Annotated in this window: 111 protein-coding genes (2 of these 111 running past the window's edge); 59 read left to right on the top strand and 52 right to left on the bottom strand. The window is 65.1% G+C overall.

All coding sequences use genetic code 11. From position 1 onward, the window contains the following. On the top strand, window positions 1–86 hold the final stretch of the coding sequence (locus tag BJL86_RS13785) for a DUF5701 family protein (protein WP_197487500.1). The gene continues 571 nt to the left of window position 1, outside the view; 86 of the gene's 657 nt are visible here — the last part of the coding sequence; its start codon lies beyond the left edge, outside the window; its stop codon occupies window positions 84–86. Here the strand turns inward: BJL86_RS13785 and ctaD are convergent. After that, window positions 83–1786: an aa3-type cytochrome oxidase subunit I gene (ctaD, locus tag BJL86_RS13780; RefSeq protein WP_067470749.1), complete on the bottom strand. Its 1704-nt coding sequence runs from the start codon at window positions 1784–1786 to the stop codon at window positions 83–85. The genes BJL86_RS13785 and ctaD overlap by 4 nt on opposite strands. Before the next feature lie 295 nt (window positions 1787–2081). Further along, complete coding sequence (gene ku / locus BJL86_RS13775) at window positions 2082–2963, bottom strand: non-homologous end joining protein Ku (RefSeq protein ID WP_067470747.1); 882 nt, start codon at window positions 2961–2963, stop codon at window positions 2082–2084. A gap of 99 nt (window positions 2964–3062) precedes the next feature. Here ku and BJL86_RS13770 point away from each other — a divergent pair, with 99 nt between their 5' ends. Both BJL86_RS13770 and BJL86_RS13765 read left to right on the top strand, forming a co-directional pair. Then, window positions 3063–5534 carry an ATP-dependent DNA ligase gene (locus tag BJL86_RS13770; RefSeq protein ID WP_067470745.1) on the top strand — a complete coding sequence of 824 codons (2472 nt, stop codon included), beginning with the start codon at window positions 3063–3065 and terminating at the stop codon, window positions 5532–5534. A gap of 108 nt (window positions 5535–5642) precedes the next feature. Next, window positions 5643–6488: an alpha/beta fold hydrolase gene (locus BJL86_RS13765; protein ID WP_067470743.1), complete on the top strand. Its 846-nt coding sequence runs from the start codon at window positions 5643–5645 to the stop codon at window positions 6486–6488. Window positions 6489–6593: 105 nt separating this feature from the next. On the opposite strand, the gene mobA is transcribed toward BJL86_RS13765, so the two are convergent. From mobA to BJL86_RS13750, 3 genes are all read right to left on the bottom strand, one after another. After that, entirely contained in the window at window positions 6594–7235 is a 642-nt protein-coding gene (gene mobA, locus BJL86_RS13760; protein ID WP_067470740.1) for a molybdenum cofactor guanylyltransferase, read from the bottom strand. 2 nt (window positions 7236–7237) lie between these two features. Then, complete coding sequence (locus tag BJL86_RS13755; protein WP_067470738.1) at window positions 7238–8515, bottom strand: molybdopterin molybdotransferase MoeA; 1278 nt, start codon at window positions 8513–8515, stop codon at window positions 7238–7240. A 64-nt stretch (window positions 8516–8579) separates the two neighbouring features. Beyond that, window positions 8580–9554: an SGNH/GDSL hydrolase family protein gene (locus tag BJL86_RS13750; protein ID WP_082908247.1), complete on the bottom strand. Its 975-nt coding sequence runs from the start codon at window positions 9552–9554 to the stop codon at window positions 8580–8582. A gap of 225 nt (window positions 9555–9779) precedes the next feature. On the opposite strand from BJL86_RS13750, the gene BJL86_RS13745 reads away from it, so the two are divergent. After that, window positions 9780–10352 (top strand): lipoprotein LpqH, encoded by a 573-nt coding sequence (locus BJL86_RS13745; RefSeq protein WP_067470736.1) that lies wholly within the window; start codon window positions 9780–9782, stop codon window positions 10350–10352. On the opposite strand, the gene BJL86_RS13740 is transcribed toward BJL86_RS13745, so the two are convergent. The 5 genes from BJL86_RS13740 to BJL86_RS13720 form a co-directional block, all read right to left on the bottom strand. After that, window positions 10333–11778 carry a M20/M25/M40 family metallo-hydrolase gene (locus BJL86_RS13740; RefSeq protein ID WP_067470734.1) on the bottom strand — a complete coding sequence of 482 codons (1446 nt, stop codon included), beginning with the start codon at window positions 11776–11778 and terminating at the stop codon, window positions 10333–10335. The two genes, BJL86_RS13745 and BJL86_RS13740, sit on opposite strands and share 20 nt — an antisense overlap. 24 nt (window positions 11779–11802) lie before the next feature. After that, window positions 11803–14091 (bottom strand): FdhF/YdeP family oxidoreductase, encoded by a 2289-nt coding sequence (locus tag BJL86_RS13735; protein ID WP_067470772.1) that lies wholly within the window; start codon window positions 14089–14091, stop codon window positions 11803–11805. A 287-nt stretch (window positions 14092–14378) separates the two neighbouring features. Further along, complete coding sequence (locus BJL86_RS13730; protein ID WP_156515158.1) at window positions 14379–15104, bottom strand: DUF8017 domain-containing protein; 726 nt, start codon at window positions 15102–15104, stop codon at window positions 14379–14381. Window positions 15105–15114: 10 nt separating this feature from the next. Then, entirely contained in the window at window positions 15115–15594 is a 480-nt protein-coding gene (locus BJL86_RS13725) for an SRPBCC family protein (RefSeq protein WP_067470732.1), read from the bottom strand. A gap of 20 nt (window positions 15595–15614) precedes the next feature. Further along, window positions 15615–16088: an SRPBCC family protein gene (locus BJL86_RS13720; protein WP_067470730.1), complete on the bottom strand. Its 474-nt coding sequence runs from the start codon at window positions 16086–16088 to the stop codon at window positions 15615–15617. 249 nt (window positions 16089–16337) lie between these two features. On the opposite strand from BJL86_RS13720, the gene groL reads away from it, so the two are divergent. The 6 genes from groL (at window position 16338) to BJL86_RS13700 (ending at window position 22562) form a co-directional block, all read left to right on the top strand. Further along, complete coding sequence (groL, locus tag BJL86_RS13715) at window positions 16338–17963, top strand: chaperonin GroEL (protein WP_067470728.1); 1626 nt, start codon at window positions 16338–16340, stop codon at window positions 17961–17963. A gap of 481 nt (window positions 17964–18444) precedes the next feature. Further along, entirely contained in the window at window positions 18445–18600 is a 156-nt protein-coding gene (locus BJL86_RS17245) for a hypothetical protein (RefSeq protein WP_156515157.1), read from the top strand. A gap of 102 nt (window positions 18601–18702) precedes the next feature. Next, window positions 18703–18864, top strand: coding sequence for a hypothetical protein (locus BJL86_RS17435; protein WP_197487498.1), 162 nt, complete (start codon window positions 18703–18705; stop codon window positions 18862–18864). A 416-nt stretch (window positions 18865–19280) separates the two neighbouring features. Continuing rightward, window positions 19281–20381, top strand: a complete 1101-nt coding sequence (locus BJL86_RS13710) for an alpha/beta hydrolase (protein WP_067470726.1) — start codon at window positions 19281–19283, stop codon at window positions 20379–20381. Window positions 20382–20488: 107 nt separating this feature from the next. Continuing rightward, window positions 20489–21589, top strand: a complete 1101-nt coding sequence (locus BJL86_RS13705) for an alpha/beta hydrolase (RefSeq protein WP_067470724.1) — start codon at window positions 20489–20491, stop codon at window positions 21587–21589. Window positions 21590–21686: 97 nt separating this feature from the next. Further along, a complete protein-coding gene (locus BJL86_RS13700; protein WP_067470722.1) occupies window positions 21687–22562 on the top strand; it encodes an alpha/beta fold hydrolase in 876 nt (291 codons plus the stop codon). Here BJL86_RS13700 and BJL86_RS13695 read toward each other — a convergent pair. After that, complete coding sequence (locus BJL86_RS13695; protein WP_067470720.1) at window positions 22540–24582, bottom strand: prolyl oligopeptidase family serine peptidase; 2043 nt, start codon at window positions 24580–24582, stop codon at window positions 22540–22542. The genes BJL86_RS13700 and BJL86_RS13695 overlap by 23 nt on opposite strands. Window positions 24583–24754: 172 nt before the next feature. On the opposite strand from BJL86_RS13695, the gene BJL86_RS17725 reads away from it, so the two are divergent. Together BJL86_RS17725 and lpdA are read left to right on the top strand one after the other, a co-directional pair. Next, window positions 24755–24883 (top strand): hypothetical protein, encoded by a 129-nt coding sequence (locus BJL86_RS17725; RefSeq protein ID WP_257787269.1) that lies wholly within the window; start codon window positions 24755–24757, stop codon window positions 24881–24883. Window positions 24884–24977: 94 nt separating this feature from the next. After that, window positions 24978–26369 carry a dihydrolipoyl dehydrogenase gene (gene lpdA / locus BJL86_RS13690; RefSeq protein WP_067470719.1) on the top strand — a complete coding sequence of 464 codons (1392 nt, stop codon included), beginning with the start codon at window positions 24978–24980 and terminating at the stop codon, window positions 26367–26369. A gap of 83 nt (window positions 26370–26452) precedes the next feature. Here the strand turns inward: lpdA and BJL86_RS13685 are convergent, their stop codons facing one another. Next, the gene (locus BJL86_RS13685; protein ID WP_067470717.1) at window positions 26453–27298 is read right to left on the bottom strand and encodes a hypothetical protein; all 846 of its coding nucleotides are present in this window, start codon (window positions 27296–27298) and stop codon (window positions 26453–26455) included. A 150-nt stretch (window positions 27299–27448) separates the two neighbouring features. On the opposite strand from BJL86_RS13685, the gene BJL86_RS13680 reads away from it, so the two are divergent. After that, a complete protein-coding gene (locus BJL86_RS13680; protein ID WP_067470716.1) occupies window positions 27449–28141 on the top strand; it encodes an HAD family hydrolase in 693 nt (230 codons plus the stop codon). 43 nt (window positions 28142–28184) lie between these two features. Continuing rightward, a complete protein-coding gene (locus tag BJL86_RS13675) occupies window positions 28185–30623 on the top strand; it encodes a glycoside hydrolase family 65 protein (protein WP_075845036.1) in 2439 nt (812 codons plus the stop codon). On the opposite strand, the gene BJL86_RS13670 is transcribed toward BJL86_RS13675, so the two are convergent. From BJL86_RS13670 to BJL86_RS13625, 16 genes are all read right to left on the bottom strand, one after another. Then, a complete protein-coding gene (locus tag BJL86_RS13670; RefSeq protein ID WP_067470714.1) occupies window positions 30620–31183 on the bottom strand; it encodes a carboxymuconolactone decarboxylase family protein in 564 nt (187 codons plus the stop codon). The genes BJL86_RS13675 and BJL86_RS13670 overlap by 4 nt on opposite strands. Window positions 31184–31204: 21 nt before the next feature. Further along, complete coding sequence (locus tag BJL86_RS13665) at window positions 31205–32035, bottom strand: ABC transporter permease (protein ID WP_067470712.1); 831 nt, start codon at window positions 32033–32035, stop codon at window positions 31205–31207. Continuing rightward, window positions 32032–32997 carry an ABC transporter ATP-binding protein gene (locus tag BJL86_RS13660; protein ID WP_067470710.1) on the bottom strand — a complete coding sequence of 322 codons (966 nt, stop codon included), beginning with the start codon at window positions 32995–32997 and terminating at the stop codon, window positions 32032–32034. The genes BJL86_RS13665 and BJL86_RS13660 overlap by 4 nt, the downstream gene beginning before the upstream one ends. A gap of 68 nt (window positions 32998–33065) precedes the next feature. Next, window positions 33066–34661 (bottom strand): peptidase M16 family protein, encoded by a 1596-nt coding sequence (locus BJL86_RS13655; RefSeq protein ID WP_067470708.1) that lies wholly within the window; start codon window positions 34659–34661, stop codon window positions 33066–33068. 16 nt (window positions 34662–34677) lie between these two features. Next, entirely contained in the window at window positions 34678–35580 is a 903-nt protein-coding gene (locus BJL86_RS13650; RefSeq protein ID WP_067470706.1) for a hypothetical protein, read from the bottom strand. Then, window positions 35577–36113, bottom strand: a complete 537-nt coding sequence (locus tag BJL86_RS13645; protein ID WP_067470703.1) for a flavoprotein — start codon at window positions 36111–36113, stop codon at window positions 35577–35579. The genes BJL86_RS13650 and BJL86_RS13645 overlap by 4 nt, the downstream gene beginning before the upstream one ends. Next, window positions 36110–37111 (bottom strand): LLM class flavin-dependent oxidoreductase, encoded by a 1002-nt coding sequence (locus BJL86_RS13640; protein ID WP_075845035.1) that lies wholly within the window; start codon window positions 37109–37111, stop codon window positions 36110–36112. Before BJL86_RS13640 ends, BJL86_RS13645 begins: the two co-directional genes overlap by 4 nt. Before the next feature lie 85 nt (window positions 37112–37196). Continuing rightward, entirely contained in the window at window positions 37197–37337 is a 141-nt protein-coding gene (locus BJL86_RS17240; protein WP_156896131.1) for an LxmA leader domain family RiPP, read from the bottom strand. A gap of 65 nt (window positions 37338–37402) precedes the next feature. Further along, window positions 37403–37543, bottom strand: a complete 141-nt coding sequence (locus BJL86_RS17235; protein WP_156896132.1) for an LxmA leader domain family RiPP — start codon at window positions 37541–37543, stop codon at window positions 37403–37405. Window positions 37544–37608: 65 nt separating this feature from the next. Further along, window positions 37609–37749, bottom strand: a complete 141-nt coding sequence (locus tag BJL86_RS17230) for an LxmA leader domain family RiPP (protein ID WP_156896132.1) — start codon at window positions 37747–37749, stop codon at window positions 37609–37611. 65 nt (window positions 37750–37814) lie between these two features. Then, window positions 37815–37955 (bottom strand): LxmA leader domain family RiPP, encoded by a 141-nt coding sequence (locus BJL86_RS17225; protein WP_156896132.1) that lies wholly within the window; start codon window positions 37953–37955, stop codon window positions 37815–37817. Window positions 37956–38020: 65 nt separating this feature from the next. Then, window positions 38021–38161 carry an LxmA leader domain family RiPP gene (locus BJL86_RS17220; RefSeq protein WP_156896131.1) on the bottom strand — a complete coding sequence of 47 codons (141 nt, stop codon included), beginning with the start codon at window positions 38159–38161 and terminating at the stop codon, window positions 38021–38023. Window positions 38162–38223: 62 nt separating this feature from the next. Further along, a complete protein-coding gene (locus BJL86_RS17215; RefSeq protein WP_156515266.1) occupies window positions 38224–38370 on the bottom strand; it encodes a hypothetical protein in 147 nt (48 codons plus the stop codon). A gap of 74 nt (window positions 38371–38444) precedes the next feature. Next, window positions 38445–39326 (bottom strand): T3SS effector HopA1 family protein, encoded by an 882-nt coding sequence (locus BJL86_RS13635; RefSeq protein WP_156515267.1) that lies wholly within the window; start codon window positions 39324–39326, stop codon window positions 38445–38447. 14 nt (window positions 39327–39340) lie between these two features. Further along, window positions 39341–40417, bottom strand: coding sequence for a class V lanthionine synthetase subunit LxmK (lxmK, locus tag BJL86_RS13630; protein ID WP_067473535.1), 1077 nt, complete (start codon window positions 40415–40417; stop codon window positions 39341–39343). Further along, entirely contained in the window at window positions 40414–41436 is a 1023-nt protein-coding gene (locus tag BJL86_RS13625) for a methyltransferase (protein ID WP_075845033.1), read from the bottom strand. The genes lxmK and BJL86_RS13625 overlap by 4 nt, the downstream gene beginning before the upstream one ends. A 416-nt stretch (window positions 41437–41852) precedes the next feature. Here BJL86_RS13625 and BJL86_RS13620 point away from each other — a divergent pair, with 416 nt between their 5' ends. After that, on the top strand, window positions 41853–42443 hold the full coding sequence (locus BJL86_RS13620) for a response regulator transcription factor (protein ID WP_156515268.1): 591 nt from the start codon (window positions 41853–41855) through the stop codon (window positions 42441–42443). A gap of 13 nt (window positions 42444–42456) precedes the next feature. Here the strand turns inward: BJL86_RS13620 and BJL86_RS13615 are convergent, their stop codons facing one another. Next, complete coding sequence (locus tag BJL86_RS13615; RefSeq protein ID WP_067473541.1) at window positions 42457–42690, bottom strand: hypothetical protein; 234 nt, start codon at window positions 42688–42690, stop codon at window positions 42457–42459. 203 nt (window positions 42691–42893) lie between these two features. Between BJL86_RS13615 and BJL86_RS13610 the strand changes: the two genes are divergently transcribed. Next, the gene (locus BJL86_RS13610) at window positions 42894–43973 is read left to right on the top strand and encodes a sensor histidine kinase (protein WP_156515269.1); all 1080 of its coding nucleotides are present in this window, start codon (window positions 42894–42896) and stop codon (window positions 43971–43973) included. Here BJL86_RS13610 and BJL86_RS13605 read toward each other — a convergent pair. Next, window positions 43954–46074 carry a DUF4135 domain-containing protein gene (locus BJL86_RS13605; protein WP_414836063.1) on the bottom strand — a complete coding sequence of 707 codons (2121 nt, stop codon included), beginning with the start codon at window positions 46072–46074 and terminating at the stop codon, window positions 43954–43956. The two genes, BJL86_RS13610 and BJL86_RS13605, sit on opposite strands and share 20 nt — an antisense overlap. On the opposite strand from BJL86_RS13605, the gene BJL86_RS17640 reads away from it, so the two are divergent. Continuing rightward, window positions 45958–46242: a hypothetical protein gene (locus tag BJL86_RS17640; RefSeq protein ID WP_067473553.1), complete on the top strand. Its 285-nt coding sequence runs from the start codon at window positions 45958–45960 to the stop codon at window positions 46240–46242. The genes BJL86_RS13605 and BJL86_RS17640 overlap by 117 nt on opposite strands. 448 nt (window positions 46243–46690) lie before the next feature. Continuing rightward, window positions 46691–48397, top strand: coding sequence for a helix-turn-helix transcriptional regulator (locus tag BJL86_RS13600; protein ID WP_067473555.1), 1707 nt, complete (start codon window positions 46691–46693; stop codon window positions 48395–48397). 463 nt (window positions 48398–48860) lie between these two features. Here BJL86_RS13600 and BJL86_RS13595 read toward each other — a convergent pair whose 3' ends face one another. Continuing rightward, window positions 48861–50336, bottom strand: a complete 1476-nt coding sequence (locus tag BJL86_RS13595) for a short-chain fatty acyl-CoA regulator family protein (protein ID WP_067473592.1) — start codon at window positions 50334–50336, stop codon at window positions 48861–48863. A gap of 327 nt (window positions 50337–50663) precedes the next feature. On the opposite strand from BJL86_RS13595, the gene aceA reads away from it, so the two are divergent. From aceA to deoC, 10 genes are all read left to right on the top strand, one after another. After that, a complete protein-coding gene (gene aceA, locus BJL86_RS13590) occupies window positions 50664–51953 on the top strand; it encodes an isocitrate lyase (protein WP_067473559.1) in 1290 nt (429 codons plus the stop codon). Window positions 51954–52138: 185 nt separating this feature from the next. Next, entirely contained in the window at window positions 52139–53089 is a 951-nt protein-coding gene (locus BJL86_RS13585) for a 3-hydroxybutyryl-CoA dehydrogenase (protein ID WP_067473561.1), read from the top strand. Window positions 53090–53222: 133 nt separating this feature from the next. Then, window positions 53223–55532 carry a 5-methyltetrahydropteroyltriglutamate--homocysteine S-methyltransferase gene (metE, locus tag BJL86_RS13580; protein WP_067473562.1) on the top strand — a complete coding sequence of 770 codons (2310 nt, stop codon included), beginning with the start codon at window positions 53223–53225 and terminating at the stop codon, window positions 55530–55532. A 66-nt stretch (window positions 55533–55598) separates the two neighbouring features. Next, the gene (locus tag BJL86_RS13575; protein WP_067473566.1) at window positions 55599–55943 is read left to right on the top strand and encodes a hypothetical protein; all 345 of its coding nucleotides are present in this window, start codon (window positions 55599–55601) and stop codon (window positions 55941–55943) included. Continuing rightward, window positions 55944–57218, top strand: a complete 1275-nt coding sequence (locus BJL86_RS13570) for a DUF445 domain-containing protein (protein WP_231887173.1) — start codon at window positions 55944–55946, stop codon at window positions 57216–57218. Window positions 57219–57422: 204 nt separating this feature from the next. After that, window positions 57423–57974: a helix-turn-helix domain-containing protein gene (locus BJL86_RS13565; protein ID WP_067473596.1), complete on the top strand. Its 552-nt coding sequence runs from the start codon at window positions 57423–57425 to the stop codon at window positions 57972–57974. A gap of 66 nt (window positions 57975–58040) precedes the next feature. After that, window positions 58041–58901 carry a hypothetical protein gene (locus BJL86_RS13560; RefSeq protein WP_156515271.1) on the top strand — a complete coding sequence of 287 codons (861 nt, stop codon included), beginning with the start codon at window positions 58041–58043 and terminating at the stop codon, window positions 58899–58901. A 144-nt stretch (window positions 58902–59045) separates the two neighbouring features. Then, on the top strand, window positions 59046–59330 hold the full coding sequence (locus BJL86_RS13555; RefSeq protein WP_231887174.1) for a DUF2516 family protein: 285 nt from the start codon (window positions 59046–59048) through the stop codon (window positions 59328–59330). Window positions 59331–59344: 14 nt separating this feature from the next. Next, window positions 59345–60055, top strand: coding sequence for a MerR family transcriptional regulator (locus BJL86_RS13550; RefSeq protein WP_067473572.1), 711 nt, complete (start codon window positions 59345–59347; stop codon window positions 60053–60055). Window positions 60056–60066: 11 nt separating this feature from the next. Continuing rightward, window positions 60067–60771, top strand: coding sequence for a deoxyribose-phosphate aldolase (gene deoC, locus BJL86_RS13545; protein ID WP_067473574.1), 705 nt, complete (start codon window positions 60067–60069; stop codon window positions 60769–60771). Between the two features lie 18 nt (window positions 60772–60789). On the opposite strand, the gene BJL86_RS13540 is transcribed toward deoC, so the two are convergent. Both BJL86_RS13540 and BJL86_RS13535 read right to left on the bottom strand, forming a co-directional pair. Continuing rightward, window positions 60790–61506, bottom strand: coding sequence for an LmeA family phospholipid-binding protein (locus BJL86_RS13540; RefSeq protein WP_067473577.1), 717 nt, complete (start codon window positions 61504–61506; stop codon window positions 60790–60792). Between the two features lie 82 nt (window positions 61507–61588). Beyond that, window positions 61589–62086 (bottom strand): DUF2505 domain-containing protein, encoded by a 498-nt coding sequence (locus BJL86_RS13535; RefSeq protein ID WP_067473580.1) that lies wholly within the window; start codon window positions 62084–62086, stop codon window positions 61589–61591. A gap of 87 nt (window positions 62087–62173) precedes the next feature. On the opposite strand from BJL86_RS13535, the gene BJL86_RS13530 reads away from it, so the two are divergent. Both BJL86_RS13530 and yidC read left to right on the top strand, forming a co-directional pair. Then, a complete protein-coding gene (locus BJL86_RS13530) occupies window positions 62174–63346 on the top strand; it encodes a UDP-N-acetylmuramate dehydrogenase (protein WP_414836062.1) in 1173 nt (390 codons plus the stop codon). Between the two features lie 41 nt (window positions 63347–63387). Beyond that, the gene (gene yidC / locus BJL86_RS13525) at window positions 63388–64422 is read left to right on the top strand and encodes a membrane protein insertase YidC (protein ID WP_067473583.1); all 1035 of its coding nucleotides are present in this window, start codon (window positions 63388–63390) and stop codon (window positions 64420–64422) included. A gap of 16 nt (window positions 64423–64438) precedes the next feature. Here the strand turns inward: yidC and BJL86_RS13520 are convergent, their stop codons facing one another. Next, a complete protein-coding gene (locus BJL86_RS13520) occupies window positions 64439–65212 on the bottom strand; it encodes an SDR family NAD(P)-dependent oxidoreductase (protein ID WP_067473586.1) in 774 nt (257 codons plus the stop codon). 214 nt (window positions 65213–65426) lie between these two features. Between BJL86_RS13520 and BJL86_RS13515 the strand changes: the two genes are divergently transcribed. Then, window positions 65427–67037 carry an ATP-binding cassette domain-containing protein gene (locus BJL86_RS13515; protein WP_075845029.1) on the top strand — a complete coding sequence of 537 codons (1611 nt, stop codon included), beginning with the start codon at window positions 65427–65429 and terminating at the stop codon, window positions 67035–67037. Window positions 67038–67142: 105 nt separating this feature from the next. On the opposite strand, the gene BJL86_RS13510 is transcribed toward BJL86_RS13515, so the two are convergent. After that, entirely contained in the window at window positions 67143–68093 is a 951-nt protein-coding gene (locus BJL86_RS13510; protein ID WP_156515330.1) for a type IV toxin-antitoxin system AbiEi family antitoxin domain-containing protein, read from the bottom strand. 308 nt (window positions 68094–68401) lie between these two features. On the opposite strand from BJL86_RS13510, the gene BJL86_RS13505 reads away from it, so the two are divergent. Continuing rightward, window positions 68402–69880, top strand: coding sequence for a SulP family inorganic anion transporter (locus BJL86_RS13505; RefSeq protein ID WP_067475275.1), 1479 nt, complete (start codon window positions 68402–68404; stop codon window positions 69878–69880). An 8-nt stretch (window positions 69881–69888) separates the two neighbouring features. On the opposite strand, the gene BJL86_RS13500 is transcribed toward BJL86_RS13505, so the two are convergent. The 3 genes from BJL86_RS13500 to BJL86_RS13490 all read right to left on the bottom strand — a co-directional run bounded on the left by BJL86_RS13500 (window position 69889) and on the right by BJL86_RS13490 (window position 72735). Continuing rightward, window positions 69889–70137 carry a hypothetical protein gene (locus BJL86_RS13500; RefSeq protein ID WP_067475234.1) on the bottom strand — a complete coding sequence of 83 codons (249 nt, stop codon included), beginning with the start codon at window positions 70135–70137 and terminating at the stop codon, window positions 69889–69891. A 103-nt stretch (window positions 70138–70240) separates the two neighbouring features. Next, window positions 70241–71434 carry a fatty acid desaturase family protein gene (locus BJL86_RS13495; RefSeq protein WP_067475238.1) on the bottom strand — a complete coding sequence of 398 codons (1194 nt, stop codon included), beginning with the start codon at window positions 71432–71434 and terminating at the stop codon, window positions 70241–70243. A gap of 29 nt (window positions 71435–71463) precedes the next feature. Then, window positions 71464–72735 (bottom strand): flavin reductase family protein, encoded by a 1272-nt coding sequence (locus tag BJL86_RS13490; protein WP_067475244.1) that lies wholly within the window; start codon window positions 72733–72735, stop codon window positions 71464–71466. 313 nt (window positions 72736–73048) lie between these two features. Here BJL86_RS13490 and BJL86_RS13485 point away from each other — a divergent pair, with 313 nt between their 5' ends. Next, entirely contained in the window at window positions 73049–73618 is a 570-nt protein-coding gene (locus BJL86_RS13485) for a TetR/AcrR family transcriptional regulator (RefSeq protein ID WP_197487598.1), read from the top strand. Here BJL86_RS13485 and BJL86_RS13480 read toward each other — a convergent pair whose 3' ends face one another. After that, window positions 73619–74545 carry a hypothetical protein gene (locus BJL86_RS13480; protein WP_156515331.1) on the bottom strand — a complete coding sequence of 309 codons (927 nt, stop codon included), beginning with the start codon at window positions 74543–74545 and terminating at the stop codon, window positions 73619–73621. It abuts the gene before it with no gap. A gap of 18 nt (window positions 74546–74563) precedes the next feature. After that, window positions 74564–75148, bottom strand: coding sequence for a hypothetical protein (locus tag BJL86_RS13475; RefSeq protein ID WP_067475251.1), 585 nt, complete (start codon window positions 75146–75148; stop codon window positions 74564–74566). A gap of 328 nt (window positions 75149–75476) precedes the next feature. On the opposite strand from BJL86_RS13475, the gene BJL86_RS13470 reads away from it, so the two are divergent. From BJL86_RS13470 to BJL86_RS13440, 7 genes are all read left to right on the top strand, one after another. Next, window positions 75477–76439 (top strand): ATP-binding cassette domain-containing protein, encoded by a 963-nt coding sequence (locus tag BJL86_RS13470; RefSeq protein ID WP_067475281.1) that lies wholly within the window; start codon window positions 75477–75479, stop codon window positions 76437–76439. A gap of 23 nt (window positions 76440–76462) precedes the next feature. Further along, complete coding sequence (locus BJL86_RS13465) at window positions 76463–77218, top strand: ABC transporter permease (protein WP_067475255.1); 756 nt, start codon at window positions 76463–76465, stop codon at window positions 77216–77218. A gap of 100 nt (window positions 77219–77318) precedes the next feature. After that, on the top strand, window positions 77319–77873 hold the full coding sequence (locus BJL86_RS13460) for a hypothetical protein (protein ID WP_067475259.1): 555 nt from the start codon (window positions 77319–77321) through the stop codon (window positions 77871–77873). Further along, a complete protein-coding gene (locus tag BJL86_RS13455) occupies window positions 77860–78087 on the top strand; it encodes a helix-turn-helix domain-containing protein (RefSeq protein ID WP_067475262.1) in 228 nt (75 codons plus the stop codon). The genes BJL86_RS13460 and BJL86_RS13455 overlap by 14 nt, the downstream gene beginning before the upstream one ends. Before the next feature lie 67 nt (window positions 78088–78154). Beyond that, on the top strand, window positions 78155–78526 hold the full coding sequence (locus BJL86_RS13450) for an ArsR/SmtB family transcription factor (protein WP_067475265.1): 372 nt from the start codon (window positions 78155–78157) through the stop codon (window positions 78524–78526). Continuing rightward, window positions 78523–79641: an ACR3 family arsenite efflux transporter gene (gene arsB, locus BJL86_RS13445; RefSeq protein WP_067475268.1), complete on the top strand. Its 1119-nt coding sequence runs from the start codon at window positions 78523–78525 to the stop codon at window positions 79639–79641. Before BJL86_RS13450 ends, arsB begins: the two co-directional genes overlap by 4 nt. Before the next feature lie 30 nt (window positions 79642–79671). Continuing rightward, window positions 79672–80076: an arsenate-mycothiol transferase ArsC gene (locus BJL86_RS13440; RefSeq protein ID WP_067475270.1), complete on the top strand. Its 405-nt coding sequence runs from the start codon at window positions 79672–79674 to the stop codon at window positions 80074–80076. Between the two features lie 48 nt (window positions 80077–80124). Here BJL86_RS13440 and BJL86_RS13435 read toward each other — a convergent pair whose 3' ends face one another. Beyond that, window positions 80125–81357: an aminotransferase class I/II-fold pyridoxal phosphate-dependent enzyme gene (locus BJL86_RS13435; RefSeq protein WP_067475273.1), complete on the bottom strand. Its 1233-nt coding sequence runs from the start codon at window positions 81355–81357 to the stop codon at window positions 80125–80127. Between the two features lie 150 nt (window positions 81358–81507). Between BJL86_RS13435 and BJL86_RS13430 the strand changes: the two genes are divergently transcribed. Then, complete coding sequence (locus BJL86_RS13430; RefSeq protein ID WP_075845027.1) at window positions 81508–82959, top strand: aminotransferase-like domain-containing protein; 1452 nt, start codon at window positions 81508–81510, stop codon at window positions 82957–82959. Between the two features lie 24 nt (window positions 82960–82983). Here the strand turns inward: BJL86_RS13430 and BJL86_RS13425 are convergent, their stop codons facing one another. The 4 genes from BJL86_RS13425 to BJL86_RS13410 form a co-directional block, all read right to left on the bottom strand. After that, entirely contained in the window at window positions 82984–83397 is a 414-nt protein-coding gene (locus tag BJL86_RS13425) for a DoxX family protein (protein ID WP_075845026.1), read from the bottom strand. A 72-nt stretch (window positions 83398–83469) separates the two neighbouring features. Continuing rightward, window positions 83470–83898 (bottom strand): PaaI family thioesterase, encoded by a 429-nt coding sequence (locus BJL86_RS13420; RefSeq protein ID WP_075845025.1) that lies wholly within the window; start codon window positions 83896–83898, stop codon window positions 83470–83472. Between the two features lie 53 nt (window positions 83899–83951). Further along, on the bottom strand, window positions 83952–84800 hold the full coding sequence (locus tag BJL86_RS13415) for an SDR family NAD(P)-dependent oxidoreductase (protein WP_067478202.1): 849 nt from the start codon (window positions 84798–84800) through the stop codon (window positions 83952–83954). 136 nt (window positions 84801–84936) lie between these two features. Then, window positions 84937–85731: an SDR family oxidoreductase gene (locus BJL86_RS13410; RefSeq protein ID WP_082908734.1), complete on the bottom strand. Its 795-nt coding sequence runs from the start codon at window positions 85729–85731 to the stop codon at window positions 84937–84939. A gap of 519 nt (window positions 85732–86250) precedes the next feature. Between BJL86_RS13410 and BJL86_RS13405 the strand changes: the two genes are divergently transcribed. Then, window positions 86251–87141: an alpha/beta fold hydrolase gene (locus BJL86_RS13405; protein WP_082908733.1), complete on the top strand. Its 891-nt coding sequence runs from the start codon at window positions 86251–86253 to the stop codon at window positions 87139–87141. Window positions 87142–87154: 13 nt separating this feature from the next. Here the strand turns inward: BJL86_RS13405 and BJL86_RS13400 are convergent, their stop codons facing one another. Further along, on the bottom strand, window positions 87155–88153 hold the full coding sequence (locus tag BJL86_RS13400; RefSeq protein WP_083657677.1) for an IS481 family transposase: 999 nt from the start codon (window positions 88151–88153) through the stop codon (window positions 87155–87157). A 116-nt stretch (window positions 88154–88269) separates the two neighbouring features. Then, window positions 88270–89190 (bottom strand): hypothetical protein, encoded by a 921-nt coding sequence (locus tag BJL86_RS13395; RefSeq protein WP_067474076.1) that lies wholly within the window; start codon window positions 89188–89190, stop codon window positions 88270–88272. Between the two features lie 445 nt (window positions 89191–89635). Between BJL86_RS13395 and mshA the strand changes: the two genes are divergently transcribed. The 3 genes from mshA to BJL86_RS13380 are packed head-to-tail and all read left to right on the top strand — an operon-like array spanning window position 89636 to window position 92665. Continuing rightward, window positions 89636–91126, top strand: a complete 1491-nt coding sequence (gene mshA / locus BJL86_RS13390; protein WP_067474073.1) for a D-inositol-3-phosphate glycosyltransferase — start codon at window positions 89636–89638, stop codon at window positions 91124–91126. Window positions 91127–91128: 2 nt separating this feature from the next. Beyond that, entirely contained in the window at window positions 91129–91860 is a 732-nt protein-coding gene (locus BJL86_RS13385) for a type III secretion system chaperone family protein (RefSeq protein WP_082908466.1), read from the top strand. A gap of 58 nt (window positions 91861–91918) precedes the next feature. Further along, window positions 91919–92665 carry a phosphoglyceromutase gene (locus BJL86_RS13380; protein ID WP_067474070.1) on the top strand — a complete coding sequence of 249 codons (747 nt, stop codon included), beginning with the start codon at window positions 91919–91921 and terminating at the stop codon, window positions 92663–92665. Between the two features lie 141 nt (window positions 92666–92806). Here the strand turns inward: BJL86_RS13380 and BJL86_RS13375 are convergent, their stop codons facing one another. Next, the gene (locus BJL86_RS13375) at window positions 92807–93496 is read right to left on the bottom strand and encodes a maltokinase N-terminal cap-like domain-containing protein (protein ID WP_067474068.1); all 690 of its coding nucleotides are present in this window, start codon (window positions 93494–93496) and stop codon (window positions 92807–92809) included. Between the two features lie 142 nt (window positions 93497–93638). Between BJL86_RS13375 and BJL86_RS13370 the strand changes: the two genes are divergently transcribed. Both BJL86_RS13370 and BJL86_RS13365 read left to right on the top strand, forming a co-directional pair. After that, the gene (locus BJL86_RS13370) at window positions 93639–94871 is read left to right on the top strand and encodes a sensor histidine kinase (protein ID WP_067474065.1); all 1233 of its coding nucleotides are present in this window, start codon (window positions 93639–93641) and stop codon (window positions 94869–94871) included. Next, window positions 94868–95572, top strand: a complete 705-nt coding sequence (locus BJL86_RS13365) for a response regulator transcription factor (protein WP_067474062.1) — start codon at window positions 94868–94870, stop codon at window positions 95570–95572. Before BJL86_RS13370 ends, BJL86_RS13365 begins: the two co-directional genes overlap by 4 nt. 40 nt (window positions 95573–95612) lie before the next feature. Here BJL86_RS13365 and BJL86_RS13360 read toward each other — a convergent pair whose 3' ends face one another. Then, a complete protein-coding gene (locus tag BJL86_RS13360; protein ID WP_067474053.1) occupies window positions 95613–96467 on the bottom strand; it encodes a DUF3109 family protein in 855 nt (284 codons plus the stop codon). Window positions 96468–96546: 79 nt separating this feature from the next. Between BJL86_RS13360 and BJL86_RS13355 the strand changes: the two genes are divergently transcribed. The 7 genes from BJL86_RS13355 (at window position 96547) to BJL86_RS13325 (ending at window position 103883) form a co-directional block, all read left to right on the top strand. Then, window positions 96547–97494, top strand: a complete 948-nt coding sequence (locus BJL86_RS13355; protein ID WP_075845179.1) for a Ppx/GppA family phosphatase — start codon at window positions 96547–96549, stop codon at window positions 97492–97494. A 1-nt stretch (window position 97495) separates the two neighbouring features. Further along, complete coding sequence (locus tag BJL86_RS17210; protein WP_075845022.1) at window positions 97496–99358, top strand: hypothetical protein; 1863 nt, start codon at window positions 97496–97498, stop codon at window positions 99356–99358. A gap of 116 nt (window positions 99359–99474) precedes the next feature. After that, complete coding sequence (gene proC / locus BJL86_RS13345) at window positions 99475–100326, top strand: pyrroline-5-carboxylate reductase (RefSeq protein ID WP_067476980.1); 852 nt, start codon at window positions 99475–99477, stop codon at window positions 100324–100326. A 277-nt stretch (window positions 100327–100603) separates the two neighbouring features. Next, window positions 100604–100825, top strand: coding sequence for a helix-turn-helix domain-containing protein (locus tag BJL86_RS13340; RefSeq protein ID WP_067476977.1), 222 nt, complete (start codon window positions 100604–100606; stop codon window positions 100823–100825). Window positions 100826–100964: 139 nt separating this feature from the next. Continuing rightward, window positions 100965–101066, top strand: a complete 102-nt coding sequence (locus BJL86_RS13335) for a 30S ribosomal protein bS22 (RefSeq protein ID WP_003855542.1) — start codon at window positions 100965–100967, stop codon at window positions 101064–101066. 191 nt (window positions 101067–101257) lie between these two features. Next, window positions 101258–102760 (top strand): NAD-dependent epimerase/dehydratase family protein, encoded by a 1503-nt coding sequence (locus tag BJL86_RS13330; RefSeq protein ID WP_231887275.1) that lies wholly within the window; start codon window positions 101258–101260, stop codon window positions 102758–102760. Between the two features lies 1 nt (window position 102761). Beyond that, window positions 102762–103883, top strand: coding sequence for a lysophospholipid acyltransferase family protein (locus BJL86_RS13325; protein ID WP_067476972.1), 1122 nt, complete (start codon window positions 102762–102764; stop codon window positions 103881–103883). Window positions 103884–103908: 25 nt separating this feature from the next. Here the strand turns inward: BJL86_RS13325 and BJL86_RS13320 are convergent, their stop codons facing one another. Then, on the bottom strand, window positions 103909–104883 hold the full coding sequence (locus BJL86_RS13320; RefSeq protein ID WP_156515405.1) for an HAD family hydrolase: 975 nt from the start codon (window positions 104881–104883) through the stop codon (window positions 103909–103911). A 292-nt stretch (window positions 104884–105175) separates the two neighbouring features. On the opposite strand from BJL86_RS13320, the gene BJL86_RS13315 reads away from it, so the two are divergent. After that, a complete protein-coding gene (locus BJL86_RS13315; protein WP_067476969.1) occupies window positions 105176–105451 on the top strand; it encodes a glutaredoxin family protein in 276 nt (91 codons plus the stop codon). Window positions 105452–105471: 20 nt separating this feature from the next. Here the strand turns inward: BJL86_RS13315 and BJL86_RS13310 are convergent, their stop codons facing one another. Next, on the bottom strand, window positions 105472–107013 hold the full coding sequence (locus tag BJL86_RS13310) for an AMP-binding protein (RefSeq protein WP_082908660.1): 1542 nt from the start codon (window positions 107011–107013) through the stop codon (window positions 105472–105474). 126 nt (window positions 107014–107139) lie between these two features. Between BJL86_RS13310 and BJL86_RS13305 the strand changes: the two genes are divergently transcribed. Continuing rightward, window positions 107140–108108 (top strand): NAD(P)H-dependent flavin oxidoreductase, encoded by a 969-nt coding sequence (locus BJL86_RS13305; RefSeq protein WP_067476966.1) that lies wholly within the window; start codon window positions 107140–107142, stop codon window positions 108106–108108. 61 nt (window positions 108109–108169) lie between these two features. Continuing rightward, window positions 108170–108661, top strand: a complete 492-nt coding sequence (locus BJL86_RS13300; protein ID WP_067476964.1) for a hypothetical protein — start codon at window positions 108170–108172, stop codon at window positions 108659–108661. Between the two features lie 153 nt (window positions 108662–108814). On the opposite strand, the gene BJL86_RS13295 is transcribed toward BJL86_RS13300, so the two are convergent. Next, window positions 108815–109261 carry a hypothetical protein gene (locus tag BJL86_RS13295; protein WP_067476961.1) on the bottom strand — a complete coding sequence of 149 codons (447 nt, stop codon included), beginning with the start codon at window positions 109259–109261 and terminating at the stop codon, window positions 108815–108817. A gap of 570 nt (window positions 109262–109831) precedes the next feature. Between BJL86_RS13295 and BJL86_RS13290 the strand changes: the two genes are divergently transcribed. Then, the gene (locus tag BJL86_RS13290; protein ID WP_082908659.1) at window positions 109832–111184 is read left to right on the top strand and encodes a glutamyl-tRNA reductase; all 1353 of its coding nucleotides are present in this window, start codon (window positions 109832–109834) and stop codon (window positions 111182–111184) included. Further along, window positions 111177–111883, top strand: the 5' portion of a protein-coding gene (gene hemC, locus BJL86_RS13285) for a hydroxymethylbilane synthase (protein ID WP_075845021.1). The gene runs 370 nt beyond the window's last position; only the first 707 of its 1077 coding nucleotides appear in the window; it begins with the start codon at window positions 111177–111179; its stop codon lies beyond the right edge, outside the window. Before BJL86_RS13290 ends, hemC begins: the two co-directional genes overlap by 8 nt.

Genomic DNA, 111883 nt, shown 5'->3' with positions numbered 1-111883 from the left:
AGGGCGCCCCGAAGGTCGGCTGGTGCTGGGCCGGCAACCGGCACACGTGGCTCGGCTTCGCGTCCGTAGCTAGGCGGACAAGCTAGGTCGCCTGCCGCTTTTCGGCACCGGTGTGGTTTTCGGTGCGCATGCGCTCGCTCATGTGCGGGTAATGCAATTCGAACGCCGGCCGCTCGGACCGAATGCGGGGGAGCTCAGTGAAATTGTGGCGAGGCGGGGGACAACTGGTAGCCCACTCAAGTGAGTTTCCGGCGCCCCACGGATCATCGACGGTAACTACCTCTCCGTAACGCCAGCTCTTGATGACGTTCCACATGAACGGCAACATGGCGACGCCGAGTAAGAGCGCGCCGACTGTCGAAACCTGGTTCAGAACTGTGAAATTATCGGTCTCCAGATAGTCGGCGTATCGACGGGGCATGCCTTGGTTTCCCAGCCAATGCTGGACGAGGAATGTCGTGTGGAAACCAACGAACATGAGCCAAAAGTGCCACTTGCCGAGCCGGTCGTCGAGCATCCGGCCGGTCATCTTGGGAAACCAGAAGTACGTTCCGGCGAAAACCGAGAACACGATGGTGCCGAATAGCGTGTAGTGAAAATGGGCGACGATGAAATATGTGTCGTGAAGGTGAAAGTCGATCGGCGCGGATGCCATCATCACCCCGGTCAATCCGCCGAAGAGGAAAGTGACCGCGAAGCCGAGCGCAAACAGCATCGGCGTCTCGAAGGTGAGTTTGCCGCGCCACATCGTTCCGATCCAGTTGAAAAACTTGACCCCTGTCGGCACTGCGATGAGGAAACTCATAAACGAGAAGAACGGGAGTAGGACCGCGCCCGTGGCGAACATGTGGTGTGCCCACACAGCCATCGACAAGACGCCGATGCCGAGAGTCGCGAAAACCAGGCCGGCATAACCGAACAACGGCTTACGCGAGAAGACAGGGAAGACCTCGGACACCACCCCGAAGAACGGGATCGCGAGGATATAGACCTCGGGATGACCGAAGAACCAGAAAAGATGTTGCCACATAATGGCGCCACCGTTTGCCGCGTCGAACAGGTGGCCACCGAAATTACGATCGACGAACACCCCCATCAACGCCGCAGTGAGGAGGGGAAAGGCAAACAAAATCATGACGGCAGTGACGAGGATATTCCACGTGAATATCGGCATCCGGAAGAAGACCATGCCCGGCGCACGCATACAAATGATCGTGGTCAACAAATTGACCGCTCCTAGGATGGTGCCGATACCGCCTACGGATACGCCCATGATCCACAGGTCTGCGCCGACCTGTGGCGAATGGGCGCTATCCGACAATGGTGCGTAAATCGTCCAGCCAAAGGCTGCCGCCCCGCCGGGGGTGACGAAGCCAGCGAGAAGAAGCACTGCTCCGAATGCGAAAAGCCAGTACCCGAGAGCGTTGAGTCGTGGAAATGCGACGTCGGGAGCGCCGATGTGCAACGGGACGATGTAGTTGCCGAAACCGATTACTATCGGCGTGCCGAAAAAGAGGAGCATGACGGTGCCATGCATCGTGAACATCTGGTTGAACTGCTCGTTTGATAAAAATTGCATTCCCGGCAGGAATAGCTCGGCACGTACGAGTAGCGCCATCAGCCCGCCGATGAAGAACAGGATGAAGCAGGTGACGATGTACATCAGCCCGAGCATCTTGTGATCGGTTGTGGTGAGCAGCTTCCAGACGGAGGACCCGGGGCGCCCGAAACCGCTGGTCCCGGTAGAAGCCGTTAACTCTTGTGATTCCGGAAGGGTGATGGACATTCGTCCCTCCTCCTAGCGAACGAACCCGCGTCGTAGTGCTCGCCCTCTTTTGGGCAGAGCTGAAGTCGATGCGAAGTGCTCGATCGAAAACGTGCGATGCCTTGACGCTAGTGCCCAGCCGAGGTTGCAGATAGCCCTATGCAAAGCATGCGCTACTAGTATCGGCTCCGTTCTATCGTGCAGCGTTTCCATTGCCGCAGCGTCAGCGCGCTATCTGCTCGAGTATGCGCGGATCGGATACCTGCGATATCCCCTGAAGAAGTGCCCCTGTTCGGAGCTGATATCTCTGTGGCGACTATGCGGATGACTTCTTAGTCGACTTGTTGGACGAAGGGGATTTGTCTGACTTGCCGGATCTGCCCGATTTTTCGGCCTCGCGCTTGCGCTTGACGCTGCGTTCGAGCGCGTCCATCAGGCTGACGACTTTATCGCTCGATCGACCGGACCCGGACGAGGACTCAGAGTCGGAACTCTCTTCGCCAAACGTTTTTTCGGTGTCGACCGCCTCGTCGGATTCGAGCTTGGTATCGATCAATCGCTGAAGCTCTTCTTGGTACTCATCCGTATATTGGTCCGGGTCGAAGTCGCCGCTGAACTGCTCTACCAATGCGCTGGCCATATCGAGTTCTTTACTCGTCACCCTTGATTGCTTCGGCGAGAATCCCGCGTCGCGAAGGTCCTGGGGCCATCGGAGTGTCTGCAGCATCAAGAGCGAGTCCCGATGCCGGAGCACGCCCAAACGCGTCTTGGTGCGGAGCGTGAAACGGACGACCGCCGTTCGATCGGAGTCCACCAGCGTTCGGCGCAACAGCGTGTACGATTTCGCGGAGCGTCCAACGGGTTCGAGGTAATAAGCAGTGCCGAGAAGGATCGGATCGATTTGATCGTCCGGTACGAACTGAACGACGTCGATTTCGTCGTTCTCCGACTCAGGGATCGACTCCAAATCGTCATCCGATAGCACGACGGTTTTGTCGCCGTCGTCGTAGGCCTTCTCGATATGTTCATAGTCGATTTGGCGGCCGCATACGTCGCACCGCCGTTCATAGCGAATGCGCCCGTGGTCCTTGTCATGTACCTGATGTAGCGAAACATCATGCGAGCGGGTCGCACCATAGAGTTTTACGGGCACGTTGACGAGTCCGAATGTGATCTCGCCTTTCCATATTGCGCGCATATCCTAGGCTTACACGCACAACCCTCCAGTTCTGCCCGGCAACGCTTTTCAGGGGTGAAACCAGAGGGTCGGAGTGTGAAGAGGAGCACAGTGAACACTATGGCCACCAACGGTAGGAAAGTTGACGTCGAAGGCCACGAACTCAAGGTGACGAACCTTGACAAGGTCTTCTACCCCTCGACGGGCACGAGCAAGGCCGATGTGATCGACTACTACAGTCGAATCGCCCCCGTAATGGTGCCCCAGGCAACTCGGCGTGCTGCCACTCGCAAGCGATGGGTAAATGGTGTCGGTACGAAAGCGGACCCCGCGAAGGCATTTTTTCGAAAGAACCTGGAGCGGTCGGCGCCCAGCTGGGTGCCTCGCGCGGACATAGAACACAAAAAGGGTACGTCGACGTATCCCCTGATTGACGAGCGCGCGGTGTTGGTATGGCTGGCTCAAGTCGCGGCGCTGGAGATACATACGCCGCAGTGGCGATTCGACGAAGAAAACGAGCCACTCAACCCCGATCGGCTGGTACTCGACCTGGACCCGGGCGAGGGGGTCGAACTGCGTCAATGTGCCGAGGTTGCCGTGTGGTGTCGCGAGATAATCGACGGAATGGGCCTGGACGCTTTCCCCGTCACGTCCGGGTCGAAAGGCCTTCATATCTATTCCCCTCTCGACGGATCCACGACCGCTGAGGAGGCGGATGCCGTGGCGCGTGAGCTTGCGCGAGCGCTACAGGCCGACCACAGGGACCACGTGGTTAGCGAAATGTCCAAGTCGAGCCGCAAGGGGAAAGTCTTCATCGATTGGTCCCAGAACAACGGCAGTAAGACGACCATCTGTCCGTATTCGCTGCGCGGCAGGATGCGACCTACGGTGGCGGCGCCGAGAACCTGGGATGAGATTTCCGATCCGGAGCTTCGCCACATCGAATATGACGAAGTGCTCCGTCGCGTCGAGGAGGGGATCGACCCCATAGCGGAAATGGGGCACGAGCCATCGCACACACGAGGTCGACGCGGCAAAGCCGAAGGAACCCGGCGGGCGAATCGACTCGAGAAGTACAAATCGAAGCGCGACCGCACCCGAACGCCCGAACCCATTCCCGAAACTCAGGTCCATCACGATGACAGCGAGAGCGCGATCGAGTCGGAAGACCCTATATTCGTCATTCAGGAACACCATGCCAGCTCGGTGCATTGGGATTTTCGCCTCGAACATGACGGCGTGCTCGCTTCGTGGGCGGTGCCTAAAGGGCCCCCGGGAGCTCAGGGCGTCAATCGCCTCGCGGTGGCCACCGAAGATCACCCACTGGAATACGCGACGTTCGAAGGCACCATCCCGAAGAAGGAGTACGGCGGCGGAGAAGTCGCGATTTGGGATGTCGGCACGATCGACGTCGATAAGTGGTGTGAGGGCCGGGAAGTCGTCGTTACTTGTTACGGCAGGGCCGACGGTGGTCTCGGCGGAGAGCCCCGAAAATTTGCATTGATCCACACCGGTGAAAAGACCGGCACGTCGGGCGCCGGAAATGATTCCCACTGGATTCTTCGTCTGACAAAACACCAGCCACAACCGGGGCGCTCTGGGACCGGTCCCAGCATCTCAACGCCGGTATCCCCGATGCTGGCGACATTGGGAAGTGCTAAGGACATCACTAATTCGAAAGACTGGGCGTTCGAGATGAAATGGGACGGTGTGCGAGCGGTTGCCACGGTTACTTCGGCGACGGTCATCCTGAGCAGCCGTAAAGGCCACGATCTCACGGCTACCTTTCCCGAGTTCGGCGATCTGGGGAAAGCGATAGATCGGCGCACCTTAAACGAAGGAGACGTCATTGTAGATGGCGAAATCGTGGCTTTCGACGCCAAGGATCGCCCTTCCTTCTCCTTGCTCCAGCAGCGCCTTGGATTAACGACGAAGGCAAAAATACGTTCTGCCCAAGAACGCTTCCCCGCATTCTTTATGGCCTTCGACCTGCTTGCATGCGGCGGGAGATCGATGCTGGCCACGCCGTACGGTGAGCGACGAAGCGCGCTCCGTGAAGTGGTCGACGAAACCGCTCATCTTCGGATTCCTCACGCGGACCCTGGGGACGTCGATCACGCGATAGCGCTGTCTCAACAACTCGAGTTGGAGGGCGTGGTGGCGAAGCAGCTTTCGAGTGTCTACCGGCCGGGCAAGCGTGGAAAAACGTGGATCAAGATAAAGAATGCCCGCGAGCAGGAAGTCGTCGTCATTGGGTGGCGGCATGGAAAAGGAGAGCGTTCCGGTCGGATCGGTTCACTTTTGCTCGCCGTGCCGGATGACGAAGGCCAACTCCACTACGCGGGCCGGGTAGGCACGGGGTTCAGCGAGAAAGACCTCGACGACATCGCTCGCCGGCTCCGCGGCCGCGAAAGGAAGACGGCCCCGGCAGCCGGCGTTCCTGCGGCGGATCGACGCGACGCCGAATGGGTGCGCGCCGATCTCGTGGCCGAAGTCAGGTATGCCGAACGCACGACCGAGGGGCGGTTGCGTCACCCGTCGTGGCGCGGCTGGCGTCGCGATAAGTCCCCCAACGAGGTCACCTGGGAGTGACATGTACCCCTTCTTGGGGCGACTTAAAAACTGCCACAGCCGTTTTAATACGTAGCCTGCGTACAGATGGGGTATTCCATCAACTCAACCGTTTAGGAGATGGTCTCCATGGGAGAGATCACAACACGCGACGGAACAGCACTACACGTTGAGGAAAGCTACGGTGGCGGCCGACCGGTCGTACTTATTCACGGCTGGCCACTGTCGGGGCAATCATGGGAGGGCCAAGTCGGTGCGTTGGTCGACGAGGGCTACCGCGTGATTACGTACGACCGCCGTGGGTTTGGGCGAAGTGATAAACCTCCGACCGGATTCGACTACGACACTCTCGCTGCCGACTTAGACGATATCGCCACCGCTCTCGACCTCCGAGACATGACACTGGTCGGTTTTTCGATGGGCGGCGGGGAAGTCGCTCGGTACATTGCGAACCACGGCGAAGATCGACTGGACAGCATTGTATTGGCTTCGGCGGTAACGCCGTACATGTTGCAGACGGAGGACAATCCTTTCGGCCCTCTGACACCCGAAGAGGCGACGCAGATGAAAACCGATCTAGAAACCGACAGAGAGGCATTCTTCGACGAGTTCACCAGGGCGTTTTACTCCGTTGCCGATGAACTCAAGGTCACCGAGGCCGAGCGACAAAAATCCATCGAATGGGCACGACAGAGCGACCCCCAAGCGGCCTTGGCGTGTATGGAGTCTTTCGGCGGCACCGATTTCCGCGGCGATCTCGACGAGATCACCGTTCCCGCGCTGGTCATCCACGGAGATTCCGACGACATCGTCCCCGTATCCGGTTCTGCAGAACGCACTCAGGAGCAAGTCCGCTCGAGCTCGCTCCAGGTCATCAGCGGTGCGCCGCATGGACTACTGGCGAGCCATACGAGCGAGTTCAACGAGGCCCTTCTCGGTTTCCTCGCCGAGCGCAACGGCGACATGGCTGATTGAGTGGCGCAGTTCGTCGGCCGTTCCACGGGCCGGAACTACAGTGCTCCGGCGTCACGAGTGCGGGCGGCAATGTAGAGAGCAGTGAGGTTTCGGACGTGCGGCCTGTCACCTCGAATCCTTCTCATTCGTTGTAGGTCTCTCGCTGGGTTTGTTGAGCCCGCGCATTCGCTCGAGATCGCCCCAGGTGTTGACGTCGGAGATCACGGCTTCCCGGTCGGCGACGGTCACGTCTATGCAGGATAGTTCGCCAAGCAGGCCGCGGAGGGAGAGTCCGTGCGCGCCACCGGGTGCGAGGGCATCCGCGCGGGTGCGCAGGGACTCGCCGAGCACCACCGAAGGCAGGAAGGAAGCCTTGCCGCCTTGGGGGTCGGCACGTGCGACGTCATACGCGACGGATGTAGGGGTCCCGGGGCGCAGGCCCGCGAGGAGGGCGGGAAGCGCGCGCGGTGCGTAAGGGGCATCGCCGGCGAGGAGCGCGAACGTATCGGCGGCGGGGGAGTGGCGGACACCGGCAAGGAATCCCGCGGCCGGGCCGCCGAGCGGCGGGTCCTCGAGGCAGCGCGGGGTGCCGGAGGGTAACTCGAGGCCCGGCGGTGCGACGACGAGCGGATAGAATCCGGCCGCTTGGGCGCCGTCGACGACGTGTGCGACCAGCGTGCGTCCGTGCAGGTCGAGCTCGGTTTTCGAGACCCCTCCCATGCGCCGCGCGGTGCCCGCGGCGAGGATGATCGCGACGCCGGCGGACATGGCTACACGGCGGAGCGGTCGATGGCGATGGCGCGCATCTCGTCGCCCTCGGTTGCGGCAGTGTCGGGTTCGACGATGAGCAGCACGTTCGCACGGTGCAGCGTAGACGCGGCGTGCGAGAAGCCACGGTCGGCACCGAGCAACGAGAACTCGCCGTCGCGCAGAACGGCCGGGACGAAGCGACGCTTGCCGCCGAAAGGCCCGAGCGAGGCGGACATCCGCCCCGTGACGTACGCGAGGCGCGTGGGGTGCGTGCTGAGCCGGCCGAAGACGTGGCGCACATACAGCCACGCGGACACGAAGGCGCTCACCGGGTTTCCCGGGAGCATCATGATCCGCCCGTCGCCGATGGTGCCGTAGCCCTGCGGCTTGCCGGGCTGCTGCGCGACCTTGAGGAAGTGCAGATCGACGTCGTCGCGGCCGGAATCGGCGAGCATCTTCAGCGGGTCGAACGCGCCCGCGGACACCCCTCCGGTGGTGACGACGAGGTCGACGAGGCCCGCGTGGTCGGAGATGACCTCGGCGAGCGCCTCCGGGTCGTCGTTGACCGAGGTGTTGTGCACGTCGGTGCAGCCCCATTGGCGCAGCAGCGCCGCGATCATCGGGCCGTTCGAGTCGTTGATGAAGGTACCGCCGTCGTCGAGCGAGGCGGATCCGCCCGACGCGGACAACAACTCTGCACCTGTAGAGATGACGAGCACCCGGGGCAGCGGGACGACGTCCACCTCGGACACGCCAGCGGACAGGATGCCGCCGATAGTGAACGGCGTGAGCACCTGCCCCTTCTCGGCGACGACCTCCCCGGCGCCCATGATCTCGCCCGCGCGGCGGATGTGCGCCCCAGGCTTCGGCGCCTTCTCGATGCGCACCTCCGACGGCAGCTCGCGGGGACCGGCGGGGACGTTGGTGTCCTCAACGGGCACGATCGTGTCGGCGCCGTCGGGCACCGGCGCCCCCGTCATGATGCGCGCAACGGTGCGCGGCGCGAGCACGACAAGCGGGTTACCCGCGGGAACGTCCGCGGACACCGGCATCGTCGCGGGGATGCCCTGCTTCTCGATATCGGCCAGGCGGCACGCGAACCCGTCCATCGCCGAGTTCGTGAACGCCGGCGTCGGGGTGAGCACATGCACGTCCGCGGCGAGCACGCAGCCCTGCGACTGCGCGACGCGGCGCCGCTCGGTGGGCAGCGGGGCGAGCTGGGCATCGAGAATGCGCAGGTACTCGTCCGGCGTAATGAGGCCTTGGTCTGCGCGGGGGTTGTGAGCTTCATTTCCCATAAGAGCCATCATGCTTCATCAGAATCCGAACTGCCGAGCGCGACCAACCATCCTCACGTTGCAACTATAGGTGCGCCCCCACCTGTTGCGCGAGGAAGGTACTGCCTGCCAGCGACGGATGGCCCGTCATGTTGTATTGGTGCGTTGTGAAATCTACGTTTCCCGAGATAAAGCGCTGCGCGTCGGGAGCGCAGGTTGAATTGGAACGAGTCAGGTCCCGGATATCGAGATACTCGACGTCGGCTCGGACGGCGGCGTCTCGTTGATTCGCTTGATTACGCCTCTCGTTGGCCGCGAATCCCGGGCTGTGGATGCCCATCGGTACATTCGGGATGACGTTGAGCGAGCAGAACATCTCGCGGTCATCCGTCGAAGACAGTCGACCCAGCAACAGTATCTTCGCCTCGGGGGCGACGCCCCTCACCTTGTCGACGGCGGCGACGAGGTTGTCGACGATCTCGGCGTCCGGGATAGTGCGCCAGGTGTCGTTCATTCCCGCGGCGAGAATCACGGTTGTCGCATTGTCCAGCGCCCCGGTCGATCCTGCGTGCTCGATACGGCGGAGCATATCTTCGGTGGTATGCCCATTGCAGGCCCAGTTCTGGACCGGGCGGCCGGTGTCCCTTGCCAGCAACATCGGCCATGAGTTCGGGGAGTACAAGCATCCCGCGTTCGAAGGGTAGATCGCCTGGACCAATGGGCTGCCGTAGCCGAGATTGGCGAAATGGTTGGAGTTCGACGTGAACGAATCGCCGAAGGCGACGACGCTTGAATGTCCTGCCGCGACTCCGGCCGAGCCCGCGCTTTCGGTCGACGAGCCGGACGAGCCCGCCGAACCGCTGGAGCCCAGCGATCCGGCCGAACCGGACGAAGCGATGCCCGCCTGTGCGGAACCCGAATCGGGATCAACCGACCCCGCGGCGATCTCCCCGGACCCGGCGCTACCGATATCGACCTGCGCTTGTGCTCCGACAGTCGACGCAGCGATCACCAGCGCCGACATCGACAGTGCCACCAGACCGCTGATGCTTTTGCGCACCTGAACTCCCCCTCATGCGTTGCGCTGACACCGGAGAGGCCCGAACTTACCAAGTGCTTAGGTCATCTACCGAGCGCAAAAAGAAACTGAACTCGGAGATTATCATTTATTTACTCCCTGTGGTGCGGTATTAACACTGGGGGTGCGTGGGGCACGAAAGGCGGCGTGGCTGGGTCAGGACCGATTTTCATTGGCGCTTCATGTTTGCGTTATAGGCTTCGAACCATGCAACACACCACACGTAAATCACTCACGATTCCCGCCGCCCTTGCCCTCGTTTTCGCGATGACGGCGTGCGGAAGTGATGCCGCCGAGGAAGGGGTCGGAGGCGACGCGACGAACTTGAGCGCAGCCGGCCCCGACACGACGGTGCAGGAGTCGGCGGTGAGCGAGACTACTTTGGCGAGCGCGGCTCAGTCCAGCAGTGAGGCACGAGCCGACGACGCCGAGCTCGACGAGCTCCGCGTGCTCATCGACGGCGAGCCCGTCGAGGCCGACCTCTCCCCGGCGATCTGCCAATGGGGCGAAGACGACGGGGTCGAACAGCTCGAATTCGACGCCGGGCGCGACGACGACGGGAAGCTCGCGGTCGAGATCGACATGCACAACCCGCCGCGTCTCGATGACTTCGGTTTCGACGCCCCGGGGGAGGAGGACTGGGAGGCCGAGGACCACCACAAACAGTCCGCGCAGATCGGCGTCGAGGGCGATACGTACACCGTCACCTCGACGGTCGAAGAGGACGACTCCGACCGCGAGGCCGAGATGGTCGCGGTGTTTACCTGTCCGCGGAGCTGAACGCACGCAGGAACGACGCCTGCGCGAGCGCGATGCGCTCGATCTCGGTCGGGTCGACCGACTCGTCAGGGGAGTGGATCGCGGCCGCCGGATCCTCCACACCGTAGAGCGCGATCTGCGCGGCCGGGTGAGCTTCCTGCAGCACCGTGGTGAGCGGGATCGACCCGCCGGAGCCGATCTCCGCGACCTCGCCGGCGCCGTAGGCGGTGGCGAGGGCCTCGCCCAGCAGGGCCTCAACGGTCCCGGTGGACGCGCCGTCCGACGTCATAAATGGGTGTGCTACCGCACCCTTCTCGCAGGTGACGCGCGCATTCCACGCGGCTCGCGCCTCGAGATGCGCGACGAGCGCGTCCTGTGCGGAAGCCGGGTCCATGCCCGGTGGGATGCGCAGGTTGATCAGAGCGCGCGCCGTGGGCTGCACCGCGCCGATCGCGCCCTCGACCGGTGGGCAGTCGATGCCGAGCACTGTCGCGGTGGGGCGGGCCCACACGAGGTCGGCGACCGGCGCGGCGTTGGAGACCTCGACGCCGTCGAGGATGCCCGCGTCGGAGCGGAAGATGTTCTCGTCGTAGGGCATGCCGGACCAGGTGCCGGAGAAATCGACGCCGTCGATCGTGGTCGCGCCGGTGGCCGGGTCGCGCAGTGAGGACAGCATCGAGATGAGCGCGGCGAGCGCATCGGGCGCCGCCCCGCCGAACTGGCCCGAGTGCACGCCCGCGGCCATGGTGTCGACCGTGACCGTGACATTCGCGGTCCCTCGAAGCGAAGTCGACAGCGTCGGCACGCCCACGGCGGCGTTACCCGAATCGACGATGCAGATGGCGTCCGCGGCGAACAGCTCGGGGCGCGAGGCGACGAGATCGTCGAGTCCTCCGCCGCCGGTCTCCTCGGAGCCCTCGACGACGAGCGTCAGCCCGAGGCCGTCGAGCGGATCGGCGCCGTCGCCCGCGAGCTCGGCGAGCGCGCGCAGCGAGGCGAGATGCACCACGAGGTTGCCCTTGCAGTCCGCGGCGCCGCGTCCGTACCAGCGGCCCTCGCGCGCGGTGAGCTCCCACGGGGAGGCCGTCCACGCCTGCGGATCGCCGGCGGGCTGCACGTCGTAGTGCGAGTACAGCAACACGGTCGGCTTATCGCCGGAGGCGTCGCGGTGCGCGACGATCGTCGTCGACCCGTCCGAGGTCTCGATCTGCTGGATCTGCTCGCGGCCGAGGCCCGGGATGGCGAGGCCCGCGAGGAGCTCAACCACCGTCGCGGCGGCCTCGGCGCACGCTTCCGGATCGGCGCCGTGCACGCTGGGCAGCGCCACGAGCGCGGTGAGATCGGTCTTCGCCTGCTCCATCTGCGCGGCAACGAGAGGGCGTAGCGCCTCGACAGACTCGGACGCAGAATTCGAATCGGTGGTGGAGTGGTCCTTCGGGGAGATCATGTACCCAGAGTAGAACCTTCTCACCTACGCCGACGGCGCGACCTTGACGAAAATGTTCTTCATGATCGGCTGATCGGATTGCGTCGAAAAGTCTGTCACGCTCAGCAGCGCATTCATCTCCGGCATGTAGCCCGCCGCGCTACCGACAGGCGTGTTGTATCCGATGGCGCGATACCCGCGAAGTGTGCGCTGCGTGCCGTCGCGGCTCGTCGACGTAATGTCCACGGGATCCCCCTCGGAAATCCCGCGGGCACGCATGTCCTCCGGGTTGAGCATGATCATCTCGCGCACATTCTTGATGCCGCGGTAGCGATCATTGTTCGAGTAGATCGTTGTGTTCCACTGGTCGTGTGAGCGCATGGTCTGGAGTACGAGAGTGTCGGAATCGGTGGGGATGACGTCGGGCAGCGGCTCCAACGAGAACTCCGCGAGCTTCGACGGGGTCGTGAACTCTCGCTCCCTCGGCGGCTGCGGGATGCGAAAGCCACCAGGCTGCCGGATGAGCTCGTTCATGCCCTCGAAACCAGGGAGGACGCGTGCCATCGACTCTCGGATCGTGTCGTAGTTCGCCGCGAAGCCTTCCCAGTCGATCGAACTTTCGGGCATCGCCGCGCGTGCCAGTCGCGTGAGGATTGCCGGCTCCGACATGAGGTTGTCTGACGCGGGCTCGCGACGCCCGACGGACATGTGAACCATGCTCATCATGTCCTCGACCGTGACGCCTTGCGGCCCCGAGGCCTGCTCGTCGATTTCGGTGCGCGCGAGACACGGGAGGATGAGCGCCTTGCGGCCGTGGACGAGGTGCGAACGATTGAGCTTCGTCGACACCTGCACCGTGAGCGCGCACTTGCGCAACGCCTCTGCCGTGTATTCGGGGTCGGGCACTGCGCGCACGAAGTTGCCACCCATGCCGACGAAGATCTTGACCTTCTCGTCGTGCATCGCCTCGATCGTGTCGACGGTGCCAAGACCATCCTTGCGGGGACTGTCGATCCCGAATTCCGCATCCGTGGCCGTCAAAAGTTCCTCGGAGGGGTGGTGGTTGACGCCGCACGTCCGGTTTCCCTGGACGTTGCTGTGTCCGCGGATCGGGGACGGGCCGGCGCCGGGCCGTCCGACGTTGCCGCGCAGCATGAGCAGGTTGACGATCTCACGCACCTGATCCACCCCGTGCTCGTGTTGGCTCACACCGAGGCACCAGCTGATCACGACCTTTTCGGCGTGCATATAGATCTTCGCGGCGCGGCGAATCGAGTCCTCGTCCAGTCCCGATTGCGTGGTGATCTCGTCCCAAGACGTCGTTCGGCATAGTTCGCGGTAGGCCTCGAGGCCATTGGTGTACCCGGAAAGGAACTCGTGGTCGAGGACATCCGGATCGTGCTCGGCTGCCTCGAAGACGACCTTCGACATCCCGCGCATCAGCGCCATGTCGCCGCCTGGCCGCACCTGCAGCGATGCGGTCGCGGTGTCCGTGGCCTGGAAGGTTGCCATTCGGGAGATTTCGTGCGGGACGATCGTCCTCGTCGCGCCGGCCTCGAACAGCGGGTTGACGTGCACGACGTCGGCGCCGCGGCGGATCGCCTCGGCGAAGGTGGTGAGCGCGCGGGGGGCGTTGGAGGCCGAGTTGGAGCCGAGAATGAACAGCGCGTCCGTCTCGTTCCAATCCTCGAAGTCGCAGGTGCCCTTACCAGTACCGATCGAAGCCGTGAGCGCCCGGCCAGACGCCTCGTGGCACATATTCGAGCAATCGGGCATGTTATTCGTGCCGAGGGCGCGACACATCACGCCGTACAGGAACGATGCCTCGTTGCTCAGCCGACCAGAGGTGTAGAACGAAGCCTCATTGGCAGAATCGAGCTTGCGCATTTCCTCGCCGTACAGGGCGAACGCATCGTCCCACGAGATCGGGACATAGTGGTCGGACTCGGCGTCGTACACCATCGGTTCGGTCAGCCGGCCTTGCTCCTCGAGCGCGTAATCGCTCCATGTCGCGAGTTCACTCACCGTGTGCTCCGCGAAGAACCCGCCCCTGGCGCGCTCGCGGGTCATCTCCCACGCGGCGTGTTTGATCCCGTTTTCGCACACATCCATCGTGATCTTCTGATCGTCCGGCCATGCGCAGCCCGGGCAGTCGTAGGAGACCCGGTCGTGGTTCATTCGGACCACCGAATGTGCGACCTGGAGCGGCAGGCGTTCACGCAGCATGACGCCTGCCACCGACATCGCGGCGCCATAGCCGGCGGCCGGATGCGTGTAGTCCTTTTGCGAGAAACCGTCTGACGTCGGAGGACCGAATCCGCCCTGGCGCGGCATCGTCGACAGCAGCCCTAGCGTCTCGGGCGCGAGCGTCGCGACGCGCTTGCCCCCGGAGGGCTCCGTCGCCGCGCTCGGGGACACGGTCATCCTTTTCGTGCGCGGACCGTGAAGATACCCAGAGTCGTGGGAATCGCCCTCGCCGAGTGTTTCGTTGCTCACGATCAAGCTCCATTCATCCGACGCGCATGCGCATACCTATTTATAGTCAATTGTTCGGGCCCGGGCAGGCGAAGTCGAATGGTCCACCCGAGCGTCGGCAAATGGGGCTACTCGCAAAGCTGGCGCTAAACCATGTTGTCGAAGCGCAGCGAGCCGAGAACCTGATCAATGACCTCGGCGGGCTCGACGCCCGGCTGGTCCTCATCTGTCATGAGCAGGAGCGCCACGGTTTCGGGGGACTCGGGGCTACCAATACTCACGCCGATGACGTCGGCGCGGATGGTCGGGGGAGTGCAGATCGAGCGGGGTTCCTTCGGGGTGCCCCGGATGGTCTGGTGGTAGGCCAGGGTGCCGGAGACACCGATCTTGTCCGCGTGGCCGAGGTCGACCTCCGAGCCGTGCTCGGAGAACATCGTGTCCATCGCGTCGCCCATCGACCGCGACATCGACGCGGTGATCGACTCCGCGTCCCCCTGCGCCGGTTCCGTGAGCCCCACGCGCACCCGGAACGACGAGGTCCCGGTCAGCGAGCAGTAGCCGCGCTGGGCTTCTGCGTTGGCCGACGTCAGAACCCCGAATCCCCAGTCGAGCGAATCGTCGGCCGCCCCGGGAGCGTCCTCGGCGACCACGGCCCACTCCGGCGGGACCGAGTAGACCAGGCCCGAGCGGTGCCGAAGGTCCTGCCAGTCCGAGGGGACCTGCGCGCCGAGAGTCGGTCCCGCCTGCTCCTGCACGGGCCGCTCGGGCGGGGACTCGGGGAGCAGCGCGCAACCACACAGCGCAGTGCAGGCAAGTGCTGCGAGGCCGGCGCCAAACCTACGACGTGCGGAAGACAAACGTGCGGTGGACACCGGCGAGGAGTTAGACGGACCGCTGCTCGGCGAGCGCCTTGATGCGCTTGAGCGAAGAGTCGACGCCCTTGTCGAGGCCCTTGGAGAACTTGTCCTCGCCGCCGGTGGCCTTGGAGAGTACGTTCTCGAACAGGGAGACCACCGGGGCAGGGGCGTCTCGGTACTGTTTGAGGGTCGTCGTGCCCGCGCCTCCGGCGCCCTCGGACAGTTCGAAAACCCACTCCGAGCCGCTTGTCGCCATATTCGAGATGCGCCGACCCGGCACGTAGTCGACGACCTTCGATGTGGTCGGCCAGAAGACGCGACCCTGCTTGTTGAGGTTGAGCGACCACGTCCCGTTCTTCGTGCGACCGCCAAGCGCGCGGACCTTCTTCGTGGTCGGCGCCCACTTCGGGGCGTTCTCCACCTCGCCCACGATCTCCCACACGGTGGAGACGGGCGCGTTGATCTCGATCTCGGACTCGAAGCTGCGGACCTTCTTGTTAGCCATGATGTCGATAGTACGGAACGCTACCCGGTCTCGACGATGTTCTTGATCTTCTCCAGCGATTCGCCGACGCGGGCCCCCATGAATTCGTTGTACGGCTGCTCGCCGCCCATTGCGGGCGTGACGATCCGTCCCGCGATGAATCCGCGCGGGTAGTAGGTCTCTCGGAACTGGCGCAGGCGCGTGGTCCCGTCCTTCGGTCCCGGCTCCAGTTCGAACACCCATGTCGCGCCGGCCATGCCGACCTCGTTCGCGAAGCGCTTGCCGGGTTGGAAGTCGGTCACCTTGGCCCAGGTCGGCCACGCGATGACGCCGCGGTGGTTGAGATTGACCGAAAAGGTGCCCAGTTTCGTCGTTCCGCCGAAAGCGAACACCTTGCGTGCCTGGCTGCTCCATTGCGGCGCGTTGCGCACGTCGGAAATGAGCTCCCAGACGCGCTCGACCGGCGCGTTTATGTCGACCTCGTGGAGAAGCTGGCGTTCGGTGCGCGTCGTCATGCCCGCAATGCTAGTCGCCCGCCGGCGTGCCGGGGCGAAGTAAGCGCTGGCCAGCGCTTACAACGGCGTTCACAACCTTGCACTCGCCCACGGAGAGTGCTAGAAAAGGGCTTGGCACTCTACTAATCAGAGTGCTAAACAAAAGAACTCTGGTCGGGGCGGCGAGATCGGTCCAGACACGCCGTTCGTCCGTCGCGGGCGTCGCGCTCGACCATCGCGTGTCACAAACACGAAGGAAGACGTACCAAGATGGCAAAGACTATTGCTTTCGACGAAGAGGCACGTCGCGGACTGGAGAGCGGACTCAACCAGCTCGCCGATGCCGTGAAGGTCACTCTCGGCCCCAAGGGCCGCAACGTGGTGCTCGAGAAGAAGTGGGGCGCCCCGACCATTACCAACGACGGCGTGTCGATCGCCAAAGAGATCGAGCTCGAGGACTCCTACGAGAAGATCGGCGCGGAGCTCGTCAAGGAGGTCGCCAAGAAGACCGATGACGTCGCAGGCGACGGCACCACCACGGCGACCGTGCTCGCCCAGGCCCTTGTTCGTGAGGGCCTCCGCAACGTCGCGGCCGGCGCGAACCCGATGGGTATCAAGCGCGGCATCGAGAAGGCCACCGCCGCTGTTGCCGAGAACCTCATCTCCACCGCTGTGGAGATCGAGACCAAGGAGCAGATCGCTGCCACCGCCGGCATCTCCGCCGCTGACGCCACCATCGGCGAGCTCATCGCCGAGGCCATGGACAAGGTCGGCAAGGAAGGCGTCATCACGGTCGAGGAGTCCAACACCTTCGGCCTGGACCTCGAGCTCACCGAGGGCATGCGCTTCGACAAGGGCTACATCTCGCAGTACTTCATGACCGACCCGGAGCGTCAGGAGGCCGTGCTCGAGGATCCGTACCTCCTGCTCGTCTCGGGCAAGATCTCCACGGTCAAGGACCTCCTCCCGCTCCTCGAGAAGGTCATCGGCGAGGGCAAGTCGCTCCTCATCATCGCCGAGGACGTCGAGGGCGAGGCGCTGTCCACCCTCGTGGTCAATAAGCTCAAGGGCACCTTCAAGTCCGTCGCCGTCAAGGCTCCGGGCTTCGGCGACCGCCGCAAGGCCATGCTCGCCGACATCGCCATCCTCACCGGCGGCCAGGTCATCTCCGAAGAGGTCGGCCTCTCGCTCGACACCGCCGAGCTCTCGCTCCTCGGTAAGGCGCGCAAGGTCGTCGTCACCAAGGACGAGACCACGATCGTCGAGGGCGCCGGCGACGAGTCCCAGATCGAGGGTCGCGTCAACCAGATCCGCGCCGAGATCGAGAACTCCGACTCGGACTACGACCGCGAGAAGCTGCAGGAGCGCCTCGCCAAGCTGGCCGGCGGCGTCGCCGTCATCCGCGCCGGCGCGGCCACCGAGGTCGAGCTCAAGGAGCGCAAGCACCGCATCGAGGATGCCGTGCGCAACGCCAAGGCAGCCGTCGAAGAGGGCATCGTCGCCGGCGGTGGCGTCGCCCTCGTGCAGTCCGAGAAGGTCATCGACGCTCTCGGCCTCAGCGACGAGGAGCTCACGGGCGCGAACATCGTCAAGTCCGCGCTGTCCGCTCCGCTCAAGCAGATCGCCTTCAACGCCGGCCTTGAGCCGGGCGTCGTGGCCGAGAAGGTCCGCGGCCTCGAGGTGGGTAACGGCCTCAACGCCGCCACCGGAGAGTACGAGGACCTCGTCGCTGCAGGCATCAACGACCCGGTCAAGGTCACCCGCTCGGCGCTGCAGAATGCGGCGTCCATTGCGGCTCTGTTCCTGACGACGGAGGCCGTTGTCGCCGATAAGCCGGAGCCCGCCGGTGCTGCAATGCCGGGCGCCGACGGCGGCATGGGAGACATGGGCTTCTAAGCGCCCATTGGTAAGCCGTCCACGCGGACGGCCGCCTCCGAAGCGCCCCGCAGGATGCGAAATGCATTCCTGCGGGGCGTTTTTCGTGCCCTCACGCACCCCTTAAAGTTGTGAACTCGCTCACGAACCGGGCATCGACAACATGATGGGGAAGTAAACCCTAAGTTAATTAATGGTCCACGTTGTTCTGAGAAAAATAAGTATCTGATTCATAAACCGTGTTTAACGGCTATTTAGGGTGGGCTGAGCCGTGTAACTTCCCTGTTTTGAGGAGGTGAGGGCGTGCAATGTGTGACCCGCGATACCCTGCATTTGCTGTTGACCTAGCGTTCTGTTGTGGCAGAATTCAGGTCGACGGTGAGGGGAAAGGCGCGGCTGCCACAGCCGTGCGCCATCACAGTTCGCAACCCGGGGGTTGAACAAGGCCCCTACGTTCATGCCTCGGCGACGGGGAACAACAACATCAATCTGGGAGAGAAATATGCCTGACTTCGGTGCCATCTCTGATCTGCTCGGCAACGTCGGCGACGCCTTCGGCCTCATCAGCGACTTCGCTGGTTCGCTCGCCAGCCCGTTCGGTGACCTCGCCGAGAATGAGCTCCTTTCGGACTCGCTCGGTGGCGCAGCCGCAGAGTAAAACCTCCGGAGCCTAGCGCTCCATCGCTCGCCCGGGCTAGGCGAGTGTTCACCACAAAATTCATGGTCGGGACAGCTGACCACAATCTCTCAAGGAGCAATCATGGACTTCGGTTCCCTCGATACCCCCGAGCTCGACCTCGTCGGCGGCGCAGCAGGCCTCGTTTCCGACCTCTTTGGCAACTTCTCGACTCTTTTCGGTGTTGCCGACTACTTCACCGGTGAGGACTTCCAGGAAGCTCTCGCCAAGGGCTTCATGAAGTAACACTTACCTCGGCCTTGCGGCCGATGGTGTTGAGACGATGCGCCTTTCCTTTCCCCGGAGGGGCGCATCTTTCATTTGCTCTGGTAACGGCGCCGTCGGGGGTGCTGAAAGCCTGCGCTCGAATAAGGGTAGTGACCTAAGAAAACTCCCCGGCTAAAGTGGTAACGGTTCGGCAACGATGGACGATACAGAAGTGTTGACGTCGCCCAGCCGGCGTCGAACTGGCGACGGAAAGTCCCCGCACAGCGCGGATTTATCCACGAGTCACACAATTTAACTCAAGTTACGTATGTGACTTGTGGGAAAGTGTTGCGGTGTAAGCATTTTTAAGGAATGCTTCTTCACGTAGGTGGCCTATCTTTTGTGGGTCCCAGTCGCAACGAAGAATGATCAAAGAGAAAGTTAGGCCTGGGAGTATGCGCGCAGCGAAGAACCGCCATCTCGTCAAGAAGGTCGTGGCGGCAGCCATGGCGGTCGGCGTGGTTCCGGTGATCGGCATGGCCGGCACCGCAAACGCACAAAAGGAATCGGTCCAGTACAAGAAGGCCACCGCGGAAACTCCGGTCGTCGAATCGCCGCTTGATGACGGCCGCCTCATCGTTTCCGTGTGGTCTCCCTCGATGAAGGTCGAGATCCCGAACATCGTTCAGCGTCCGGCGGATAAGAACGACAACGCTCCCGTGAGCTACCTCATCAACGGCGCCGGTGGCGGCGAGGATTCCGCGACCTGGCAGGCCCAGTCAGACGTCAAGGAGTTCATGGCGGACAAGAACGCCTGGACCGTGACCCCCATCGGCGGCGCCTTCTCGTACTACACCGACTGGCAGAAGCACGATCCCAACGTTCAGACGCGCTTCGCCACCGACACCCAAGAGCCGATGCAGTTCGAGACGTTCCTCGCCAAGGAGCTCCCCGCGGCATTCGAGGGGCACTTCGGTGACGTAGGAATGGAGCGTGGTCGCGCGATCTCCGCGATCTCGATGACCGCGACCTCGGTCCTTACCATCGCGCAGAACCACCCGGGCGTTTTCGACTACGTCGGCTCGTACTCCGGCTGCGCCGAGACCTCCACCCCTGCGGGCCACGCGTTCATCGAGATCGTCACCGGCATGCGCGGCGGCGCCAACCTCGAGAACATGTGGGGCCCGTACCCGGGCGAGGGCTGGGTCAACAACGACCCGGTCGCCCAGGCTCCGAAGTTCGTCAAGCAGCGCGACGAAGGCACCCTTCCGGACATCTACGTCAGCACCGGCAACGGCCTGCCCGGGCCGCACGAGTCCCTCGACAACTGGCGCATCCGCAACAACATCCCCGCGCTCGCGAACCAGGCGATCGTCGGTGGTGTCATCGAGGCCGCGACCAACTACTGCACCGCAAACCTCGGGCGTAGGTTCAACGAGCTGGGCATCCCGGCTCACTTCAATTTCAAGCCCGCCGGCACGCACTCGTGGGGCTACTGGCAGGACGACCTTCACGAGTCCTGGCCGATGCTCGCCGAGTCGGTCGGAGCCGTCTAACAACAGCTTCCGTAGCCCGGGGGCCTCACCAGGCGTCATCGACCTGGTCGGGTCCCCGGACTGTGTGAATTACCCGAATAACAGCAAAAAGAAAGAAGGACCGGAGCATGCGCGCTAAGAAGAACCGCCATCTCGGTAAGAAGCTCATGGCGGCCGTGCTGGCGCTCGGCTTCGCGCCCGTTGCCGGCGTAGTCGGCACAGCCAACGCCCAGGACTCGTCGATCCAATACAAGAAGGCCACCCAGGGTGAGAAGGTAGTGGAGACGAACCTCCCGGACGGCCGCAAGATCGTGTCCGTGTGGTCTGACGCGATGAAGCTCGAGATCCCGAACATCGTGCAGCCGCCGCGCAACGGCAACCAGAACGCTCCGGTTCTCTACCTCATCAACGGCGCCGGCGGCGGCGAGGACTCCGCGACCTGGCAGGCCCAGACCGACGTGAAGAACCTCATGGGCGACAAGAACGTGTGGACCGTGACCCCCATCGGTGGCCGCGGCTCCTACTACACCGACTGGCTTCGCCACGACCCGAACGCGGGCACCCGCATCTCGAAGGAAACGCAGGAGCCGATCCAGCTCGAGCGCTTCCTCACCTGGGAGCTCCCGTTCCAGTTCGAGAACCGCTACGGCGGCGCAGTCGACGGCAACCGCAAGCGCGGCATCGCCGCGATCTCGATGACCGGCACCTCGGTCCTCAACTTCGCGAACCACTCGCCGGGCCGCTTCCAGTTCGTCGGCTCGTACTCCGGTTGCGCCGAGACTGCTACGCCGATCGGCCACGCCGCCATCGACATCGTCACCAAGTACACCGGTGGCCCGAACCTCGACAACATGTGGGGACCGTTCCCGGGTGATCGCTGGGCATACAACGACCCGGTCGCCATGGCGCCCGAGCTCGTCAAGCAGCGCGACAACGGCACCCTCCCGGAGATCTACGTGACCACCGGTAACGGCCTGCCCGGACCGCATGAGAACCTCGAGAACTGGCGCATCCGGAACAACATTCCGGCGCTGGCGAATCAGACCATCGTCGGCGGCATCATCGAGGCGGCCACCAACTACTGCACCGGTAACCTCGCCCGCCGCTACAACGAGCTGGGCATCCCCGCGACGTTCAACTTCAAGCCGAACGGCACGCACTCCTGGGGCTACTGGCAGGACGACCTCCACGACTCCTGGCCGCGTATGGCACACGCACTCGGCGTCTGATAAAACGCCCGCGTCAAAGAGGGGCCCTCGCCCGGCGTAAGATTTCGCCGGACGAGGGCCCCTCGTCAATTCCGCACCAAGAGGGGATGGAACGCACGTGGCACGCACGCCCGACACGATCACCACGCTCGAACACGCCGACGGGCACACGAGCGAACTTCGCATCTTCGACGCCGCGGGCCCCAAGGGGATCGTCCTCATCCTCCCCGGGATCGCCGTCGGCGCCCGGTACTACGACCCCATCGCCGAGGCGTTCGCCGCCGCCGGATACACCGCCGCGAGCACCGAACTTCCCGGGCAGGGCACCAGCACCATCGGAGTCGGCAGGAGGGCCACGCCCACTGGGTACCACGATGCGGCCGCCAAGGACTTCCCGCTCGCCGTCGACACGCTCCGCGCGCACACGGCGGACCCGGAACTCCCGCTCTACATGCTCGGACACTCCCAGGGAGGCCAGCTCGCCGCGTACTACGCTGCGCGCGAGGCGATCATGCGGTCCCCGGGGAGGGGACTGTCCGGCGTCATAGGTGTGGCGACCCAGTCCCCGTTCCATCGCGGATACGCCCCGAATGTCGGCCGCCGCCTGAGGGCCGGATCGATGGTCCTGCCCATCGGCGCGGGGCTGTTCGGCGCAGTACCTGCATCGTTCTTCGGCGGCGAGGGGCTGCAGCCCGGCCGGCGTATCCTCGACTGGTCGCAACTCGTGCGCACGGGCCGCATGAACCCGCTCGGCGCGGATGTCGACTACCTCGAGGGGATGGAAAAGGTGCGCACGCCGGCGCTCGCGATCACACTCCCGGGCGACGAACTCGCCCCGCAGTCCGCTGCGCGCTACTGGCTCGACTTCTTCCCGAACGCCCCGCGCACGATGCGGCACATCGACGCCGACCTCGGCCACAACAAGTGGGCGCGCACCCCGGAGCCGATACTCGAGGCCGTGCTCGACTGGATCAGTAAAGTCCCAGCCGCTTAGCGAGAAACCAGTACAAAAGGGCGTTCTTGCGCGCCTCCTGCGAGTTGTCGGCGGCGCCCGCGTGCCCGCCCTCGGTGTTCTCGAAATACGTCACGTCGTGCCCGGCAGCCTCGAGCGCGGCGACCATCTTCCGCGCGTGCCCCGGGTGGACTCGGTCGTCTCGCGTCGAGGTCGTGAGGAACACCGGGGGATAGGTACGCTCCGCGGCCTCGGAAACCTGCTGATACGGCGAGTACCGCGAGATGAACTCCCAGTCGCCGGGCACATCCGGGTCGCCGTACTCGGCCATCCACGACGCCCCCGCGAGCAGCCTGTTGTACCGGCGCATGTCGAGCAGCGGCACCGCGCACCCGATCGCGCCGAACAGTTCCGGATACCGCGTGAGCATCACACCCATGAGCAGCCCGCCGTTCGACCCGCCGTAGGCGCCGAGCTTCGCGGGTGTCGTGAGTCCGCGCCGCACGACATCCCGCGCGACCGCGGCGAAGTCCTCGTACGCGCGCGGCCGCTTCTCGCGCAGCGCCGCAGCGTGCCAACCCGGACCGTACTCGCCGCCGCCCCGGATCCCCGCGACGACATAATGCCCGCCGCGCTCGAGCCACAGCTTTCCCCGGAGCGCCGCGTACGACGGCGTCATCGCGATCTCGAATCCCCCATAGCCGTAGAGGACCGTCGGTGCGGGGCCGTCCACGTCGCTGCGCCGCATCACGAAATACGGCACACGCGTACCGTCGTCCGATTCCGCGAAATACTGCTCGACCACCACGTTCTTCGCGTCAAAGCGCGTCGGCGTCTGCGCCAATACGTCCCCGTCGATCGTCACCAATGACGGCGGGGTGACCGGATTACTCAGCGCCAACACGGCCACATCGGAGGTGAAACGATCGGTCGCGGTGACCGTCACCTCCGCATGCTCGCCGAGCCCCTCTACGGGCGTATGAGACCAGCCATTATCGCCCGGACGCAGCCAGAACAGGCTCGACTGGACATCGTCGAGCACGGTGCACAGCAACCCGCTGCGTGTGACCGAGATGTCCTCGAGCGCCTGGCGCTCCGAGGGCTCCCACAGCACGTCCGCCCGCAGCGACCCATCGATGACGTCGGACCAACGCAGCGCCCCGATGCCGCCCGCGGGGATCTGCGTGCCGGCGACCTCTGCCGCCCCGCGCGGTAGCAAGATGAGATGCTCGGCGGTCTGCACGAGCCGGCAGTCGGTCGGGAGGTCGAGCGGGAGCCAGTCCTCCTCCGGCCCCGAACGCACGGCGTACGCGGCGTTGTGGAAATCGAGCGCGCGCGTGGCGACCTCGCGCCCGGTCTCTGGATCCTTGGAGAAGCCGACGGCGACATCGTCGACCTCGCCCTCCCAAATCGCCTCGGTCGCCAGGCCCTCGCCGCGCCGCCACAGCTTCACGCGCCGCCCGTAACCGGACGAGGTAGCCGCCTCGGCCGCCGAGACCACAGCGACCGTGTCCTCGTCGACCCACGACACGTCCTGCTTGGCCTCGTCCAACCAGAGCCCGCCGGGGACGAAGTCGGCCGTCGCCAGGTCGAACTCACGCACGACGACGGCGTCCGCCCCGCCCTTCGAGAGCAAACAGAGCGCCCGGTCGTCCGCGGGCCTGCGCACCACGGTGCCCGCGTAGACCCAGTTGACGCCCTCTTCCGCCGCGAGCGCGTCGACATCAAGCAGGAGCTCCCAGTGCGACGAGGCGGGATCCGGGCCGCCCGACGTCATAAATTGCGAAAGAGGCATGCGCCGCCAGATGCCGCGGGGGTGGGAGGCGTCGCGCCAGAAGTTGTACGCCCAGTCGCCGCGGATCTGCGACCACGGGATGCGGTCCGAGGCATCGAGGATCGAGCGGGCGTCACGCTCGAGGGCGAGGTACTCCGGGTCGGCCTCCGCTGCGGCGAGGGTGGCGTCCGAGCGGGTCCGCGCGAAGTCGAGCGCGTCGGCGCCTTCCACCTCTTCGAGCCAGAGGTGCGGGTCGGAGGTGTCGTTGGGGTTCGCGTTGTCGGTCATATGTCCATAGTGCATGTCCCGCGGCGGGGGTGAGCCGGTGACATTTACCTGAATATCGGAGAAATGTGCTGGCACAGCTCTTGAGCTAAGCAAGAATTATTTATAACCTAGGCGAGTACGTTTTGTTATGTGCCTGCACCTTCGTGCAGGCACCCTTGGAAGGATCTTTTACATGAGCCTCGACCTCACCGGCAGCCTCTCCTCCGGCTCCGACAACCTGACCGACGACATCGCCGACTCCATCGGCGACGCGGTCGCTTCGCTCGTCAAGACCGCGTTCAAGAGCTTCCTCGGCAGCTAATTCGCGGCACTGCGCAAACCGCCCCACCGCCTGGTGGGGCGGTTTGTCCATTTCGGCTCGGCGCATCTGAGCGAAGTCGCATATTGTGGGAAATATGGCTGACAACAAATTCGATCTCATCGTCCTCGGCGCCGGACCCGGCGGCTACGTATCCGCGATTCGCGCGGCACAACTCGGCCTCAAAGTGGCTGTTGTGGAGCAGAAGTACTGGGGCGGCGTGTGCCTCAACGTGGGCTGTATCCCCGCAAAATCCCTGATCAAGAACGCGGAGGTCGCGCACACCTTTAAGCACAAGGCCGAGGAGTTCGGCATCTCCGGCGACGTCACCTTCGACTACGGCAAGGCTGTCGATCGCAGCCGCAAGGTATCCGCGGGAATCGTCAAGGGCGTCCACTTCCTGATGAAGAAGAACAAGATCACCGAGATCGACGGGCGAGGCACCTTCGTCGACGCGCACACGATCGAGGTCGACGGCGAGAAGTACACCTTCGACAACGCGATCATCGCCACCGGCTCGGTCGTCAAGACGCTCCCGGGGGTCGAGCTCTCCGACAACGTCGTGTCCTACGAGGAACTCATTGTCGACCGCGACCTGCCCGATTCCATGGTGGTTATCGGCGCCGGCGCCATCGGCATGGAGTTCGCCTATGTGCTCGCCAACTACGGCGTCGACGTCACGGTCGTCGAGTTCCTGGACCGCGTCCTGCCGAACGAGGACGAGGACGTCTCCAAGGAGATCACCAAGGCGTACAAGAAGCTCGGTATCACCATCAAGACCGCGCACAAGACCACCGAGGTTCGCGATAAGGGCGACTCCGTCGAGGTCGACATCGAGTCCGCCGACGGCAAGAAGAACGACACTCTCGTCGTGGACAAGGTGCTGGTCGCCGTGGGCTTCGCCCCGCGCGTCGAGGGCATCGGCCTCGAGGCAGCCGGTGTCGAGCTCACCGAGCGCGGCGCCATCGCGATCGACGAGCAGATGCGCACCAACGTCGACGGGATCTACGCCATCGGCGATGTCACGGCCAAGCTCCAGCTCGCCCACGTCGCCGAGGCGCAGGGCGTCGTGGCCGCCGAAACCATGGCCGGCGCCGAGACCCAGACGCTCGGCGACTACCGGATGATGCCTCGCGCGACGTTCTCGGAGCCGCAGGTCGCGTCGTTCGGGCTCACCGAGGCGCAGGCCAAGGACGAGGGCTTCGACGTCAAGGTGTCGAAGTTCCCGTACTCCGCGAACGGCAAGGCGCTCGGCCAGGGCGACCCCACGGGCTTTGTCAAGCTCGTCGCCGACGGCACGCACGGCGAGCTCCTCGGCGCGCACCTCGTTGGTGCGAACGTCTCCGAACTCCTTCCGGAGCTGACGCTCGCGCAGATGTGGGACCTCACTGCCGCCGAGATCGCGCGCAACGTGCACACCCACCCGACGCTGTCCGAGGCGATCAAGGAAACCGCCGAGGGCATCGAAGGCCACATGATCAACCTCTAGCGCGACCACACGTACGAGAAAGGCGGGTACCTCCTCTACCAGGGGAGATACCCGCCTTCGTCGTCATAAGGAGAAGGCGTCGACTAGGCGTCCTGGAGCTTCGCCGCCTGGGCGGACAGGATCTCGCCCAGCCGCTCGTTGTCGACCGCCGTGATGGGGTTCGTGTCCGGCCCGTCGCTGTTCGCGCTGTAGGAGATCTCGATCGTGGTGTCGCCCGCGTACGCGTGGATGATGATGTTGCGGCTGAGCGCGGTCTCTCCCGCGTCGTTGCTCTTGACGATGTCGCGTACCTCGCGGAAACCCTCGACGCCCTCGACACCGGTAAGGTCCTCGACCGCGATGCCGAGCGTGACCGTGAACGGCTCGTTGCCGGCCTCGACGCCGGGGACCTCGGTCGACGGCGCCTGCGCACCCTGGCAGCCGGTGTAGTTGGAGCGGTCGAGGAACCCGTCGAGCTTGCCCGGCTTCAGCGCGACCGTCGTGGCGCCGGCGTCCTTCGGCGCCTCGCCCTCGGCCTCCGGGAAGGAGACGCGGTTGATGACGGCGTCGTCCAGCAGGCTGTCGACGACGACATCGGTGTCGAGCGCGCTGTCGCAGGTTCCGCCGAAGATCTCCGAGGCGTCCTTGATCGCCTCGCGACCCTCGACGTAGCTGACGATCGTCTCCGAATCGAGCTCCGAGGTCTTCGCGTTGGCGTCGAAATCCTGCAGGTCCTCGGCCGTGATCAGCTTCTCGGCGAGCTCGGTGTTGGTGCCGATGCGCGGATCGCGCTCGGGGTCCGCGGCCTCGCCATCGGCGGGATGGGCGCCGTCGACGACCTCCTCGGCGGTGGAGACTCCTTCTTCCTCGCCGCCGCCGGAGCAACCCGCCAGAAGCGCCGTGGCCGTCGCCGATGCGGCGAGTGCGGCGAGCAGTTTTCGAGCTCTCAAAGTACGTCCCCTTAACGTGCAAGCAAATATCAAGAAACTATTCTGCCAAAGCTGCTGCGCATCGGCGCGGACTTGGCGTGGATACAACTACTGTGACACCTAGTAATACTGTGACACCTAACTATCCAATCGACGTATATGGGGGCGCAAATGGGACTGGCCGACGATAAGCTCTTCGGCGCCGGTGCGGTGCTGTTCGACCTCGACGGGGTCATCACCCCCACGGCGGACCTCCACATGCAGGCGTGGGCCGGCCTGTTCCAGCCGCTGTTCGCCTCCGCGGGCGTCAGCGACTACGTCGACGCCGACTACTTCGCCTTCCTCGACGGCAAGCCGCGCACCGCCGGGATCGGCTCGCTGCTCGACGACCGCGGTCTGGACCACGATGACGCCTACGTCGAAGAACTCGGCGAACGCAAGAACACGCTGTTCCTCGACCTCCTCGCCGCCGGAATCGAGCCGTACCCGGCGTCCGTGCGCTTCATCGACGCGCTCGACGAGGCAGGTATCGCCAAGGCTGTCGTGTCGAGCTCCAAAAACGCCTCCCAGGTACTCACGTCCGCCGGGCTCCGCGACCGCTTCACCTACGTGGTTGACGGCGCCGTGTCCGCCGCCCAGGGGCTTCCCGGCAAGCCTGCCCCCGATACCTATCTCTACGGTGCCGAACTTCTCGGCGTCCCCTCGTCAACCGCGCTGGTGATCGAGGACGCGATCTCCGGAGTTCAGGCGGGCGCGGCAGGCGATTTCGCGGGCGTCGTCGGCGTCGACCGCGGCGCCGGCGCCGACGCGCTGAGCGAGGCGGGAGCCACCGTCGTCGTGCGTGAACTCGACGAATTGTTGTAAGTTCTAGCCCGGCTCCACACCCTCCTTCGAAAGTCGGTCCGAGATGAATTCCTATCTTCCCTCCGCCGGACTCAACCGCACGACGCACGGCGTCAATCTCCGCAGCCACCTCGAGGTGCCGGAGATCGACCGCTCCATGCACCCGGTCGACCCGTGGCGGTGGAGCGAGACGAGCCCGAAGGCGGGACCGCTGGGCGTCTCCGAGACCGTGTTCGCGGTGGGCAACGGTTTCCTCGGGCTCCGCGGCAACCCGGACGAGGGCCGCGACAGCGCCCAGCACGGCACCTTTGTCAACGGTTTCCACGAGACCTGGCAGATCGAGCACGCCGAGGACGCGTTCGGCCTCGCCCGCGATGGCCAGACCATCGTCAACGCGCCCGATTCGAAGACCATCCGTATCTATGTCGACGACGAGCCCCTCCGACTCCAGGTCGCAGATCTCGAGGACTACGATCGCTCGATCGACTTCCGCGAGGGCATCCTCCGTCGCAGCGTCAACTGGCGTACGCCGTCAGGAAAAATGGTGCAGATCAACTCGACCCGAATGGTGTCGATGGAGGAGAAGCACCTCGTGGTCTACACCTACGAAGTCGTGCTCCCGGAGGATTCCGCCCCGGTCGTGATCTCCTCGCAGCTGCTCAACCGGCAGGACGGGGAGGACGAGTACCACCTCGCCTCGCAGGCCGGCGGCGAGTTCGACCCGCGCAAGGCCGAGGCGTTCAGTCATCGCGTGCTCGAGCCGCGCCTGCGCCGCAGCGAGGGCGAGCACCAGATCCTCGGCTACCGCTGCGCCAATTCGGGCATGACCATCGCCGTCGCCACCGACCACCAGCTCATCACCGATAACGACTACGAGCTGCGCACCTTCATCGACGACGACTCCGCCAAGTCCGTCTACCACGTGCACGCCAAGCCCGGCCGCGTCATCCGCCTGGTCAAGATGGCGTCGTATCACACCTCCGTCGGCACGCCGGTGCGCGAACTCGGCTACCGCTGCTCGCGCACACTGCGCCGCGCCCGCGAGGCCGGTGTCGAGGCGCTCGAGCAGTACCAGCGCGACTGGTTCGAGGACTTTTGGGCAAGGTCTGACGTCGAAGTCGAAGGTGCCCCCGAAACCCAGCAGGCGATTCGCTGGAACCTTTTCCAGCTCGCGCAGGTCTCCGCGCGCGCCGAGCAGAACGGCATCGCGGCGAAGGGAGTGACCGGGTCCGGCTACAACGGCCACTACTTCTGGGACACCGAAACCTACGTGCTGCCGTTCCTCACCTACACCTCGCCGCAGGCGGCGCGCAATGCCCTGCGCTTCCGGTATTCGCTGCTCCAGGAAGCTCGCGACCGCGCGAAGGAGCTTTCGGTCGAGGGCGCCCTGTATCCGTGGCGCACGATCAACGGACGCGAATCCTCCGCCTACTACGAGGCGGGGACGGCGCAGTACCACATCAACGCCGACATCGCGCACGCGCTCGTCAAGTACACCCTCGCCACCGGTGACCTCCGTTTCATGGCACGCGAAGGCGTCGACGTCCTCGTCGAGACCGCGCGCATGTGGGTGTCGCTCGGCTTCTTCAACTCGCGCTCGGAGTTCCACATCCACGGGGTGACCGGCCCCGATGAGTACACCACCGTCGTCGACAACAACCTGTTCACCAACGTCATGGCGCGCGCCAACCTCCACGCCGCGGTGACCGTGGTTCTCGAGATGGCTCGCCGGGTGCCCGACGAGTACGAGACGATGGTCCACCGCCTGGGCCTCCGCGAGCACGAGATCGACGACTGGCAGCGCGCGGCCGAGCAGATGTTCATCGCCTACGACGACAAGCTCGAGGTGCATCCGCAGGACGAGCATTTCCTCGACAAAGAGGTGTGGGACAAGGACATCGACAACCCGCACCGGCCGCTGCTTCTGCACTACCATCCGCTCGTCATCTACCGGCACCAAGTGCTCAAGCAGGCTGACGTCGTGCTCGCGCTTTTCCTCCGCGGAGAGGACTTCACCCACGCCGAGAAACGGGCGGATTTCGAGTACTACGATCCGCTCACCACCGGCGACTCGACGCTGTCCGCGGTCGTGCAGTCGATCATCGCCGCGGAGATCGGATACGCGAAGGAAGCCTTCGAGCACTTCTCCAAGGCTCTCGTCGTCGACCTCGCCGACGTGCACGGCAATGCCGCGGACGGGGTGCACATAGCCTCGACGGGCGGCGTGTGGTCGGCGCTCGTGTGCGGTTTCGGCGGCATGCGCGACCCGGGCGGCGACATCACCTTCGACCCCCGCCTCCCCGAGGAGTGGGACAAACTCACCTACCGCCTGACTATCCGCGGCCAGCGGGTCCGCGTCGAGGTGACCGCCGACGAGATCGCATTCGATCTCGAGGTCGGCGACCGCTCACTCGACATTTTCGTCCAGGGCGCCGAGTACACGATCACCCCCGGTGAGAGGCTCGTCGCCCCGCTCGCGAAGCCGGAGAAGAAGACCGACTAATTCTTGTTGTCGAGCTGCACGCGAAGGGTGTGCAGAGTCGTCGCGAGACCGTCGTACTGCGCGACGAGCATGACCAGCCCGATGAGCTCTCGCTCATTGAGGTGGCGTGATATCTCGGACCACGTCTCGTCGGAGACGTCCTTCGTTTCCACGAGTTCGTCGGCAACCTGCAGCATCGAGGCGGTCCGGGCGGGCCAGCCTGCTTCGCGCGGGTCGGCCTTGGTGCGGGTGATTTCCTCCGACGTCAGACCGATGCGTGCACCGAGGTGCTCGTGGTGGTTCCGCTCGTAGGCGCTGCCTCGGAGGTGCGAGACGCGCAGGATGACAAGCTCGGTCTCCCTGCGGGAAAGCACTCCGAAAGGCATCATCATGCCCGAATACAGCAGCCAGGCAGGAAAGAGGCGGCGGACCCTGCCGAGGGTGGAGAAGAGCCGGACATCGTCGGTGCCGGTGACCTTCGAGCCGATCTTCGAGGCGAGCAGCGCCAGCGGGCTGAGCTCGAGGCCTTTGCCTGGCGTGACGCGGGGAGAAAAGGATGCGGTCGATCCGGGATCACTCATGGCCCCAGCCTAAAGGTTGACTTAGCGCCGCGGTTCCCAACGCCAGTAGATGGTCGCCAGAAAGAGCATCACGACCACCCAGAAGCCGGTGGCCGCGAGATCCATTCCCACCGAGCCAATGGCGAGCGGCGGCTCGGCCAGGGCGTCCTCGGGGAAGCCAAAGGCATTGGCTACCAGGTCGACCATGCCCGTAAAGGGGGCGAAAAGCAGGTAGCTTCGAACGGTGTCGCTGGCCGGGGAGACAATGAGGTTGGAGCCGATCGCGGCGATGAGAAGCAGTGGCATGGCCGTGTACTGGACACGTTCGCTGTTCGGCGAGATTGCGCCGACGGCCACTCCGGCCGTCACCGAAAGCACCGCGGAGCCGAGCGTCGCGAGCGCGAAGAGCCCGACGTTGGCCGGGAGCGGGCCGCCCATCGCGAGGACCCCGAGTTGAACGATCGCGACCTGGATGGTTCCTAGCAGAATCAGCGGCAGCGTCATCGATGCCACGAGTTCGACGGACGTGAGTTCACTGGTGCGCATCCGCTTGAGAATCTGGTTTTCGCGACGCGCGGCGAGCACCGTCGCGGCGGTGATGTACACCGAGAAGACCAAGACGAGCACGGTCATCGGAGCGACAAGCTGAATCCACGCCGAGTCGGAATCGGGACGAGTCAAGATCGGGAAAGCAAGAACGAACAGCGGAGCCAAAACGGTGGCGAGCAGCGTGTTGCGCTGTCGGAACACCATCGAGGCCTCGAATTGCATCATCTTGAGCATTCGACTGAATGGGCTGACCTTGCGGTAGGGCGTCGGTGGCGAAGACGTCATGGGTTCGGTGTAGATCTCCGGTTCGGTGAAAGTGGTCATGCGATTGGCTCCCGATCTTCATTTCGAATGTGGTGGAAGACTTCCTCAAGCGAGGCGGGGCTCGCTCGCAACGGGCCAAGGTCGGTGTTATGACGTCGGGCAGTCTCCAACAACCAGGCCAACGAGGCCTGCTGCCTTGTCGAGGACAGTTGCAGAGCGGTGAATCCCTCCTCGGCCGGGCGCCGCCACGAATCGCGAGTGATCTCGATTTCTGCGGGCGCCGAGTCGAAGAGGACGGGGACGAACGATTCCGGGACGTCGACCTGGATGCGCGAGGGCCGACTGGCGAGAACCTCGTCCAGCGTGCCCTCGATCGCCAGCCTGCCCCGGTGCATGATGGCCACGCGATCGGCAAGTTCCTCGGCCTCTTCGAGGTAGTGGGTGGTGAGGATGATCGTGGTTCCGGCCGCCCGAAGGTCCCAAACCAGCGACCACAGCGTGCGCCGCGACTCGGGATCGAGACCCGTCGTCGGCTCGTCGAGAATGACGAGCTCGGGGGCGCCCCAGATCGCCATTGCCAGGTCGAGGCGTCGGCGTTCGCCACCGGAGAGCGAGTCGATCTTGGTGTTCATTCGGTGGGTGAGTTCGACGAGGCCGAGGACGCGTTCGATGTCGTCGACTCGGGACGAGATCGACTCCCACATCTTCATTTCCGCGCGGACCGTGATTTCGCCGAAGTGTCCAGCTTCCTGCAGGACGACGCCGGTGCGTGAGCGCAGGACGTGCGGGGATCTCGCGGGAGCGACACCGAATACCGAAAGGGAGCCGGAGCTCGGCTTCCGGAAGCCCTGCAGAATTTCCAGCGTGGTGGTCTTTCCCGCGCCGTTCGTTCCCAGGAGGGCGTAGATTTCGCCGCGCCCGACATGCAGCGAGACTCCATCGACGGCTTTGTATGTGCCGCCGTATTCATAGACGATGTCGGTGGCGTCGACGAGCGATTCGGGAGAAGTCGTGGAGGTCATGGTTCTCACTATTCCGTCGCCGGCGGACCGATCACAGTGTGTAGTGATCGGACCTCGTATGACATTTGTCAGGCGCCCGAAACCGAGTGCAGCGCCAGACGGTAGCCCGCGGCCCGAACCAAATCCGGGTCGGCGTCTAGGAGCTCGGCGGCGAACATCTCGGCGTGAGGGTTGTGGCCGGGCCAGGGAGAATCCGCCGTCTCGACGAGGGTTTGACCGGCACAGAAGCAGGCGAGCTCTGAGATGGTGTCGACATCGGCCGAATCGACGACATCCGTGAGTTCCTTGATCGATGAATCAAGTCGGAGCAACGGGCCCGCTGCTACAGGCCTTGCGGCGCGGACGATCGGCGCGCGTCCATGGGCAAGTCGGTCGATGGAGTTCAACATCGCCACGGCCAGCCATTCGCATGCGTGCATGGAATCGGTCCTAGTGGGCACATGCATAAGCGAATTCGTGAGAAACGATCGCTCCACCAGGAGAGACCCCTCGGCATCCTCACTGCCTGGGTGCTGCGCGAAACTAAATCTTCCCGGCCTTGCGGGCGTTGAATCCCGAATGGGGTCCACCCGTCCTTCGGGTGCCGATGCGAAGCGTGTGAGCCTCCGTGTGAGGTCGTCGGTACTGAGTTCGTCGATGACCGTGCTCACCGTGTCTGCCAGGTCCTGGGTGTCCCGGAGGAGTGTCGTCGAACGCGCTCGGAGCAGAGTGCCCGTCTCACATTCTCGGGAGATTCTCTCGAGCTCCGACCTAGCCGCTTCGAGCTCACTTCGTGTGCACGGTTCCGCGATTTTCGCACAGACCTCTGATTGTCCGGGCGGGATTGCGAGGGCGAAAATATCGGTATCGGCAGAGTACAGCGGCCCGGAGCGGCCGACGCGAACAGACAAGCCGCGTCGACGCAGAATTTCTCCGACCGCAGCAACGAGTATGTGCTCATGAAGATCCTCGGCGAAACCGGGGATTCGCCAGCCCAACCAGGGAACCGAGACACGACCGCGGCATGCCCCGTTTCCCGGCCGAGAGCCAGGCCGCAGAGGGGTGTGCACCGCACGATCCGAGCGGGGCCTACCAGGGTGGAGCGCCTTCATCACGGACGCTATTCCTCCGATCGCCGTCAGATCGGCAGAAACGACGATGGCACCTCCGCGCATCCGGGCCGTGTCGACGAAGTGCGAGACGTCGCCGGCATCGACGGAGCGTACATCGTTCTCGATTCCCATCCCGTCTCTCGCCAGCAGCGAGTCTTCTCCGAACACCGCTTGGCCGAGCTCCGGCCATGGTGAATCGGACTCGTTCAGCGCGGCGATCTCGTCGAGAACTGCCGCTCGCTGTCGTTCGAAATCCTGCTCGCAGATCCGCGCCGGAGCGAAAAGTCGGCGTGCCTCGCGACGGAGAACCTCATCGGCTAGGCCGACAGGAGCGACAGTTCGCGATTCGAGATGTCCGCCATGTGTCGTCGCACTGAAGTTCGCCCCATAACCCTGCAGTTCGTGGACAGCGGCCACTCGCGCGAGGACATGCTCGGCCAGGTGCGCGGTACCGGAACGATCCACCGGGTCGTCTCGATGTCCCCTTCCGATTGCCGTTGCCACATCGATCGCGCGCCTTCCGGGACAGTCTTCGACTATGACGTCGAACGTGCCCAGTCTTATCCGCTCCATCGGCTTTCCTTCGTTCTTACTCGGCCAGATTTCGACGTGTTTCCAGCCAATTGACCAGATGCGACCAACGCGGAATTTCGGCCTGGTCGACCTCGGCAAAGCACGTGAAGTCGGCGACGTGGCGGACGATGTTCTCAATGCAGCTCGCATTGAGCTCTCCCGCATCGGGTTCTCGGGGCGCGGTCGCGGAATACCCGTGGAGCAGCGCCGCGCGGCATTGGCTCGGTTGTGGCATCGTGCCGGGCGGGGAGAATACGGCGAGCTCAACGGATTGCGCGAGGAGCGCGCCGAGATCGAATTCCGGATTAGCGACACCGATGTCTTCGCCGAGGATCGCCGCAATCCCGTTCTCCGAATTCCGGTCGAAAACCGACTGTCCGAATCCGGCCCAACCGTGGACGAGAGTGTTGCCATCGCGTCGGGCATCGTTGAAAAGTTCAGTCAGGGAAGAGACACATTCAGTGTTCAGCTCATCGAAGAAAAGTGCGCGCGATTCGACTCGCCAGGGATCAGAGTGCAGGTCGCCACCATTCCACCATCGTCGAACACGGGTGCGTGCTGGCGGTGCCTCGTGTTCGACGGGGGCGGGACTCGCGTGCAGAGTCCCGAGGAGCTGGCCCCACTGCGAGTAGGTGTCTTCCCAGTTGAATGGCGTCGTGGGATCGGTAAGCAACTGCTCGACCATCGGTGTTGCTCCTGGCAACACGTAGCTACGCTCGCTCGGGTCCGTGCCGCCGATCACGAACCTGCTCCCCGACTCGAGTGGCGCGGGCGGTGTGATGTCCATGCGTGCGAACTTTTGCCGAGGATCAGGAGCCGTGCGAATCCACCGAGCGGGATGCCCGCCTCCGACGTCATAAATAGTGGTGCGTCGAAGCGCGGTCCCGAACTGCTGGGTGAGACTGGTGCTGGTGGTCATGCGACGTGACTTTCGTTCAGAGCGACGAGACAATCGCCCAGGGGTGCCGCGCTGTAGGCGGAGCGGCGGGACGACGTGCTGCGTGCCGGGGTAGGGGGGACGACGGTGATGTCGTCGCGCTTGCGGAGTGCCTCGAGATGCCGTCGGTAGACGGGGCCCTCGACAGCCCCGGGAGGAAGTCCGGGAGCGAGAACCAGAGGGACGTTCGAACATGCTTTGGCAAGTAGTGACGGGCGGTCGACGATCCCGGTTGCGGTTTTGGCGAAATAGTCGAAGCTGCACGGGTACGCCAGCATGGCGTCCATCCAGTCGCCAAGCTCGACGTGGAGGGCGTCATCGTGGACGTTCCAGTCGTCGATATCCACTCGGGCGTTACTGATGGCGCGTACGGCACCGGCAGAGACGAACTTCTCGGCCGCGGAGCTGATGAGATAATGCGGGATGACATCGGACCGCGTCAGCGAAAGCCAGTTCGCCCAATAGGGAATGAACGAGGCGCTGAGCGCTCCGGTCACGACTATGGCGAGCCTCATGATGCCAGCTCATTCCGTTGCAAGACCGGATCGTGTGCGGCAGCAAGTGCAGCCCAGTCGTCGAACAGCTCGGTGAGCCCTTGCCCCGGTCGCTGGTGGAGGACTATCGATACTTCGTCGGCGCCGGCAAAGGCCAGTGCATTGGCGCGATCGATGATCTCTTGGTGGTCCCCGGTACAGAAGAGCCCGCGGTCGGCAACGTTACGAAGGTCTACGTCCGTCGGAATCTCGTGGAGTGGAATCCCCGAGCGTTCGAGCATGTCCCGATAATGAGGCGCCGAAAGGTGTGGACCGATTGCGCCTCGGACAATGTCGGGGACATCGGCGTCGGGCACTTCGGGAGCAGCGTGCAAAGTCGCGACAGCGCGGGGTCGACTCCGCCCAGCTGCGTCGGCCGCTGCGTTGGCTTCCGCGCATAGGACTTGGGAGAAGTATTCGGCGCCGGAAAGCCAGGTGATGAAGCCGTCCGCGATTTCTCCCGCGAGCCGGGCCATCCCTGGCCGGAGAACACCAAGGCCGATTTCGCACGACTCGCTATCATCGACGCCGGTCGCTTGGTGGGCCGTGTGGAAGTATTCCCCGCGGATATCGGTGTCCGCTCCGGCCAGAAGACTTCGAACAGCTGCGACGAACTCTCGGGTCGCGGTGAGGGGACTTGCCCATTGTGATCCGGTCATTCGTCGTTGGATCTCCGGATATCCGGGCGACAAGTATCCGCATGTTTTCTTGCCGGTCAATCGTGAAGTGGCCCGCAACTCCTGTGCGGTGGCAAAGGGGGTTGTCGTGGGCATTACCGTGACCGCAGTCCCGACGGCTGCCCGATGGCCTCTGCCCGATGCATAACCAACCCCTGCAACCACTGGCGCGAAAGTCTGTTGTCCGAACCAAATACGATCGAGTTTTAGTGTGGAGCTCATGGCTACCCACCACGCCATCGAAGCGACGTCCGGGGTGGAATATGGGGCGTAAGCGCTCAGGGAGAATGCAGGGTTATTCATGTGAAGGCCTTCCGGGAAGGATGCGGAGGTGCCGCGGCGTAAGCGGCGTGGCCGACTTACGCCGCGGCAGTCCCGAGGAGGGGTCTTAGCAGCCGAGTTCTGCTGTGGTGATGCTGGCGAGAGCGGAGCAGGGGACGGTGGTGGCCGGGGTGTCGGCTGCGTTGGTGTCGGCGAGTTCTGCCGGGGTGGCGTAGGTGTTGAAGCCGTCGAGGATGTCGTTGTGCATGGTGGTGTTCCTTTCGGTGTTGCCCGGTTGGGCGTTGGGTGGTGGTGTTTCGGTCAGGTGGTCTGTTAGCAGCCGAGCTTCGCGGTGCCGTAGGAGGCGAGTGCGGAGCAGGGGACGGTGGTGGCCGGGGTGTCGGCTGCGTTGGTGTCGGCGAGTTCTGCCGGGGTGGCGTAGGTGTTGAAGCCGTCGAGGATGTCGTTGTGCATGGTGGTGTTCCTTTCGGTGTTGCCCGGTTGGGCGTTGGGTGGTGGTGTTTCGGTCAGGTGGTCTGTTAGCAGCCGAGCTTCGCGGTGCCGTAGGAGGCGAGTGCGGAGCAGGGGACGGTGGTGGCCGGGGTGTCGGCTGCGTTGGTGTCGGCGAGTTCTGCCGGGGTGGCGTAGGTGTTGAAGCCGTCGAGGATGTCGTTGTGCATGGTGGTGTTCCTTTCGGTGTTGCCCGGTTGGGCGTTGGGTGGTGGTGTTTCGGTCAGGTGGTCTGTTAGCAGCCGAGCTTCGCGGTGCCGTAGGAGGCGAGTGCGGAGCAGGGGACGGTGGTGGCCGGGGTGTCGGCTGCGTTGGTGTCGGCGAGTTCTGCCGGGGTGGCGTAGGTGTTGAAGCCGTCGAGGATGTCGTTGTGCATGGTGGTGTTCCTTTCGGTGTTGCCCGGTTGGGCGTTGGGTGGTGGTGTTTCGGTCAGGTGGTCTGTTAGCAGCCGAGCTCTGCTGTGGTGATGCTGGCGAGAGCGGAGCAGGGGACGGTGGTGGCCGGGGTGTCGGCTGCGTTGGTGTCGGCGAGCTCTGCCGGGGTGGCGTAGGTGTTGAAGCCGTCGAGGATGTCGTTGTGCATGGTGGTGTTCCTTTCGGTGTTGCCCGGTTGGGCGTTGGGTGGTGGTGTTTCGGACAGGTGGTCTAGTTGAACCAGATGTTCGGCGACAGAGTCGTGGTTCCAGGAAGCGGCATCATGGTCGTGGTTGTCGGCAATCCGGCGTACTCTGCGCTGACGAACTCATCGATTTCGACGAATTCGTGCAGGCCATCGAGGATGCTGTAGGACATGGGAAATCGCTTTCTTGTCGGGGTGGAATTGGCGTGCGCGGCGGGTTCACCGGCGGAGTCGTGAGGCGACCGGATTACGAATTTCTCCACGGGTTGAATGGATCAATTCGTGCATCGGCGAGCAGTTCGTCGATGCGAGATGAACCGCTCAGCGCCGAATTCAGTGCGGCACGAGCCACGATCGACGAGCGATGCTGCCCGTAGCTGAGTCCTCGTCGGGAGCTGTCGTTGGGCTCTTGTGCCCAACCGATTCCTGGACCGAGTTTCCGGACGAACATCGACGTAGGTACCTGGGGGGATCGATCGACCGGAAGACTTCTGACGAGCTCATGGACGACGTCCGCATCGCGCGCATCGAGATAGATGGTGATTGCGTCGGATCGGGGATAGACAACGTTTGAGGATGCGATCTTTGCCTGCCAACCAACATCCGATGCCCGCAAGGTGTGGACGATCCGAACGAAGCACGGAATCGTCGAGGCGAGATCGTCGCCGCCTAGATAGAGCCGAAATGCCTGTCCATGTTCGTTGCCAATAGGCCTTCTCGCCCCGAAGACCATGACAAACCCTGGTGAGATCGCCGGCCACACGTCAGGCATTCGAATGTTCTCGACGCCTTCGCATACTTTCGGCGACGTGATTCGCACTCCCATCAGGGAAGCGGTGGGCTCATTGTTGCGTTCGGTCGACCATTGGATCGGCATCGTGATTGAGTGTTTGCCCAGGGCCGCCTCAATAATCTGTTCTGTTTCTGGATCCCGATCGATGCGGGAAAGGGAGTTTCGCCCAGCGGGCCAGCGCACGTGCCAACGCTCGTAGAGCTTGCGCCCTAGCTGGGATTCGAGATCCCTCCTGTCGGCGCCGACCACGGTCTCGCCGTCAAAGTGTGCTCGCCACTCGTCGGTATCGATCGTGAGGCGGTCTACGAGCATGGGAAAGCTTTCGGGTTCGATCAAGATTGGTGCGTGTGTCATTTCGTCACCTCAATTCCTGCCAGGGCGAACACGCCCAATGGATTGAGCAAGGCTGCACGCCCGACTCCCGCGGCGGCTCGTTGGATCGGAGAAAGAGTGGCCGAGGACTGCGCGCCCGCGAAAAGACGATCAAGTAGATGCCAGCCGGCGAATCCGCCGGTTCGTTTCACGAAGTCGTTATCAACAGTTCGAATCGATTCGTACCCGCTCCAGAAAGCCGAGATCGTATGTGCCAAAGACGCAGCTTTCTCGTGACCTCGTCGAACTATCTCGCCAGCACTGATTTCGGTGTCGCCAAGACTGGTTCCGCCGCCGCGGCTCGTGGGGATATCAAGGACGGCTCGGTAGATCCATTCGCCGATAAACGAACCGGTGTCGCGTGCCGGGTCACCCTGACCGAATTCCTCCCAGTCGATAATCCATGGTCCGGACTGATCGATGAGCACTTGGTCGACGCGTAGGTCTCCGTGGATCGGAGCCCAGTCCGCTTCGTGGGACTCTGCTGACAACTGTGATAGGGCAGCCACAAGCTCTGCGTCTCGTTGAATCAACCCGTAGGCATTGATCTCACCGTTGGTCATGTGGACCAAAGCATCAAGGGGAATTTCATCTAGGTACGTGAGATTCGGAGCCGGGCTGCCCTCGTTAATCTGGGGAACTTCGCTCACCGGGACAGAATGTAAAGCGCTTAGCTGACGACCAATCGTATGCGCGTCGGCCGGTCGGAATCGCTGTTCGGTCATCAGCGTTATTCCGTCCTCGGCATCGGTGAGAAGATCTTGAACCATCAGCCCATGGTCCGAGTCGAATTTTGAGGTTCTTGGGCAACGCGGAATCTCCGGGAAGTCTCCGCGATGGAAGAGTGCCTCGTATGCCCGTGAGTTTTCGAGCTTCTCCGCGTAGTTCGAGAAGCGTAATTTCTTCACGAAGTACTTGCCGGAATCGGTACGAACGGAAAGATTAATGTTCCTGCCGAAGAGCTGCTCGACATCGTCCGAAGCAATGGAATCGAAGTACTGATCATTTGTGCTGGAGCGCAACTGATTGAGAACTGAATCGACTAGGTTGCTCATTTTGCGGTCCTCGCAATCACAAGCGAGCGGTCGGGCTGAGACGTGTCGCTTCGTACGATTTCGAAGCCCGACGATTCGATGAGGGCGATTACTTCTGCTGCGGTCCGGTCCGGCCGCGTCACGGAAGCTTGGAGACGAACATCGGTAGATGTCGCAGGTGCGAGTTCTCCGCTTGACGAGAGGTGAACTTCGGCGACGACAAGCAGACCACCGCACGCGTGCGCGGCGCGCCTGACGGTTTCGAGAATCTGCACGCACGCGTCGTCTTCCCAGTCGGCCAAGATGGCAGATAGGAGATAGACATCGTGACCGAGCGGTAGGTCATCGAAGAAACTGCCCTCAATGCCTTTGAGTCGATGCTCCATAGCGCTGTTTACGACTCGCTTTTCGGCTTCGGCAGTAAAGGTCTTAAAGTCAAGCACGGAGGCGGACAGATGCGGATATTTATTGAGAAGAGCAATGGCCAGTGACCCAGTGTTCCCGCCCAGATCGATGACAGAATCCACGTTTCTCCACAGTGAATCCTCAAGGACAATCTCCGCGGCGAAACCAGGGGTCTCCCAGTCGAATTCGCTAACAGATTGGTTGGCGTTATCGATTTCTTCCCACAGTGTCTGGCCGCTGTGTGCTTCAGTAGCTGGTCGGCCGGTGAGTAGCGTGTGATGAAGATCGGAAAGAGCAAGTTCGTTCTTTCCGACGAGGGTGCGTCCGTCAAACAGGGCGCGTATGCCCAGTTCAGCGTTGTTTTCTGAGAGGAACTTTCCCATTTCGGTGAGCGAGTAATCGTTTCCGTCGCTTTTGGCGAACACCCCCTCCGCTACGAGGTGATCGAGAACTGTGGTGACCGCGCGAACATTGCCATCGATTTGCCGAGCAATTTCGATAGCGCTGGACGCTGAATTTCCGACCGCATCAATGATGCCGGTTCGAACGGCCGCGCGAATGCTCATGGGCGTGACAAGATCACCTTTTGATACGAGCGTCGAAAGTAATTCTGTATTCAGGTCGTTAACTGTCATTCGTCGCTCCTTTCGCTGGCTCGTTTATGGGATTCATCTGTGTTGCTTGCGATATCCATAATTCTCAATCCCTGCTCGTAGAAACAGTGTCGAAAAGTGGGAAACCGTCATTATTCGGTCATAGCTTTCGCGTGAGGTATGTCATCGACTGCGCGGACATTTGTGGTTCGTCTGAAACGGAGAGCAGAGGCGCTGGATGAGAATTCCGGGAATTTCCCGGCGCGCTAGTGGCTGCGAACTCTAAAACGAACGGCAGGAAAAGTGCAGGCAAATGAAAGGTGCGTCGATTCTTTCTCGAGCAGTAAGGAGACGAAGTTCCGTTAAACTGACACGCGGCTAAACGCGGATGAATTCGCGCCGAGAGAAGCGGGAGTGCTGTGGGGGAAGAAATAGGTGGAACCGAGATTCGGGTAATCGTGGCCGACGACGAAGCGACGATACGTTCCGCGCTCGAAGAGCTACTCGCGTTGCGTACGGGAATCGAAATCGTGGGTGGAGCAGATGACGGGAAGGCCGCGATCGATTTGGTCCGCGCTCACCAACCGGACATTGCGTTGCTCGATGTGGAGATGCCCGGAGTTGATGGAATCGCTGCGTGCAAATCGATAGTCGAATTCGGAACAAAAGTTGTCATTCTTACCGCGAGCGTAAAGGCGTCGACGATGCGCGAGGCGATGGCGGCCGGCGCAAGCGGATACGTTACGAAGGCAACTCCGGTAGACGAGCTCACGGCAATTCTCTTCAAAATTCGAGACGGGCAGTCGTTTGTCGATCCGCAACTAGCAGCAGAAATGGTCCGAGCGCCGGAAAGCCCATTAAGTCCCCGAGAAGCGGATGTTCTCAGGTTGGTCCTTCCAGGAACACCAGTAGCGGACATCGCCGACGAGTTGCACCTAGCCGTGGGAACGGTGCGCAACTATCTGTCGTCGGCGATGTCCGCCTTGGGTGCCAGGAACCGCCACGAGGCCGCGAAGTTGGCCGTCGAGCGTGGCTGGATCGAGGCTTAGTCAGCTTGTGTGATCACGCCTTGTCGTAACGAGGTCCTCGAACGGCGACATAGGCAGTTCGCCCGAGCGAGTACCCGAGCATGACGACGGCGAATCCGATGACTAGAGCATCCACGCCGCCGCTGACTGCGATGAGAATCGCGATACCAATGATGCTGAACAGGAGGTTTGCGATGGTAACCGGAATTTCGCGTGCCAATGTGGGGGCGGGAGTGAACTTCATGACGTCTTTGGAGAAATGTTCCATGGGATATCAGACCTCTTCGAGTTGCGGTGTATTGCCTCTTTCACCTTCGAATTCGACTTTGCCGACTGAGCGCGTACTTCTTTAGTGCAAGAGATCAGGAGTTGAGCGTGAGAAATGTCCTAGGCGACTCGCCTCATTTGCTTCCAGCAGCAGGATTCCAGCGGAGGGCTGCCGTTCCATTGGCCCTGGTCCTCCTAGTTCTTTTGATCTACAGCTATTTTCCCTTTGTCGCCCAGGCTTTCGATGGAAAGAATCTGGGGCAATCGCTTTTTTCGGCCATCGTAATGACGACGTCGTTCCTCACTGGCGTGTTGTTCGTCTTCCGCTCAATGGCGCGGGAGCCGCGGAAGACCCCAGAGCTACGCCGAAATCTCGTTTTTGCCGTGCTGTTCGTAGCTGGGGTCTTTGTTCTTGCAGTCGCCATCGACTTTGCAGTGTGGGAAGACGATTTTGAGTCGTCCTTCACCGGCAAGGTCTATTTCTTCTTTCTGCTGGTGATTCTCGCTTCGTTGGCCGGGCTACGCTATGGCATCGCGGTGACGCTGGTGTCGGTGCTGGTCTTGACGCTGTTCACCGACGTAGGTGTCGCGTTGGGCATGGCGGCCAACGGGTTCGTCGGCGATATTCTCGTGGTGACTCTGCTCATGTGGATTCGATCCTTGATCACGGAAGTCGACGAGAACCGCCGGAAGATCGCGGAACTCCAGGTCGACGAAGAACGCGTACGATTTTCCCGCGATCTGCACGACATCGTAGGCCGCTCTTTCACGTCGATCGCTCTTCGCTCTGAACTCGCCCTTGAATCCGATGACGTCGCACGCCGCAATTATCTCGAGGAAATTGGCACCGAAGCCCGAAGCTCATTGCGCAAAACCCGCGCAATTGTGCAGGGCTACCGAAATATTTCTCTTGAGGCCGAGCTCGAAGACGCACTGATGGTTCTTCGTGCGCGCGGAATCCTCGCAGAGGTTGAGGACGAGGGCACCGTTGATCTGGACGAACGCTCGGCAGAGATGGCGGCTTGGGCCCTTCGCGAGGGGGCGACGAACATCATCAGACATGCCCCTCAAGCCACTGAATGCTCGATAATCTTCGTCGACAACCGAATGGTGATCAGCAACGACGGCGTCGGCGCGAAGGCGGGTGGCACTACGGGAGAGGGGACCGGAATCCTCGGCTTACGTGAGCGAGTCGCCTCGCTTGGCGGTGAGCTGTTGACTGAGATTAAGGGAGACCGATTTACGCTGACTTGCGAGATGACGGCTACGGCCGGGAGACGGTGAGAGCAACGGGGTTGAAGCCGGTTGGCTCCAAGCCGGCAATGATGTTCTCGGACAAGGAGATCCCGGGTTGCCCAGTCATCATTCCCCATGCCTTTGCCGCTGGTTCGAAGGAACGTCGTGGCACTCCTTCTGCTTGGAGAAATGTGGTGGCTCCGACGTCATCGATGGTTGCACCCAGACCGGTTCGATGAAGGCGTGCGAGTCGGATGCCAGCCAGTCCATGGCAGATTGTGGCATCAAGTTCCTCAAAATTCGCATCGCATGCACGGTGCGACAGCCCTCTAGCGGGCGTATCGAGTGCGAGGGCGATCTCGGCCTCCGCAATTTCGAGACCAGCACGCCCTGAGCACCACGTGGGATCGCCGTTCTGCGCGCAACGGATCCGAGAGAGGGCTTCGCGAAGGAGGGGCCGAAGTTCCGGACGGGCGCGTACTGATTCAAGGTTGGCGACACGGGCGAGCGCCCATGCTCGTCCTGTCCAGCCGTGCGCGACGCCGGGTACGGTCACAGGCGATTCTGGTGGCATCGATGCAAATTCGGGTTCCCACTGGCCTGACTCGTACTCCGCGACGACTTCGCTAAAGAGTCGTCCGGCAAGCTCGTTGAGTGAGGCTATAACCGGCCCTGGGAGGAGATGGGGAACATGTGCTGCCGACGACAGCATCGCTACTATCCCAGCACCGCCGGAAGCGAGGTCCCAGTTGGACAGATTCCGGTCGGGCAATCGTGCGAGGAAAACGCTGGCTAGATCGTCCCGCGCTTTAGCGAGTCGAATGTCTCCTGTTACTGCGAATAGTTCGTGTGAGAGCCACCAGGTGGAGACGTCTCCCGTGAAGGGGCCGGCATGCTCCTCGTTTTCGCCGTGAGATCGGCTGAGCATATCGCGCGCGTAGTCGACGAACGTGTCGATCATGCCCTGCGAGGCGGGGTACTTGGCCACGGAAAGAAGCGCCCCACCGCCGTGGTACATGCTCAGATCCGGACCGAACCAATCGGCGGATTCAGAGGATATGCGGTGCATGGCTATGCGCGGAACGCCCTGCTCGTCGCGGTGCGCGAGGCTGATGATTCCGTCCGGAGGCTCCTTAACCGAACGTGTAGAGCCTAGGTGTGCGTCGATGGTCTGCGCGAGTGCGTCGTCTGTGAGGTTTTCGGCTAGAGCGAGGCAGCGGTAGGCCCGCTCCCGGGCGGTCTCTACGAACTCGCGGCCCCCGGGAGAAAGGGAGCGCGCATCAGGGGTTACATGGAAAATCGGTATGTGCCCTCGGCTCAACATGGTGATCTCGCGGTTGAGCGCGGTTTCCCCGAGAAGATCCGCTCCAGGAAGGCTTAGGCAGAAGAGTCGAAACTCATCCGGAACGCGTAGGTGTTTCTCGTCGAGTCGGAGTTGTAGCAACGAGGCATATAGCGCTGTGGGGCGAACGATGCACCGAACCGGATCGGAGTAACCAGCGATGAGAGCGCGCATCTCGTTACCTCGCTCGCGGAGGAGGGCGAGCGCGGAGGTCGCTCCGTCGATTATGGCGGCTGCGTGGTTCCGATGGCTGTTATCGATAGTGGGAATAGTTTCTCTAGTGGGATGTCCCAACATTCCTGTGGCGCCTACAGAGTGAGCGAGTAGATCTGCGGCAATGCACGCGGGGCGAGCGAACTGCGGTTGTAGCACGGTCTCCGTGTCTACAACCACTGGGGAATCGCCGGTGCAGATTACGTTCTCTCGATGGAGGTCGACCGAGCCGAGGGCGCTCGCCGTCACTAGGATCGCACCAAGCCTTTGGTAGTAAGTTTCTCCCCGAGGGAGCTCGGACGAAGGTAGTCCCTCGTGCCAGCTGTACCCCTGACGCTGCAGAACCGCTGGTATTCGCGGTGAGTCGCTAAGTAGTGCGAGCGCGCTACCGAAAAGTGCGTCGGTCGAGATTGACCGGGGCTTATGCACGATCGAACCGCCTTCAGTGTGGAACGCGACCACAGGTGCCTTTGCGCCGTGGTCGTCTCCACCCAAAAGCTCGATTCTCGACAATCGGCCACCGATGAGGCTGTGTCGCCGCAACTCCGAACTGTCTCGTACAAAGCGGCATTTCGCTTCGCGGGCCCAAGCTATGGGCGACGACATAGCGGAGTGCAGAACTTCGGTTGCGGCGGGAAAATCGCCGAAATCGACCGCAGCGCAAGAAATATTGGCGGCGATCGTTTCGGCTGTGACTTCTGCGTGGCGGACAAACGAATCGAGGTCAACCCGTTCATCTACCCCGCGAAGCTCGCGGCGTAGCTCGTTGATCAATCGAATGGGTTGCAGTTTGCGGAGGGCACGACGGTGGGAACTGACCAACCACCGGCGTAGTTCGCGAGAGTCTGGGACGCGTAAGTGATGATCTCTGCTTCATTGGCGCGATGAAAAGACAAGGGTTACTCCTTTGTTCGGAATGTCGAAGTGAAGCGACGAGGACTCGTTGTGCCCGTCGATTCCGACGCTATGACAGCGAAAAGCGTGCTGAAACGCAGCGATATGTCAGTGCCATTCGTCACGACTCGCACGTCTGTGGGATGCCGGTGATCGCATGGGTGTGGATCCAGTACCTTCGCTCCGTTGTGTATTGGCTCTTTTCACTGAGTCGAATCACACGACCGTGTCCAGGGGAACGCGCTAGAGTGATCGCTTAGGTGCAGTTCAAGGTGGTAAACAGTGCGTAAATGATTAGGTAACTCAGGGAGTGCGCGTGGTGCGTGGTGTGGGAAGTTCTGCCGTCGAAGCCCTTGCGGACTCATTGAGAACCTGGTCGATTGCCCTCTCGGAGTCCGAGGTTCAAAGCGCGTCCATCGCAGTGTGCCGATCGCCGATCGAGTTGGACGATGCAGACCTCGCGGTGCGGGTGGTGTCGGATCTCGGTCCCCAAGTAGTCATCGACGCCGTGCACAATGGGGTTCTCTGGGAGTCGTTCGCGGCGACGGTGGCCGCGCACGTCGAGGTCGGATCTGGCGCCGAGCTGAGTGCCGATGCCCGCGGTCAGATACGTGCGCTGTTCCTTTCTTGTGGGTTCGCCTCCGCTCGTGAGCTTCGAATCGTCGGTGGAGCGACGGACGATGCATGGAGCGAGCTCGAGGCGGCCGGGTTGGTCACGCCCTCACGGTTCGATACTGTAGGCCCGCCTCGGGGGCTCTGGCTGAGTTTGACCTGGTCAGGCTGCGCATATGCCTATCGTGAGTGGCAGAAGTGGGCGGAAGACGATTTCGGGAAGACTGAGATTGCAGAGCTCGAGCGCGTGATGGATCGTTTTGTCCTCCAGCTCGTGAGGGATTTCCCAACTTCGGCGATCCTGACGCACCGGCGCTCGGTTCTCGTGTCGATCAGGAGGAGTCTTGAGCGCAAGGATTTAATTGCGGTTGCCGATCTCGCACGTGCAGCGGCACCGTCGTTTGCCGCCGTCGGACTTCACAGAAGTCTGCTGCGCGCGCTGTCGAATTGTTCGTCCGGCTTCACGGGGAGCCCGCAACGGGACGTTGTCATGTGTGCGCTTGCCGAGCTTTGGTACGCCGAAGGAGACCTCGAGAAGGCAGTGCGAATAATTCGGGCTCCGCGAGGTGCAGACTCGTCTGATACATCCCCGTTGTGGCGGGCGCTCGAATGGAAAACGGAGATGGCGGCGAAGATTTGGTCCGAACGCGTCGACACAAACTCGGTGGCGGAAAAGCTACACGTGTCCATTGTGGCGGGAATGGACGTCGCGACCGTCATGGATGCGGGGCTGGATTTGGCCAGCCGCCTTCTGCACGATAGGAACCACCGCGCAGTTGAACAAATACTCGGGGAACTGGGCGGATTGATCGCCATCTCAGGAAACGAGATCCTGATCGCGCGATTTGAGATAGCCCACGCGCTTGCCGACGCAAGGAATGGGGACGAGGCATCGGCGCGTAGGCGACTCGCAGCGGCTAGGGAAACGGCAGGGCGCCTGGGTGAGGTCGCCGTCGTCCATAGCCTTTCAACTGCGATCTCAGGACGTCCAGGCGAGGTTGACTCGACGCTGGTGGGTGACCTCCTTTCGTCATTGGCGGCGGATCCCGCAGTAGCGGTCGATGAGGCTGCGGTACACGCGGCATTCACAGCCGTTCGGGGAATTCCACTGACGCGGTGCGAGGGCGCCCGCTCCCCGGCACATGCGATGTTGGTTCGATTGGTTGGTCCGGTTGCGAGCTTGGAGTCCCCAGAATCACAGGCAGGAGGCGAAGATCTCACGGCGAGAGAAAGCGATGTCGCGCGACTAGTCGCCAAGGGGAAGTCGAACGGAGAAATTGCCTCAGAACTTGGGATTTCCAAATGGACTGTCGTGAGCCACTTACGGAACATCATGCGTAAGTGGGGATGCGATTCTCGAGTCAGTGTGGCCGTGCTCGCCAATGCGGCGGCCGAGCGACATGGCGCGTAATGACTTCGAACAACGGTGCCACCGGTATGCGGATTCAGGCTCGTCAGATGTCCAAATGATCGAGGGTCGGTGTGCTCTTCCCGCTCGTGTCGGCATTCCACCGCATTTGCCTAAAGTGCTCTAGAAATCGCCGAGCCCGACGTCATGGTTGGCAGGTAGGACCTCGAGATGAGCCCGCGGCGATTCGGCAAGGAATGCGTCGAGCGTCGTCTCCGTAACCAATGTGTTGCTCACCCAGTTGCGATTTGCAAGCTCTTGCGTGATCCGGAACGACGTAGGTGAAGGCATGTCTTCGGAGCGCACCCGGTTCCGGATTTGCTGGAGCCTTGCATATAACTCCAGTGCAGCCGACACGCTTGCCGAATCCATCTGGTGGTTCCTGCGCTACGCCACCGAATGGGAGGTCACGAGCACGCCCGTGCGCGGACGAGTTGAAAGGAAGGGGCGATTTCACACTGGAGGGTTAGCGGGAATCGCCTAGGAAGTAGGGCGACAGCGACGAGCGATGGGCGTTGATCTTGAGGTCGACGCTGACCGGAGGGAATGCGCGTTGCGGGCAATTGGTGCGTTCGCACAACCGGCAGCCGATGCCGATTGGCGTGGCCGCGTCCTCGTCCTCGAGGTCGAGCCCCTGTGCGTAGACCGTGCGGTGCGCGTGTCGCGCTTCGCAACCCAGCCCGATGGCGAAGGTCTTGCGCGCTTGTCCGAAACGGACGCTGCGAGTTGAGACCGTGCGAGAAATCCAGAGGTAGCGCCGGCCATCCGGCATCTCCGCAACCTGTCGATTGATTTCACCGGGGGAGGAGAACGACTCGTATACGTTCCACAGCGGGCACGTGCCGCCGGACGTGGCGAAATGGAACCCCGAGGCAGATTGCCGCTTCGACATATTCCCGGCGCGATCGACGCGGACGAACGAGAAGGGAACGCCAGGCGAGCCCGGTCGTTGGAGAGTGGATAAGCGGTGGCACACCGATTCGTAGCCTGTGCCATAGAAGGCGGCGAGTCGCTCTATGTCGTAGCGAAAGTCCTCGGCGGATTCGAGAAAGCGGCCGTAGGGCATCAGTACCGCCGCGGCGAAGTAGTTTGCGAGGCCGCGTAGGGCGAGGTTTCTGGCTGCGGGGGAGGAGAACGATGCTTCGTCGACGAGCTGATTGAGAAGCTCCCGGTGTTCAAGGAATGCTAGTTCGGTCGCGATGCGGAACGACTGCTGTCCTCGGTTGAGCTGGGCGGAAAGCTCGAGTCTGCGAGTCCGCGGATCGAATTCGTGCCACACGCCGTCCGGGAGGTCGACGCGTCGGACGACGCGAACGTCGTGCTCGGTTTCGATTCGGCGACCGATCACGGTGCGGGTGTCGCCGCGGTTCATCCGGATACGCGTGCTCAGGTCCTCGGCGGCGACGTCGAGCGAGCCGATGTAGTTCTGTCGCTGGGCGAAGTAATCGCGCACCTCTTCGTGGGGCATAGCGGTTGAGGCGAGCTGGCTCGTGCGTGAATTCTGCGAAGCGCGTAAGTCCGATTCGGCAACGGACCCCGGTTTGGGTAGCGCGTTTCGTGTCTCCGCCACGATCGACAGCAGCTGCCGCGTGTTGCCCAGCTGTTGGTACAGCGAGAGAAAAGCCTTCGCCATGTTGGGGTTCTCGCGGACCATCTCGACGATTTCGGAGGTCGGAACGCCCTCGCTCTGGCCGGTCTCGGTGAGCGCGTCGGTGAGCTGTGCGATCAGACGGGTGTCCGCATCCGACGACATCGTCGCCAGGTCGACCCCGTACTTCTCGGCGATCAACGTAAGCACGCGCGACGACAGCGACCGCACGTTGTTCTCGAGTTGGTTCAGATAACTCGAGGAGATGCCCAATTGCGCGGCAAACGCCGCTTGGGTGAGACCTTGATCTTGGCGAAGCGCCCGGAGGCTCGCGCCGGCAAAGGACTTGGGCATGAACCCGACGATAGTGCGGCACAACGCGATTCGGAAACGCCCGACTGCCACTCGCAACCTCACCTGAGGGGAACGACAAAAATTCGCAAACTTTGCAAAGTTGGCTCAAATCCTCGCGACATTCACAATAAAGGCTGGTAGACGCCTCCGGATAAATATGGCAAGCTCTGCTGTACGCCGCAAAGCCATTGGCAAAAATGCGAAGCAGCTGGGCCTGGTGAGGTCCACGCCAACGCTTCGACACGATTGCCGAGGTTGCGGGAGATGCACCGGAACGGCGCATCGTATTACTCAAGTAATTGGGACAACGGAAAGCGAGACTTACGAATGTCTAACGTCGGTCAGGCACGTACCGCGCAGGAGATCCAGAAGGACTGGGACGAGAACCCCCGCTGGAAGGGCATCACGCGCAACTACACCGCTGAGCAGGTTGCCGAGCTCCAGGGCACCGTCGTCGAGGAGCACACTCTCGCTCGCCGTGGCGCGGAGATCCTCTGGGACAAGGTCAACAACAAGGACTTCGTGAACTCCCTCGGTGCCCTCACCGGCAACCAGGCCGTTCAGCAGATCCGTGCAGGCCTCGAGGCCGTTTACCTCTCCGGCTGGCAGGTTGCCGGCGACGCCAACCTCTCGGGCCACACCTACCCGGACCAGTCGCTGTACCCGGCCAACTCGGTGCCGAACGTCGTTCGCCGTATCAACAACGCGCTTCTCCGCGCCGACGAGATCTCCCGCGTCGAGGGTGACACCTCCGTGGAGAACTGGCTCGCCCCGATCGTTGCCGACGCCGAGGCCGGCTTCGGTGGCGCGCTCAACGCCTACGAGCTCCAGAAGGCCATGATCGCCGCGGGCGCCGCCGGCGTCCACTGGGAGGACCAGCTCGCTTCCGAGAAGAAGTGTGGCCACCTCGGCGGCAAGGTGCTCATCCCGACCCAGCAGCACATCCGCACGCTGACCTCGGCTCGCCTCGCTTCCGACGTTGCCAACGTCCCGTCGGTCATCATCGCCCGTACGGACGCCGAGGCCGCTACCCTCATCACCTCCGATGTGGACGAGCGTGACCAGGAGTTCATCACCGGCGAGCGCACCGCCGAGGGCTTCTACAACGTCAAGAACGGCATCGAGCCCTGCATCGCCCGTGCGAAGGCCTACGCTCCGTACGCCGACCTCATCTGGATGGAGACCGGCACCCCGGATCTCGAGTACGCCAAGAAGTTCGCTGAGGGCGTCAAGGCCGAGTTCCCGGACCAGCTGCTCGCCTACAACTGCTCCCCGTCCTTCAACTGGAAGGCGAACCTCGACGACGAGACCATCGCCAAGTTCCAGAAGGAGCTCGGCGCGATGGGCTTCAAGTTCCAGTTCATCACCCTCGCCGGCTTCCACTCGCTCAACTACGGCATGTTCGACCTGGCCTACGGCTACGCCCGCAACCAGATGACCTCGTTCGTCGAGCTGCAGCAGCGCGAGTTCAAGGCCGCCGAGGAGCGTGGCTTCACCGCCGTCAAGCACCAGCGCGAGGTTGGCGCCGGCTACTTCGACCGCATCGCCACCACCGTCGACCCGGAGAGCTCCACCACCGCTCTCAAGGGCTCCACCGAAGAGGGCCAGTTCCACTAGGAACGACCCCAGGCTGGACAGCCCTTAGCTAGATATAGGTACCGGGGCCGCACTACTTTCGCGACATTGCGTCGTTCGTATCGAGTGCGGCCCCGAGTGCTACCGGGGCCGGCATGTGTCCCGGCTCACGCGCAAACCCAAATCGCCAGCACAATCCCTTTCGTCCTAGGAGCTGAATCCTTCCCATGACTGAGAACACCGCCGCGCAGAACGCGGACAATGCTGCAGATCGTGCCGCAGACACGGCAAACAAAATCACGCGCGTCGGTGTCATCGGCGCAGGTCAGATGGGCGCCGGCATTGCCGAGGTGTGCGCCCGCGCCCAGGTCGACGTCCTCGTGTGGGAGAAGACCCGCGAGGCCACCGCCGCAGGCCGTGCGCGCATCCTCAAGTCGCTCGACCGTGGCGTGTCCAGCGGAAAGATCACCGAGCGCGAGCGCGAGCAGGCCGCCCTGCGCCTCCGCTTCACCACGGAGATCGCGGACTTCGCCGACCGCCAGCTCGTCACCGAGGCCGTCGTCGAGGACGAGGCTGTGAAGGTCGAGCTCTTCCGTGAGCTCGACGAGGTCGTCACCGACCCGAACGCCGTGCTCGCCTCGAACACCTCCTCCATCCCGATCATGAAGCTCGGCATGGTCACCCAGAACCCGCAGCGCGTGATCGGCCTCCACTTCTTCAACCCGGTGCCGGTGCTCCCGCTCGTCGAGCTCATCACCACGCTCGAGACCTCCTCGGCGGTCACCGAGCGCGCCGAGAAGTTCGCCGCCGAGATCCTCGGCAAGCAGGTCGTGCGCTCCGCCGACCGCTCCGGCTTCGTAGTCAACGCGCTGCTCGTTCCATACCTGCTCAGCGCCATCCGCATGGCCGAGTCCGGCTTCGCCACGGTCGAGGACATCGACCAGGCGATGGTGCTCGGCTGCGCCCACCCGATGGGCCCGCTCACCCTCACCGACCTCGTGGGGCTCGACACCGTCAAGGCCATCGCCGACTCGATGTACGGCGAGTTCAAGGAGCCGATGTACTCGCCGCCGCCGATGCTGCTGCGCATGGTCGAGGCCGGACGCATCGGCAAGAAGGCCGGCCACGGCTTCTACCGGTACGACACCGACGGGCGCGTCACCAAGGCCGGCGCATAAGGCGCCTGCCGCCACCCGTACAAACATTCACGTATGACGGCGGAGTCGGTGAAGTCTCCCCGCCTCCGCCGTCATAGGTGATCGAATCGAAACCACAAGCGGTACGTTCGTCGAAAAGTAAAGGGTAAAGAATATGCCGGGGCACTCTGATTCCATCGCGCACCTCGATCGCACCCGTGCTTCCAGCGTCCTGGGTTATCCGAGGATCGGGCCACATCGCGAGCTCAAGCGCGCGCTCGAGAGCTACTGGCACGGCGATTCGCCGGCCGCCGAGTTGCTCGCGACGGGACGCCAGATCCAGGAGTCCACGTGGCTCGAGCTCAAGGCGATGGGGCTGACCCAGATTCCGGGCAAGACCTTCTCGTTCTACGACCACATCCTCGACGACGCGCTGCTGTTCGGCGCCGTCCCGCACCGGTTCAAGCCGCTGCAGGAGGAACTCGACCCGCTCGATTTCTACTTCGCGATCGCTCGCGGCAAGCCCGAGTACCCGCCGCTGGAACTCGCGAAGCTGCAGGGGACGACGTACCACTACCGCCAGCCGGAGTTCGAAGACACCTCGCACTTCGAGCTCGACGCGCAGTCGGTGCTCGACGAGATCGACCGCGCCCACGCGCTCGGTATCGAGGTGCGTCCGGTGATCACGGGGCCGCTGTCGCTTCTGCTGCTGGGCAAATCGGCGGAGACGGCCGCGAACAACTTCAAGCCGATCATCCTGCTCGACCGGCTGCTCACCGAGTACGTCAAGCTGCTCGAGGCTCTCGCCAAGCGCGGCGTGGTGTGCGTGCAGTTCGACGAGCCTGCGATGACGATGGAGCGCACGGACTTCGAGATCAAGCGCTTCCGCGAGGCCTACCAGATGCTCGCCGATTCGGCGCTGCGCCCGCGCATCCTCGTCACCGGGCCGTACGGGGATTTCGGCGACGCGCTCGAGGCGATCGCCGCGACGAACGTGGAGGCCGTCGCGCTGGACCTCGTGCACGGGCGCCACGATGTCGAGGAGCTCGCGGCGGTTCCCGGCCTGCGCCGCAAGCGCATCTACGCCGGCGTCATCGACGGGCAGAACATCTGGCGCAACGATAAATTCGCCACGCTCGACTACCTGAAGAAGCTGCGCGAGAAGTTCCCGGACCTCGTGGTCTCGACCTCGTCGACACTGCTGCATGTGCCGCTCGACGTGCTCACGGAGACCGATCTGGACCCGGCTCTCGACGACACGCTCGCGTTCGCGAAGCAGAAGGTGGCCGAGGTCGTCTCGCTGGCGAACGCGCTCGAGGACGGGCCGACGAAGCGGTGGCGCCCGCTGCCGGAGCGCGAGGGCGCGTTCCGCGAGGATGTCCGCAAGGTCGTCGAGGCCGCGCGCGCCGCACGTTCGGAGCGCATGCCGTACGCCGAGCGCAGCGTGCTGCAGGCCGAGCGCCTGCAGCTGCCGGTGCTGCCGACGTCGACGCTCGGCTCATTCCCGCAGACCCCGCAGATCCAGCGCGCGCGTAAGGATCTCGGCGAGGGGCGAGTCAACTACGAGGAGTACTCGCAGTACCTGCGCGAGGAGATCGAGAAGGTCATCCGCCTGCAGGAGGACATCGGGCTCGACGTGCTCGTGCACGGCGAGGTCGAGCGAAACGACATGGTGCAGTACTTCGCCGAGCTGATGGAGGGCTTCGCCGTCACCCAGAACGGTTGGGTCCAGTCGTACGGCTCGCGCTGCGTGCGCCCGCCGATTCTGCACGGCGACGTCAAGCGCCCGCGGCCGATGACACTCGAGTGGAACGCGTATGCGCAGACGCTCACCGAGAAGCCGGTGCGCGCGACGCTCACGGGTCCGGTGACGATGCTCGCCCGTTCGTTCTGGCGCGAGGACCTCGCGCCGGAGGAGGTCGCCTACCAGGTGGCGTACGCGGTGCGCGAGGAGATCGCGGACCTCGAAGCAGAGGGCATGGCGATCGTGCAGGTCGACGAGCCATCGATCCGCGAGCTACTGCCGCGCCGCGGCGCCGACCGCGCGCAGTACCTCGATTGGGCCGTGGACACGTTCCGTTTCGCTACCGAGGCGGCCAAGCCAGACACGCAGATCCACACGCACATGTCGTACTCGTCGCTGCAGGTCATGACCGAGGCGATCGAGGGACTCGACGCGGACGTCACGTGCATCGTCGCGACGCGCTCGATCGACTGGGTGCTCGAGGCGCTCGACGACCACACCCTCACGCGCCAGGTCGCGCCGGGCGTGTACGAGTCGCGCTCGGCCTTCGTGCCGGACATCGATCTCCTGCATCGTCGACTGCGTAAGGCCGTCGATACCCTCGGAATCGAGCGGGTGTGGGCGGTTCCTGACGGCGGGCTCAAGACGCGCCACATGTGGCAGCTGGAACCGGCGCTTCGCAACATGGTCGCCGCGGCGCACCGCCTGCGCCGGGCGGCCGCGAAGGACGCGCAGGGGTGATTGTGTGCTCGGGGCCGTCGGCCGTCTAAGATAATGCTGAACAAGGTTACGTAAAGGGGTCCGAGAATGGAACACGCCGCAGAGCTCGAGCACCGCGGTCCGCAGATCGAGAAGGCGTACTACCCGGAGTACTTCGACGAAGAGCCGAAGACGTACCCGCTGTACAGCTGGGAGGTCCTCCTCGGCAGCGCCGTCATGCTCGCAGGCATGGGCGCGCTTGGGTTCCCCATCACCGCCGCCGCGTACATGAACGAGAACGGCGATGTGTCGATGGGCGTGGTCATCGGCACCATCGTCTTCTTCCTTGTCGTCGAGATCGTCGGGTTGCTCATGGTGGTCGCGGGCTTCAAGCGTCACACGCGCGAGGACGATCATCGTCTGCGCGATAACCACCACGTGGCGTCTGCCTAGGTGGCTCGAACCGGTCTCGCTGCGCCCACCGCGGCGGACATCACCAACGCGCGTGCGCTCCGGCGCATGAAAATCGTGGCGACAAGCTTTCTGCTTGTCGCCGCGATTTGCTATGTGCTCTCGCAGATCGCGTTGTCCCGGGATGCCGGCGCGTGGGCCGGTTACCTGCGCGCCGCCTCGGAGGCCGGAATGGTCGGCGGTCTGGCGGACTGGTTCGCGGTGACGGCGCTGTTCCGTCACCCCCTCGGTATCCCGATTCCCCACACCGCCCTGATCCCGCGGCGCAAGGACCAGCTCGGCGAATCGCTCGGCGGGTTCGTGGGGGACAATTTCCTCGACCCGGAGCTCGTGGGGGAGAAGGTCGCGAGCGCGCACATTCCGGAGCGCGCCGGGCAGTGGCTGCTGGAGCCGGAGAACCGGCGGCGCGCCTCCGGACAGGCGGCGAAGGCGATTCGCGCTGCGCTCGAGGTGCTCCGCGACGAGGACGCAGTCGGTCTCATCGAGCGGACTCTCGTGGCGCGGATCTCCGAGCCCGAATGGGGGCCGCCGCTGGGCAAGGTGCTCGGCGAGATGGTCGCCGAGGGCAGGCAGGAGCCGGTCGTTCAGCTGCTCGCCGACCGCACGCTCGAGTGGGTCGAGCGCAATCCGGAGACCATCGAGTATTGGGTCACCGAGAAGGCGCCGACATGGGCACCGCAGCTGGTCAACGAGCTCGTCGCTGAACGCGCCTATTCCGAGGTGCTGCAGTGGGCTCGGGCGATCAAGGAAGATCCGCACCACAGCGTGCGGGTCGCGCTCACCAACTTCCTCACACAGCTGTCGCGGGATCTGCAATACGATCCGGACACCATCTCTCGGCTCGAGGGGTTCAAGGCCGATCTGCTGTCGCGGCCCGCGACCCGTGAGGCCATCGCCTCGGCCTGGGTGTCGGCGAAGAACGCATTCATCTCCGCGACCGAGGACTCGAGCTCCGAGCTGCGCGGCAAGCTCGACGAGCTCGCCGAGCGGCTCGCGGACAACCTGGTCTCTGACTCGAAGATGCGTGCGTCCGTGGACGACTACCTCGTGCGCACCGCGTCGTTCGTCGCATCGAATTACGCGGGCGAGATCACCTCGATCATCTCCGAGACCGTCGAGCGTTGGGACGCGCACGAGGCGAGTCGCAAGATCGAGCTCCTCGCGGGCAAGGATCTCCAGTTCATCCGCATCAACGGCACGGTCGTGGGCGCGCTCGCCGGCATCGTGATCCACGTGTTTACCGAGTTGATCTTCTAGAGAGAATCGCTGCGTAGTCTACAAAAATAGAGCCTCCGCCGTCATCGGTTGGGGGCTTTATTTGTGGGATGGGTCACCATTGCTAGCAAAGTGCTTGCAATTGCTAGCAAGGGCCTTTAGTTTGGGAATCGCAGGTCCGAAGAGTCCGGGGCTGGGAATCGACAGATTCGCCCCGAACCGAATCAGGGAAAGGCGGTGTCGACCGTGGTAACTTCACGCAAGGCTTCCGCCAAGCCCGCCAGCAAGCAGTCGGGCAAGCCTTCCGCTCCCGCCACTGCGTCGAAGGAAGTCGCCGTCGCGGGGGATGAAGATGCCTCGGCGATCGAGCGGATGGTCGGCCACGCCGCCCAGGACATCGGCTCGTTCATCCGCGCCCAGCGCGAATCGGCGGAGGTGTCGCTGCGCCAGCTCGCCGAGCGCACCGGGGTATCGAATCCGTACTTGAGTCAGATCGAGCGTGGTCTGCGTAAACCTTCGGCAGAGGTGCTCGCACAGATCGCCAATGGTCTCCGGGTCTCCGCGGAGGTGCTGTACATGCGTGCGGGAATCCTCGAGGAGCGTACGGGAGGTTCGACCCGCGACGCGCTCGTCATGGCGATGGAGCTCACCGAGAAGCAGCGGTCCGCGCTGCTCGAGGTGTACGACGCGTTCACGTCCGCGAACGGTGCGAACGCGGCGCCCGAGGAGCCGAAGCCGGAGGGCGCGAAGAAGCCGACCGCGAGCACCGCCAAGGTGCCGCCGCCGAGCGGCAACTAGATCTCGGACCACGACAAACTTTTCCGCATATCCCCACGAATCGTTCTCAACCACAAAGGAGCAATAATGGCTACGAAGAAGACCGCTTCGAAGAAAGCGTCCACCGCCAAGTCCAAGAAGGCCGACAAGGCTTTCGAGGGCCCGCTGGGCCAGGCGCTCGGCGTCGTCCGCACGCCGGTTTACGCATACATCGGCGCCAACGACCTCGCGATCGAGGCCGCTACCGGCATCGTGAGCGACCTGCGTCGCCGCGCCTCCGAGACCGCCGCCGAGCTGCAGGAGAAGGCCGCTAACTTCCAGGGCCGCGCGGCCGAGGTTCCGGACCGCGTGCAGGCCGTCCCGGCCGATGTTCAGGCGCTTCTCGACAAGTACAACCCGGAGGAGCTCCGCAAGGTTGCCGAGGCCTACGTCCAGGTTGCCGCCGGGATCTACTCCGGTCTCGCCACCCGCGGCGAGGACGTCGTGACCCGCCTGCGCAAGGAGAACCCGCAGCTTGACGCCGGACTGAACCGTGCCGGCGAGGCGGTCTCCAGCGCCGACGAGCGCATCAACGAGGGCATCGAGGCCGGCGAGGAGACCCTCGGCACGGTCTCGCGCCAGACCCGTTCGCTCGGTGTCCGCGGCGCCAACAAGGTCTCGAAGGCTGCGCACGAGGCTGCCGATGAGGTCAGCGATGCCGCATTCGAGGCTTCGGACAACATCCAGTCCGTCGCCGCCAAGGCAGAGTCGAAGACCTCGACCGCCGCGAAGAAGGCTCCGGCCAAGAAGGCGCCCGCGAAGAAGGCACCGGCCAAGAAGGCACCGGCGAAGAAGGCTGCCTCGACCGCCACGAAGTCGACGGCCACGAAGTCGACCGCTTCCAAGTCGACCACCGCCGCGAAGAAGGCTCCGGCAAAAAAGTCGGCAGCCCCGAAGACGAACAACTAAGTCTTTTCTCCGGTCTCGGCGAATAGCCGGGGCGAAGGGGCCAACAGGGGCCAAGCCCAGAACCAGAACACAGCACTGCACCGAGCGGCGCGTACTCCGAGGAGGGGTACGCGCCGCTCGCGTGTGTCCGTTAGACTACGTCGTGTGAATGAGCTGCTTTCTGGCGGAATGAACACCTTTATGTTGATCGCCCAGGTCGCCTTCGTGATCTGGGCTCTCGTCGGCGCTGTGCTGTGTGCGCGCGCGAGCGCCGGGGCATTCGTGGCCGAGGGCAAGTGGAACAAGTGGGGCTGGTTCGCGGTGTGTGCCGCGGCTGCGGTCATCTTCGTGGTCATCGGTCCGTTCTCGCTCTTCGGCATTGTCGGCATCGTGGCCGTCGGCGTGTTCTTCGCCGACGTGCGACCGTCGGTGGCGAGCACCGGAAGGTAGCGGCTGGAAAACCTATGCCCCGGGACGCCGCGCCGCGCGAGCTGCGGATCGAGGAGCTCGCGGAGCTCGCGCAGACGAGCGTGCGCAATATCCGGGTGTATCAGGAAAAGGGGCTCATCCGGCCGCCGGTCAGACGCGGCCGCACCGCGTGGTACAGCCCGGAACATCTCTCTCGGCTGCGTCGCATCACCGCTCTGCTCGAGCGTGGGTACACCTTCGCCACCATGGAGGAACTTTTCACCGCAGAAAGCCTCGGGCTCACGGTCTCGGAAATGATCGAGGCCGGCTCGGCAGAGGACATGCGGCGGCTTCCGGGCGCCCGCAGGGCCATTCCGATCGACGAGCTCGGCCGCGCGTTCGGCCTCGAGCTCGATCCCGAGTTCCTGCGGCTCGCCCAAGGCTGTGGGCTCCTCAGCTTTGATGAGTCGCGAGGGGTCGTCGACATCGACGTCGCCTCGGTGCGGATGCTCTCGGTGCTCGCAGAACTCGGGTTCGACATCGGCGATCTGGGCTCGCTGCTGGAACGCACGCAGGACATGGCACGGGAGGCGGTTGTGGCATCGGGGGAGCTCCTCGACCGCGTGATCGAGGCGCGCGCCGATTCCCCGCCGTACGCTCGCACACGCGAGGACATGGAGGTCATCGCGGTCATCGGTTCGAAGCTGCTGCGCCGGATGTGCGTCCATCTGGTCTCCGAGATGCTCGACGCGCGCCTGCACGAGTAAATTTGGAGCCCATGACGTCGAACATGCCGATCTCCCGAGCCGAACTCGCCGACAGGATCGATCACACTTTGCTGCGTCCCGAGGCCACCCGAGAGGATGTGGCCGCGCACGTCGCCGAGGCAACGGAACTCGGCGTGCGGACGGTGTGCATTTCGCCGTCGATGCTTCCCGTGCGCGCGGGCTCGATGCCCGTGGGGACCGTGATCGGGTTCCCTTCGGGCAAGCACCATTCGCTCATCAAGGCGATGGAGGCGCGCATTGCCGTGGACATGGGCGCCACCGAGCTCGACATGGTGCTCGATTACAGCGCGATCATCGCCGGCCGACCGGAGGAGATCCTCGGTGAGCTGAGCCCGGTGCGCGACGCCGCCCCGCATCCCGTGGTGCTCAAGGTGATCCTGGAGACTGCGGCCATCTATGCGGCGTTCGGACCCGAGCGTGTCGACGAGGCCGATGCGGCGATCGCGAATGCCTGCGAGCTCGCCGCGAAGGGCGGGGCGAACGTGGTGAAGACGTCGACGGGATTCCACCCGGCCGGCGGCGCGAGCACGCACGCCGTGCGCGTGATGGCGCGCGCGGTGGACCCGCTGGGTTCGGTGTTGGTGAAGGCCTCGGGTGGCATCTCCACGGCCGCGCGGGCCGTGGAGATGCTCGAAGCGGGCGCGACGCTCATCGGGACGAGCCGCTCGGCGCAGATGTTGGCCGAACTGGGGTAACTGGCCGAGCTGCGCTGGCTAACCCAACTTGACGTTCTCGCCCTGCAGCTCGATGACGAGTCCGTCGTCGGTGACCTTCGCTCCGGACACCGTGACCCCCTCGGGGAGGCGGTCGACGGTCTCCTGGACGAGCGAGATCGTGCCACCGAGGAGGTTCTCCGGCAGTTCCATGCCCATGACCTCGGCGTTCTGTGGCTTGAGCGAGAGCGAGCCGTCCGAGACCTCCGGGATGAGCTGCGCTGTCGCGAAATCGCCGATCTCGACATCGAGCGCGCCCGCTTCGGGGTTCGGGGTGATCGCCTTGACCGTGGCGAGCTGGCTGAGCAGATCGTCGCCCTGGGATTCGGTGGCGACGGCGAGCATCGCATCGGAGCTGAGGGTCGCGGTACCGCTGAGCGACTTCGCGGTGGAGCCGCCGTCGCCGGTGTCGACGTCGGTGAGTTGGATGTCGAGGGCGGGCGCAGGGTCGCCCGAGTCCGTTGTTCCCCCGTCGGAAGTGAGCGTGACGCCGTCCGCGGTGCGGTTGATCGCCGTCATAATCGCCAAACCGTCGAGGCTGGCGTCGGTCGGCGCGCCGATGCTGGAGGACGCGGAGTCGGCGATCTCCGACTCGATGCGGTCGCGCAGGAAGAACTCGGCCGCGACGACCGCGACGACGAGGAGAACGATGACGACGAGGCTGCCGATGAGGAGGCCCGCTCCGCGGCGGCGCCGTTGGGGGTACGCGTTGCTCATTGCACCCATTGTTCCGGATGGGAGCTGAAAGTTGGGTACTCGGATCCCAAAAATCCCTGTAAATCCGTGAGGATTTCGGGTTCTAGCTGTTCAGGTAGTCCTGCACGGTGTCGAGTTCGCGCTGGTGCGCCTCGGAAAGGAAGTCGATGACCAGCTTCTCGATCTTCTTGCCGATGAGCGGAACGGACGCGGTAGCCGTGCCCTTGACCGTCTCGGTGGTGACGTTGCCTTCGCGCGTGCACACCAACGTGCCGGACACGCGCAGGATTCCGCCGAGGGCCTCGCCGCTGGAGACCGCGTTGATGGACTCGCCCTCGGGCGCGTTGTAGGTGGCCTTGCGCGAGATCGGCAGGTCCCCGGTGTGGATCTTGGACACGAACGACGGGATGTGGGTGCTGTCGACTACCTGCTGGAACTCGATCTCGATGCCGGAATCGGTGGCCTCGAAGGAGGTGAGCTTGTCGTTTTCGGAGCCGGCGGCGGACATGCGCATCTCCCAGAACGCGGCGTCCTGGTAGCACTGCCACAGCTCGTCGATGGTGGCGGGAGTGGAGGCGGAAAACTCGAATGGGGTAGCCATGGGAAAACCTTAACGTGACGACGGTGCTCGCGAGGCAAGTCGGGTGTGTTCCGCTCCCGGTAGCGCGAAGGCATTACCGTTATGAGGGTGAACACCAGTTCCGAGACCCAGATTCTTGCAGAGCTCGACGCGCGCACGGACGTACGGCTGCTCGACAGCGAACCGCTGAGCGCGCACACGACGCTTCGCCTCGGCGGCACCCCGCGCGCATACCTGCGCGCCGAGACGACTGCCGCGGTCGCCGAATGCGTTCGCGCGCTCGACGCGGCCGAGGTGCCCGTGCTCGTGCTCGGCGGTGGATCGAACCTCGTGGTCGCCGACGGCTCGGTGGGGGATTCGGTGGATGACGGCGAGCTCGACTTCGTCGTCGTTGCCGTCCGGTGCGAGGCGATCGACATCTCTCCCGGCGGGCTGGTGCGCGCGGAGGCCGGGGCGACGTGGGACGACCTCGTCGCCCGGACCGTCGAAGCGGGGATGGGCGGGCTCGAGTGCCTGTCCGGGATCCCGGGGTCCGTCGGTGCGACGCCGGTGCAAAACGTCGGCGCCTACGGTGTCGAGGTCGCGCAGGTGCTGCGGCGCGTGCGGGTGCTCGACCGCGTGAGCGGGAAGGACGAGTGGCTGGAGCCTTCCGAGCTGGGGCTCGAATACCGGACGTCGAAACTCAAGGGCAACGACTCGGGGCTCGTGCTCGAGGTCGAGTTCACGCTGCACCCCGATGGGCTCAGCGAGCCCATCGCGTACAGGGAGCTGGCTGCGCGCCTCGGCGCTGAGCAGGGCGAGCGCGTGCCCGCGGCGAAGGCGCGCGAGGTCGTTCTCGAACTGCGCGCCGGCAAGGGAATGGTGCTCGACGCGGGTGACCACGACACGTGGAGCGCCGGCTCGTTCTTCACCAACCCCGTGGTGCCGGCGGCCGAGTTCGATGCGGTGCGCGCGAAGGTCGCGAAGGCGCTCGGCGACGAGGCGGCGGAGAAAATGCCGGCGTTCGACGTCATGGGCGGGGGTTCTGGCGAGGCCGGGGTGAAACTGTCGGCGGGCTGGCTGATCGAGCGGGCCGGGTTCAGAAAGGGCTACCCGGGCGAGGCGGCGCCGATGCGGCTGTCGACGAAGCACACGCTCGCGCTGACGAACCGGGGACACGCGCGGACGAAGGACCTGATCGCGCTCGCTCGCGAGGTGCGCTCCGGTGTCGAGGACGCGTTCGGCGTGACGCTGCACCCGGAGCCGGTGTGGGTCGGCTGCACACTATCCGGCGAATCCTGACACACTTGTGTGATGCACGCGAAGGCAGTTAAGGACGGTACATGTTAGACGCTCTGGCCTACCCGGTCTCGTTGTTGATGAAGTTCTGGCACTGGCTGCTGTCGCTGGTCGTGCCGGGCGATTCGGGGATCGCGTGGGTCGGGTCGATCCTGCTGCTCGTGGTCACTGTGCGGCTCATCCTGCTGCGGCCCATGTGGGTGCAGATGTACTCGATGCGCAAGATGGCGACGCTGACGCCGGAGATCAAGCGCATCCAGAAGGAGTTCAAGGACGACCGGCCGAAACAGGCCGAGGAGATGCAGCGCGTCTACAACGAGGCGCAGGTCAACCCGCTGTCGGGCTGTTTGCCGATGCTCGTGCAGATTCCCGTGTTCCTCGGGCTCTACCACACGCTGATCGGCTTTACGCCGCACGGAATGTCGATCCAGGAGGCCGCGGCGCAGTCGAACGGCGCGTTCGGGCCCGAGCAGGTCTCGCAGTTCCATTCGGCGCAGTTCTTCGGGGTGCCGCTGGCGGCATACATCCGGATGCCGCGCGAGCAGCTCGAATCCCTCGCGCAGGGCACGTCGACGTCGACGGTGATGATCATGTGCGTGACGTTGTTCCTGCTCGCGGGCATCGCGACGTGGATCAATATGCGCAACTCGATGAAGCGGCAGGAGCGCGCGCGGGCGCAGGCGAAGGAAGAAGAGAAGCTCATCGAGGAGGCCGAGCGCGCGGGCGGGCCCGTGGTCGACGGCGAGGTCGTCGCGATCGACGGGGACTCCGATGCCGCCGACTCGGCGAAGAAGGAGTCCGAGAAGAAGGAAGCGGCGAAGAAGGACGAGCCCGAGGTGCCGGACTTCGCGCAGGCCCTGCAGGACTCGATGGGCCAGTCGATGAAGATCATGATGTACGTGTTCCCGATCTTCCCGCTGGTCGGCGCGTTCATGTTCAACTTCCCGATCGCGATCGGCATCTACTTCCTGCTCAACAACGTGTGGACCGCGGTGCAGTCGCACCTGCTACTCAACCGCTTGGAGAAGCTGCTGCCCACGGGCGGCGCGGCGGGGCTGCCGCCGAGCGCGTACATGTAGGCCGCAAAGGCGGACGTTATCCCCAGCGGGATTGACCGCCGTCCAAGGGGATGGTGGCGCCGGTGAGGTAATGCGCCTCGGCTGAACACAGCCACGCAACCGGCCGGCCGACGTCGACTCTCGGATCGCCGATCCGCCCGGCGGGGATCGAGGCGACGAATTCCGCCGCCTCCTTCGGGTGGTTATCGACCCACCAGTCGAGCCCGGGGGAGTGCGCGTGCGGGGCGACGTTGAGAGCCCGGATCCCCTCCGCGGCCCACTCGTGCGCGGCCGCTCTCGTGAGGGCGCGGATCGCCTCCTTCACTGCGGAGTAGATGCCGTAATTCGCCGCATCCCAGCGCACGGCCGCGGAGGACGCGAGGTTGACGATCGTGCCCCCGCCGCGGTCGGCCATGTGCGGGCGAGCTGCCTTCATGAGCGCGAGAGTCGCGCGCGGGCCCGCGTTGAATGCGGAGAGAAAGTCCTCGTCGGAGTAGGCGTCGAGCGGTGCCGGGATCGCCAGGTTGGCATTGTTGACGAGGATGTCGACGCCGCCGAGGAGGTTGGTGGCGGCCTCGACGATCCGCTGCGCGGCGTCGCCTGCGGTGATGTCGATTTCGAGCGTGGCGGCCTCGCCGCCCTCGGCGCGGACCTGGTCCGCGACACTGTCGAGCTTTCGTGCGGTGCGACCGACGAGCAGAATATCGGCTCCGGATTCGGCGAGCGCCAGGGCTATGCCGCGGCCGACACCCTGCCCCGCACCCGTGACGATCGCTTTCTTGCCCGCGAGGCGTTCGACTGAGGTGGCCATGCCGCTAGGTTAGCGGCGAGACCTTGACGGCCGAGCCCGAACTGTTCTAACGTTCCGGACGTCAAGTCGCCGGGCACTTCGTGGCGCGCTTAGCTGCGCGCGCCGAGGGGCAACGGCGTTCGGTTAACCCGAGGAGTTCGATACACAGTGCATGGCTAGGTGATGAGTCCTTCGCCCGTTCGCGGCGACCCTTCTCTTCACCCCGGAGCGTGCCATGCCCTCTATTTCCTGTATCGACATCTCTTACGAACACCCCGACCGCACTTCGGTTTTCGATGGCCTGAGCCTGACTCTCGGCCCCGGACTTTCCTCTCTCGTGGGGCGCAACGGCGCCGGCAAGACCACCCTGCTGCGCCTCGTGGCGGGCGAACTCGCCCCCGGTTCCGGGACGGTGCTTGTTGACGGCGTGCTCGCCTATGTCCCCCAAGACCTGCTTGCTTCCTCGCGCGGTGCTGCCAGCGGCGGCGGTGGGCCGCAGATGGCGGACCTGCTCGGCGTGCGCTCTCGCCTCGCGGCGCTGGCCCGGATCGAGGCGGGATCGGCGGACGAGGACGATTTCACCGTGCTCGGCGACGAGTGGGACGTGGCGGAACGGACGTCCGCCGTCATCGCGAAGATGGGTTTGCCGGCGGGACCCGGCGACCTTTTTCGTCCCGCCGCGCAGCTGAGCGGCGGCGAGCGAACCTTGGCAGCTGTTGCGGGGGCGCTACTCGCGCACGCCGACGTGCTGCTTCTCGACGAGCCGACGAACAACCTCGACGCCGGCGCGCGGCGGCGGCTGTTCGACGCTTTGGCGGAGTTTACCGGCGGCGGGCGGTGCGCAGTGATGGTCTCGCACGACCTGGAATTGCTCGAGCGCGCGGACATGACATGCGAGCTCCATGATGGCGACGTGCGGCAGTTCGCGGGGCCGTATTCGGCGATGCGCGAGGCGATCGAGTGCGAGCAGGCGGCGGCGGTGCAGGCGGCGACGAGCGCGCGTGAGGACCTGCGCGCGGCGCGGCGGCAGCGTGACCAGGCGCAACAGATGAACGCCACGCGCGCGCGGATCGCGAAGAAGGCCGAGCGCGAGAAGCGGGTGCCGAAGATCATTTCGGGGATGCGGGCCGATGCGGCGGAGAAGGCGGCGGGCAAGCTCACCGATCGGCATGCGGAGAAGGTGTCCGGTGCTTCGGAGGCCGCGCGCGAGGCGGACGACGCGGTGCGCCGGACCCAGCTACTGCGGATCTCGCTGCCCGATCCCGAGCTGCCGCGTCCTCGGCAGGTGATGGCGGCCGGGCTGCCGGGCGGCGCTGGTGCCGGCGACCCCCGCCCGCTGCAGTTGCTCGGGCCCGAGCGCGTGCGCCTGACCGGCGCGAACGGTAGTGGGAAGACGACGTTTCTGCGCCAGCTGGTGAGCGCGGTCGGTGAGGAAGGCGCGATCGCGGTGCCTTTCGCCTATCTCGCGCAGGACCTACCGGTATCGGCCGAGGAAAGGGATGTGACCGTGGTGGAGCTTATCGCGTCGCGGCGGCCGGACGCGGAGTCCTCCGAGCCGCATGCGCATGCCGCGCGGTTCCTGTTTACGGGGGATTCGGGGTCGAAGCGGCTCGGCGAGCTCTCCGGCGGAGAGCGGCTGCGAGCATTTTTGGCGGCGGCGTTGTTCGCGCGGCCGCTTCCGCAACTGCTGGTACTCGACGAGCCCACGAACAACTTGGACATTTCGGGAGTGGAACAGCTCGCGGGCGCGCTCGCCGAGTGGAAGGGGGCGCTGCTGCTGGTGACGCACGATGCTGGGTTTGCCGGGCAGGTCGGGATCGAGCGGGAGGTCCCGATCCGCGCCTAGCTCCGCGCGCGCCGCCTGCGCCCGGCCGATTCCCGCCTTAGACACCACGAAACGGTAAGAATTCGCCGCCAAATGCCATGAAATGTGGCGCTTACATGGTGTCTATTAGACGGGCGACTGCAATCGCGTCCGAATTTCGCTCTTGAGCAACGCGGGATCGGCGAGATCCTGCGCGGTCACATGCATCACGCGATACCCGCGCGCTGCGAGTCCGCGATCCCGCGAAGCTTGGCGTTCGAACTCTGTCCATTGCGACGATCCGCGAACATTCGAGAACTTCTGCCGCCCGTCGTATTCGAGAATGAGCCCACGCGAACCGGGAACCTCGACAAACAGGTCCGCGCGATAGATCTCGGGTCCATCGCCATCGCGAATCGAAAGCTGCGGGGTGCCGCGAAATCCCATCTCGCGCACGAGCACCCGCAACCGACTTTCCCCCGGGCTCTCCACGCGACCGTCCGAGAATTCGGCCACCTTGCGAAGGCGACCCGCACCGCGACCGGACGCGAGCCTCGCGAACTGTCGAAACTCCTCGGCCCGCAGGAATCCTTTATGAAGCGCGTTGTCGGCGGCTGTCACAGCGGAGACGAATCGCGCCGTTCGTGCGAAGTCGCAGAGCGCCCCCGATACTCCGACCGTCGGAATTCCCCACCGCGACACCGTCGGTGACCACATTTCCTCGCCGTGCAAAGGTCGCTCGATTCTGACGGCCGACGTGCTTGCCCTGTGCGAGTACGCCTCCGCATCGCGCGTGAGATGAATCCGTCCCAAAGAATGTGCGTACACGGGAACGCCATGCGCTACCAGCGCGGACCAGGAACTGGCATGCCACCCCTTGCCTGCGAGCAGAAGCGCGCCCGCAAGGTGCACGAGATGCTCCTCTTCGCGAAAGAGCCGACCCTGCGGAACCGTTGCGTACACACCTCGGCGAAGCCTCCGCCACTTTCCGGACGCAAGGAAGTTCTCCCGCGCCCGCCGGGAATAGCCGCGGGCTTCGGCGTCGCCTCGCGTGAAGACAACGACCTCCCCGCCTCGAATCGACAGTCGTGTAGGCACACATCGACTATCGGCGATGGGACGGAGCTCGTGGGGGCGCTACCCACCGATGCGTTGGCGCCCGGCATCCAGTTGGCAGATCCCGCGCCTCCGCCGGCGCACCCCGTGCACACACACCACGTTAACGCCACAACAAGCCCCGAAATCACCGGGATTCGTACCGTTTCGTGGTGTCCACCAGCTCAGACGTTCATCGCACGCCGCTAACGTTCATCGCACACCGCTAAACTGTGATCTTTCGCAGAAGGGAGCGCACTGTGGCCACGAGTGCCAGCACGGACCCGAACCCGGCACGGCGGGCAGAGCCGATCGCGCCGACCGGCGTCATACCGTCGTTTCGTTTCGCTTTTTCCTCGCCGGCACGCCTGCGAACCGAGGTTTTCGGCGGCCTCGTGGTGGCGCTCGCGCTGATACCCGAAGCGATTTCATTCTCGATTCTCGCCGGGGTGGATCCGCGGGTCGGGCTTTTCGCGTCGTTCACGATGGCGGTGACGATCGCGTTCACCGGCGGCCGGCCCGCCATGATCTCGGCCGCCACCGGCGCCGTCGCGCTGGTCGTCGCCCCCGTGGCGAAGGAATACGGGATGGACTACCTCGTCGCGACAGTGCTGCTCGCCGGCGTCATCCAGATTCTGCTGGCGGTGCTCGGGGTTGCGAAGCTTATGCGTTTCATTCCGCGCAGCGTGATGATCGGCTTCGTCAACGCGCTCGCCATTCTCATTTTCATCGCGCAGATTCCGCACCTGGTCGGGGTGCCGTGGCTGGTGTATCCGCTGGTCGCGGCAGGGCTTGCGATCCTGGTTTTCCTGCCGCGATGGACTTCGGTCGTACCGGCGCCGCTCGTCGCGATTGTCGTACTCACGGTGGTGGTGATCGCGGCGGGGCTCGCGGTTCCGAACGTCGGCGACCAGGGTGAGCTGCCCGATTCGCTGCCGTCGCTGTTCATTCCCGACGTGCCGCTCTCGCTCGAGACGCTGACGACGATCGCGCCGTACGCGTTGGCGATGGCGCTGGTCGGGCTCATGGAATCGCTCATGACCGCGAAGCTCGTCGACGACATCACCGAGGTGCGCAGCGACAAGACGCGCGAGGCGTGGGGGCAGGGTTCCGCGAACATCGTGACGTCGTTCTTCGGCGGCATGGGCGGCTGCGCGATGATCGGCCAGACGATGATCAACGTCAAGCAGTCCGGCGCACGCACGCGTCTCTCCACGTTCCTGGCGGGCGTGTTTCTGCTCATCCTTATCGTCATTCTCGGGGACGTCGTCGGCCTCATCCCCATGGCGGCGCTCGTGGCCGTGATGATCATGGTCTGCGTGGGCACCTTCGATTGGCATTCGATCAACCCGCGAACGCTGCGGCTCATGCCGTGGAGCGAAACCCTCGTCATGCTTGTTACCGTGGCAGCGACGGTCGCCACCGATAACCTCGCGATCGGCGTCGTGCTCGGTGTCGTGGCCGCCATGGTTCTCTTCGCGCGCCGAGTGGCACATATGACGTCGGTCGACGCGATCGACTCGGACGACGGCGTCCGCACGTACATCGTGCGCGGAGAATTGTTCTGGGCCTCGAGCAACGACCTCGTGTACCAGTTCGATTATGCGAACGACCCCGGGAGGGTCGTCATCGACCTCACGCACACCGATATCTGGGATGCCTCGACCGTTGCGACTTTCGACGCGATAACGCAGAAGTACGCGGCGAAGGGGACGAGCGTCGAGATCATCGGTCTCGACGGCGCGAGCGCGGACCGGCTGCGCAGGTTATCCGGGAACCTCGGCGGCTGAACCGGGCGCTACGGCCCGCCCTCGGTGTCGTCTGAGCCGGCGGTGCCGTCTGCGTCCTGCTGCGTGCGGCGTTCCTCGTCTTCCCGGGCAAGCTTTGCCGCCTCGCGCATTTCGACTCCGTCGGAGATCCAGTCGCCGACTTCGCGCGCGGCCGAGCCGACGGCGTCTGTGGTGATCGCGGTGAGGCGACCGACGAGACCGGCCGTTGACGAGATGGCCTCTTGTACCTGGTCCTTACGCCGTTCGAAGTCGCTCATGGGGCTATCCAAACGCCGCTGGCCGCCGCCCAGAAGGGGCGACGGCCAGAAGGTTCTCGCCGATGGATCGCGGGGCTGCGTCGAGCCGGGCCGGTTTGTCGGCCTAGGCAGCCACGGCTTCCGCCTCGGCCTTCGCGCGGCGGCGCTCGATGTGCACCGCGGGAGCGTCGGACTTCGCCGGAGGCAGCGGCAGCGCGAGCCGGAACATCTTGCCCCACACGTTCGCGACCTGCTTCCACAACGGGCCGGAGTTGTAGGGAAGGCCGTTCTTCTCGCAGATCGCGCGGACCTCGTCGGCGATCTCCGGGTATCGGCTCGACGGCAGGTCGGGGAACAGGTGGTGTTCGATCTGGTATCCGAGGTGGCCGCCGGCGATGTGCATGACCCGCCCGCCGGTGAAGTTGGCCGAGCCGAGCATCTGTCGCACGTACCACTCGCCCTGCGTCTCGTTCTCACATTCCTCGGGCGTGAAGACCTGCGCGCCGTCCGGGAAATGGCCGCAGAAGATCACGGAGAACGACCACACGTTGCGCACGAAGTTCGCGGTGGCGTTGCCGGCAAGCGTGAGCGGGAACAGGGGGCCGGTGAACGCCGGGTGCAGCAGGTAGTCCTTGGCGACCTGGCGGCCGGCCTTATGCCACCAGCCGCGCAACAGCGGCTTGACCTCGGCCCACGAGCGCTCGCCCTTGAGCACGCGGTCGTATTCGAGGTCGTGCAGCATCACACCCCACTGGAACGCACACATCAACACGAAGGCGTACGCGGGATTACCCAGCCGCAGCGGGTTCCACGCCTGCTCGTGCTCCATGCGCAGCAGCCCGTAGCCGATGTCGCGGTCCATATCGAGGATGTTCGTGTACGTGTGATGCATGAAATTGTGCGAGTGCCGCCACTGGTCGCCGGGGCACGTGTTGTCCCATTCGAAGGTGGACGAATGCACCATCGGGTCCTGCATCCAGTCGTACTGGCCGTGCATTACGTTGTGCCCGATTTCCATGTTGTCGAGAATCTTCGAGGCGCTCAGCGCGGCGACGCCTGCGATCCACGCGGGCGGCTGGAAGCCGGCGAACATCAGCCCACGTCCGGTGAGCTCGAGGCGCCGCTGCAGCCGGATGATCCCGAGGATGTACTCCCGGTCCTTATCGCCGAGGTCGGCGGTAATACGGTTGCGGAGTTCGTCGAGCTCGCGGCCGATTTCCTCGACCGCCTCGGCGGAAAGGTGCACCGGCTCCGGATCAGGCGCGGAGGGCTTCTTCGCGAAGGGGTTGGGGAACTTGGGAAGCGAGAGAGTGAACATAGGGTCATTCCTCCTTTTGTGCAGGTGGGTTAGAGGTCGATCTCTACGTCGCCGACGGGCGCGGAGACACAGACCTGGACTTGGCGATCGGGGGTGTTATCGACCTCGCCGGTGCGAAGGTCGCGAGTGGCACCGCTCAAGCGAGTCGCGGCGCATTGAAAGCAGATGCCCATGCGGCAACCAAAGGTCGGGGAGAGGCCGGCGTCTTCGGCGCCCTCGAGGATCGTGGTTCCGCAGACCTCGGCATCGCGGCCACTGCGCGCGAACGTGACCGTGCCGCCGTCGCTGTCCGGGATGTCCGCGACAGTCGCCTTGAACCGTTCGCGCCGAACCCACTCCGATCGCTCGGGCCCGAGAATCTCGGCCAGCCCGTCCGCCAGCGCGTCGGGTCCGCAGCAGAACACCTCCGCCTCGGCGAACCACGGCGCCACGGCGTCAACGTGTCCTGCGAGGATGTGCCCGCGCAATCCGTGATGGTCCGGCCCGGCCGCGCCCATCTCGCGCGTGGTATCGGCGCCATTCATGTATGACGTCGGAGTTACGTCTCCCGAGGGGGATCCGGGCGCATCGGTTCCCGTGGTGACGATCCGGAGATCGATGCCCGAGTTCGCCGCGATCTCGCGTAGTTTGCCGGGCACCGGGATATCGGAGGTGGACCGGGTGTAGTGCAGCCATGCGACGCGCCCGGTGTGGTTCTCGGTGGCGAGGGTCGAGGCGATCGCGAGCATCGGGGTGATCCCGCTGCCGCCGGAAACGAGCAGCACCGAATGCGGGCGGCGCTCGGGCAGCGCGGCCTCCGGGTCGCCCTGGGATTCCTCGTCCAGCAGGAACGACTGTCCGGGCTCGGCGGTGCGCCACAGGTGATCGGAGACGAAGCCGTCGGAGTGGCGGCGGATCACGAGGGTGAGTGGCCGACCTGCGTTGGTGCCGCCGATCGCGCCGGACGGGTCGATGTTCGGGGTCTGCGCTCCCGGCGTGCGCGGGGATGCGGCGACCGGGTCGATCGGCGAGTAGAAGCGAGTGTGGACGACGCCGTCGATGACGACTCCGATCGACACGGCCCCGCCGGCCGGCGGACGCCGGTAGCCCTGCGAGGGGCGAAGAGTGAGGATGAGCCAGTCCTCGGTCGGGCGCGTCGCGCTGACGACGACGGCTTCGCCCCTGGAGACGTGGCCGCCCAGCCCGAGCGAGCGGCTGTAGGTGGAGGACGGGTGCGGGGTCAGCAGGAGCGAGGTGACGCCGTCGATGAGTCGGTCGAGCGGCGCTCGCTTGGTGGTTGGTCGGGTGTGTGCGGTGGTCATCGTTCCTCCAAGGAATGATGTCGCGATCGGTGTCTTCGCTGGTGGAAGTGTCGATCTGGTGTGAAAGTTTTCTCCGGGTCCGGAACGTTCCGCGGCGCTGCTTCGGTGTCGGTGTCGGTGTCGATCTGCGAGCGCTGCCGTGCGGGGCGGGGAGTCGGTGTTTAACAGTTTCCCTTAGCGCCGGACAATGTTGAGTGTACGTCTGTACTCCGAAACTGCAATACCTAGGTGGCGAAAACGTGCCGATTTTGTGTTGAGGGTCACTTTTAGGCAGTGTTCGTGCAGGAATTTCGGGTGTTGTAATCTAGGGGGCATGGCCGATGGGAAATCGCGTGCCGAGAAAAAGCGGCACACGCGTTCACTGATTGTCGCGGCGGCGAGGGAGAAAGTAGCCACGACGGGCTACCACGCCCTCGCCGTCCGCGAGACCGCGCGCGCCGCGGGCGTCGTGCCGACCGGCTTCTATCGGCATTTCGAATCGATCGAGGATCTGGCGATCGTCGTCGCCGAGGGAACGGCGGCGACGCTCGCGCGCACGGTCGCGGAGATGATCGCCGAGGACCCCATCCTCGAGACGTGGCCCGACGTGATCGTCGCCGCGGGGCGGTCCGATCCGCACGAGTGGCCGGCGCTCATGCGCGGGCTCCTCGACTTCGACCACCCCGCTTATCCGGTGGTGGCGGGCGCGGTCTCGGACGCGCACCGCCGCATCGCGATCACGCTTTCGCGGATGCCGGAGCTCGAGGGGCGCAGCCCGGACGATGTCGACGCGCTGGCCGATATCGTCGTCTACGACCTCATGCGCACCGCGATCGCGGCCGCGCGCGGCGACGGCGACGCGGACATGGAATGCCGCCACCGTCTCTCGGCGATTCTCTGCTGACTACGGCGCCGTGATGTGTTCGCCGCCCGGGCCGTCACAGATGATGCTTGCGCCGGTTTCGCTCGCACGGCCTGCGCTCGGGGTGGAGCACGACCAACCCCGCACCAGCATCGCCAACGTGTTTCCTCCGCCGGATTCTTGCCGAGTGGCCTTGTATTCGTCGATGATCGATTGGGCGTCCAGGCACGACACGGTCCCGGATTCGACTTTCACCAAGGTGTTGCCGGAGGCCGCGCCGCACATGGTTCCGGGAGCGACGGGCTCGTCGTCTTCGGAGTAGTCGCCGTCGAGATTGGTCTCCGTCGCCGTAGAGGACGGTGATTCGGACGTAGTCGCGGAAGCCGATTGCGAGGAACTTTGCGCAGCGGTCGGCTCTGTGACGATCACCGTGCCACTGGTCGTCAGGTCAGGGTTCGCGCCCGAAACATGGAGCGCGTTCTTGCCGACGCTGCACTTGAGGTCCGACTTCTCGCTCATCTCGCAGGTCACCTCGCCAAACTTCACGCGCTCTTGCGTCCCGAGAGCAGCTTCGGCGGGAGGCACACCCTCGACCATCGTGTAGCGGATGCCAGCGGCGGACACGGTCGCAGCGCCAGGGCGCGACGCGGGAAATGGCGGAACTTCGACGTCAGGTACATCGATTGCGGCCTCGCCCGTGCACGTGGCGACCTCTTCGGTGAACATGCACATGCCTTCGCCGCCCGCTGTCGTATTGAAAGAGAACACGTGCGAGTTGCGGTTGGCGAACGTCGCCGGGTCGACGTCCTTGAATGCGCCGTCCTCGCCCGAAGTGCTCGTGGCAGTGAGTTGTTCGGTCGTCATCGACGGGGTGCGATCGCTTGCTTCGGAATCCGAATCGGAGCTGCAACCGGCGAGTAGCGCGACAGACACAATAAGCGAGCTGGTGAGGGCGGATAACTTTCGCATGTACACCACGCTAAGGCACTACTCCGACTTTTCGGGTGCGAATTCCTCGCTGCGCTGCTCCGCCTTCCGGGCTTCCCTTTGTTCCAACCAGCGCGTGACTAACGGCCACCCGACCACGATCGACGCGAGCGCCACCAGCCAGTAGATCAGCCAAAACGAGCCCTGCAGACCCACAATGACCATCGCGATCGAGATCAGCACACCGGCGATCCCGCACGCGGCACATGCCTTGAGCCAGTCGCGCCGCGTGTTCTTCCTCGATTCGGACCCGCTGGATGACGTCGGTGCTGCCGAGTCCTCCGCGCCTCCTGCGCCACCGCCGTATCTGCGCAGGAATTTCGCGTCCATCGCGCGCACGATGGCGGGTCCGAACATCACCGTGAACCCGACGTACACGGCCGCCATGCCGTGGAAGAACGAGGCGTTCGCGCCCCGGTGGAGGTCGATGTACGTGAGCGAGATGAGCACGATGTCGACGACCGGGGTCAGCGCGAGCAAGACGAGTCCGAGCGTCTTCTGTCGCAGTGCGTAGCGGGCGAATAGGCCCGAAAGGAGAAAGACCCAGAACAGGATCTCGGCACAGATGATGGCGAGTGCAATCACGTGTCTACCTTGGGATCTGATTGTGAGCGGCGAGCGACACCACGCTATCGAACTCGATGCGTGTGCGATCTCGAGACGAGGTAAACATGTGCTTACCTGCGGCGATGCCGGGTGTGCCACGGGGGCTGTTCGCTGCGGAATGTCGGGGTCGCTGCGTATCTTTGTTTCGGTTGTGAAGTTATCGGCACGTGGGCACGTGGGCGAAAGCGTGCGCCGCGTTTGCCCTGACACTGCGTCAGGGTTGCACGGTGAATGGGCGGGCGCGAGTTCCGAGCGGTGTGCCCGAATTTGAGTTCTTTACCGACAAAGAGAGTTAGCCACCATGGAGATGATCAGGGCGCGCGGGCTGGAGCAGACGTTCCAGACCCGCCGTGGCAAGGAGAAAGTGGACGTCAAGGCGGTCGACGGGATCGACTTCGACGTTGCCGAGGGCGAGATCGTCGGCTTCCTGGGGCCCAATGGGGCCGGCAAGACGACGACGTTGCGGATGCTGACCACCCTGCTTCGCCCGACTGCGGGCGAGGCGAAGGTTGCGGGGTACGACGTCATCAAACAATCGCGCGAGGTGCGCCAGAATATCGGCTACGTCTCGCAGGTTGGTTCGACCGGCAACGAGGTGCGTGCGGGCGAGGAGATCGTCGACCACGGGATGCTTTACGGGTTGGGCAAGAAGGAGGTTACGTCTCGGGCGAAGGAGCTGTTCGAGCAGCTGGACCTCGGCGGCATGTGGGAGCGCAAGCCGTCGAAGATGTCGGGCGGGCAGCGGCGGCGGCTCGATATCGCGATGGGCTTGGTGCACCAGCCGAAGCTCGTGTTCCTCGACGAGCCGACGACCGGGCTGGATCCCCAGGCCCGTGCGAACCTGTGGCAGCACATCCGGGAGCTGCGCGAACGGCACGGCGCGACGATCGTGATCACCACGCATTACCTCGACGAGGCCGATGCGCTCAGCGACCGGCTCGTGGTGATCGACCACGGCAAGATCGTCGCCTCGGACACGCAGAAGAATTTGAAGGAGCAGGTCGCCGGGGATCTCGTGGTGCTCGAGCTGGCGCGGCCGGGTGACGCCGCGCAAGCGGCACAGGCGCTCGAGCGCGCCGGCGCCGAGGGCGAGGTGGAGGTCGCGGATGCGCGGGTCTCGGCGCGCGTGCCGAGCGCGGGCGCCGCGCTTCCTGGCCTCGTGTCCACGCTCGATGCGGCGGGCATCGCGCTCGAGTCGCTCGACGTCACCCATCCCACCCTCGACGACGTGTTCCTAGAGCTGACCGGCCGATCCCTGCGCGAGTCGTAGGGCGAGATTTGAGGAATAGAACCATGCGATTCTTCCAGGACTCATTCATTATTTTCCGCCGGCAGCTGCGCATCAACCTGCGTAATCCCGCGTGGATCATGATCGGAATCATGCAGCCGGTGCTGTATCTCCTGCTATTTGCGCCCCTTTTGGAGCCTCTGACGGCGCAGTTCGGCGCCGTCAACGCCTACACGTTCTTCGTGCCCGGCCTGCTCGTGCAGCTGGGCCTGTTCGGCGCGCTATTCGCGGGCTTCGGGCTGATTGCCGAGTGGCGTGAGGGAGTTATCGAAGCCGAGCGGGTGACGCCGGCGAACCGCACGGCGCTTCTCTTCGGCCGGCTCATGCGTGATGTGCTGCAAATCTTCGTGCAGGCGCTCATTCTCGTGGGGCTCGGCTACGCCTTCGGGATGGACGCGCCGTTGCTTGGCGTGGTGCTCGGCATTCTCATCACTCTGCTGACCGGCGCGGCTGCGGCCGGCGCGTCCAACGCTTTGGCGTTGACGGCGAAGAGCGAGGATGTCATGGCGCCGCTCACCAATATGTTGATGATGCCGATCCTGCTGCTCTCGGGCATTCTGCTGCCGATGACGATCGGCCCGCAGTGGCTGCAGCGGGTATCGGATTTTATGCCGACGCGCTACATCGTCGACGGAGTGCGCGGGGCGTTCGGCGGGACGACGTTCGATACGACGACCCTGTGGGCATTGCTTTGGGCGGTGGCGATGTTTATCGCCGGCATCGCGTGGGGCACGCACGTGTTCCGGAAGGAGAATGCGTAACGCTCCGGTTTCGGGTCGGTCGGCACAACCCTTGCCCTCCATATCGAAAGTCGATACTATCGAAAAACGATACATCGACTTTCGATATGGAGGGCTTGTTATGAATGCCGTCGATGGTTCTGGTTCGCACAAGGAGGGAACGGTTCGGCGAGATATCGGCGCGAGCATTTTTGCCTATGCGCTATCGGGCCTCGTTCTCGTGCATTATGTGGCCTCGATCTTTATCCAAGGGGAGTTCGATACCTCGCTCGGCGACGCGTTGGGCGGCGGCATTCCGATCGCCGAGCTCACGACGGGCCAAATCGTGATGTACGGGATCGCGGTCGGCGTCAAGACCCTTGCGTTGGCCGCGCTTATCGTGGTGCTCACTCTCGCCGCCAGGAACATGCTTCGCGGCGAGTTCTTTACGCCGGCCAACTCGCGCTACTTCTCGTCCGCGTGTTTCATTCTCCTGGCGGGAGGACTCGGCTGGTTTATCGAAGGCATGGCCGATAATTGGTACTCGTCCTCGATCGATTTCGACCAGTGGTCCGGCTTCGCCGCAAAGCCCCCGGAATTCGTGGTGTTCTACGTGTTCTTGTTGACGTTGAGCCTGGTGGCGGTCGCCGTGCGCCGCGGGGTGCGGATGCAGGAGGACGTCGATGGCCTCGTCTGATGGGGTCGAAACCACAGGGGTCGTGTGCCACATCGACCGGCTCGTCGCCGAGCGCGGAATCACGTTGGCGGCGCTCGCCGAGCAGGTCGGGGTCACGCCGGTGAATCTCTCGGTCCTCAAGAACAATCGCGCCAAGGCCGTCCGTTTCTCGACCCTCGCCGCGCTGTGTGAGGCTCTCGATTGCCAGCCGGGGGATCTGTTTACCGTCGAGTGAACGCCGGCGCCCGACGTCATCGGTGGAGCGAAGTGCCCGGTGGTTCGATGTGTGTCAATATAGATGCATGTCGAATCAACCTCGAAGTGCGCAGGCGGCCGTGCGCTGCACCCCGCGGGTGTGCGAGCCGCTCACGGCGGAGGAGTCCACGCGTCTTGCCGGGATGTTCAAGGCTCTCGCCGAACCCGTGCGGCTCAAGCTGTTCAGCGTGATCGCCAGCCACGCCGGAGGGGAGGCGTGCGTGTGCGATCTTGCTCCGTTTGTCGACGTTTCCCAGCCCACCATCTCGCACCACCTCAAGGTTCTCCGGGAGTCGGGCCTGGTCTCCTCGCAGCGGCGGGGTACCTGGGTGCACTACCGCGTCGAGCCGGAGGTGACCGGCGACCTGCTCGCTGCGCTCGCGCGCACCGTCGACGTGAACGAGGAGGTGGCCTCATGACCGCTCGGGACACGTCCTCCTCGGAGGCAGCCTCGCCGGAGGCCACATCGCCCGAGGCGGCGAGACTGTCCACCGTCGATCGCTACCTACCGGTGTGGATCGGCATGGCCATGGTCGCCGGGCTCGCGCTCGGCAGCGTGGTCCCGGGGTTCGACGACGTCCTCGGCGCCGTCGAGGTCGACGGAATCTCGCTGCCGATCGCGCTCGGGCTGCTCGTGATGATGTATCCGGTGCTGGCGAAGGTGCGCTTCGATCGCATCGGCACCGTCGCCCGCGACAGGCGCCTGCTCATCGCGTCTCTCGTGCTCAACTGGGTGCTCGGCCCGCTGCTGATGTTCGCGCTGGCATGGCTTTTGCTGCCCGACCTCCCGGAGTATCGCACCGGCCTCATTATCGTCGGGCTCGCGCGATGCATTGCCATGGTTATCATCTGGAACGACCTGGCCTGCGGAGACCGCGAGGCGGCGGCGGTGCTCGTGGCGATCAATTCGATCTTCCAGGTCGTCATGTTCGCGGTGCTCGGGTGGTTCTACCTCTCGGTCCTGCCAGGGTGGCTGGGCCTCGAACAGTCGAGCCTTGACGTCTCGCCGTGGGAGATCGCGAAATCGGTGCTCATCTTCCTCGGGGTTCCACTCATCGCGGGCTTCTTCAGCAGGTACATCGGTGAACGCACCCGCGGCCGCGAATGGTACGAGGAGCGCTTTCTACCCCGGGTCGGCCCGTGGGCGCTCTACGGCCTGCTCTTCACGATCGTCATCTTGTTCTCGCTCCAGGGCGAGCAGATCATCGATCGCCCACTCGACGTCGCGCGGATCGCGCTGCCTCTGTTGGCGTACTTCGCGCTCATGTGGGGAGGCGGATTCGCTGTCGGCATCGCGCTTCGTATGAGCTATGCGCGCACGACCACCCTCGCGTTCACGGCAGCCGGGAACAACTTCGAGCTCGCGATCGCCGTCGCCATCGGAACCTTCGGGGCGGCGTCCGGGCAGGCGCTCGCCGGCGTCGTCGGGCCGCTCATCGAGGTGCCCGTGCTCGTCGGCCTCGTCTACGTGTCGTTGGCTCTGAGGTCCAGGCTGCGCACGATGATAGAGCATCCGGCACGCGTGAACGACTGAGCCGCGATCACAGAGCGAAGGGGTAAGACCATGTCCGAACAACGATCGGTGCTGTTCATCTGCGTGCGCAACAGCGGTAAATCGCAGATGGCGGCCGGGCTCCTGGCGGCGCAGTGTGGAGACCGGGTGCGCATCGACTCCGCCGGGACCGAACCCGGCACCGCTCTCAATCCCCAGTCGGTCGAGGCCCTCGCCGAAATCGGGGTGGACATCTCGGCCGGGACGCCTAGGCCCCTTACCTCCGAGCTTCTCGCCGGCGCCGACCACGTCATCGTCCTGGGCGCCGAGGCGCAGGTCGATGCGGGCTCCGTGGGTGTCGAACGCTGGGTGACCGACGAACCCTCGAAGCGCGGAATCGAGGGACTCGAGCGCATGCGGCTCGTCCGCGACGACATTGCCGCACGGGTCGAGGAACTCGCCGCTCGCGTGGGCTGACGGCGACGTCCGACGTCATACCTGAGGAAGCGCCGGCCGGGCTCGGCTCTACACGCGGTGACGATCGAGGAAGTCGCCGATCTTCGCGATAGCGCCCGCAAGGGTGCCCATGTGGGGCAGACACGCGATGCGGAAATGGTCCGGGTTCGGCCAGTTGAAGCCGGTCCCGCGGGTGACGAGAATGTGCTCGTCACGCAGCAGGCCGAGAGCGAAGTCGTCATCACCGGCGAAATCGAACGCGGACGGTTCGAACCGCGCGAAGCAGTACAGCGCGCCCTTCGGTACGACGCAGCTGACGCCGTCGATCTCCTCGAGGAGCTCGGCGCTCGCCGTCACTCTGCGTTCGATGGAGCGGCCGGGGTCGACCACGTCTGGCAGCTCGTCGGCGCCGATCGCGAGCGCGGCGGGAATCGCGTACTGCCCCGGAACGTTCGGGCACACGCGCATGTTGGACAGCAATCCGATGCCCTCGAGAAGGTCGCCGGCGCGCTCGGTCGGACCGGAGATAGCTAGCCAGCCCGCGCGAAAACCGCACACGCGGAACGATTTCGACAGGCCGCCGAAGGTCATGCACAGGACATCGTCGCCCGCGTGCCGCGCTGCGTGGTGATGCGTCGCGCCCTCGAACACCAGGTGCTCGTAGATCTCGTCCGAGAGCAGGATCAGGTCATGACGCCGGGCGAGCTCCGCCATTCCGCGGACCGTGTCCTCGCTGTACACGGCCCCGGTCGGGTTGTTCGGATTGATCAGGACGAGCGCCTTCGTGCGATCGGTGATCTTCGCGGCGATGTCGTCGAGGCTCGGATTCCAGTCGTTCGCCTCGTCGGCGAGGTAGTGGACGGGGACGCCGCCGGTGAGGTTCACCGCGCCCGTCCACGTCGGATAATCCGGCGCGGGCACGAGAATCTCGTCGCCCGGATTGACGATCGCCTGCAGCGCGAGCGTGATGAGTTCGGAAACACCGTTGCCGAGAAAGATGTGGTCGACGTCGATCGCGGGGAGGCCGCACGAGGCGTAATAGTCGGCCACTGCCTGTCGGGCGGGGAGGATGCCCTTGGAATCCGAGTACGCCTCGGCCGGCTCGATGCTCGCGGCGACCGCGTCGACGATGTCCTCGCGCGCGGTGAGTCCGAAGGGGTACATGTTGCCGAGGTTGAGACGCAGGATGTCGTGCCCCTCTGCTTCCAGTCGCGCGGCTTCGAGAAGGATCGGACCGCGCACGTCATAAGTGACGTCGGCGAGGCGCGTCGACTGGGCGAACTGCTTCTGCTTCTGCGGCATGGGGTGCTCCTGCGGGGCGTTCGGGGCGTTCGGGGCGCGGTTGGGCGCCGATGGATTCCAGTGTTGCGGGAAAGTGGCCCCGCTGGAAGGTCCAATTCTGCGCAAAACAGTAAACCACTATGCTTGCGTGGCGAGAGGGATTGAGGCGCGATGAGTAGGACGACGCGGCACGTGCACCTGGCGCTCGGCGAGGTCGCCTCGGCGCCGGAGGTCGTGGACGCGGTGGTCGGGCAGATCGCCGCCGGCGCGCTCGGCGACGGCGACTGGCTCCCCGCCACGCGCGCTCTCGCGGCGCAGACCGGCCTGTCGCGCGGGACGATCGTGCGGGCGTACGACGAGCTCGCGGCGGCGGGATTCATTGCCACTCGCGCGGGCTCGGGGACGCGAGTGAGCGACGGCGCGGGACAGGCCGCGCGTGCGGGCGCTCGGACTCGGGGTCGACCGGAGCCTGCGGAACCGGCCCCGCCGGAGCCCGGCCGAGCGCGCAGCCCGCGGGACCTGCGGCCGGGTATTCCCGACGCCACGCTCGTCGACGAGAAGGCGTGGCGGCGCGCGGTGCGGGCGGCAGCGGGGGCGTCGCTCGTCGGCGTCAACCCGTGGGAAGAACCGAGCGCGAATCTCTGGCGCGAGCTGCGCGGGCACCTCCGACGCCATCGGGGATTGCAGGCGGCCGACCCGCTGCTGTTCGACAGTTCGCGATCGGCGGTGGCGGCGCTGTGTGCGGCGTTCTGCGCGGAGGGAGCGATCGGGGCCGGTGACGGGGCCGGGGGTGCGGTCGCGTTCCACCACGAGGATCCGGGGTATCGGGGGGCGCTGCTCATGGCGCGCGAGGCCGGGCTGGACGTGCACTTCCATCCCGCCGAGGCGGAGGGGCTCGACGCGGCGCGACTCGGGCGGCGGCGCTCGATCGTATTTGTGACGCCGGCGCATCAGTATCCGCTCGGTCATCGGATGAGCGTGGAGCGGCGGGTCGCTCTCGTGCGGTGGGCGCGCGAGACGGGATCGCTGATCATCGAGGACGATTACGACGGCGAATACCGCTACGGCGTTGCGCCGCTGCCCGCGCTCGCTACGCTTCCGGGGGCCGAGGGGCACGTGGCGTACGTGGGGACGTCGTCGAAGTCGGTGGCGCCGGACCTGCGGGTGGCGTGGTGCGTGGCGCCGGAGTACCTGCGCCGGGAGCTGCGAAGGTGGCTCGCGGTGCACAGGCGTGGGCCGTCGGCGCTGCCGGCGGAGGCGCTGGCAGCATTTATCGCCGATGGCGCAATGAATCGACATTTGTCGAGGGCGGCGCGGGTGTATTCGGACCGGCGCGCGCGGCTCGTGGCGGCGCTGCGGGCGGAACTCGCGGACGAGGTGGCGGAGGCCGTGGAGATCGTCGGGGTCGAGGCGGGCCTGCATTTGTGCGTGCTCACGCCCGGGGTGGACGACGACGCGCTGGTGGAGGCGCTTGCCGGCGACGGCTGGCGGGTACGCGCGCTGAGCTCGCAGGCCACGAGGTTTGCGGTGTCCGGCGTCATACTCAACTATTCGCGGCTGCCGGGCGGGGGAGCGCGAGAATTCGCTGCGGCGTTCGCCGAGCATGTGCGCGCGCTGGGTTGAGGACTCGGCGCGCGCACGCCAGGGCTAGCTCTTCTTGGCTGCCTTCTTGGCCTGCTTCGCTTCCTTCTTCTCCTTGCGCTTCTTGCGCGCGGCGGCCAGGAAGGACAGCGTCGCGGTGGCCGAGAGCACGCCGAGGACGGCAGGGGCAGCGTAAACCTTGGCCTCGTCTCCAGCCCGCAGGTGCTCGCTGACGGCTAGGCCCATGGTGGTGGCGAGGGCGGCCGAGCTTGCGGCGCCGACGAGCGGGAATTTCGCGCCGACGACGAGTCCGGCGACGCCTGCGAGCTCCGCCGTGCCGATGAGGGTGAACTCGTCGTTGCTGTACCCGAGGTGCTTCGCTGCGTCGACCATGGCGTCCTGTTGCGACACCTTGGCATAACCGGCTCCGCCGAACGCGGCGCCGAGAACGGCGGTGTGGGCGAGGGTGAGTGCGGTCATGTGAGCTCCTTTGTCTGCGATCCGAATTTCGGGCGACGAGATTCATCTTAGAGTCCGCCGCGTTGTGTGCGTCTAGTCGTGAGGTCCCTGGAGGACGACAGTCGTATGGGCTCTCGCGATGTGAGTTTCGTCCGCGTCGAAAAGATCGGCCTCGACGAATGCAATCGTTCGTCCGGTCTTTATTACGCGCGCATCTGCACGAAAGGTTCCGGGACGGGCGGGCGAAAGAAATTGAACACTGAGTTCAGCGGTGGGCGCGAACTGATTCGGGCCCAGCGTGGAAACAATGGCGGGACCGATTGCGTCATCGAGCATCGCGGCAATAATGCCGCCCTGGACGTTCCCCATGGGGTTGGTGAATTGATGGTCAAGCTCAAATGCGGCCGAAAATGTTCTCTGCTCTGGGTCGACAGATAGTGGCTTCCAACCGAGAAGCTGTGACACCGGAGGCGCTGGTGCTTCGCCCCGAAGCACCTCCCAGAATGGACCTTGTTTTTCCATGGCTTTAGCTTGCCACGACGCGGTGTCACAGGGACTGGAAACTAGTCGTGCGGCTAGAGCCCGTGCTTGCGGTGGACGAGGTTCTGCATGATCTCCAGCGGCAGCGCCCGCTGCGCCGAGAATGCGACCGGCGCGGAGGAACCCGCGGCGTAGAAGGCGGAGGGACGTTTGTCGTCGATCGCCTTGAACAGTTCGGCGACGAGCCCCTGCGTCGAGATGCCCTTCGCCTCGTTGGCGTCGAGATTGGTGATCATCGTGTCGAACTCGGCCGAGTACGGGCCGTCACTTTTGATGTACTTGGTGCGGCGCAGCGAAATCCCGGTGTTGATTGCGCCCGGCTCAACCACCGAGACCCCGATCCCGAAACGCCGCACTTCCCTGCGCAACGCAATCGCGATCGCCTTGATCGCAGCCTTCGACGCCGCGTACGAACCACGGTAGGCGAGCGGAAATGAGCCGAGCATCGACCCGACCATGATGATCCGGCCGCGGCCCGCGGCGCGCATTGCCGGTAGCAGCCGCTGCGTGAGGTCGACGTGGCCGGTGAAATTGACCTGCATGAGCCGCTGGAGGGCGTCGAGCGGAAGCTCCTCGACCGGGCCCGACTGACTCTCGCCGGCATTGTTGACGAGCACGGCGACGGGGCCTTCGATCGAATCGGCGAAAGCCTCGATTGAGGCAGGGTTACCAAGGTCGAGCTGTCGCATTTCGATGCCGTTGACCTGGTCTTTTTGTGGCGAACGCGACGTGCCGATGACCTTGAATCCCCGCTCGACGAGTTCCCTCGCGACGAGCTCGCCTATGCCCGAGGTCGCGCCCGTGACCACGGCTGTCCCACTTCGTACCGGCGGTAGTGACGGCGCGCGCAGGAACTTCGCGAGGCCTGCGGACTTGTTCGCCATTGTGCTCCTTGTTGAGATGTGGGACCGGGGCGCTCCCTGGGCGTGCACCCACCACGAAACGGTGACTTGCGGCGAACGTTACTCGAAATTAAGCGTCTTTACGTGGTGTTTGCGCGGGGTGGCCGGCCGTTCGCGGTTACTCGCGGTACGCGCGCTGCGCCGAATGCTGGGCGCGCGGCTTGATGTCGATCCGATCCAGATTCACGTGCGCCGGCCGTGAGGCCACGAAGCCCACGACCTCCGCGACATCCTCGGCCACGAGCGGCTGCAGCCCCTGGTAGGGCTTGGCCGCCTTCTCGGCATCGCCCTCGAAGCGGACGAGCGAGAACTCCGTCTCCACCAAACCGGGCACGATCTCGGTGAACCGGACCGGTTCGCCGAGGAACTCACCGCGCAGCGTGCGGTGCAGCACGGATTCCGCGGTCTTCGCGGTGGTGTATCCCGAACCGTTGTCGTAGGCCTCGAGCGCGGCGACCGACGTGATCGTCACGACCAGCCCGTCGCCGGACGCGATGAGCTTCGGCATCAGCGCGCGCAACATATGTAAAGTGCCGAGGACGTTGGTCTCCCACATCCACCTCCACTGCTCGATGTCCGCGTCCATGATCGACGACTGCCCCTTCGCGCCGCCGGCGTTGTTGACCAGTACGTCCACCCGGCCGAGCGCTTCCGCGAGCGCCGCGACCTGGTCGGTGTTCGTGACGTCGAGCGGCGCGGCCGTACCGCCGATCTCCTCCGCGAGTGCGGAAACCCTCTCGAAGCGCCGCGCGCCCACGACGACGTGAAAGCCCTGTTCCGCTAGGGTTCTCGCCGTCGCCTCGCCGATGCCCGAGGACGCTCCGGACACCACGGCGACCTTGGTGCCTTCGTCGAGCGCGGCGATGGCTTCGGCGGCTGCTGCGTATTCGTTGTTCGCTGCTGAGGTGCTCATGTGGCCGAGATTACTCGCGCCGTGCGCGTGTGCGCGTGCCGAACGACGGTCGGCCATCGTCTGAGCCCCGAACATCGCCTCCGACCACGCTCCGCCAATCACGCTCCACCGAGCGCCCCACATCAACCCTTCCGAAATCCATCGACCTCCAGCATGGAGCCGGCCTGCGCGGCCTTCACCAGCATCTTTCGCCCATGACGCCGGACGTGCTTGGTCACGTGACGGCACCTTTTCGCCGCTCCTCCATCCGCGCCGACGACCCCTCCGACAAACCGCTATCCCACTCCACAAATCCCGGTGTCACGACAACGGTGAAAGGTGACTCGCGGTGCGCTTTGCGGGACGACGGACTCGGCGGCGGCCGAGGCGGGGCGATTTCGGGGTTGCGGGGGCGTCGTGGCGTCCGCGCTCGCGGCGTGCTTCGGCAGGCCGGCGAGAAAGTGCAGGTAGGCGAGTTTCTTCGCGCCTGGGGAGGCGCGGGCTCGCGGTGCAGCGGCGTAGGCGTGGCACTCTGGTCACATGAGCGATGCGAATGAGAAGTCGGCGGGCGCGGACACGTCTTCGGCCGGGCCGGGCGCACCGGGCGACCTGCGCGAAAGCCGTTCGGTGGCCTCAACTGATGGAACGACGATCGCGTTCCAGACCTGCGGGGACACGGCGGCGCGACCACTGCTGTTGCTGCACGGTTGGGCACAGTCGTCGCGCGCGTGGGGAGATGAACTGCTCGGGCGGCTCGCCGAGACGTTTCGGGTGATCGCGATGGATCTGCGCGGTCACGGAAACTCCGGGGCGCCGGCCGACGGGTACGACGACTCTCGGCAGTGGGCTGACGACGTGGCCGCCGTGCTCGACGCCGAAGGCGTGGGCGACGGCGATGGCGCGATCGTGCTCGGCTGGTCGTACGGCGGAATCGTGGTCGGCGACTTCGTGGCGGCCGAGGGGACTAGTCGACTCGGCGGGATCGTGTTGTGCGGGGCGACGACGTCGATCTCGCGGGCGCCCGGCGGGGCGGTCGGCGACGCAATGCTCGCTGCAGGCAAGGGCGCGATGGATCCAAACCCGAAACGCGCGATCGCCGCGCTCGGCAGCTTTGGCGCCGACATGTTCGCGCAGCGCGTGGGCGAGGGGCAGCAGCGGCTGTTCGGGCTCTCACTCGCCACGGCGACGCATGTGCGCGAGGCGTTGCTCTCGCGGCGCGTGAACAACGACGAGGCGCTCGCGGCCGCGGGCGTGCCGGCGCTGGTCATCCATGGCGAGCGCGACGGGATCGTGCTGCCGAGCGCGGGTGAGGCGAACGCGGAAACACTCGGCGTCCAGTGCACCTTCTATCCGGACGTGGCGCACGCGCCGTTCCTCGAGGCGCCTGACCGGTTCGTCGCGGATCTCGAGGCTTTCGCGGCGGAGCTGTAGAGCGGTACCCCGGCTAGGTGTGATGTCCAGGGAGGTTGGTCAGTCGGGTGACTGGGGCCTGGCCTCCTATAGCGGAATGTGCTCGGTGATGATTGTAGAAGTGCATCCACTCAGGCAGGGCTGCGTTGCGCTGTGCAGTTGACGCGTAGAACTGGGCGTAGGCCCAGCCGTCGGACAAGGTGCGGTGGAAACGCTCGATCTTGCCGTTGGTCTGTGGCCGGTAGGGACGTGTTCGCTTGTGCTTGATACCCAGGTCAGCACATGCATCTCGCCAGGTGTGGGCGCGGTAACACGAGCCGTTGTCGGAAAGAACTCGTTCGACCACAACGCCTCGTTCGGCAAACCACGCACTCGCTCGGCGCAGGACCCCGATCGCGGTCTCGGCCTTCTCATCAGAGCAGATCTCGGCGTAGGCGACCCGGGAGTGGTCATCGATCACCGTGTGGACGTAGGCGGTGCCGATTCGCGGGCGGTAATCCTTCCCACGCTCGCCCGTTCGATGCGCTGTTGCTAGCGAATTCTGCTGGCCCTGCTTGCGACCGACGAACTTGTGTCCGCCGCCGTCGGGGATGTTGCCGAACTTGGTGACGTCGACGTGGATCATCGAGCCTGGATACGGGTGCTCGTAACGGCGCAGCGGCTCCCCAGTGACGCGGTCGATGTAGGTGAGTCGGTTGATCCGGCATCGCGCCAGCACCGCATGCACAGTCGAGGCAGGCACGCCGAGCCGGCCAGCGATCTGGACCGGTCCGAGCCGCTTGCGCCAGCGCAACGCCACGATCCGACGCACGACTGACTGCGGTGTCTTGCTCGGGCTACGGCGAGGACGCGAGCTGCGATCGGCCATTCCCGCGGCGCCTTCGGCCCGGTATCTATCAGCCCACTTTCTCGCTGTGCGCGGCGCGACCATAAACATTTTCGCCACCGCTGAATACGTCCAATGGTCCTCGACGACCAACTTCGCCAGCCGCAATCGTGTGCGTGGCGTCAAGACAGCGTTAGCGTGGGACATGAAGACCTCCGGGACCTGAAGCGGTGAACTAGACAGCTCCACTCCACTACCGGAGGTCTTCCCTTGTCACCCCGACTCACCACCGAGCAGCGGTACAACCTCCCCGGACATCACAGCTAGGCGTTCTTGATCTTGTCGGCCTGACGGCCGGCGATGTCGCCGAGCGCCCCGATCGTGGCGTCGTCGGGCTGCGGGGTCATCTGCAAAGCGGAGACGCGGAACGTGATCCCTCGTGTGGTGACTTGGTAGAACGTCTGCGTCTGCGACTGTTCCTGGCCGAGGGCGTCGACGCGGGAGGTTGCGGTCGAGTTGAAGCCCTGCACGTTCGCACGGTCGATGCGCGGAGTCGCGGCGGGCGAGTTCTTCGCCTCCATCGTCAGGCCGTTGCCGGTGAGGGTGAAGGCGGGGCAACGCAGGAAGCGGTCGGAGAATTCCCCGCGGTCGACGCCGGTACCCATGACCATGATGGAGTACACCGACTGCGTTTTCGGGTCCTGGACCTGCGCGGCCGCTGCGCCTTCCGGAATCTCTGGCGAGCCGACAGCGACATCGGAGCACTCGGGCGGGTCGACGTCGAGGTTCTTCATCGCCTCGGTGAGCTGCTGCGCTGCCGCGACGCCGTCCGACGGGTTGACGCCCTGGTAGGTCCATCCCGGGAAATCGACCTCAGTGAGGATGAGCGAGGCGTTATCGAGCCCCGCCGCGTCCTCCGGCGAGCCGGCGGCGTCCGGGTCGTTGCCTTCGCGCTGCGCCTTCTCGTCGCCGATCTCTCCCTCATCGACATAGTGGGAGGAGTTGGCGATGTCCTCGTTGTCGGCGCCGCGCGCCTCGGCGCCCTCGCCCTTCGCGCCGGCGCCCGACGCGCCACCGTCGCCTGCCCCTCCGGCTACCGCGGACGAACCGTCGCCCGCGCCCTGCTCATCTTCGTCCGCACCGCACGCGGCGAGTGCCAACGTGAGAGCGGCGGCTGCCGGCAGCGCGACGAGCGCGCGTGCGCACCTCGTGCGGCTCCGGCTGGTGAGCATGGTCGAACGCATTCATTCCTCCTCGGCGCTTCCGCCGGCGCCGCGCCAAGCGTGGGTACCCCCTCGCTCGGCACAGATTTCTTCCGCCGACGGATCCTTCGAACCCCTAGCGTAAGACAACGACCGAGGAAACTTCGCCCTGGTCCGGCAACACTTGCCCATTTCTTAACGCGCGTAAAGTTGCCGCATTTCGGACAACGCCCCATGCAACTTCGCAGGTGCCCGAGAATGGCGCAGGTCTCGGCGTTCAGGCCCGCGGGAATTGCCGGCCGGACGGGCCGCCCTGCGGCGGCGAGGGCGAGAAATATTCTCAGCTTGGCGGGGCGCGCGGGGCCGCCGGGGCGGCTGGGATCTCCGACGTCATACCTCCCGGGCCGTCCCCCGAGAGCGGTGGGAAGGTGCCCGAACGCGAAGAGGGGCTCGCCGAATCCGGTGCGGGGCGTAGAGTTTGGGTGTCATGCAGGTAGTCACCGATATTCGCAGCGCCACGGGCGGACCGGACGAGCCGGGCGGGCAGAGCGGGCAGGGCCCCTCCGCCTCGGCCGCCCAGACGCGCCCGTCCGGCCCGTTGCCGAGGCGCGTCGCGGTCATCAGCTTCCACACCTCGCCGCTGTCGCAGCCAGGAGTGGGCGACGCGGGCGGGCTCAACGTCTATGTCCTCAACACCGCGCGCTCGCTTGCCGCTACAGGTGTAGAGGTCGAGGTGTTCACGCGTGCGACGTCGGCCACCCAGGAGCCCGTCGTGCAGATCGGCGACGGGGTGCGCCTGCATCACATCACCGCGGGGCCGCTCGAGGCGCTCGGGCGCCAGGAATTGCCGGTGCAGATGGCGCCGTTCATCTCCGAGGTCCTGCGGCAGGTCGCCGCCGATGGGACGCGTTTCGACGTGGTGCACTCGCACTATTGGCTCTCGGGCCAGGCCGCGACCGTGCTCGCGCAGGTGTGGGACATTCCGCTTATCCACACCGCGCACACGCTGGCCGCCGTCAAGAACACGTTCCTCGCCGCCGGGGACGAGCCGGAGCCGGACTACCGCCGCCTCGGCGAGCAGTATGTCGTCGATAATACCGACCGCACGGTGGTCAACACCGAGCGCGAGCGCGACGATCTCGTCCGCTTCTACGATGCCTCGCCGAGCCGCGTCGACGTCATCGTTCCCGGCGCCGACCTGGCGTGTTATTCGCCCGGCGACCCGCGTGGCACCGAACATGCGCGGCGCCGCCTCGGCCTGCCGCACGGCGCGAAGGTCGTCGCTTTCGTCGGGCGCATCCAACCGCTCAAGGCCCCGGACGTGCTGCTGCGCGCGTTCGCCGCGCTCGTCAAGGATTCGCTGGATGACGCCGGAGATGCCGAGCCCGACCAGGACGGCGGGGGCCAGCTCGTGCGCAGCCACATCACGCCCTACCGGCTGGTGATCGTCGGCGGGTATTCGGGCAACGGGATCGGCGCGATGGATCTGCATTCGCTCGCCCGCGAACTGGGCGTCGCGCACCTCGTGACGTTCCTACCGCCGCGCCCGCCCCAGGACCTCGTCGAGGTGTACCGGGCGGCCGACGTCGTCGCTGTGCCCTCGTACTCGGAGTCGTTCGGGCTCGTCGCGCTCGAAGCGCAGGCGTGCGGGACGCCGGTGGTCGCGGCGAACGTGGGCGGGCTGTCGATTGCCGTGGCCGACGGAGAGACCGGCGTGCTCATCGACGGGCATGACGTCGCGGTGTGGGGGCGCGAGCTTCGGGCGCTGCTCGACGCGGACGCGCGGCGGATCGCGATGTCGCTGCGCGCCCCCGAACGCGCCCGCGGCTTCTGCTGGACTTCTACCGCCGAGGACCTCGTCGCGACGTACGCGGCGGCGATGGCCGAGTACCGGAAGCGCCGGGCGGACGAGGGCGCCGGCTCGGCGGGTGTTGATGGCGACGAATCCGGTGCTGTCGCGCCGGCGAAGGAGGAATGACGATGACCGACTCTGCTGGACCTGATGCTGCCGGAGCCGATGCTGCCGGAGCCGCCGAGGGCAAGGGCGCGCCGAACGCCGAGGTGCTGCGCACGATCGAGGCGTTTCTGGTCGACCGCGAGATCGAATCGCATCTGCTCGATGGGCGGACCTTCGTCGTCAACCTGCCGGGCGAAAAGCGGCTGAAGACCGCCGTCCACCTGCATGTTCGCCAGGACACGGTGCGCATCGAGTCGTTTATCTGCCGCAAGCCGGACGAGGATTTCCTCAAGATTTACGACTACCTCCTGCGGCGAAACCAGCACCTTTACTCGGTGGCTTACACGATCGACAACACCGGTGATATCTACCTCGTCGGGTGGATTCCGGCGGCCGCGGTCAGCGACGACGAACTCGACCGTGTGCTCGGCTCGATCCTCGAGACCGCGGACTTCGACTTCAACAAGTTGCTGGAGATCGGGTTCCACACCTCGATTCGACGCGAGTGGTCGTGGCGGGTGAAGAATGGCGAGCCGCTGGTGAACCTCTACGCCTTCCGGCACCTGACCTCGGACCTCGAACAGCCCGGCGTCGACGGGATGCCCGAAGAGAATGCGAGCGGCAAGCTGCTGCCGGGGGAGACGCCGGCCGATCGTGCGGCCGCAGATGCGGATGCGAAGGCGGCGGAGGCCGGCGAGGGCTCCGGCGGCGAGGGCTCCGGCGGCGATGGGGGCTCGGCAGCTCCGACGTCATAGGCGAAGGTTGTTGCGGGGTTCGCCGGGCGCCGTGCGCGCAATGGGTAATAATGGGCGCATGGCTTTTGGAAAACTGGTGCTGTTGCGGCACGGACAGAGTGAATGGAATGCGTCGAACCAGTTCACCGGCTGGGTGGATGTGGACCTGACCCCGCAGGGACGCGAGGAGGCCGTGCGCGGTGGGCAGCTGCTCGCCGAGGCCGGCGTGCTGCCGGACGTGCTGTACACGTCGCTGCTGCGCCGCGCGATCACGACCGCGAACATCGCGCTCGACGCGGCCGATCGGCACTGGATCCCGGTCGTGCGCGATTGGCGCCTCAACGAGCGCCACTATGGCAAGCTGCAGGGGCTCAACAAGGCGGAGATCAAGGAAGAGTTCGGCGACGAGCAGTTCATGCTGTGGCGCCGCTCGTACGACACCCCGCCGCCGGAGATCGCTGCGGACGATAAGTACTCGCAGGTCGGTGAGGCGCGTTACGCCGACCTGGACGAGGTGCCGCTCACCGAGTGCCTGCTCGATGTAGTCAAGCGCTTTATCCCGTACTACGAGGCGGAGATCCTACCCTTGCTGACGGCGGGCAAGACCGTTCTCGTCGCGGCTCACGGCAATTCGCTGCGCGCGCTGGTGAAGCATCTCGACGGCATCTCCGACGAGGCGATCTCGGAATTGAATATTCCGACCGGGATTCCGCTGGTGTACGAGTTCTCCGAGTCCGGGGAGGTGGCGAACCCCGGCGGGACCTACCTGGACCCGGAGGCCGCCGCCGCCGGTGCCGCTGCCGTGGCGAACCAGGGCGGCAAGTAGGTTACTGCGGCCGCGTTGATTCTCGGCTGAATTCGTCTGGACGCCACTTTGTATCGATAAACGCCCGAATTGAGTTCCCTACACGGCGTTTATCGACACAAAGTGGCGTCCAGTCGTCTGTGGCACCGGCCGCCACCGGACTCAGTCCGCGATAGACGCGAGCAGCACCTCCGCGTCCTGCCCGGGCCAGGAGCCGAGCAGCAGGCCGGGAGTGCTCGCCGCCGAGTCGGTCGAGGACCCGGAGTCCGCGGCCGGGAAATCGGTGTCGAGCACCGAGTTGAACACGAGCGTCGCCTCGCCCAGGTGTAGGGTCGCCGAGGTCTCGGCGGGCATCGGCGCGGGCAGGCTCTCGGGGATCGCCACCGCGGAGGAGGTGCCGGTCCCGCGGACCTCGGCTCGGCCGGAGGTGAACTCCTCGCCCGTGTCGGCGTCGATGTAGCGCGCCCCGCCGGAGCCCGACGAAATGGCCTCCACCAGCGCGGACACGAACACTCGGTCGGTGAGGCCATCGTAGACCCAGCGCGTCCCGAGTTCGGAGTGTTCCAAGGTGAGCAGCTCGGCGCCGCCCTCGCCGTCGAGCCCGGTGCCCTCCATCCCTGGTTGCGGAGCACCGCGGTAGGTGAGGGGGACCTGGAGGGTGCGGCCTCCGGCGTCATGGGCGATGTGTACTTCCGTGCCCACCTCGCCCGCGGGGTCGTCGAATCGGTAGGAGGCGACGAGCGTGATGTTCTCGGCGGTGGCGCCGGAGTCGGGCCAGCGGCGCTGGATGTAGCGCGCGACCGCCTCGGGCTTGGACGGGGTCAGTGACGCATTGCGGAAGATGTCAGCCATGCCCCCAGGGTAGGCGCGTGAGCGCGTCGGCGAAAGGAAGAATGAACGGCCGGTAAACGTTCGGTGGATCGGGATAAGTCGCCCGGTTAACGGACGTAGCTCGCGTTTGTTCTGCGATTGCCTGGTTGTAGATTGGGACACCGTGGACGTATACGTTGCGATAGGCCTGATCGCCGCCGGCGCGGTCGCTGCCTTCTTCGTCGGCTCCGAAATCGGGGTGCGGCGCGGGCAGGGCATGTCCGGGACGCGCGGCGGGCGGTCGTCCACCCGCACGGATGGCGTGCTGAGCAAGGCGGATGTGCTCTATAACGCGATGCAGCAGTCGCCGCTCGCGCTCGCCGTGGTCGACCGCTTCGAGGACCTCATCATCTCCAACGATCGCGCCGAGGAGCTCGGGATCGTCACCGGACATCGCGTCACCGAAGAGGTGTGGGGGACGGTGCTCGAGACCTTCCGCAATGGCGCCGAGGCGCACTTCCACCTGCCGGGGCATTCGCGGGCGGGGCACCGGATCCCGTCGGTGTCGGGGCACACGGTGTTCCTGCGCGAGGAGGACAACAAGTTCGTCGTCGTGTACGCGAACGACGATTCGGAGCAGCGCCGCATGGAGTCCGCGCGCCGCGACTTCGTGGCCAACGTCTCCCACGAGCTCAAGACGCCCGTCGGCGCGATGAGCGTCCTCGCCGAGGCCCTCCTCGAATCGAGCGACGACCCCGAATCGGTGCAGTATTTCGGCTCGCGGGTGCGCGACGAATCGCAGCGGCTCGGCTCCATGGTCACCGAGCTCATCGAGCTGTCCCGCCTACAGGGCGCGGAGAAGCTGCGCGATCTCTCGCCGGTCTCGGTCGACGAGGTCGTCGACGAGGCCATGCGGCGCTCGATTTCCATGGCCGAATCGTCGGACATATCTCTGACGTCGGACGACCGGTCCGGCCTGGAGGTCATGGGCGACAGGACCCTGTTGGTAACGGCGGTGTCGAACCTCATCTCCAATGCGATCAATTATTCGCCCGCCGGCACCCCGGTCGTCGTCAGCCGCGCCAGCGACGATCGCACCGTCCGCATCCGCGTCACCGATCACGGCATCGGCATCGCCCCCGAGAATCAGGGACGTGTGTTCGAGCGGTTCTTCCGAGTCGACAAGGCGCGCTCGCGCGCGACCGGCGGGACGGGCCTCGGGCTGGCGATCGTCAAGCACGTCGTGCAGAACCACAACGGCGTCGTCCACCTGTGGAGCAGGCCCGAAATGGGCTCGACCTTCACCATCGAACTTCCGCGGGTTGCCGCGGCGGAAGCTCCGACCCCGGATCGCACCGGCGATTCCGCAGGCACGCACAACACCGGGGTCGGCCCAGGAAAGGAAAAAGCTAAGTGACACGAGTACTCATCGTCGAGGACGAGGAATCACTCGCCGACCCTTTGGCGTTCTTGCTGCGCAAGGAGGGCTTCGAGGCCACAGTCGCAGCCGACGGGCCGAGCGCCTTGCGCGATTTCGAGGCGCAGGGCGCGGACATCGTCCTGCTCGACCTCATGCTTCCCGGGATGAGCGGGACGGACGTGTGCAAGCGGCTGCGCGCGGTGTCGTCGGTCCCCGTCATCATGGTCACTGCCCGCGATAGCGAGATCGACAAGGTCGTCGGTCTCGAGCTCGGCGCCGACGACTACGTGACCAAGCCGTACTCGGCACGCGAGCTCATCGCCCGGATTCGCGCCGTCCTGCGCCGCGGCAACGGCGAGGAGCCCGAGGAGGCCATCGACGATTCCTCGGTGCTCCAGTCCGGTCCCGTGCGCATGGATATCGAGCGCCACACCGTCGAGGTGCACGGCGACACGATCACGCTGCCGCTCAAGGAGTTCGACCTTCTCGAGTACCTGCTGCGAAATTCCGGCCGTGTGCTCACCCGCGGTCAGCTCATCGACCGCGTGTGGGGCTCGGACTACGTCGGCGACACCAAGACCCTCGACGTGCACGTCAAGCGCCTGCGCTCGAAGCTCGAGCCCGATCCGGGCAGCCCGCAGCACATCATCACCGTGCGCGGACTCGGATACAAGTTTGACGGCGCCGCCGCGGGCTAGCCCGGCGGCCACACACTCGGCGGCGCGTCTGCGCCGGGTCCTATTTCTCGCGCTCGGCGAGCTCCTCGGCGCGCGTCGTCGCCGGGTGCACCGCGATGAGCCCGAGCTGCCGGCGCCGCTGGCAGGCCTCGGCGAGCACCTCGTAGGCCTCGGGCCCGATGAGCTCGCGCAGTTCGTCGGCGAGCGATTCGAACACCGGCTCCGCGCCCACGTGCGCTTCGGGCGAGCCCGTGCAGTACCAGTCGAGGTCGAGCCCGCCAGGCCCCCAGCCGCGCCGGTCGTATTCGGCGATTCGCGTGTGTAGGACCTCCACGTCGTCGGCGCGCGTCTCCCATTCCTGGGTCCGCCGGATCGGCAGCTGCCAGCACACCTCCGGCTTGGATTCGGGCAGCGTGCGCCCCAGGCGAAGGGCCATGTGGTGCAGCGCGCACCCGGAGCCCGCCGGCCATCCGACGTCATTGAAAAAGACGCAGCGGCCGTTCCAACGCCGCGTCCGCAACGCGGGTTCGTCGTCGAGTTCGTCCTCCTCGAGCCACGGCTCGATTCCCTTGTCCAATGACGTCGCACTACGCGATTTCGCGTCGGCAAGCGCATCGCTCTCGTGCTGCCACTCGTCCGGAGCCAGCAGCGCTACGTTGGCGGCCAGGCGCTGGCGGTCTTCGTCATCAGTGAGGAAAGCGCCGTGCGTGCAGCAGCCCGAATCCGGCTGATCCGCGGTGATCCCGTGGCACGAGGGCGTGCCGAACACGCAGCTCCACGACGAAAGTAGCCACGTCATGTCCGCGGAGATGACGTGGTCCTCCTCGCCTGGATGGTCGAAAGTGAACCATTCGCGAGGGAAGTCCAGCGCGACCTCCGGCTCGGGCTCGCGCGCGGTGCCGGACCGGGAATACAAGGTGTCCGACGGGCGCCTCGATGCGCCTTTGGTTCTACTGCTCACGCCTTGCAACGGTAGCCCGTTATACGGTGTAGGGGTGAGATTGGGTGTCCTAGACGTCGGTAGCAATACGGTGCACATGGTCGTGGTCGACGCGCATGCGGGCGGCCACCCCACACCGATGAGCGATTCCAAGACCGCTGTGCGGCTTATCCAGTATCTGGACAAGCACGATCGCATCAGCAAAGAGGGGATCAAGAAGCTCAGCGATGCGGTGAAGGAGGCCTCCGAGATCGCGCAGGCGACGCACTGCGAGGAGGTCATGGCTTTCGCCACCTCCGCGGTTCGTGATGCCAAGAATTCCGACGACGTGCTCGATGCGGTGGAGGATTCCACCGGCGTGCGCCTCGAGGTGCTCTCCGGTGTCGACGAGGCCCGGATGACATTCCTCGCTGCGCGCCGCTGGTACGGCTGGTCGGCGGGGTCGATCGTCAACCTCGATATCGGCGGCGGCTCTTTGGAGTTGACGTCGGGGCCGGACGAGAACCCGGACAAGGCGTTCTCGCTCCCGCTCGGCGCCGGCAGGCTGACCCACGACTGGTTCAATTCCGATCCGCCGGAGCGTAAACGCATCAATGCGCTGCGAGATTTCATCGACGCCGAGCTCGAGGCACCGGCGAAGGAGATCCGCAGCCTCGGCGAGCCCGATCTCGCGTGCGCGACGTCGAAAACCTTCCGTATGCTCGCCCGATTGACCGGCGCGGCGCCCGCTTCGGCGGGCCCGAGGGCCGAAAGGGTGCTCACGGCGGCAGGTTTACGTCAGGTAATTGCGTTTATATCCCGGATGACGGCGTCCGATCGTGCTGAACTGGAGGGGATTAGTTCCGACCGGTCGTATCAAGTCGTAGCGGGGGCACTAGTCGCGGAGGCCTCCATGAGGGCTTTAGGGTTAGAGTCGGTAAAGATTTGTCCGTGGGCCCTTCGCGAGGGTCTGATCCTGCAACGACTGGATCATCACGCCGGTCGTGATGGAAAGGGGAGCTGACGTGGCAGCTAGCGAACAGTCGCGGCGCGGAGGCGGCTCGGAAGAGTCGATCACCGTAGCCGAGCTGCTTAAGCGCATGAGCCAAGGCGAGGACTCGGGGGCTTCCGGGGACTCGACCGGTGAGGCTTCCCAGCGCCACCACCACCGTCGCCGCGCCGACAGCGGCGGGGTGAGCGTGTCCGATCTGACGGGCGACATCCCGCGCGTCGGAGCCGACGGCCAGCCTTTGACGGGTCGCGCGGCGCGCCGCCGTGCCCGCGAGGAGGCCGAGGAGCGCGAGTCCGCTCAGCAGGGCGGCCAGCAGGCGTCGCAAGGCCAGCAGGCGACGCAGGGCGTGCAGGCCGCGCCGCAAGGCCCGCAGGGACAGCAGCGCACTCCGCAGGCCCAGCAGGGCACTGCGGCGCCCCAGCAGCAGGCCACGCAGCCCGCGGCCAAGTCCGCGGACAAGCAGGCTCAGCAGTCCGCTGCGCCGCGCATCGCCCGCCGGACGACGACGTCCGAGCGCGCCAAGACTTCCGACAAGACCCCGATGCCGCCGAAGCCGGAGCAGCGCCCCGCCGCCGGCTCGCAGGTGCCGGACACGGGCGACCTGTTCGGCCGCCCGTCGGGCAACGGCTCGACCACGGGGCCGATCCCGGTGCCGGAGACCTCGGTCAAGGGACGCGGCGGATCAGGTTCCGGTACGGGCAAGGCTGCAGCAGGCACCGCCGCAGCGGCCGGTGCAGCCGGCGCTGCGGGCGCGGGCGCCGCGGCCGCGTCTACGCGCGGTGGGGACAAGACAGGCGCCGCGAAGCAGGACTCCAAGGCGCAGCAGGCGCAGGCACAGCAGCAGGGCGCGCCTTCGGCCCCGCAGGGCGCAGGCGCCGCGGCCGCCGGCAACACCGCCGGTGCGCCGACCCGCGCGCAGCAGGTTGTCCGCGAGTCGGTCGCGAACCAGCGTCGCTACGAGAACGGCCTGGCCGGCGCAGGCGCGAAGGACCCGGCGAACGGCAAGGGCGCCGCCGGCGCCGGGGCGGGTGCGACTGCCGCAGGCGCGGCAACCGCCACGGGCGCGGCGGCCACGGCGGGCACTCCGGCAGGTGCGCCCCCGGTGAAGCCGGCGGACGCGCCCAAGAAAGAAAAGACCTCGCTGTTCAAGCGCGGTGACAAGTCCAAGGCCAATGCCGGTGCCAAGCAGGACAGCGCTCACGCGGCCGACGGATCGACCGACTCCAACGGCTCGCTCGGCGGCAAGACCGCGGCCGCTGCGGGCGCCGGGGTTGCCGGCGCCGCCGGGCTCGGCGCCTACGCGGCGAACAAGGCCGGCCGCGACGACGATCCGTCTGTTCGCGCGAGCGGCGGCGGGTCCTCGGATGCGAACACCGGCGTCATCCAGAAGGTGCGCGGGGATGCGGGCGATAGCCACTCCGCCACCGACACCGCCACCCAGCCCGCCGTGTCCTCGACGGGCGTAGAGTACGGCGGCCGGGAGGCCGGCCATCCGCAGGGCCAGGATGCTGCTCGGGGTGGATACGGCGACTACGGCCACGGCGACTACCGCAGCCACGACGAAGAGGTCTTCGCCCCCTACGGTGAGGAGCAGTGGGACGATCAGCCGCAGCGTAGCGGCTTCGCCCAGTGGGCCATCCTCGCGATGCAGGTCGTCGGTGCGGCGATCGCCGGTGCAGCGCTGTTCGTCGCATTCGAGCTGCTGTGGCGCGACCTCAAGTGGGTGGCCCTGGCGCTCGCGATCGTGGTGATCATCGGCCTCGTCGCCATCGTGCGCGTGCTGCGCCGCGGCAACGACTGGATGTCGATCGGCCTCGCGGTGGTGGTCGGCATAGGGGTAACGTTCGGGCCGCTAGTGCTGCGGCTGTTCACCTGACGCACTCGTCTCACTGGATCGGCGCGGACCCACAAGGGGGCCGCGCCGATTCTGCATTTGGCCGAAGCCACCGGCCGCGCGCGGCACACCGCACATAGCCGTGGCACGCTATGGGTATGACACGAATTGCAATCATCGGTGGCGGAAAAATCGGCGAGGCGCTCATCGCAGGACTGCGCGACGGCGGTTGGCCGCCGCAGGACCTCGTGGTCGTCGAAACCGGAGAGGCGCGCGCAGCCGAACTGAAGGACCGTTATTCGATCATGACGTCGGACCTCGCGATTGCCGCGGAGGGGGCGCAGGTCATCGTCGTGGCGGTAAAACCGAACGATGTGCCGGGCGTGATCGACAAGGTCGACGAGGCCATCTCCGACAGCGTGCACGAGGCGGTTGTCGTCTCGCTGGCGGCCGGTGTGCCGACCGAAGCCATCGAGTCGCGGCTGTCCGCAGGCTCGCCCGTCGTCCGCGTGATGCCGAACACGGCGATGCTCGTGGGCGAGGGGACCTCCGCGATCTGCAAGGGCCGCTTCGCGCGCGGCGAGCACATCGACCTCGTCCGCAAGATGATGGGCTCGGTCGGCGCCACCGTCGAGGTCACCGAATCCCAGATGGACGCGGTGACGGCGTTGTCCGGCTCGGGACCGGCCTACTTCTTCCTTCTCGCCGAGGCGATGATCGAGGCGGGGGTGGAGCAGGGGATCCCGCGCAAGACGGCCGAGACGCTCGTGCTGGGCACCGCGAAGGGCGCCGGCGCAATGCTTGCGGCCGGGGGCGACGGGCCGACGGCCTTGCGGGCCGCGGTGACCTCGCCCGGCGGGACCACGGCTGCCGCGCTTCGCGCGTTCGAGTCCGGCGGCCTTCGCGCCACGGTGTACGGGGCTGTGTCGGCGTGTAAGGAGCGCTCGGCGGCGCTCGCGGACGAGGTGCGCGAGCAGATGATCGACGAGCTGTCCGCCGATCAGACGTAGCCTCGCCGCGGACCTGGACGTAACAGTGTTGTGGAAATGCGGCCCGAGTGTCCATATGTTGGGAAACTTGCGGAAATCCTTTGCGATTCCTTACCGGCGGTGAAGCGCAGGTCAGCTAAGTACGCGGCGGATCTCGCGAGAAATCAGGCGGTATTTTTTCCCACACACGTCGCACTATTCACACCTTTCACGCTAGGCTCTTTCTAGAGCACGCGCGTGTCAGTACCGCAGGAGGGGAAGCCTGCGGCACGATGCGTGCCGTAAAGGAACGATGTAGATGACTCCAGCTGAATCGGGCGCTAACGGCGCCGGCGCCTCCAACGCTTCGCAGTTCTTGACTGTTGCCGAAGTGGCGTCACTTATGCGTGTTTCCAAGATGACCGTGTACCGGCTCGTTCACTCCGGTGAGCTGCCCGCGGTGCGCGTCGGGCGTTCGTTCCGCGTGCACTCGAAGGCCGTGCACGAGTACCTCGACACCTCGGTTTACGACGCAGGTTAGACCGCATTTCGCGGGCCATGGGCGCAGCCGCCGCGCCGCCTCGATTTCTAATCGACGCAGCGAGGTAGGTACGCTTACTTCGTTGGTGTGCCCGCCGCACAATGGCCACCTGAAGAATTTTCACGAGGAGGAGGAACGCATGGGTTCCGTTATCAAGAAGCGCCGCAAGCGTATGTCCAAGAAGAAGCACCGCAAGATGCTTCGTCGCACCCGCGTGCAGCGTCGCAAACTTGGCAAGTAAGGGCCGCGGCCGCGCTTAGCGGCCACCGGCTCTGCGCCTTTAGATTAGTTGCCCGCACCTTCGATGCTTACCCCGTTGGGGATGGTCGAACGTGCGGGCTTCGGTGTATGTACGGCCCGTAAACCGTCGGCGGGTAACGTAGTTCTACGAAGGCGCCCAACGGGGGCGCGCTTTTTATTAGACTCTGCGGGGTGAGCGTGGCAACTTCGACCCATCCCTCCGGCGACGAGCATGTAGTAAAGGCCGTCGCCGTCATCGGGGGTAGCCGCTATCTCGGTGCGCACCTGGTCGGCGCGTTGCTTCGCGAGCCGACCATCGAACGCGTCATCGCGATCGACTCCAGCAAGCCTTCCGCACAGTTCCGGCGTCGCATGGGTGATGCCGAGTTCGTGCGCCTGGACCCGCAATCGCCGCGCATGCAGGCGGTGCTTCGCGAGAAGGACGTCGACACGATCGTCCACGCGGGCCTTCATCACAACGATTTCGCCCCGGGTGGCCGCGCGGCCGTCAAGGAAAGCAACATCATGGGCTCAATGCACATGATGGCGGCCGCCGGCCGCGCGACGAGCGTCAAGCGCTTCGTGCTGTTGTCGTCGACCTCGGTGTACGGGTCGAGCATGCTCGACCCGGCGATGTTCTCCGAGGATATGGCCGCCAAGCGAAGCCCCGGCGGAGGGATCCCCCGCGACTATCTCTCGGTCGAGGGCTACGCGCGCGGGATGAACCGCAAGCGCCCCGATATCGAGGTGACGATCCTGCGGGTACCCGCGATTCTCGGCCTGCCCGAGCCGACGGTGTTCGGCGAACTGCTGCAGCCGTCGATCACCCCGGTGCTCGGCGGCTTCGACCCGCGCATCCAGCTCCTCCATCCGCAGGACGCGCTCGAGGCGCTCGTGCTCGCGACGATGCGTGGCCCAGGTGGCACCTTCAACATCGCCGGCGACGGGATGATCACGCTCTCCCAGGCAGTGCGCCGTGCCGGACATATCGCGATCCCCGTTCTGCCACCGTTCTTCCGGGTGGCCGCCGGGATTTTCACCGGCGAGGGGCTCAAGAAGATCGGCTCCTCGCAGATCGAATACCTCAAGTTCGGCCGCGGCGTCGACAACCGTCGCATGCGTGAGGTGTTCGGTTTCTCGCCGCGCTACTCCACGAGCCAGGCCCTCGCCGCCTACATCAAGGACTCCGGTATCGAGCCGGTCGTCTCGGCGGACACGGCGCGCGCAGCGGTCAGGGCGATGCTCGCCGCGGTACCGCGCTCGATGCATCCTGCGATCCTCGCGAGCGTCGAATCGGTGCTCGCCGAGATAGACCGGCCCGCCACCGGCGGAAAGACGCGGAACCAGTCGACGCTTCGCGCGATGACGGTCACGGAGATCGAGGAGGCCGGCCACGGGCACGACACCCCGGCCACTCGCGTCGCTCAGGCCGGTCAGCGCGCCAAGCCGGTGGCATCGGGGGCGTCGAAGCCGGCAGCCCCGGGCGACGCTGCGCGCGCGGCGGTTGCCAGCAAGTCCCCGGACGACGCCCCTGCGAAACCCGCGAAGAAGGCACCGGCAAAGAAGGCCCCCGCGAAAAAGGCCTCGCCGAAGAAGGCGAGCTCGCCCGCTCGCACCTCGGGGGCCAAGCCCGCCGCCGCACAACCCGCAGCATCGCGCACGTCCGCGGCTGCCGCCGAAGCCAAGGAGGCGTGAGATGGCAGGACCGGAATTCAATCTCGGGACACGGAATGACGCCGAGGAAAAGCATTGGCGCATGGTCGGGGAATCATTCACGGGGATGACGAGTCGATCCGACGCCGCCGCCGGCGCCATCGGGCAGAGCCTCGAGCAGATCGTCACCACCGCCCAGGCGGTCGGCCTGCACCTCGCTGAGGTGCTCAAGCTCGATCCGAGTGCCACGGCCGAGCTCATGGAGCCGATTCTCCGCGCGGTCGACAAGGTCGACGTGGCACTGGCCACGGGCGAGGCGATGGCCGTGAACACACTGGCCGAAGCCATTTCGAACGTCGGAGAGTTGCTCGCCGTTCGGCTCAGCGGAAACTACGATATCGACGAGTTCGGGTTCGACGCGCACTTCCAGGAAAAGGTGTGGCTGCCCATCTGGCGCCCGTTCTTCGAGAACTGGTTCCGCGTCGAGGTCATCGGCGCCGAGAACATCCCGTCCGATGGTTCGGCGCTCATCGTCTCGAACCACGCCGGCGTCCTGCCGATGGACGGGATGATGACCATGGTTGCGGTGCACGACCACGCCGGCCGCAACCTGCGGATGCTCGCCGCGGACCTCGCGATGGGCGTGCCCGTCGTCGCGCCGATCGCGCGCCGCGTGGGTGCCACGCTCGCCAACGCCGCAGACGCAGAATCACTTCTGACGTCGAACGAAATCGTCGCCGTGTGGCCGGAGGGCTTCAAGGGCCTCGGCAAGCCTTTCGGCGACCGCTATCGCCTCCAGCGCTTCGGACGCGGCGGATTCGTGTCCACGGCGGTCGCCGCGGGCGCGCCGATCATCCCGCTGTCCGTAGTCGGCTCGGAGGAGATCTACCCGAAGATCGGCGAGGTTCCTGCGCTCGCTCGGCTCCTCGGGCTGCCGTACATGCCGATCACGCCGACGTTCCCGCTCATGGGTCTGCTCGGCGCGATGCCGCTGCCGACGAAGTGGATCATGGAATTCGGCAAGCCGATCGAGACGGCGGAATTCGGCCCCGATGCCGCCGACGACCCAATGGTCGTCTTCGAGATCACCGACCAGGTGCGCGAGACGATCCAGAACACGCTCTACCGCAATCTTGCTCGCCGCGGCAGCGTCTTCTTCGGCTAATGACTGGTGAGCCGGTGCGGCCCCGCTAGGAGCGGCGCTTCCACACGGCGACCGCTCCGCCGGCGGCCGCCGCGACGGCCGTGCCCTGGAGGCCGATCTTCGCCGCGCGGCGCATCGTACGGTAGTCCTTGATCTGCCACCCGTTTTCGCGCGCGGCATCGCGCAGAGCGGTATCCGGATTCACCGCCACCGGGTGCGCGACGAGCGAGAGCATCGGCAGGTCGTTGGACGAGTCCGAGTAGGCGTAGCACTTCGACAGGTCCAGGCCCTTCGTGCGCGCCAGTTCCTTGACCGCGTGGGCCTTGCCCGAGCCGTGGAGGATATCGCCGACCATCCGGCCGGTGTAGACCCCGTCCTCGCGTTCGGCGACGGTGCCAAGCGCGCCTGTCAGGCCCAGGCGCTCGGCGATGACGTTGGCTAGTTCCACCGGGGTCGCGGTGACGAGCCAGACCTGCTGCCCGGCGTCAATATGCATTTGTGCCAGCGCCTTGGTGCCAGGCCAGAAGCGGTCGGCGATGGACTCGTCGAAGATCGCCGTGGATAGTTCCTCGACCTCGCGAACCGCGCGGCCCTTGACGAAGCTCAGCGCCTTCTCGCGGCCCGAGGCGACATCCGACATGGATTCGCGGCCGGAGACGCGGAACTTGGCCTGCTGCCAGATCATCGTCGCGACGTCGCGCGTGGTGAAGAACTTGTGGCGGGCGAGGCCGCGGGCGAGCAGCAGGATCGACGCGCCCTGGATGAGGGTGTTGTCTACATCGAAGAATGCGGCGGCGGTGGGATCGGGCGTGAGTTCCTCGCCGGTCTCGAGCTTCTCCTCGATCGGCGTCGGCTCGCCCTCGACCGTGACCTCGTGCTCGTAGAGCTCGCCGTCCGGGCCGATCGATGGCTCCAAATCGGCCTGCGCGCCGACGAAACCCGAATGCTCGACATCCCGCGAGGAGGGCGCCTTGGATTTCTTGCCGGGGCGGCGCTTGGCCTCGGCCTTCTCCTCGTCCACACCCCCGAATGCCTCAATGTCCTCCGACGAACGAAGGGCCTCGGCCGCGCTCGCGCGGCCGGCTTCCGCCTGGTGGCGCTCGGAACGCGAGGGGAACGCCGCGGACACGGCACGTTGCACGACCCGCGCCTTCGACGGCAAGAATCGCCCCCACCTGCGGGGCAAAGACTCGTCGGACACGGGAGGCCTCCTTCATATCGGTGCGAGACCCGCGTTGGCGCCGGCACCGGAAATGCTCGTTGCGACCTCATCTTATGCGACTGCTGGGCCATCATGGGGCACGATGGGGAGTATGAACCTGGTCGAAGGATCCGAACCGTACGCGAACGCGCGGCACGAGGTCACCCTCCTCACGCGAGTCGGCTGCGGCTCGTGCGTGCGCGTGCGTGAGCAGATCACCCCGCTGCTCATGGAGCTGTCGGTGCCGCTGCAGGTTATCGACGTCGACACCGATTCCGAGCTCAAGGCGGAGTTCGGCGACCGGCTGCCGGTGCTGCTCCTCGACGGCGAGGAGTACGCGGCCTGGGAGGTCGACAATGACGAGCTACGCGAGGACCTGCAGGCCTAGGAGGATCGGCGCGTCCGGCGTCATGCTTCCTGGCGGTAGGCGTCCTTGAGCAGGCGCTTATAGAGCTTGCCGGTGGCGTGGCGGGGGAGCTCGGTGGCGAACTCGATGGCCGCAGGGCACTTGTACTTGGCGAGGCGCTCGTGGAGGTAGGCGAGGAGCTCGTCGGCGAGGTCGGGGCCGGCGGCGTGGCCGTGGGCAGGGACGACGACTGCGTGGACGGCCTCGCCCAGATCGTCGTCGGGGATGCCGAACACGGCCGCGTCCGCGACCTTCGGGTGCTCGATGAGCGCGTCCTCGGACTCGCGCGGGTAGACGTTGACGCCGCCGCGGATGATCATGTCGGCGCGGCGATCGGAGATGTAGAGGTAGCCGTCTTCGTCGAGGTAGCCGATGTCGCCGACGGTGCTCCAGCCGGAGTCGTTGTGGGACTCGGCTGTCTTCTCGGGGGCGTTTCGGTACTCGAATGTCGCCGGGCTCTCGGACCAGATCTGGCCGGTCTCGCCCGCGGGGAGCTCCTCGCCGAGCGGGTCGAGGATGTGCGGCGTGCCGATGAGCGGCTTGCCGACCGAGCCGGGGTGCGCGAGCCACTCGTTCGAATCGAGCGCGGTGAACAGGTAGGCCTCGGTGGCCGAGTAGTACTCGTAGATGACGGGGCCGAGCCAGTCGATCATCGCGCGCTTGATCTCCACCGGGCAGGGCGCGGCGGCGTGGATGACGCAGGTGAGCGACGAGACGTCGTAGGCCGTGCGGACCTCGTCGGGCAGCTTGAGCATGCGCGCGAACATTGCCGGCACCATCTGCGTGTGCGTGACGCGGTGTTTCTGGACAAGCTCGAGCGCGGCCTCCGGCTCGAATTTCTCCATGATGATGCACGTGCCGCCGACGCGGTGCACGGCCATGTTGATGCGCAGCGGGGCCGCATGGAAGAGCGGCGCCGGCGAGAGGTAGACGGTCTCGGCCGTGATGTTCCACAGCGCGTAGAAGATCGCGTAGAACCCCGGCGGAACGCCGAGCTCGTTGAGCGGCAGCGGGGTCATCACACCCTTGGGTTTGCCGGTGGTCCCCGAGGAGTAGAGGAAGTCGATTCCCTCGCGTTCGTCGGGCTCTACATCTATCGGGGTAGCTTCGGCCTCCGCCGTCATATCCGCGAAGCCGTGGGCCGCGGTGCTGGCGATAAAGCGGTTGTCAAGGGCGGGCGCCTCGGGGAGCTCGAGCGCGGCGGTGGCCGTCTCGGCGAGCGCGTCGGTGGTGAACAGCGCGCGGGTATCGGAATCGCCGAGGATGTAGGCGACCTCGGGCGCGGTGAGGCGCGAGGACAGCGCGACGTAGCGCAGGCCGGTGCGCTGCGCGGCCCACGCGACCTTGAGCAGTGCCGGGTGGTTCTCCATAAAGATGGCGATCGTGTCGCCGTGGCGAAGGCCGCGCGACCACAGCAGCCGCGAGATCGCCTTCGAGTCGCGCGTGAGCTCAGCGTAGCTGACCGCAAGCCCGCTAGCTGCCATGATGTACGCGGGACGGTCCGGATCGGAGGCGGCGATGACATCGGGGAACATGTCTTCCATGGGGAACTCCGATCCTGTTCGGCGGTCGAGCGCTGGTGCCCCAAACAATATATGTGATACGAATCACAGTCAATGGTTTCCGGTGGAAGCTCGCTCCGCATGCAGAAGTCAGGCTAGGGTCAACCTATGGCACTCCCCACAGCACTCCAGAAACTCCGCATCCCGGCGGTGGCATCGCCGATGTTCATCGTGTCGAATCCGGAGCTGGTCATCGCACAGTGCACGTCCGGAATCGTCGGCTCGTTCCCCTCGCTCAACGCTCGGCCGCAGGAGCAATTGGGGCAGTGGCTCGACGGGATCAAAGAGGCTCTACAAAAGTATGACGCCGCACATCCCGATCGCCCGTCCGCGCCGTTCGCGGTGAACCTCATCGTGCACAAGTCCAACGAACGCCTCGAAGAGGACCTCGCCGACGTCGTCGCGCACGAGGTGCCGATCGTCATTACCTCGCTCGGTGCCCGCGAGGACGTCAACGAGGCGATCCACGCCTACGGCGGCATCGTGTTGCACGACGTGATCAACAACCGCTTCGCGCGCAAGGCCATCGAGAAGGGTGCGGACGGGCTCATCGCCGTGGCGGCCGGTGCCGGCGGCCACGCGGGCACGCAGTCGCCGTTCGCTCTCGTGCGTGAGATCCGCGAGTGGTTCGACGGTCCGCTGGTGCTCTCGGGCGCGATCGCGCACGGCTCCTCGCTGCTCGCCGCGGTCGCCTCCGGCGCGGACCTCGGCTACATCGGCTCGGCGTTCATCGCCACGAACGAGGCCAACGCGGTCGACGAGTACAAGAACATGATTGTCGACTCCGCCGCCGCGGACATCGTCTACTCCGACCTGTTCACCGGCGTGCACGGCAACTACCTGCGCGGATCGATCGAGAGCTCCGGCCTCGACCCCGACAACCTCGATTCCTCCGACCCCTCTGCAATGAACTTCGGCGGCGGAGGCGACTCTGTCGGCGGCGCCAAGGCGTGGAAGGACGTGTGGGGCTCGGGCCAGGGGATCAGCTCGGTGAAGGCCGTCGGACCGGCCTCGGAGCTCGTCGATCGCCTCGAGGGCGAGTACGTCGAGGCGCGCGAGCGGCTGGCCGCGCTCTAACGTCGGCCGGTCTCGCGGGCTTTCGCCTAGCTGGAAATCCCGGTCGCGTACCGTCGACAAGATGAGCGACGAACCACGCGTGCCGCAGTCCGAGGAAGCACGACGCGCCCGCGAAGCGCGCGAGGCCCTCATCGCGAAAGAGGCCGCCGCCGATGAGGCCGCGGCCTCCGGGCGCGAGACCGGCAAGCCGCCGGTGCCGGTCTGGTACCTCTTGTTCCTCGCGGTCGTCGTGCTCGTGCTGTTCGGGCGCAACGCGTTCGGCGAGCGCACCGGCCTCGACTCGCTGCTCGCCCTCGTCTTTGCCCTGGTCCTCGCGCTCTTCGTGGGCGTATTGGTTTACCGTATGACGTCGAAGTCGCCCAGCCACACCGGCGGCCGAAGCGCGTGGCGTCCTTCTCTCGGCGCCGCCGCGCTCGCCGCGGTGTTCCCCGTTGTGGCCACTCTGCTCGATGGGCCACTTGGCACCTGGGTTTGGCTGGTCTGCGGCGTCGGCCTCGCCGCGTTCCTCGTCTGGCTCGGCGTGCGCTTCGCGCGCGTCTACCGCCGGAGGTAGCGCGGGGCCGGCGAAGGAGGCGGCCGTACCGCTAAGCGCTCGCACGAACGACGAAACAGATCTAGACTGCCGAAACCAATCGAAGGGAGGCCCTTTCGAGCTGTTTCAAAGCGGTTCGATCGGAGTCGCCGAAAAGGCTCTGAAATTGCGCAGCTACGCCGTCATACCAAGGATCACGTTGATAATGGCCAGCACGCCCGCAACGTAGATCAGGGGAGCGCGCACGGGAGTCGCGCTGGTCGCTTCGGCACCGGCGCCGGCGGAAGCCGAACCGGCCGCAACCGCGCTCGCCGATCCGGCCGAAACCAGCTGTCCCGCGCGCCGCTGCCCGGCGCTCGCCACCTCGATAAGCGCGACGAGCACCAAGGCGATCACGATCTTCATCCCATAGATCATGTGGTTCACCTCGAACCCGAGATCCGCCGACCGCGCGATCAAAACGCCGTACAACGCGACTCCCACGAGCAGCTGCAGCCGCCCGCCCCACAGCATCACCGGGTTCGACAGGCCCTTGGCGGTAAGCGACACGAAGTAGCCGCCGAGAAGCGCGGCGAGAAAAATGAGGTGGAAGAACAGCAGGACGTCTTGGAGGAGGCTCATGGCTTCGAATCCTAAGGCGATCGGGCGCCTAACTTACATTTATCTCAGCACGACCGGGCGAGGCCTACCCCCGGGCGCCACCGCCGAAATCACACGCATCAAACCAGTTGGCGCGCATTTTTGAGGTAAACCTAACTCGCGAGTAGGTACGGGGCTGCAAAATGTGCAGCAGAATCTGGCACGTATAGCAAGCGCGCTTCGTGAGTTTTGTTTCGGGGTGCTGCGGGGGTTAACGTGGACGGCGAGCAAGACGATAAGGGCACGCTTCGCCCCCGCCCGGAAATCGCGAGATGACCAGGCGTGCACAGCGAAGTATTTATGCCTTTGTTTTGGCGCGTCCGGCGCGACCTACTGGGCGCACTCCAAAATCGTTTGCACCGAATAAAGGAGACGGTCGCACGTGAAGCCCAGGCAGCACTCGCCCGGCGGCAACCTACGGGGTCCCGCCACGAGGCGCGTCCCCTCCGCCGCCCTCAATACCGCGTTCGGTGCGAAATCCGTTACCTCCCGCGCGGACATTTCTAGTGTCGCATGCCTCATTTCCCGCCCCGCGTCCAGGGGGGTGGCAGCGTGAGCGTGCTCGTCGTAGGCATGTCGTACAGCTCCGCCTCGGTGTCGCTGCTCGAGCGCGTCGCGGTTGTCGAGTCCGAGCGCGATGCCTTCACCGCGCGGCTCCTCGAGTCGTCGGCCATCCGCGAGGCGATGCTCGTTTCCACGTGCAACCGCGTCGAGGTTTATGCCGAGGTCGACGCCTTCCACCCGGCCCTCGAACTCATCACCGCGACCCTCGCGGCGAACGCCGAGCTCACGGTCGAGGAGATCGCGGAGTCGGTCTACGTCCGCTACTCGCAGGCCGCCGCCGAGCACATCTTCAGCGTCTCCTCGGGCCTCGATTCGCTCGTCGTCGGCGAGCAGCAGATCATCGGCCAGATCCGCAGCGCCTACCACGACGCGGCCGCCTCGGGCGCCGCGGGAACGACGCTGCACCGCCTCGCCCAGCGCGCGCTGCACGTCGGCAAGCGCGTGCACACCGAGACCAACATCGACTCCGCGGGCGCGTCGATGGTCACCGTTGCTCTCGGGAAGGCTGCCGACATCGTCGGCCAGGTCGGTTCGGTGGATGACGGCGGAGATCACCGCCCGCTCGAGGGCCTGAACGCCGCCGTCATCGGTGCCGGCGCGATGGGCGGGCTCGCCGTGGCCCACCTGGGGCGCGGCGGGGTGTCCCATATCCACGTACTGAACAGGACCTCCGAGCGCGCGGCGCGGCTGGCCGAGATCGCGCGGGATTCCGGCACCGAGGCGACCGCGCTTCCCATGGAGCAGCTGGACGAGGCGATTGCGGCCGCCGATGTCGTGTTCGTGTGCACGGGTGCGGCGAACACCGTCGTCACCCTCGCCGATGTGCATTCGGGCCTGGCGAAGCGCGAGGCGCGCGGCGAGGATCCGCGTCCGCTGGTGCTCTGCGACCTCGGCCTTCCGCGCGATGTCGACCCGGCCGTCGCCGGTCTTCCCGACGTCGCGATCGTCGATATCTCGCAGCTCGCCGAGGACCCGGGCGCCCGCGCGGCGACCCGCGACAAGGCGATTGCGCGGGAGATCGTCGCGACGGAGCTCGCGGACTACGTCTCCGGGGAGCGCGTGGCCGAGGTCGGTCCGTTGATCTCCCAGCTGCGCGGCCGCGGGGCCCAGGTGGTCACCGCCGAGCTGCGCCGGTTCGATTCGCGCAACGCCGATCTCGACGCCGCGACGCGCGACGAGGTTGAGCGCACCGTGCGCCGCGTGGTCGATAAGTTGCTGCACCCGCCGACGGTCAAGTTCAAGGAACTGGCCGCGCAGCCGGGCGGCGATACCTACGCGGACATCATGCGCGAACTGTTCGACCTCGGTAACGAGGTCAAGAAAGGCAGCGTCCATGAGTGATGCCCCCAACGGTGGCGCGCCCCAGAACGGCGCCACCGCCGATCGAGTGCTGCGCATCGGAACCCGCGGCAGCGAGCTCGCGACGACTCAGGCGGGCCACGTGCGCGACGCGCTCATCGCCGCCGGGTACCCGGCCGAACTCACCATCATCCGCACCGAGGGCGACGTGAACATGGCGCCGGTCGAGCGGATCGGCGTCGGCGTGTTCACCCACGCCCTGCGCGATGCGCTCGCGAACGACCGCTGCGACGTCGCCGTGCACTCCTACAAGGACTTGCCGACGGCGCAGGACGAGCGTTTCGCGCCGATCGCGACCCCGGAGCGCGAGTACCCGTTCGACGTGCTCGTCTCCTCCGGGGACACCCCGTTCGCCGAGCTCGGCGCGGGCGCCCGCGTCGGCACCTCGGCCCCGCGCCGCCGGGCGCAGCTCGCGGCCCTGCGCCCCGACATCGACCTCGTCCCGCTGCGCGGGAACATCGAGACACGCATGGGCTTCGTGACCAGCGGCGAGCTCGACGCGGTCGTCCTCGCCGGCGCTGGCCTCGCGCGGACGGGCCGCCTGGCCAAGGCATCGCAGAAGTTCACGGCCGAGCAGATGCTGCCGGCGCCCGCGCAGGGCGCGCTGGCCGTCGAGGCGCGCGCGGACGATGCGTACGCCGCGGCCGCCGTCGCGGCGCTTGACCATGCGGAGTCGACCCT

Source organism: Dietzia timorensis, assembly GCF_001659785.1.
GTDB lineage: Bacteria > Actinomycetota > Actinomycetes > Mycobacteriales > Mycobacteriaceae > Dietzia > Dietzia timorensis.
Note: the sequence above shows the minus strand (reverse complement) of the source record. Positions and strands in the feature narration are given on the sequence as shown.

Excerpts from the sequence above, each read along its gene's own strand:
- ctaD (WP_067470749.1), bottom strand. The coding sequence starts at position 1,786 with ATGTCCATCACCCTTCCGGAATCACAAGAGTTAACGGCTTCTACCGGG.
- ku (WP_067470747.1), bottom strand. The coding sequence starts at position 2,963 with ATGCGCGCAATATGGAAAGGCGAGATCACATTCGGACTCGTCAACGTG.
- BJL86_RS13770 (WP_067470745.1), top strand. The coding sequence starts at position 3,063 with ATGGCCACCAACGGTAGGAAAGTTGACGTCGAAGGCCACGAACTCAAG.
- BJL86_RS13765 (WP_067470743.1), top strand. The coding sequence starts at position 5,643 with ATGGGAGAGATCACAACACGCGACGGAACAGCACTACACGTTGAGGAA.
- mobA (WP_067470740.1), bottom strand. The coding sequence starts at position 7,235 with ATGTCCGCCGGCGTCGCGATCATCCTCGCCGCGGGCACCGCGCGGCGC.
- BJL86_RS13755 (WP_067470738.1), bottom strand. The coding sequence starts at position 8,515 with ATGGGAAATGAAGCTCACAACCCCCGCGCAGACCAAGGCCTCATTACG.
- BJL86_RS13745 (WP_067470736.1), top strand. The coding sequence starts at position 9,780 with ATGCAACACACCACACGTAAATCACTCACGATTCCCGCCGCCCTTGCC.
- BJL86_RS13740 (WP_067470734.1), bottom strand. The coding sequence starts at position 11,778 with ATGATCTCCCCGAAGGACCACTCCACCACCGATTCGAATTCTGCGTCC.
- BJL86_RS13735 (WP_067470772.1), bottom strand. The coding sequence starts at position 14,091 with ATGCCGCGCCAGGGCGGATTCGGTCCTCCGACGTCAGACGGTTTCTCG.
- BJL86_RS13725 (WP_067470732.1), bottom strand. The coding sequence starts at position 15,594 with ATGGCTAACAAGAAGGTCCGCAGCTTCGAGTCCGAGATCGAGATCAAC.
- BJL86_RS13720 (WP_067470730.1), bottom strand. The coding sequence starts at position 16,088 with ATGACGACGCGCACCGAACGCCAGCTTCTCCACGAGGTCGACATAAAC.
- groL (WP_067470728.1), top strand. The coding sequence starts at position 16,338 with ATGGCAAAGACTATTGCTTTCGACGAAGAGGCACGTCGCGGACTGGAG.
- BJL86_RS17245 (WP_156515157.1), top strand. The coding sequence starts at position 18,445 with ATGCCTGACTTCGGTGCCATCTCTGATCTGCTCGGCAACGTCGGCGAC.
- BJL86_RS17435 (WP_197487498.1), top strand. The coding sequence starts at position 18,703 with ATGGACTTCGGTTCCCTCGATACCCCCGAGCTCGACCTCGTCGGCGGC.
- BJL86_RS13710 (WP_067470726.1), top strand. The coding sequence starts at position 19,281 with ATGCGCGCAGCGAAGAACCGCCATCTCGTCAAGAAGGTCGTGGCGGCA.
- BJL86_RS13705 (WP_067470724.1), top strand. The coding sequence starts at position 20,489 with ATGCGCGCTAAGAAGAACCGCCATCTCGGTAAGAAGCTCATGGCGGCC.
- BJL86_RS13695 (WP_067470720.1), bottom strand. The coding sequence starts at position 24,582 with ATGACCGACAACGCGAACCCCAACGACACCTCCGACCCGCACCTCTGG.
- BJL86_RS17725 (WP_257787269.1), top strand. The coding sequence starts at position 24,755 with ATGAGCCTCGACCTCACCGGCAGCCTCTCCTCCGGCTCCGACAACCTG.
- lpdA (WP_067470719.1), top strand. The coding sequence starts at position 24,978 with ATGGCTGACAACAAATTCGATCTCATCGTCCTCGGCGCCGGACCCGGC.
- BJL86_RS13680 (WP_067470716.1), top strand. The coding sequence starts at position 27,449 with ATGGGACTGGCCGACGATAAGCTCTTCGGCGCCGGTGCGGTGCTGTTC.
- BJL86_RS13675 (WP_075845036.1), top strand. The coding sequence starts at position 28,185 with ATGAATTCCTATCTTCCCTCCGCCGGACTCAACCGCACGACGCACGGC.
- BJL86_RS13670 (WP_067470714.1), bottom strand. The coding sequence starts at position 31,183 with ATGAGTGATCCCGGATCGACCGCATCCTTTTCTCCCCGCGTCACGCCA.
- BJL86_RS13665 (WP_067470712.1), bottom strand. The coding sequence starts at position 32,035 with ATGACCACTTTCACCGAACCGGAGATCTACACCGAACCCATGACGTCT.
- BJL86_RS13660 (WP_067470710.1), bottom strand. The coding sequence starts at position 32,997 with ATGACCTCCACGACTTCTCCCGAATCGCTCGTCGACGCCACCGACATC.
- BJL86_RS13655 (WP_067470708.1), bottom strand. The coding sequence starts at position 34,661 with ATGGAGCGGATAAGACTGGGCACGTTCGACGTCATAGTCGAAGACTGT.
- BJL86_RS13650 (WP_067470706.1), bottom strand. The coding sequence starts at position 35,580 with ATGACCACCAGCACCAGTCTCACCCAGCAGTTCGGGACCGCGCTTCGA.
- BJL86_RS13645 (WP_067470703.1), bottom strand. The coding sequence starts at position 36,113 with ATGAGGCTCGCCATAGTCGTGACCGGAGCGCTCAGCGCCTCGTTCATT.
- BJL86_RS13640 (WP_075845035.1), bottom strand. The coding sequence starts at position 37,111 with ATGAATAACCCTGCATTCTCCCTGAGCGCTTACGCCCCATATTCCACC.
- BJL86_RS17240 (WP_156896131.1), bottom strand. The coding sequence starts at position 37,337 with ATGCACAACGACATCCTCGACGGCTTCAACACCTACGCCACCCCGGCA.
- BJL86_RS17235 (WP_156896132.1), bottom strand. The coding sequence starts at position 37,543 with ATGCACAACGACATCCTCGACGGCTTCAACACCTACGCCACCCCGGCA.
- BJL86_RS17230 (WP_156896132.1), bottom strand. The coding sequence starts at position 37,749 with ATGCACAACGACATCCTCGACGGCTTCAACACCTACGCCACCCCGGCA.
- BJL86_RS17225 (WP_156896132.1), bottom strand. The coding sequence starts at position 37,955 with ATGCACAACGACATCCTCGACGGCTTCAACACCTACGCCACCCCGGCA.
- BJL86_RS17220 (WP_156896131.1), bottom strand. The coding sequence starts at position 38,161 with ATGCACAACGACATCCTCGACGGCTTCAACACCTACGCCACCCCGGCA.
- BJL86_RS17215 (WP_156515266.1), bottom strand. The coding sequence starts at position 38,370 with ATGTCCTACAGCATCCTCGATGGCCTGCACGAATTCGTCGAAATCGAT.
- lxmK (WP_067473535.1), bottom strand. The coding sequence starts at position 40,417 with ATGAGCAACCTAGTCGATTCAGTTCTCAATCAGTTGCGCTCCAGCACA.
- BJL86_RS13625 (WP_075845033.1), bottom strand. The coding sequence starts at position 41,436 with ATGACAGTTAACGACCTGAATACAGAATTACTTTCGACGCTCGTATCA.
- BJL86_RS13615 (WP_067473541.1), bottom strand. The coding sequence starts at position 42,690 with ATGGAACATTTCTCCAAAGACGTCATGAAGTTCACTCCCGCCCCCACA.
- BJL86_RS13595 (WP_067473592.1), bottom strand. The coding sequence starts at position 50,336 with ATGCCCAAGTCCTTTGCCGGCGCGAGCCTCCGGGCGCTTCGCCAAGAT.
- aceA (WP_067473559.1), top strand. The coding sequence starts at position 50,664 with ATGTCTAACGTCGGTCAGGCACGTACCGCGCAGGAGATCCAGAAGGAC.
- BJL86_RS13585 (WP_067473561.1), top strand. The coding sequence starts at position 52,139 with ATGACTGAGAACACCGCCGCGCAGAACGCGGACAATGCTGCAGATCGT.
- metE (WP_067473562.1), top strand. The coding sequence starts at position 53,223 with ATGCCGGGGCACTCTGATTCCATCGCGCACCTCGATCGCACCCGTGCT.
- BJL86_RS13575 (WP_067473566.1), top strand. The coding sequence starts at position 55,599 with ATGGAACACGCCGCAGAGCTCGAGCACCGCGGTCCGCAGATCGAGAAG.
- BJL86_RS13560 (WP_156515271.1), top strand. The coding sequence starts at position 58,041 with ATGGCTACGAAGAAGACCGCTTCGAAGAAAGCGTCCACCGCCAAGTCC.
- BJL86_RS13550 (WP_067473572.1), top strand. The coding sequence starts at position 59,345 with ATGCCCCGGGACGCCGCGCCGCGCGAGCTGCGGATCGAGGAGCTCGCG.
- deoC (WP_067473574.1), top strand. The coding sequence starts at position 60,067 with ATGACGTCGAACATGCCGATCTCCCGAGCCGAACTCGCCGACAGGATC.
- BJL86_RS13540 (WP_067473577.1), bottom strand. The coding sequence starts at position 61,506 with ATGAGCAACGCGTACCCCCAACGGCGCCGCCGCGGAGCGGGCCTCCTC.
- BJL86_RS13535 (WP_067473580.1), bottom strand. The coding sequence starts at position 62,086 with ATGGCTACCCCATTCGAGTTTTCCGCCTCCACTCCCGCCACCATCGAC.
- yidC (WP_067473583.1), top strand. The coding sequence starts at position 63,388 with ATGTTAGACGCTCTGGCCTACCCGGTCTCGTTGTTGATGAAGTTCTGG.
- BJL86_RS13520 (WP_067473586.1), bottom strand. The coding sequence starts at position 65,212 with ATGGCCACCTCAGTCGAACGCCTCGCGGGCAAGAAAGCGATCGTCACG.
- BJL86_RS13515 (WP_075845029.1), top strand. The coding sequence starts at position 65,427 with ATGCCCTCTATTTCCTGTATCGACATCTCTTACGAACACCCCGACCGC.
- BJL86_RS13500 (WP_067475234.1), bottom strand. The coding sequence starts at position 70,137 with ATGAGCGACTTCGAACGGCGTAAGGACCAGGTACAAGAGGCCATCTCG.
- BJL86_RS13495 (WP_067475238.1), bottom strand. The coding sequence starts at position 71,434 with ATGTTCACTCTCTCGCTTCCCAAGTTCCCCAACCCCTTCGCGAAGAAG.
- BJL86_RS13490 (WP_067475244.1), bottom strand. The coding sequence starts at position 72,735 with ATGACCACCGCACACACCCGACCAACCACCAAGCGAGCGCCGCTCGAC.
- BJL86_RS13485 (WP_197487598.1), top strand. The coding sequence starts at position 73,049 with ATGGCCGATGGGAAATCGCGTGCCGAGAAAAAGCGGCACACGCGTTCA.
- BJL86_RS13480 (WP_156515331.1), bottom strand. The coding sequence starts at position 74,545 with ATGCGAAAGTTATCCGCCCTCACCAGCTCGCTTATTGTGTCTGTCGCG.
- BJL86_RS13470 (WP_067475281.1), top strand. The coding sequence starts at position 75,477 with ATGATCAGGGCGCGCGGGCTGGAGCAGACGTTCCAGACCCGCCGTGGC.
- BJL86_RS13465 (WP_067475255.1), top strand. The coding sequence starts at position 76,463 with ATGCGATTCTTCCAGGACTCATTCATTATTTTCCGCCGGCAGCTGCGC.
- BJL86_RS13460 (WP_067475259.1), top strand. The coding sequence starts at position 77,319 with ATGAATGCCGTCGATGGTTCTGGTTCGCACAAGGAGGGAACGGTTCGG.
- BJL86_RS13455 (WP_067475262.1), top strand. The coding sequence starts at position 77,860 with ATGGCCTCGTCTGATGGGGTCGAAACCACAGGGGTCGTGTGCCACATC.
- BJL86_RS13450 (WP_067475265.1), top strand. The coding sequence starts at position 78,155 with ATGTCGAATCAACCTCGAAGTGCGCAGGCGGCCGTGCGCTGCACCCCG.
- arsB (WP_067475268.1), top strand. The coding sequence starts at position 78,523 with ATGACCGCTCGGGACACGTCCTCCTCGGAGGCAGCCTCGCCGGAGGCC.
- BJL86_RS13440 (WP_067475270.1), top strand. The coding sequence starts at position 79,672 with ATGTCCGAACAACGATCGGTGCTGTTCATCTGCGTGCGCAACAGCGGT.
- BJL86_RS13435 (WP_067475273.1), bottom strand. The coding sequence starts at position 81,357 with ATGCCGCAGAAGCAGAAGCAGTTCGCCCAGTCGACGCGCCTCGCCGAC.
- BJL86_RS13430 (WP_075845027.1), top strand. The coding sequence starts at position 81,508 with ATGAGTAGGACGACGCGGCACGTGCACCTGGCGCTCGGCGAGGTCGCC.
- BJL86_RS13425 (WP_075845026.1), bottom strand. The coding sequence starts at position 83,397 with ATGACCGCACTCACCCTCGCCCACACCGCCGTTCTCGGCGCCGCGTTC.
- BJL86_RS13420 (WP_075845025.1), bottom strand. The coding sequence starts at position 83,898 with ATGGAAAAACAAGGTCCATTCTGGGAGGTGCTTCGGGGCGAAGCACCA.
- BJL86_RS13415 (WP_067478202.1), bottom strand. The coding sequence starts at position 84,800 with ATGGCGAACAAGTCCGCAGGCCTCGCGAAGTTCCTGCGCGCGCCGTCA.
- BJL86_RS13410 (WP_082908734.1), bottom strand. The coding sequence starts at position 85,731 with ATGAGCACCTCAGCAGCGAACAACGAATACGCAGCAGCCGCCGAAGCC.
- BJL86_RS13405 (WP_082908733.1), top strand. The coding sequence starts at position 86,251 with ATGAGCGATGCGAATGAGAAGTCGGCGGGCGCGGACACGTCTTCGGCC.
- BJL86_RS13400 (WP_083657677.1), bottom strand. The coding sequence starts at position 88,153 with ATGTCCCACGCTAACGCTGTCTTGACGCCACGCACACGATTGCGGCTG.
- BJL86_RS13395 (WP_067474076.1), bottom strand. The coding sequence starts at position 89,190 with ATGCGTTCGACCATGCTCACCAGCCGGAGCCGCACGAGGTGCGCACGC.
- mshA (WP_067474073.1), top strand. The coding sequence starts at position 89,636 with ATGCAGGTAGTCACCGATATTCGCAGCGCCACGGGCGGACCGGACGAG.
- BJL86_RS13385 (WP_082908466.1), top strand. The coding sequence starts at position 91,129 with ATGACCGACTCTGCTGGACCTGATGCTGCCGGAGCCGATGCTGCCGGA.
- BJL86_RS13380 (WP_067474070.1), top strand. The coding sequence starts at position 91,919 with ATGGCTTTTGGAAAACTGGTGCTGTTGCGGCACGGACAGAGTGAATGG.
- BJL86_RS13375 (WP_067474068.1), bottom strand. The coding sequence starts at position 93,496 with ATGGCTGACATCTTCCGCAATGCGTCACTGACCCCGTCCAAGCCCGAG.
- proC (WP_067476980.1), top strand. The coding sequence starts at position 99,475 with ATGACACGAATTGCAATCATCGGTGGCGGAAAAATCGGCGAGGCGCTC.
- BJL86_RS13340 (WP_067476977.1), top strand. The coding sequence starts at position 100,604 with ATGACTCCAGCTGAATCGGGCGCTAACGGCGCCGGCGCCTCCAACGCT.
- BJL86_RS13335 (WP_003855542.1), top strand. The coding sequence starts at position 100,965 with ATGGGTTCCGTTATCAAGAAGCGCCGCAAGCGTATGTCCAAGAAGAAG.
- BJL86_RS13325 (WP_067476972.1), top strand. The coding sequence starts at position 102,762 with ATGGCAGGACCGGAATTCAATCTCGGGACACGGAATGACGCCGAGGAA.
- BJL86_RS13315 (WP_067476969.1), top strand. The coding sequence starts at position 105,176 with ATGAACCTGGTCGAAGGATCCGAACCGTACGCGAACGCGCGGCACGAG.
- BJL86_RS13310 (WP_082908660.1), bottom strand. The coding sequence starts at position 107,013 with ATGGAAGACATGTTCCCCGATGTCATCGCCGCCTCCGATCCGGACCGT.
- BJL86_RS13305 (WP_067476966.1), top strand. The coding sequence starts at position 107,140 with ATGGCACTCCCCACAGCACTCCAGAAACTCCGCATCCCGGCGGTGGCA.
- BJL86_RS13300 (WP_067476964.1), top strand. The coding sequence starts at position 108,170 with ATGAGCGACGAACCACGCGTGCCGCAGTCCGAGGAAGCACGACGCGCC.
- BJL86_RS13295 (WP_067476961.1), bottom strand. The coding sequence starts at position 109,261 with ATGAGCCTCCTCCAAGACGTCCTGCTGTTCTTCCACCTCATTTTTCTC.